At 53.7% G+C, this 115,343-nt stretch carries 106 protein-coding genes and 2 tRNA genes (2 of these 108 only partly in view); 57 read left to right on the forward strand and 51 right to left on the reverse strand.

What is annotated here, in order from left to right:
• Both GGE09_RS11495 and GGE09_RS11500 read right to left on the reverse strand, forming a co-directional pair.
• Window positions 1–210 carry the beginning of a site-specific tyrosine recombinase XerD gene (locus GGE09_RS11495; RefSeq protein WP_309746278.1) on the reverse strand. 711 nt of this gene lie to the left of the window's left edge, so only the first 210 of its 921 coding nucleotides appear in the window; its start codon is at window positions 208–210; the stop codon falls past the left edge of the window.
• Window positions 210–1,649, reverse strand: coding sequence for a hypothetical protein (locus GGE09_RS11500; RefSeq protein WP_309746279.1), 1,440 nt, complete (start codon window positions 1,647–1,649; stop codon window positions 210–212). The genes GGE09_RS11495 and GGE09_RS11500 overlap by 1 nt, the downstream gene beginning before the upstream one ends.
• 417 nt (window positions 1,650–2,066) lie before the next feature.
• Here GGE09_RS11500 and GGE09_RS11505 point away from each other — a divergent pair, with 417 nt between their 5' ends.
• Together GGE09_RS11505 and aroB are read left to right on the forward strand one after the other, a co-directional pair.
• Window positions 2,067–2,621 (forward strand): shikimate kinase, encoded by a 555-nt coding sequence (locus tag GGE09_RS11505; RefSeq protein ID WP_309746280.1) that lies wholly within the window; start codon window positions 2,067–2,069, stop codon window positions 2,619–2,621.
• The gene (gene aroB, locus GGE09_RS11510; protein ID WP_309746281.1) at window positions 2,621–3,733 is read left to right on the forward strand and encodes a 3-dehydroquinate synthase; all 1,113 of its coding nucleotides are present in this window, start codon (window positions 2,621–2,623) and stop codon (window positions 3,731–3,733) included. The genes GGE09_RS11505 and aroB overlap by 1 nt, the downstream gene beginning before the upstream one ends.
• Window positions 3,734–3,787: 54 nt before the next feature.
• Here the strand turns inward: aroB and GGE09_RS11515 are convergent, their stop codons facing one another.
• Both GGE09_RS11515 and GGE09_RS11520 read right to left on the reverse strand, forming a co-directional pair.
• Entirely contained in the window at window positions 3,788–4,678 is an 891-nt protein-coding gene (locus GGE09_RS11515) for a DMT family transporter (protein ID WP_309746282.1), read from the reverse strand.
• Window positions 4,678–5,640 carry a radical SAM protein gene (locus GGE09_RS11520; RefSeq protein ID WP_309746283.1) on the reverse strand — a complete coding sequence of 321 codons (963 nt, stop codon included), beginning with the start codon at window positions 5,638–5,640 and terminating at the stop codon, window positions 4,678–4,680. Before GGE09_RS11520 ends, GGE09_RS11515 begins: the two co-directional genes overlap by 1 nt.
• 141 nt (window positions 5,641–5,781) lie before the next feature.
• Between GGE09_RS11520 and zwf the strand changes: the two genes are divergently transcribed.
• The 3 genes from zwf to pgi are packed head-to-tail and all read left to right on the forward strand — an operon-like array spanning window position 5,782 to window position 9,526.
• On the forward strand, window positions 5,782–7,236 hold the full coding sequence (gene zwf / locus GGE09_RS11525) for a glucose-6-phosphate dehydrogenase (protein ID WP_309746284.1): 1,455 nt from the start codon (window positions 5,782–5,784) through the stop codon (window positions 7,234–7,236).
• A complete protein-coding gene (pgl, locus tag GGE09_RS11530; RefSeq protein WP_309746285.1) occupies window positions 7,233–7,910 on the forward strand; it encodes a 6-phosphogluconolactonase in 678 nt (225 codons plus the stop codon). Before zwf ends, pgl begins: the two co-directional genes overlap by 4 nt.
• An 11-nt stretch (window positions 7,911–7,921) precedes the next feature.
• A complete protein-coding gene (pgi, locus tag GGE09_RS11535; RefSeq protein ID WP_309746286.1) occupies window positions 7,922–9,526 on the forward strand; it encodes a glucose-6-phosphate isomerase in 1,605 nt (534 codons plus the stop codon).
• A 54-nt stretch (window positions 9,527–9,580) separates the two neighbouring features.
• Here the strand turns inward: pgi and GGE09_RS11540 are convergent, their stop codons facing one another.
• Window positions 9,581–10,108, reverse strand: a complete 528-nt coding sequence (locus tag GGE09_RS11540) for a fasciclin domain-containing protein (protein ID WP_309746534.1) — start codon at window positions 10,106–10,108, stop codon at window positions 9,581–9,583.
• A 202-nt stretch (window positions 10,109–10,310) separates the two neighbouring features.
• Window positions 10,311–14,255 carry a PEP/pyruvate-binding domain-containing protein gene (locus GGE09_RS11545; protein ID WP_309746287.1) on the reverse strand — a complete coding sequence of 1,315 codons (3,945 nt, stop codon included), beginning with the start codon at window positions 14,253–14,255 and terminating at the stop codon, window positions 10,311–10,313.
• Window positions 14,256–14,623: 368 nt separating this feature from the next.
• On the opposite strand from GGE09_RS11545, the gene GGE09_RS11550 reads away from it, so the two are divergent.
• Together GGE09_RS11550 and GGE09_RS11555 are read left to right on the forward strand one after the other, a co-directional pair.
• A complete protein-coding gene (locus GGE09_RS11550) occupies window positions 14,624–15,490 on the forward strand; it encodes a PhnD/SsuA/transferrin family substrate-binding protein (protein ID WP_309746288.1) in 867 nt (288 codons plus the stop codon).
• Entirely contained in the window at window positions 15,447–17,486 is a 2,040-nt protein-coding gene (locus GGE09_RS11555) for an ATP-binding protein (protein ID WP_309746289.1), read from the forward strand. The genes GGE09_RS11550 and GGE09_RS11555 overlap by 44 nt, the downstream gene beginning before the upstream one ends.
• A gap of 150 nt (window positions 17,487–17,636) precedes the next feature.
• On the opposite strand, the gene GGE09_RS11560 is transcribed toward GGE09_RS11555, so the two are convergent.
• From GGE09_RS11560 to GGE09_RS11590, 7 genes are all read right to left on the reverse strand, one after another.
• Window positions 17,637–17,710 (reverse strand) — tRNA-Gly (locus tag GGE09_RS11560).
• A 100-nt stretch (window positions 17,711–17,810) separates the two neighbouring features.
• Window positions 17,811–19,865: an ASKHA domain-containing protein gene (locus GGE09_RS11565; protein ID WP_309746290.1), complete on the reverse strand. Its 2,055-nt coding sequence runs from the start codon at window positions 19,863–19,865 to the stop codon at window positions 17,811–17,813.
• A 123-nt stretch (window positions 19,866–19,988) separates the two neighbouring features.
• The gene (locus GGE09_RS11570; protein WP_309746291.1) at window positions 19,989–20,663 is read right to left on the reverse strand and encodes a hypothetical protein; all 675 of its coding nucleotides are present in this window, start codon (window positions 20,661–20,663) and stop codon (window positions 19,989–19,991) included.
• Window positions 20,664–20,765: 102 nt separating this feature from the next.
• On the reverse strand, window positions 20,766–21,257 hold the full coding sequence (locus tag GGE09_RS11575; protein ID WP_309746292.1) for a VOC family protein: 492 nt from the start codon (window positions 21,255–21,257) through the stop codon (window positions 20,766–20,768).
• A 139-nt stretch (window positions 21,258–21,396) separates the two neighbouring features.
• Window positions 21,397–22,464, reverse strand: coding sequence for a methyltetrahydrofolate cobalamin methyltransferase (locus GGE09_RS11580; protein WP_309746293.1), 1,068 nt, complete (start codon window positions 22,462–22,464; stop codon window positions 21,397–21,399).
• Between the two features lie 10 nt (window positions 22,465–22,474).
• Window positions 22,475–23,404 carry a methylenetetrahydrofolate reductase gene (locus GGE09_RS11585; protein ID WP_309746294.1) on the reverse strand — a complete coding sequence of 310 codons (930 nt, stop codon included), beginning with the start codon at window positions 23,402–23,404 and terminating at the stop codon, window positions 22,475–22,477.
• Between the two features lie 27 nt (window positions 23,405–23,431).
• Window positions 23,432–23,728 carry a virulence factor gene (locus GGE09_RS11590; protein ID WP_309746295.1) on the reverse strand — a complete coding sequence of 99 codons (297 nt, stop codon included), beginning with the start codon at window positions 23,726–23,728 and terminating at the stop codon, window positions 23,432–23,434.
• 187 nt (window positions 23,729–23,915) lie between these two features.
• On the opposite strand from GGE09_RS11590, the gene GGE09_RS11595 reads away from it, so the two are divergent.
• Together GGE09_RS11595 and GGE09_RS11600 are read left to right on the forward strand one after the other, a co-directional pair.
• The gene (locus tag GGE09_RS11595) at window positions 23,916–25,025 is read left to right on the forward strand and encodes a Ppx/GppA phosphatase family protein (RefSeq protein WP_405048549.1); all 1,110 of its coding nucleotides are present in this window, start codon (window positions 23,916–23,918) and stop codon (window positions 25,023–25,025) included.
• Window positions 25,026–25,027: 2 nt separating this feature from the next.
• On the forward strand, window positions 25,028–25,735 hold the full coding sequence (locus tag GGE09_RS11600; protein WP_309746296.1) for an RlmE family RNA methyltransferase: 708 nt from the start codon (window positions 25,028–25,030) through the stop codon (window positions 25,733–25,735).
• Window positions 25,736–25,795: 60 nt separating this feature from the next.
• Here GGE09_RS11600 and GGE09_RS11605 read toward each other — a convergent pair whose 3' ends face one another.
• Window positions 25,796–26,209, reverse strand: coding sequence for a cupin domain-containing protein (locus tag GGE09_RS11605; protein WP_309746298.1), 414 nt, complete (start codon window positions 26,207–26,209; stop codon window positions 25,796–25,798).
• A gap of 116 nt (window positions 26,210–26,325) precedes the next feature.
• The gene (speB, locus tag GGE09_RS11610; RefSeq protein ID WP_309746299.1) at window positions 26,326–27,279 is read right to left on the reverse strand and encodes an agmatinase; all 954 of its coding nucleotides are present in this window, start codon (window positions 27,277–27,279) and stop codon (window positions 26,326–26,328) included.
• Window positions 27,280–27,350: 71 nt separating this feature from the next.
• Between speB and GGE09_RS11615 the strand changes: the two genes are divergently transcribed.
• Window positions 27,351–28,313: a hypothetical protein gene (locus tag GGE09_RS11615; RefSeq protein WP_309746300.1), complete on the forward strand. Its 963-nt coding sequence runs from the start codon at window positions 27,351–27,353 to the stop codon at window positions 28,311–28,313.
• 6 nt (window positions 28,314–28,319) lie between these two features.
• On the opposite strand, the gene GGE09_RS11620 is transcribed toward GGE09_RS11615, so the two are convergent.
• On the reverse strand, window positions 28,320–28,784 hold the full coding sequence (locus GGE09_RS11620; protein WP_309746301.1) for a cytochrome c: 465 nt from the start codon (window positions 28,782–28,784) through the stop codon (window positions 28,320–28,322).
• 110 nt (window positions 28,785–28,894) lie between these two features.
• On the opposite strand from GGE09_RS11620, the gene GGE09_RS11625 reads away from it, so the two are divergent.
• Window positions 28,895–29,788: a LysR family transcriptional regulator gene (locus tag GGE09_RS11625; RefSeq protein WP_309746302.1), complete on the forward strand. Its 894-nt coding sequence runs from the start codon at window positions 28,895–28,897 to the stop codon at window positions 29,786–29,788.
• On the opposite strand, the gene hpt is transcribed toward GGE09_RS11625, so the two are convergent.
• Window positions 29,775–30,317 carry a hypoxanthine phosphoribosyltransferase gene (hpt, locus tag GGE09_RS11630; RefSeq protein WP_309746535.1) on the reverse strand — a complete coding sequence of 181 codons (543 nt, stop codon included), beginning with the start codon at window positions 30,315–30,317 and terminating at the stop codon, window positions 29,775–29,777. The genes GGE09_RS11625 and hpt overlap by 14 nt on opposite strands.
• A 118-nt stretch (window positions 30,318–30,435) precedes the next feature.
• Between hpt and GGE09_RS11635 the strand changes: the two genes are divergently transcribed.
• Window positions 30,436–30,894 (forward strand): type II toxin-antitoxin system RatA family toxin, encoded by a 459-nt coding sequence (locus tag GGE09_RS11635; protein WP_309746303.1) that lies wholly within the window; start codon window positions 30,436–30,438, stop codon window positions 30,892–30,894.
• Window positions 30,895–30,948: 54 nt separating this feature from the next.
• On the opposite strand, the gene GGE09_RS11640 is transcribed toward GGE09_RS11635, so the two are convergent.
• The 3 genes from GGE09_RS11640 to GGE09_RS11650 are packed head-to-tail and all read right to left on the reverse strand — an operon-like array spanning window position 30,949 to window position 33,064.
• Complete coding sequence (locus GGE09_RS11640) at window positions 30,949–31,428, reverse strand: CinA family protein (protein ID WP_309746304.1); 480 nt, start codon at window positions 31,426–31,428, stop codon at window positions 30,949–30,951.
• The gene (locus tag GGE09_RS11645) at window positions 31,425–31,916 is read right to left on the reverse strand and encodes a phosphatidylglycerophosphatase A (RefSeq protein WP_309746305.1); all 492 of its coding nucleotides are present in this window, start codon (window positions 31,914–31,916) and stop codon (window positions 31,425–31,427) included. Before GGE09_RS11645 ends, GGE09_RS11640 begins: the two co-directional genes overlap by 4 nt.
• Window positions 31,913–33,064 carry a bifunctional 2-C-methyl-D-erythritol 4-phosphate cytidylyltransferase/2-C-methyl-D-erythritol 2,4-cyclodiphosphate synthase gene (locus GGE09_RS11650; RefSeq protein ID WP_309746306.1) on the reverse strand — a complete coding sequence of 384 codons (1,152 nt, stop codon included), beginning with the start codon at window positions 33,062–33,064 and terminating at the stop codon, window positions 31,913–31,915. The genes GGE09_RS11645 and GGE09_RS11650 overlap by 4 nt, the downstream gene beginning before the upstream one ends.
• A gap of 125 nt (window positions 33,065–33,189) precedes the next feature.
• Here GGE09_RS11650 and dusB point away from each other — a divergent pair, with 125 nt between their 5' ends.
• The 21 genes from dusB (at window position 33,190) to GGE09_RS11755 (ending at window position 57,538) form a co-directional block, all read left to right on the forward strand.
• Entirely contained in the window at window positions 33,190–34,176 is a 987-nt protein-coding gene (gene dusB, locus GGE09_RS11655) for a tRNA dihydrouridine synthase DusB (protein ID WP_309746307.1), read from the forward strand.
• Window positions 34,173–35,282: an ATP-binding protein gene (locus GGE09_RS11660; RefSeq protein ID WP_309746308.1), complete on the forward strand. Its 1,110-nt coding sequence runs from the start codon at window positions 34,173–34,175 to the stop codon at window positions 35,280–35,282. Before dusB ends, GGE09_RS11660 begins: the two co-directional genes overlap by 4 nt.
• Window positions 35,282–36,667, forward strand: coding sequence for a sigma 54-interacting transcriptional regulator (locus GGE09_RS11665; RefSeq protein WP_309746309.1), 1,386 nt, complete (start codon window positions 35,282–35,284; stop codon window positions 36,665–36,667). The genes GGE09_RS11660 and GGE09_RS11665 overlap by 1 nt, the downstream gene beginning before the upstream one ends.
• Before the next feature lie 49 nt (window positions 36,668–36,716).
• Window positions 36,717–38,975, forward strand: coding sequence for a PAS domain-containing sensor histidine kinase (locus tag GGE09_RS11670; RefSeq protein WP_309746310.1), 2,259 nt, complete (start codon window positions 36,717–36,719; stop codon window positions 38,973–38,975).
• A gap of 27 nt (window positions 38,976–39,002) precedes the next feature.
• Window positions 39,003–40,418, forward strand: coding sequence for a sigma-54 dependent transcriptional regulator (locus tag GGE09_RS11675; protein WP_309746311.1), 1,416 nt, complete (start codon window positions 39,003–39,005; stop codon window positions 40,416–40,418).
• Window positions 40,419–40,467: 49 nt separating this feature from the next.
• Complete coding sequence (gene trkA, locus GGE09_RS11680; RefSeq protein WP_309746312.1) at window positions 40,468–41,844, forward strand: Trk system potassium transporter TrkA; 1,377 nt, start codon at window positions 40,468–40,470, stop codon at window positions 41,842–41,844.
• A gap of 4 nt (window positions 41,845–41,848) precedes the next feature.
• Complete coding sequence (locus tag GGE09_RS11685; RefSeq protein WP_309746313.1) at window positions 41,849–43,354, forward strand: potassium transporter TrkG; 1,506 nt, start codon at window positions 41,849–41,851, stop codon at window positions 43,352–43,354.
• A 128-nt stretch (window positions 43,355–43,482) separates the two neighbouring features.
• On the forward strand, window positions 43,483–43,719 hold the full coding sequence (gene hfq / locus GGE09_RS11690) for an RNA chaperone Hfq (protein ID WP_280097847.1): 237 nt from the start codon (window positions 43,483–43,485) through the stop codon (window positions 43,717–43,719).
• Between the two features lie 3 nt (window positions 43,720–43,722).
• Window positions 43,723–44,985 (forward strand): GTPase HflX, encoded by a 1,263-nt coding sequence (gene hflX / locus GGE09_RS11695; protein ID WP_309746314.1) that lies wholly within the window; start codon window positions 43,723–43,725, stop codon window positions 44,983–44,985.
• Window positions 44,986–45,203: 218 nt separating this feature from the next.
• Window positions 45,204–46,103, forward strand: coding sequence for an AAA family ATPase (locus tag GGE09_RS11700; protein WP_405048550.1), 900 nt, complete (start codon window positions 45,204–45,206; stop codon window positions 46,101–46,103).
• Window positions 46,100–46,996 (forward strand): MBL fold metallo-hydrolase, encoded by an 897-nt coding sequence (locus GGE09_RS11705; RefSeq protein WP_309746315.1) that lies wholly within the window; start codon window positions 46,100–46,102, stop codon window positions 46,994–46,996. Before GGE09_RS11700 ends, GGE09_RS11705 begins: the two co-directional genes overlap by 4 nt.
• The gene (locus tag GGE09_RS11710; RefSeq protein WP_309746316.1) at window positions 46,989–48,233 is read left to right on the forward strand and encodes a VWA domain-containing protein; all 1,245 of its coding nucleotides are present in this window, start codon (window positions 46,989–46,991) and stop codon (window positions 48,231–48,233) included. The genes GGE09_RS11705 and GGE09_RS11710 overlap by 8 nt, the downstream gene beginning before the upstream one ends.
• Window positions 48,230–49,204 (forward strand): XdhC family protein, encoded by a 975-nt coding sequence (locus GGE09_RS11715; protein ID WP_309746317.1) that lies wholly within the window; start codon window positions 48,230–48,232, stop codon window positions 49,202–49,204. The genes GGE09_RS11710 and GGE09_RS11715 overlap by 4 nt, the downstream gene beginning before the upstream one ends.
• Complete coding sequence (locus GGE09_RS11720; RefSeq protein WP_309746318.1) at window positions 49,201–50,811, forward strand: molybdopterin-binding/glycosyltransferase family 2 protein; 1,611 nt, start codon at window positions 49,201–49,203, stop codon at window positions 50,809–50,811. The genes GGE09_RS11715 and GGE09_RS11720 overlap by 4 nt, the downstream gene beginning before the upstream one ends.
• 53 nt (window positions 50,812–50,864) lie before the next feature.
• Window positions 50,865–51,824, forward strand: a complete 960-nt coding sequence (locus tag GGE09_RS11725; RefSeq protein ID WP_309746319.1) for a GAF domain-containing protein — start codon at window positions 50,865–50,867, stop codon at window positions 51,822–51,824.
• A 126-nt stretch (window positions 51,825–51,950) separates the two neighbouring features.
• A complete protein-coding gene (locus GGE09_RS11730) occupies window positions 51,951–52,394 on the forward strand; it encodes a carbon monoxide dehydrogenase subunit G (RefSeq protein WP_309746320.1) in 444 nt (147 codons plus the stop codon).
• Between the two features lie 55 nt (window positions 52,395–52,449).
• On the forward strand, window positions 52,450–52,929 hold the full coding sequence (locus GGE09_RS11735; RefSeq protein WP_309746321.1) for a 2Fe-2S iron-sulfur cluster-binding protein: 480 nt from the start codon (window positions 52,450–52,452) through the stop codon (window positions 52,927–52,929).
• Between the two features lie 14 nt (window positions 52,930–52,943).
• Complete coding sequence (locus tag GGE09_RS11740) at window positions 52,944–55,307, forward strand: xanthine dehydrogenase family protein molybdopterin-binding subunit (protein ID WP_309746322.1); 2,364 nt, start codon at window positions 52,944–52,946, stop codon at window positions 55,305–55,307.
• A 13-nt stretch (window positions 55,308–55,320) separates the two neighbouring features.
• Complete coding sequence (locus GGE09_RS11745) at window positions 55,321–56,115, forward strand: xanthine dehydrogenase family protein subunit M (protein WP_309746323.1); 795 nt, start codon at window positions 55,321–55,323, stop codon at window positions 56,113–56,115.
• Window positions 56,116–56,183: 68 nt separating this feature from the next.
• Complete coding sequence (locus GGE09_RS11750) at window positions 56,184–57,050, forward strand: LysR family transcriptional regulator (RefSeq protein ID WP_309746324.1); 867 nt, start codon at window positions 56,184–56,186, stop codon at window positions 57,048–57,050.
• Between the two features lie 251 nt (window positions 57,051–57,301).
• Complete coding sequence (locus tag GGE09_RS11755; protein ID WP_309746325.1) at window positions 57,302–57,538, forward strand: hypothetical protein; 237 nt, start codon at window positions 57,302–57,304, stop codon at window positions 57,536–57,538.
• Window positions 57,539–57,692: 154 nt separating this feature from the next.
• Here the strand turns inward: GGE09_RS11755 and GGE09_RS11760 are convergent, their stop codons facing one another.
• Window positions 57,693–58,640: an SDR family oxidoreductase gene (locus tag GGE09_RS11760; protein ID WP_309746537.1), complete on the reverse strand. Its 948-nt coding sequence runs from the start codon at window positions 58,638–58,640 to the stop codon at window positions 57,693–57,695.
• A 167-nt stretch (window positions 58,641–58,807) separates the two neighbouring features.
• On the opposite strand from GGE09_RS11760, the gene GGE09_RS11765 reads away from it, so the two are divergent.
• Window positions 58,808–59,704, forward strand: coding sequence for an AraC family transcriptional regulator (locus GGE09_RS11765; RefSeq protein ID WP_309746326.1), 897 nt, complete (start codon window positions 58,808–58,810; stop codon window positions 59,702–59,704).
• 198 nt (window positions 59,705–59,902) lie between these two features.
• On the opposite strand, the gene ilvN is transcribed toward GGE09_RS11765, so the two are convergent.
• Both ilvN and GGE09_RS11775 read right to left on the reverse strand, forming a co-directional pair.
• On the reverse strand, window positions 59,903–60,463 hold the full coding sequence (gene ilvN / locus GGE09_RS11770; RefSeq protein WP_309746327.1) for an acetolactate synthase small subunit: 561 nt from the start codon (window positions 60,461–60,463) through the stop codon (window positions 59,903–59,905).
• A gap of 42 nt (window positions 60,464–60,505) precedes the next feature.
• Entirely contained in the window at window positions 60,506–62,260 is a 1,755-nt protein-coding gene (locus GGE09_RS11775; RefSeq protein ID WP_309746328.1) for an acetolactate synthase 3 large subunit, read from the reverse strand.
• Window positions 62,261–62,830: 570 nt separating this feature from the next.
• On the opposite strand from GGE09_RS11775, the gene GGE09_RS11780 reads away from it, so the two are divergent.
• The 3 genes from GGE09_RS11780 to GGE09_RS11790 all read left to right on the forward strand — a co-directional run bounded on the left by GGE09_RS11780 (window position 62,831) and on the right by GGE09_RS11790 (window position 67,715).
• The gene (locus tag GGE09_RS11780) at window positions 62,831–63,919 is read left to right on the forward strand and encodes a TRAP transporter substrate-binding protein (protein ID WP_309746329.1); all 1,089 of its coding nucleotides are present in this window, start codon (window positions 62,831–62,833) and stop codon (window positions 63,917–63,919) included.
• 139 nt (window positions 63,920–64,058) lie between these two features.
• Entirely contained in the window at window positions 64,059–65,048 is a 990-nt protein-coding gene (locus GGE09_RS11785) for a TRAP transporter small permease subunit (protein WP_309746330.1), read from the forward strand.
• Between the two features lie 12 nt (window positions 65,049–65,060).
• A complete protein-coding gene (locus GGE09_RS11790) occupies window positions 65,061–67,715 on the forward strand; it encodes a TRAP transporter large permease subunit (protein WP_309746331.1) in 2,655 nt (884 codons plus the stop codon).
• Window positions 67,716–67,968: 253 nt separating this feature from the next.
• Here GGE09_RS11790 and GGE09_RS11795 read toward each other — a convergent pair whose 3' ends face one another.
• Complete coding sequence (locus tag GGE09_RS11795; protein ID WP_309746332.1) at window positions 67,969–70,443, reverse strand: penicillin acylase family protein; 2,475 nt, start codon at window positions 70,441–70,443, stop codon at window positions 67,969–67,971.
• Between the two features lie 133 nt (window positions 70,444–70,576).
• On the opposite strand from GGE09_RS11795, the gene GGE09_RS11800 reads away from it, so the two are divergent.
• Window positions 70,577–71,440, forward strand: a complete 864-nt coding sequence (locus tag GGE09_RS11800; protein ID WP_309746333.1) for an NAD(P)-dependent oxidoreductase — start codon at window positions 70,577–70,579, stop codon at window positions 71,438–71,440.
• A 205-nt stretch (window positions 71,441–71,645) separates the two neighbouring features.
• Window positions 71,646–73,010: a DEAD/DEAH box helicase gene (locus tag GGE09_RS11805; RefSeq protein ID WP_309746334.1), complete on the forward strand. Its 1,365-nt coding sequence runs from the start codon at window positions 71,646–71,648 to the stop codon at window positions 73,008–73,010.
• A gap of 10 nt (window positions 73,011–73,020) precedes the next feature.
• Here GGE09_RS11805 and GGE09_RS11810 read toward each other — a convergent pair whose 3' ends face one another.
• The gene (locus GGE09_RS11810) at window positions 73,021–74,334 is read right to left on the reverse strand and encodes a dienelactone hydrolase (RefSeq protein ID WP_309746538.1); all 1,314 of its coding nucleotides are present in this window, start codon (window positions 74,332–74,334) and stop codon (window positions 73,021–73,023) included.
• A gap of 206 nt (window positions 74,335–74,540) precedes the next feature.
• On the opposite strand from GGE09_RS11810, the gene rpe reads away from it, so the two are divergent.
• Window positions 74,541–75,227 carry a ribulose-phosphate 3-epimerase gene (gene rpe / locus GGE09_RS11815; protein WP_309746335.1) on the forward strand — a complete coding sequence of 229 codons (687 nt, stop codon included), beginning with the start codon at window positions 74,541–74,543 and terminating at the stop codon, window positions 75,225–75,227.
• 51 nt (window positions 75,228–75,278) lie between these two features.
• Here rpe and GGE09_RS11820 read toward each other — a convergent pair whose 3' ends face one another.
• The 5 genes from GGE09_RS11820 to GGE09_RS11840 all read right to left on the reverse strand — a co-directional run bounded on the left by GGE09_RS11820 (window position 75,279) and on the right by GGE09_RS11840 (window position 79,051).
• Complete coding sequence (locus GGE09_RS11820; protein ID WP_309746336.1) at window positions 75,279–75,896, reverse strand: LysE family transporter; 618 nt, start codon at window positions 75,894–75,896, stop codon at window positions 75,279–75,281.
• Window positions 75,893–76,585 (reverse strand): DUF502 domain-containing protein, encoded by a 693-nt coding sequence (locus GGE09_RS11825; RefSeq protein WP_309746337.1) that lies wholly within the window; start codon window positions 76,583–76,585, stop codon window positions 75,893–75,895. The genes GGE09_RS11820 and GGE09_RS11825 overlap by 4 nt, the downstream gene beginning before the upstream one ends.
• Window positions 76,586–76,728: 143 nt before the next feature.
• Complete coding sequence (locus GGE09_RS11830; protein WP_309746338.1) at window positions 76,729–77,253, reverse strand: hypothetical protein; 525 nt, start codon at window positions 77,251–77,253, stop codon at window positions 76,729–76,731.
• Complete coding sequence (locus GGE09_RS11835) at window positions 77,250–78,164, reverse strand: pseudouridine-5'-phosphate glycosidase (RefSeq protein ID WP_309746339.1); 915 nt, start codon at window positions 78,162–78,164, stop codon at window positions 77,250–77,252. Before GGE09_RS11835 ends, GGE09_RS11830 begins: the two co-directional genes overlap by 4 nt.
• Window positions 78,161–79,051 carry a PfkB family carbohydrate kinase gene (locus tag GGE09_RS11840; RefSeq protein ID WP_309746340.1) on the reverse strand — a complete coding sequence of 297 codons (891 nt, stop codon included), beginning with the start codon at window positions 79,049–79,051 and terminating at the stop codon, window positions 78,161–78,163. Before GGE09_RS11840 ends, GGE09_RS11835 begins: the two co-directional genes overlap by 4 nt.
• 341 nt (window positions 79,052–79,392) lie before the next feature.
• Here GGE09_RS11840 and rpsB point away from each other — a divergent pair, with 341 nt between their 5' ends.
• The 10 genes from rpsB (at window position 79,393) to dddP (ending at window position 89,371) form a co-directional block, all read left to right on the forward strand.
• Complete coding sequence (rpsB, locus tag GGE09_RS11845) at window positions 79,393–80,151, forward strand: 30S ribosomal protein S2 (protein WP_309746341.1); 759 nt, start codon at window positions 79,393–79,395, stop codon at window positions 80,149–80,151.
• Window positions 80,152–80,223: 72 nt separating this feature from the next.
• Complete coding sequence (gene tsf / locus GGE09_RS11850) at window positions 80,224–81,099, forward strand: translation elongation factor Ts (RefSeq protein WP_309746342.1); 876 nt, start codon at window positions 80,224–80,226, stop codon at window positions 81,097–81,099.
• Between the two features lie 268 nt (window positions 81,100–81,367).
• A complete protein-coding gene (locus GGE09_RS11855; protein WP_309746539.1) occupies window positions 81,368–82,999 on the forward strand; it encodes a thiamine pyrophosphate-dependent enzyme in 1,632 nt (543 codons plus the stop codon).
• Between the two features lie 216 nt (window positions 83,000–83,215).
• Window positions 83,216–83,950 carry a HAMP domain-containing sensor histidine kinase gene (locus tag GGE09_RS11860; protein ID WP_309746343.1) on the forward strand — a complete coding sequence of 245 codons (735 nt, stop codon included), beginning with the start codon at window positions 83,216–83,218 and terminating at the stop codon, window positions 83,948–83,950.
• Between the two features lie 55 nt (window positions 83,951–84,005).
• Window positions 84,006–84,476 carry a response regulator gene (locus GGE09_RS11865; protein WP_309746344.1) on the forward strand — a complete coding sequence of 157 codons (471 nt, stop codon included), beginning with the start codon at window positions 84,006–84,008 and terminating at the stop codon, window positions 84,474–84,476.
• A gap of 135 nt (window positions 84,477–84,611) precedes the next feature.
• Window positions 84,612–85,385, forward strand: a complete 774-nt coding sequence (locus GGE09_RS11870; RefSeq protein ID WP_309746345.1) for an ATP-binding cassette domain-containing protein — start codon at window positions 84,612–84,614, stop codon at window positions 85,383–85,385.
• Window positions 85,386–85,407: 22 nt separating this feature from the next.
• A complete protein-coding gene (locus GGE09_RS11875) occupies window positions 85,408–86,133 on the forward strand; it encodes a transporter substrate-binding domain-containing protein (RefSeq protein WP_309746346.1) in 726 nt (241 codons plus the stop codon).
• Between the two features lie 72 nt (window positions 86,134–86,205).
• On the forward strand, window positions 86,206–87,060 hold the full coding sequence (locus tag GGE09_RS11880) for an ABC transporter permease subunit (protein WP_309746347.1): 855 nt from the start codon (window positions 86,206–86,208) through the stop codon (window positions 87,058–87,060).
• The gene (locus GGE09_RS11885; protein WP_309746348.1) at window positions 87,057–87,896 is read left to right on the forward strand and encodes an amino acid ABC transporter permease; all 840 of its coding nucleotides are present in this window, start codon (window positions 87,057–87,059) and stop codon (window positions 87,894–87,896) included. The genes GGE09_RS11880 and GGE09_RS11885 overlap by 4 nt, the downstream gene beginning before the upstream one ends.
• 134 nt (window positions 87,897–88,030) lie before the next feature.
• Window positions 88,031–89,371, forward strand: a complete 1,341-nt coding sequence (gene dddP / locus GGE09_RS11890) for a dimethylsulfonioproprionate lyase DddP (RefSeq protein WP_309746349.1) — start codon at window positions 88,031–88,033, stop codon at window positions 89,369–89,371.
• 45 nt (window positions 89,372–89,416) lie between these two features.
• On the opposite strand, the gene clpX is transcribed toward dddP, so the two are convergent.
• The 4 genes from clpX to GGE09_RS11910 all read right to left on the reverse strand — a co-directional run bounded on the left by clpX (window position 89,417) and on the right by GGE09_RS11910 (window position 93,208).
• Window positions 89,417–90,685 (reverse strand): ATP-dependent Clp protease ATP-binding subunit ClpX, encoded by a 1,269-nt coding sequence (gene clpX, locus GGE09_RS11895; protein WP_309746350.1) that lies wholly within the window; start codon window positions 90,683–90,685, stop codon window positions 89,417–89,419.
• A gap of 219 nt (window positions 90,686–90,904) precedes the next feature.
• Complete coding sequence (gene clpP, locus GGE09_RS11900) at window positions 90,905–91,534, reverse strand: ATP-dependent Clp endopeptidase proteolytic subunit ClpP (protein WP_309746351.1); 630 nt, start codon at window positions 91,532–91,534, stop codon at window positions 90,905–90,907.
• A gap of 188 nt (window positions 91,535–91,722) precedes the next feature.
• The gene (gene tig, locus GGE09_RS11905) at window positions 91,723–93,051 is read right to left on the reverse strand and encodes a trigger factor (protein WP_309746352.1); all 1,329 of its coding nucleotides are present in this window, start codon (window positions 93,049–93,051) and stop codon (window positions 91,723–91,725) included.
• Window positions 93,052–93,123: 72 nt separating this feature from the next.
• Window positions 93,124–93,208 (reverse strand) — tRNA-Leu (locus GGE09_RS11910).
• Between the two features lie 226 nt (window positions 93,209–93,434).
• Between GGE09_RS11910 and GGE09_RS11915 the strand changes: the two genes are divergently transcribed.
• Complete coding sequence (locus GGE09_RS11915) at window positions 93,435–93,908, forward strand: DUF922 domain-containing protein (RefSeq protein ID WP_309746353.1); 474 nt, start codon at window positions 93,435–93,437, stop codon at window positions 93,906–93,908.
• Here the strand turns inward: GGE09_RS11915 and GGE09_RS11920 are convergent.
• Window positions 93,905–95,584, reverse strand: a complete 1,680-nt coding sequence (locus tag GGE09_RS11920; protein ID WP_309746354.1) for an NAD(P)H-hydrate dehydratase — start codon at window positions 95,582–95,584, stop codon at window positions 93,905–93,907. The genes GGE09_RS11915 and GGE09_RS11920 overlap by 4 nt on opposite strands.
• 164 nt (window positions 95,585–95,748) lie before the next feature.
• Between GGE09_RS11920 and GGE09_RS11925 the strand changes: the two genes are divergently transcribed.
• The 3 genes from GGE09_RS11925 to GGE09_RS11935 all read left to right on the forward strand — a co-directional run bounded on the left by GGE09_RS11925 (window position 95,749) and on the right by GGE09_RS11935 (window position 98,362).
• On the forward strand, window positions 95,749–96,087 hold the full coding sequence (locus tag GGE09_RS11925) for a P-II family nitrogen regulator (protein ID WP_309746355.1): 339 nt from the start codon (window positions 95,749–95,751) through the stop codon (window positions 96,085–96,087).
• A 47-nt stretch (window positions 96,088–96,134) separates the two neighbouring features.
• Window positions 96,135–97,541 (forward strand): type I glutamate--ammonia ligase, encoded by a 1,407-nt coding sequence (glnA, locus tag GGE09_RS11930; protein ID WP_309746356.1) that lies wholly within the window; start codon window positions 96,135–96,137, stop codon window positions 97,539–97,541.
• 101 nt (window positions 97,542–97,642) lie between these two features.
• Window positions 97,643–98,362, forward strand: coding sequence for a VWA domain-containing protein (locus GGE09_RS11935; RefSeq protein ID WP_309746357.1), 720 nt, complete (start codon window positions 97,643–97,645; stop codon window positions 98,360–98,362).
• Here the strand turns inward: GGE09_RS11935 and GGE09_RS11940 are convergent.
• From GGE09_RS11940 to GGE09_RS11985, 10 genes are all read right to left on the reverse strand, one after another.
• A complete protein-coding gene (locus tag GGE09_RS11940; protein WP_309746358.1) occupies window positions 98,328–99,332 on the reverse strand; it encodes a LacI family DNA-binding transcriptional regulator in 1,005 nt (334 codons plus the stop codon). The genes GGE09_RS11935 and GGE09_RS11940 overlap by 35 nt on opposite strands.
• Before the next feature lie 168 nt (window positions 99,333–99,500).
• Complete coding sequence (locus GGE09_RS11945) at window positions 99,501–100,721, reverse strand: cysteine desulfurase (protein ID WP_309746359.1); 1,221 nt, start codon at window positions 100,719–100,721, stop codon at window positions 99,501–99,503.
• 3 nt (window positions 100,722–100,724) lie between these two features.
• Entirely contained in the window at window positions 100,725–101,321 is a 597-nt protein-coding gene (locus tag GGE09_RS11950) for a YIP1 family protein (protein ID WP_309746360.1), read from the reverse strand.
• Window positions 101,318–101,983, reverse strand: coding sequence for a hypothetical protein (locus GGE09_RS11955; protein WP_309746361.1), 666 nt, complete (start codon window positions 101,981–101,983; stop codon window positions 101,318–101,320). The genes GGE09_RS11950 and GGE09_RS11955 overlap by 4 nt, the downstream gene beginning before the upstream one ends.
• A gap of 39 nt (window positions 101,984–102,022) precedes the next feature.
• Window positions 102,023–102,520, reverse strand: coding sequence for a hypothetical protein (locus tag GGE09_RS11960; RefSeq protein ID WP_309746362.1), 498 nt, complete (start codon window positions 102,518–102,520; stop codon window positions 102,023–102,025).
• Window positions 102,520–103,794, reverse strand: a complete 1,275-nt coding sequence (locus GGE09_RS11965) for a SufD family Fe-S cluster assembly protein (protein ID WP_309746363.1) — start codon at window positions 103,792–103,794, stop codon at window positions 102,520–102,522. The genes GGE09_RS11960 and GGE09_RS11965 overlap by 1 nt, the downstream gene beginning before the upstream one ends.
• Window positions 103,794–104,549 carry a Fe-S cluster assembly ATPase SufC gene (sufC, locus tag GGE09_RS11970; RefSeq protein WP_309746364.1) on the reverse strand — a complete coding sequence of 252 codons (756 nt, stop codon included), beginning with the start codon at window positions 104,547–104,549 and terminating at the stop codon, window positions 103,794–103,796. The genes GGE09_RS11965 and sufC overlap by 1 nt, the downstream gene beginning before the upstream one ends.
• Before the next feature lie 68 nt (window positions 104,550–104,617).
• Window positions 104,618–106,129 (reverse strand): Fe-S cluster assembly protein SufB, encoded by a 1,512-nt coding sequence (gene sufB, locus GGE09_RS11975; RefSeq protein ID WP_309746365.1) that lies wholly within the window; start codon window positions 106,127–106,129, stop codon window positions 104,618–104,620.
• Window positions 106,130–106,159: 30 nt separating this feature from the next.
• Entirely contained in the window at window positions 106,160–107,203 is a 1,044-nt protein-coding gene (locus GGE09_RS11980; protein WP_309746366.1) for a cysteine desulfurase family protein, read from the reverse strand.
• 52 nt (window positions 107,204–107,255) lie between these two features.
• Window positions 107,256–107,717, reverse strand: coding sequence for an Rrf2 family transcriptional regulator (locus GGE09_RS11985; protein WP_309746367.1), 462 nt, complete (start codon window positions 107,715–107,717; stop codon window positions 107,256–107,258).
• Between the two features lie 194 nt (window positions 107,718–107,911).
• Between GGE09_RS11985 and GGE09_RS11990 the strand changes: the two genes are divergently transcribed.
• Window positions 107,912–108,565, forward strand: coding sequence for an alpha/beta hydrolase (locus tag GGE09_RS11990; protein WP_309746368.1), 654 nt, complete (start codon window positions 107,912–107,914; stop codon window positions 108,563–108,565).
• 96 nt (window positions 108,566–108,661) lie between these two features.
• Here GGE09_RS11990 and GGE09_RS11995 read toward each other — a convergent pair whose 3' ends face one another.
• Entirely contained in the window at window positions 108,662–109,762 is a 1,101-nt protein-coding gene (locus tag GGE09_RS11995) for an anhydro-N-acetylmuramic acid kinase (RefSeq protein ID WP_309746369.1), read from the reverse strand.
• A gap of 71 nt (window positions 109,763–109,833) precedes the next feature.
• Between GGE09_RS11995 and tyrS the strand changes: the two genes are divergently transcribed.
• Window positions 109,834–111,087 (forward strand): tyrosine--tRNA ligase, encoded by a 1,254-nt coding sequence (tyrS, locus tag GGE09_RS12000; RefSeq protein ID WP_309746370.1) that lies wholly within the window; start codon window positions 109,834–109,836, stop codon window positions 111,085–111,087.
• 3 nt (window positions 111,088–111,090) lie between these two features.
• The gene (locus tag GGE09_RS12005; protein WP_309746371.1) at window positions 111,091–112,206 is read left to right on the forward strand and encodes a class I SAM-dependent methyltransferase; all 1,116 of its coding nucleotides are present in this window, start codon (window positions 111,091–111,093) and stop codon (window positions 112,204–112,206) included.
• A gap of 74 nt (window positions 112,207–112,280) precedes the next feature.
• Here the strand turns inward: GGE09_RS12005 and GGE09_RS12010 are convergent, their stop codons facing one another.
• The 5 genes from GGE09_RS12010 to GGE09_RS12030 all read right to left on the reverse strand — a co-directional run.
• A complete protein-coding gene (locus GGE09_RS12010; protein ID WP_309746372.1) occupies window positions 112,281–112,859 on the reverse strand; it encodes a peptidylprolyl isomerase in 579 nt (192 codons plus the stop codon).
• On the reverse strand, window positions 112,859–113,365 hold the full coding sequence (locus GGE09_RS12015; protein WP_309746373.1) for a peptidylprolyl isomerase: 507 nt from the start codon (window positions 113,363–113,365) through the stop codon (window positions 112,859–112,861). Before GGE09_RS12015 ends, GGE09_RS12010 begins: the two co-directional genes overlap by 1 nt.
• A 93-nt stretch (window positions 113,366–113,458) precedes the next feature.
• Window positions 113,459–113,950, reverse strand: coding sequence for a pantetheine-phosphate adenylyltransferase (gene coaD, locus GGE09_RS12020; protein WP_309746374.1), 492 nt, complete (start codon window positions 113,948–113,950; stop codon window positions 113,459–113,461).
• A gap of 186 nt (window positions 113,951–114,136) precedes the next feature.
• Window positions 114,137–114,571: a CBS domain-containing protein gene (locus GGE09_RS12025; RefSeq protein ID WP_309746375.1), complete on the reverse strand. Its 435-nt coding sequence runs from the start codon at window positions 114,569–114,571 to the stop codon at window positions 114,137–114,139.
• 55 nt (window positions 114,572–114,626) lie between these two features.
• Window positions 114,627–115,343 carry the 3' portion of a LysR family transcriptional regulator gene (locus GGE09_RS12030; RefSeq protein ID WP_309746376.1) on the reverse strand. Its footprint extends 189 nt past the window's final position, so the window shows 717 of its 906 coding nt (coding positions 190–906); the start codon falls outside the window, past its right edge — the gene reads right to left on this strand; its stop codon occupies window positions 114,627–114,629.

Below are 115,343 nucleotides of genomic sequence, written 5' to 3' on the forward strand. Positions count from 1 at the left end.
CGCCCGCGTGGCCTGCGCCATGCCCCGTGTGTCCAGACTGATCAGATAGGCCTCTACATCGGCGCGGGTGGCGGTGGCAAAACTGCTATTGTTATCGTCCAGATGTCCGGCAAATTCCCGCAGGTCGGCGGCATAGGCTTTTAGTGTGTTTTCCGAAGAATCATGCTCTGCGTACATGGCTTCAAGGAAGGTTTCGATCCAGTTTTGCATCAGATCCGATGCGCCCCAGTCATCAAAACCAACAAGGCAATCCGCCGCGCTTCATCCTCCATCCCCGCAATCAACAGGGCCGAGATAGAGGCCTCCACCGCCAGCGGGTCCGCATAGCGCGACACGATCAGATCGGTCAGGGATTTCAAAATGGCCTCGCCGTAGCGGCCCTGACGGGCATCTGTGACGGCGGAAACATCCAGTTGCGTGCCTTCAAAAGCCGCAAGGATCGCAGCCTGAATATCGTTTCTGGCCGCATCTGGCTGCTCCCCTTGGGCCACTGCCTGCATAAACGCTTCATCTGCGTTTTGCGGTGTGTATTCGAACGACAGGTCGCTGTAATCGGATTGCAACAGCCACAGCCGATACCGAACAGAGGCCGCAGCGCTGTTAAGTTCCGTGTCGCGCAAGTCTTCTGCGGCAAGGTCGGATAGAATGAAGGACAATCCAACTTCGTCAAGCGCCTGATAGGCGGTGATCAGGGCGGCTGAAACCTCGTCCGAATCCCCCTCAAAGGCTGCAATCAAATCCTGAACCGCAGAAATCCGCACCCAAATCCCGCCAGAGGCCGCTGGCACGCCGTCTTGGTAAAGGGCAATCAACCGTTTGGGCGGGATTGCACCGGATCGCACCAGTTGTTCTGTGGCAATCACCTGATTGCGCCAGCCCGTCAGATTTTCCAGATCGCCGTGCAAAAAGGCCAAAGGCAGGGCCTGACCATTGCGGGGCAGAGCAAGGGCCTCTCGTAAAGTGAAATCCAATGCGGTCAGAGGGACGGGCGGCGGCGGGGCGTCGTTTTCATCAAAGAGTTCGGGGTCAAGGAAGCGCGCGAGCAAGTCTTCGTCAGCCGCGCTGATCTGTCCGAGCGCCTTGGCTGTGGTCAATGTCAGGGCGGCGGCGGACCAGTCATTGGCCCGCGCTAGACAAAACACCCGCGCCTTTAGATCAGGGGACAGGCTGGGGTTGCGCAGCATGGTTGCACAGGCAGATTGGGCGCGTCCGGCCAATAGCCCCACGTCAAAAGCACGGCGAAACAGTTCGGGGGTGCGGGTGCCAGCGCGATCCAGCAAGGCCTCGGCCTGATCGAGCGCACCAGCGTTTAACAGGTGATCTACCCGTGCCAACAGGACCGCACCCGGTGCCGAATTATGCAGCGGCGCGTCGATTTCCGTCAGCACGATCCGCTGCCACAGGGCGTTAATTTCGGGCAGGGCGGTTTCACGGTAGGGCGCGATAAGGCGTGCAAGTGTGCTGGGATTACTGTCCCCCCAAAAGTTTTTTGGTATTCCGGTTTGTTCAGGGCTTAACACCCCAACCGCATCAGGCTGTGCAATGTCGAGTTGTGTGGTTTTTATCGCCTCGGTGGTGATACCGCTGCCCGATGGTTTCCATGATTTGCTGGATTGTATGACCTTGTGGTGGCCTGTCTGATGGTTCATCGGACGCGCAGGAACAGTAATCGACAGCCAATCAGGCGCCGATCCCTGTCCGGCAACGGACAGAGGCACGCAGGCTAAAAATGCAGCACTAAAAACCTTATGTCGCGTCAAGCGTAACAGGAACTGTGACCTCTGATTGGGGGGCGGAAAGATCGCCCATAAACGAATACCCCAATACCCCCAAAAACGCGAGGATCAGAACTAAAATTAAAAAACGAATGATCCTGCCCATGAAATTTGCCTCTGCCACCTTTTTTCTTGTCGTGTTTCCTGGTGTGTTTCACCAAGAAAGGCCCCAAGTAGGGGTTGTGTGAAGTATAGACAATGTTATCACCCAAATTGGAATTTGATAATGGGGGATCGGCAGGAACTTGCGTATTTGACCTGTCAGCGCCTAAAAACTTGGACGGGGTGGCATTGAGCTATCACTTAAACAAAACCATAGTTCTTGTCGGTTTGATGGGGGCAGGGAAAACTGCGGTTGGTACATTGGTCGCCCAAAAACTGGGCGTGCCTTTTCTGGATTCAGATCATGAAATCGAAAAGGCTGCCAATATGACTGTGGCCGAGATTTTCACCCGCGACGGAGAGCCGTTTTTTCGCGCCAAAGAAAGTCAGGTTTTGCAACGCCTTCTGATAGGCAAGCCATGTATCTTGTCCACAGGTGGCGGGGCCTATATGGCGCCTGAAAACCGCGAAATGATCGCAAAAAGCGGTGTTGCCCTGTGGTTGCGTGCAGATTTTGAGCTGCTTTGGGCGCGGGTCAAGCACAAGGATTCCCGCCCGTTGCTGCGCACGCCAAATCCGCGCCAGACATTGACTGGGCTGTTTGAAAAGCGCACTCCGATTTATGCGCAAGCCGAAATCACAGTAGATAGTTTGGCGGGTCTCTCGCTGGAAGATATGGCCCATAAAGTCATCGAAACCCTGTTGGCTCACCCTGAAAGTGGCGTCACAAAAGGAGCACGGTAATGCGTGAACGAGTATTTGTTGATCTGGGTAAGCGGTCTTACGATATTGAAATCGGTACGGGATTGCTGGCCCAGGCGGGCCAATTCGTCGCCCCCTTTCTGCGCCGCAAAAAAGTTGCGATTGTCACCGATAAAACTGTGGCCGCCAAACACCTGCCAGCCCTTTTGGCCGGATTAAAGGCCGAAGGGATCGAGGCCGTGACTTTGCAATTATCCGCAGGGGAAGGCACAAAATCCTGGGACAATTTGCAAAAAACCGTGGAATGGCTGCTGTCCGAACGGATTGAACGGGATGATATTCTGATTGCCTTTGGCGGTGGTGTGATTGGTGATCTGGCAGGCTTTGCCGCCGCGATCCTGCGCCGTGGCATCCGTTTTGTGCAAATGCCAACGACTTTGCTGTCACAAGTGGACAGCTCGGTTGGTGGGAAGACCGGGATCAATTCGCCCCACGGAAAAAACCTGATCGGCGCGTTTTATCAGCCTCAACTGGTGCTAGCGGATGTGTCTTTGCTGGATACACTTACGCCGCGGGATTATCTGGCGGGCTGCGGTGAAGTGGCCAAGTACGGGCTGCTCGGGGATGCTGCGTTTTGGGAGTGGCTGGAACAAAACGCCGCCGCAGCCGCTGCAGGGGACGTGGAAAAGCGGATTTACGCGGTGAAACGGTCCTGCGAGATGAAAGCCGATATCGTGGCCCGCGACGAGGAAGAACGGGGCGATCGTGCCTTGTTGAACCTTGGCCACACCTTTGGCCACGCGCTGGAAGCGGCCACAGGCTATTCAGACCGGTTGCTGCACGGCGAAGGCGTTTCCATCGGCTGTGCCTTGGCCTTTGAAGTGTCGCAGCGGCTCGGGTTCTGTGCGCAAGAAGCCCCCAGTCGGGTGCGCGACCATTTCAAAGCCATGGGAATGAAATGTGATCTGTCCGAAATTGCGGGAAAGCTGCCGGATGCGGATGGGCTTATCGCACTGATGGGGCAGGATAAAAAGGTCAGCGACGGGGTAATCGGATTTATCATGGCCCGTGGTCTGGGCGATGCGTTTGTGACCCGAGATGTGGATTTGGGCGTGGTGAAATCCGTGCTTGAGGAGGCGCTTGCGGGCCGTTAGGCCTTCGCTTATGAGCCGGCTTCGGGTTTTGGATATTTGAAAAACAAAAAGCTGTTAGGCGTTTCTTAGTTTTTTGGCCTTAATGATTCCCGAGGCAAGCGCGACGCCGCCTGCAACGATTAAAATGCCGAGCCATTTTAGGGGCGTGATCGGTTCGTCCAAAAATATCCAGCCGCCTATGGCAGCAATAACCGGGACCATTGCGGCGGCAGCGGCGGGAATGGCAGAGCCGAGGGTGCGCACGGCGTATAAAAAGGTGAAATTGGCGACAAAGCCGGCCATGAAGCCTTGGAACACTTGCAAGGCTAGGATGTTTTTCGGGATCAGGTGGAGGCTGGTTCCAAAAAGAATCGCCGCAATGATGAAGGCGAGGGCGGACCAGCCCAGAATAACAATTGCGCCGTCGATTGGGCCCATGGCCGAAATATTAAAGCGGACTGTATAAGCCGCCCAGCAGCAGGAACCTGTCAAAAATAGTAAATGCCCACGCCAAGCACCTGAACCGGTGTTTGAAATCGCCTCATATCCGCCAACAGCCAAGGCACCGATCAGGATCAGCAGGATACCAAAATACTGGATGCCAGCATAGGCACGGCCCAGAAAGGCGATTGTCAGGATCGCCACGAAAACAGGCAGCATGGAGGGTGTGAACAGGCCGCCGTCAACGGTTGGCGCAAAGCGAAAGCCAGAGGCCAGAAGCACCGTGAAAAGTGTTCCTCCGCCGCCGCCGATGATCAGGATATCCAACCAATTGGCGGTTTTTGGTTTTAATCCACGTCGCAGGATGAACGGTAGAATCGCAATTGCAGCGGGTACGGATCGCAAAATGCCAATATCAATCGGCGACAGGTGCTGCGTCATCGCAGCCCTTGTGGACACCAGATAACTACCCCACACAAAAACCGTTACCGCCAAGGCGCCCCAAGACAGAAAAGCTTGGCGCATCAGGCAGAACAGGACGCGCCGCCAAGGACGCAAAACTTGGAGCAATGGGGGTGGTTCAGTTTCACGGGGGATTCAGCCTCTGCCAATGTATGTCCGAGGTTGAATTGTGGATCATAGGGCAAAAGAGTACAAGCCAATACGGAAAGCTGTTTGTCCCCTTTATGTTTCACCACCATACGCGATGAGGCACACATCACATCCTTGGGGGATTTGTTTAGTATGCCCCAGCAAGCTGTTGTGATTTCAGGAACTTCTACCGTTTCATCCATTTCGGGAAATAACATGGTATGGGCCGGATGATGGGCATCAATGTCAAACCCGTGGCGCGTGTAAAACGCCTGATACCCAGCGCGGCTTTCTGCGTCTGTGTCGCCCCATACAGTCCGTCCAGCCACATGCATTTTGATACCCGCATCACGCAGCCATTCCATGCCTTGAACTGTCAAATCATAACTGCCTTTACCCCGTTCCAGATCATGGCAGGCCGCAGAGTGGTGATCCACCGATATACGCAGGGTTAGTTTGTCAGGATAGGTTTCATTCAGTTCCAACAGTCCTGCCTGCATCCGTTTGCGCATCATCGGGCGCATGGCGTTGGTCAGGATCAGCACCTCATAGCCCCGTTCCAGACAGGTTCTGGTGATCTCAATCATCTCGGGGTTCATAAACGGTTCGCCACCGGTGAAGGCGATTTCGGTCGTGGGCCAATCCCGCGCAACAATCTGGTCAAGGTAGTCTTCGACCTCGGCGCGGGTGATATAGACCAGCCGATCGTTTGAAGGTGAACTTTCAATATAACAATTCACACATTCGATGTTGCAAAGGGTGCCTGTGTTAAACCACAAGGTGGTCGCCCCCGTCAGCGCAACAGAAGCACGCGGTTCGCCTTTGGCTGTCACGTCAGGATGCTGGAATTTCCCCACAGGACGCGGGTCGGGCAGGGTGAATTTCTGGTCGTTCATTTAATAGCCTGTCATTGCTTGCCTGTTCGCTATCCGATTGTATGCTATTTTTCAAAGGAAAGCTTGTAAATCCCACGCAGTTGTGACTGTATGTGTGACAGTTACGTTATCGCTAACGACAACAAATTCAGAGGCTTGCAGATGGTAGCAAAAACTATTCCAGTGGACCCGTTCGATCTGGTTATTATCGGGGGCACCGGGGATCTGGCGCGGCGTAAAATCCTGCCGGGCCTATTTAGACGCATGTGTGCAGGCCAAATGCCAGATGAGGCGCGGGTGATCGGGGCCTCGCGCAGTGATCTTGATGCAGACGGGTTTCGCGATTTTGTGCGCGAAGCTTTGGAGGAATTTGCCGGCGAAACCCAATGCGGTGACGGGGCGGTGGATCAGTTTTTGGCGAAACTGGATTATGTGTCCCTTGATGTTTTTGGTGATAAAGGCTGGAAAGAGTTGAAGGCCAGTTTGCGCCCGGATGTAATCCGCGCCGTGTATTTTTCGGTTGGGCCGAGCCTGTTCGGGGAAATTGCACGCAAATTATCTGGCCACGGCATTACAGATGAACACAGCCGCATTGTGGTGGAAAAGCCTTTTGGCCATGATCTGGACAGCGCCAAAGTGTTAAACGCGGAATTGCGCGCCTGTTTTGACGAGCACCAGATTTACCGCATCGACCATTATCTTGGCAAAGAAACCGTGCAAAACCTGATGGCGGTGCGTTTTGGGAATGCGCTGTTTGAACCGCTTTGGAATGCCCAGCATGTGGATCATGTGCAAATCACAGTGGCGGAAACTGTCAGTGTGGCGGGGCGGGGCGGCTATTATGATAAATCGGGTGCCATGCGCGATATGGTGCAGAACCACTTGATGCAATTACTGTGTCTTTCAGCAATGGAACCGCCCGCCAAATATGGCGCTGATGCGGTGCGCGATGAAAAGCTGAAGGTTATCAGGGCGTTGGAGCCTGTTTCTCCGGCGGAGGTGGTGCGCGGTCAGTATAATGCAGGCGGCGATGTGGACAGTTATGTGGCCCACTCCGAAGATCCGAATTCCAAAACCGAAAGTTTTATCGCGCTGAAAGTCAAAGTGGCGAACTGGCGATGGGCCAGCACGCCATTTTATCTGCGCACGGGCAAACGTCTGCGCGGGCGGATGTCTGAAATCGCAATTGTGTTCAAAGACCCGCCCCATTCGATTTTTGAAGGCGAATTCAAACGCAAGGGCAACGTCTTGGTGATCCGTTTGCAACCGGATGAGGGCATCACCTTGCGCGTTACCATCAAGGAACCTGGTCCAGGCGGCATGCGCCTGACCGAAGTGCCCTTGGATATGAGCTTTGCTGAAGCTTTGGGCGATCAGGTTTCCTTCATGCCTGATGCTTATGAACGGTTGATTATGGATGTGATCCGCGGCGATCAAACCCTGTTTATGCGCGGAGACGAAGTGGAAGCCGCTTGGGCTTGGGTGGATCCGATTATTCAGGCCTGGCAAGACGCGGGCGATACGCCTGTTGCCTATGATCCGGGGGGCGCGGGACCGGATGACAGCCTGATGCTGCTGCATAAAGACGGCCGTCGCTGGCGCGAGATCAAACCATGAGCGGGTTCATTAAATACGACAGCCGTGCGGAATTATTCAAAGGTCTGGCCTCTGTGGTTGAGGCGCAATTAAGGGCCGCATTGGCGCAAAATGGTCGGGCTACGCTGGCTGTTCCGGGCGGTACAACCCCTGCGCCTTTCTTTGCACACTTGCGCATTGCGGATTTGGACTGGGCCAATGTGACAGTCCTTTTGACGGATGAACGGTTTGTTCCTGAATCGTCAGACAGGTCCAACACCCGTTTGTTGCGGGAAAATCTGTTGCAGGATCAGGCAGCTAAGGCGGTTCTTGTGCCGTTTTACCAACCCGCAGACGCCCCCGAAGACGTGTTGAGCAATTTACAATCCGGTGTGTCTGCCGTTCTGCCACTGGATGTTTGCGTGCTTGGGATGGGGGCAGATATGCACACGGCCAGTATTTTCCCCGAGGCGGATTTACTGGCTGAAGCCTTGGCTGATGATGCGCCTGTTGTGCTGCCGATGCGGGCCCCAAATGCACCGGAACCGCGATTAACCCTAACTGCGCCAGTTTTGCGCGGGGCAGGACATGTTCATATTTTGATTGCAGGCACTGAAAAACAAGCAGCTTTTGAACAGGCGCGGGCGGCTGGAACCACGCTTGAGGCCCCGATCAAGATCGTACAGGAACAGGCCCAAACACATTACGCGGATTAGAGGATATTTTTATGGATATTTGGCAGCAGCTATCTGATTTATTTGACAACACCAGCTCTCGTTCCATTCTGGAACTGTTCGATGATCCAACGCGGTTTAAGGATTTCTCTGCTCAATGCGGGGATTTATTGCTGGATTATTCCAAGACAAATATAGACGCGGATGCCAAAGCGGCACTTCTGATGCTTGCCAAAAACAGCGAAGTTGCAGGGAAACGCGACGCGATGTTTGCTGGGGTGCCAATTAACCAAACCGAAGACCGTGCTGTGTTGCATACTGCCTTGCGCAATCTGTCTGGGCGGCCTGTCACAGTCAACGGCGTGGATGTGATGCCCGAGGTTTTGGCAACGCTTGAAGCGATGAAAACCTTTGCGGCGCGGTTGCGCAGTGGTGACATTGCGGCGGCAAACGGGAAAGCGTTTACGGATGTTGTGAATATCGGCATCGGCGGGTCAGATTTGGGGCCAGTCATGGCCAATATCGCGCTGTCTCCTTACAGTGACGGGCCGAATGTTCATTTCGTTTCAAATGTGGACGGGGCCGATATTAGCGATACTTTGCAAGGGCTTGACCCTGCGACGACATTGCTGATCGTGGCGTCAAAGACCTTTACCACCATTGAAACCATGACCAACGCGCAGACGGGGAAGGACTGGCTGCTGCAACAGGTGCCTGAGGATAAAATCGGGCACCATCTGGCGGCTTTGTCTACGTCACTGGAAAAAACCGCTGAATTTGGCATTGCTGCGGATCGGGTCTTTGGGTTCGAGGATTGGGTCGGTGGGCGCTATTCGGTCTGGGGGCCGATTGGGTTGTCCTTGATGCTCGCCATCGGACCAGAGGATTTTCAGGCTTTCCTGCGCGGCGCAGAGGAGATGGACACCCATTTCCGAGAGGCCCCTATGGCGGAAAATCTGCCGGTCATGCTGGCGCTTGTGGGGATTTGGCACAACAATATTTGCGGCTATAACACCCGCGCCGTTCTGCCCTACGATCAACGTCTGCTGCGGCTTCCTGCATATTTGCAGCAGCTTGATATGGAAAGTAATGGCAAAGGTGTTGCCATGAATGGTCAGACTTTGACGCGCCAGTCTGGGCCGATTGTCTGGGGAGAACCTGGCACCAATGGCCAGCACGCGTTTTACCAACTGATCCACCAAGGCACCCGCGTTGTCCCATGCGAATTTCTGGTTGCGCGTCGGGGGCATGAAATCCAACTGGCCCACCAACACCGCCTGTTACTGGCAAATTGTCTGGCCCAATCCGAGGCTTTGATGATCGGGCGCGATATGGACACAGCCCGCGCGATGATGGCAGAAACCGGCCTCACGGGGGCCGAACTGGAAAAACAGGCGGGCCACCGCGTGTTTCCGGGCAATCGGCCCAGCGTAACCATGATGTATGACTGCCTTGACCCGCGCACATTGGGCAAAATCATCGCTCTTTATGAACATCGTGTCTTTGTTGAAGGGGTGATTTGGGGCATCAACAGCTTTGATCAATGGGGGGTGGAACTGGGCAAGGTTCTGGCCAACCAGATGTTGCCGTTGATTGAAGGGAGCGAGGTGTCTGAGGGCAAAGACGGGTCTACCCGTGGATTACTTGCCACGTTATAAAAGAAAAACCCCGACTGACGCCAGCCGGGGTTCATGTTTAACGTTAAAGGCCGTTTATTTTGGCAGTAGAACGCCATTGATCACATGGATCACACCGTTGGATTGCATCACATCTGCGGTTGTGATTTTCCAAGCATTGCCACTTTCATCAAAGACGAATACCTGACCGCTTGGGGTGGTTTTTGCAGACAAGGCATCACCTGAAACGGCGTTAAAGTTGTAAAAACCGTCTTTGCTTTTCTTGGTTTGCGCAACGATATCCGCCGAAGTCCACTTGCCCGCAACCACATGGGCGGTCAGAACTTTAACCAAAGTGTCTTTGTTTTCAGGTTTCAGCAGTGTTTCAACTGTGCCTTCTGGCAATGCATCAAAAGCTGCGTTTGTGGGGGCAAATACGGTGAAGGGGCCTTCGCTGGCCAAAGTATCCACCAAACCCGCTGCTTTCACGGCTGCAACCAAAGTTGTGTGATCCGCCGAGTTTACAGCGTTTTCAACAATGTTCTTGCTCGCAAACATTTCCGCACCACCCACCATCGGGTTGGCCATGGAATGACTTTCTGCAAAAGCGGCGCTGCCTGCCATTATGCCTGCGACGACTGTGCTGATCAGAATATGTTTCACGATAAATTCTCCCTTGGGTTAAGCGCCCTTTTTGACGCGATGTACCAAGGGATACGGCGCGGGCGGGGAATTGGATTGCCAACCTGTGGTCACATGTTTGTGGCTTGACGAAGGTTGCACGCGGGCTATTTCCGCGCGGTTGTCATTCATCACCCGGCTTTAGTTATCCTGTACGGTCCAGCACCGGTGCCACAGGTGGCCGCACAGAAATGCTGCCATTGGGGTGTACTTTGACCTTTTGACCACTGTGCAGCGCGGTTATCCCCTTGCATGCCACCAGCATCAACAGGTTATGTTCGCGCGCCACGATGGACATATGGCTCAGCCAGCCGCCAACCTCTGACAGTACGGCGCCAGACCGTTGCACAAAAGGCAACCAAGCCGGATTCACCATGTGGCACACTAAAATATCACCGGTTTCAAATCCGTTAAAGGCTGTTTGCAAATCATCTGTATCCTCATCCACAACAAAGACACGCGCAGTCACCGCAGCAGCGCCAGACACGCAGGTGCCCTGAAATTCACCTGCATTCACAGCCCTTTCCATCAAGTTTGGTGCGCTTAGGATTTCACAATCCAACAGCGTTAGTTCAGACGCTTTTGGCCCAGTGCCATTTAGGATTGCGGCGCGGTTCTTTCGTTCCATTGCAAGGGCTTGCAAGTTTTCAGTGTTTTCAACCGTTAGGGAAATGATTTCATCGAGCGTCAACTGAAAAACCAGATCATTTAACCCTGTAATCTTGCCAATTGCCACCAAAACGCGGCGGATCAGGTAGACCAGCCAAAGGGATTCATGTTTGGCCTGTTCTTTTAAGTCTTGTAAAGCCAAAGCCAAAGAAACCGGATCATCCGCGTTCCCGAACCCTGCCTTTGTTTGCGGAACTGTCAGGGATTGCAATAGGGGCCAAAGCAGATCAGGTGTTTCGCAATAACGCGGCATGGACAATTCATAGTCGAACATTGCCCGATGCCCCAATTCCCGCAAAGCAGCCTTTTTACGCGCCTTTAGCGGTAGGCCTGCACCAGCGCGTAGGATTCCCATTGGCGAGTGGGTCAATTCGCTGTTGCGCAAACGATGCAGTGCTTCGGGGTGGGTAGAAACATAGGTCTGCGCCTCGGCCATGGTAAAGCCTGCAAGAATGTTAATCCGCTCCGCCTCGACATAATACTCCAACGTTAATTTGCGGCGAAACAGCGACAGGCAGGGCTTCAACGCATCGAGCGGCATCTGGCGGAATTTTGTGGCTTTCCACGGGGCTAAAAACTCGGCCAATTCAGGCATGATCTGTTCGCGAAACCGCGCTGGGGCCTCACAAGCCAACCGATGTAAGGTGCGGGCTTTCCCGGCACTTAGCTGCAACGCCATGTCATCTTTCATGGGCCGATCCACATAGGTTTTGCCAAACAGCGTGTAGAGATGGCCGGACTTTCCCTCTGGCACATTATAGGCCACGCCCAGATCGCGGCACGCCAGATCGAGACTGCCCCCGGGTGCCCACATTTGCCCCATCAACGAAAACGCTGCTGGGGTAGGGCGAGGCAGAACTTCGGACATTTCATCCTGTTCCAAGATCACGCCGTCGGGATGGGCGGCACCAAACACATCAAAAACACGCTCCCATTCCGCCAGTCGCGCCTGCGCCGCATCATCGCCAAGGTTTATCGTAGTGATGTCGCGGCTTTGCAGAATATAAAAACGTCCGTTTTTATAGGCCCATTCGATGTCTTGTGGACGGTTGAACAAGGCTTCAATCCTGTCGCCCAATTTAATCAAATACGACAGATCAAAAGGCGGTTTTTCAGTGCCGACAGGCTTTTTTGTATACCGCCCGAAGCGCAGGCATTGTGGTGTTACGCGACCCGACACCAGATCATCCCCTGTGCCTTTGGCCAGTTCAATCATCATCAACCCCGGGGCAGTGGAATCCTGCGTAAACATCACTCCCGCATAATCAGCATCCACCATAACCTGCACCAGAATATTGCCGTCGTGATCCGTTTCAGCGTCCGAGTAGCTGCCCGCACGGGCCGCGCTGAATGAATTATGAACCGCCTCAAGCGCGGCTGTTAGACCGTTGCGATCGACGTGCAGCACACTGTCGAACACACCGGCAAAGCTCTTGTCAGCGCCATCCTCGGCTGCGGCGGAACTGCGCACGGCGCAGGGTGTTTTTCCAATCATCCGCCAGATACGCGCAGCGAATTTGTCTTTTTGGCTGGGGGAAAGACCGTCAAATTGGGCAATCACTGCTGTGTTTAGCACAACTCCTTGGGGAACTGGCAGCCCTGCGTTTTTAAGAACCGAAAGGCGGTAAGATTTGTTCCCTGCTTCGGTCAGCGCGTGGGAATAAGCCAGAGGGATAACCCCATGATACAGACGCCGCACCATTGTGTTTCGCAGTATTTGACGCAAGGATTTCGCCCAATGCGCAAGGTCACCCGTCACATAAGCCCGTTGCACCAGCAACAGCGCCAAGGCGATTGTCAGATAGAGGTTCCCTAAGAAACTGATCCCCACAACCATGGCAAACAGCAACGGAACGCCAAAGGCCCACCACATGATGGCCTGTGTTCGGGTCTTGGCGACAGCCCAGTTCAAATACAGCCCCGCCAGCCCCGAAAATAGCATAGGCATCAGGTAATACGGGTCGGCGTCACCCATTGATTGAACCCAGCCCAGCGGCTGCCCGATACGCATTCCAGCCTCTTGCGTGGCGCTGAGTCCCAGCATCATGAGCGGCAAAAACAACAAGGCGGTCATGTTCCGCATCGGGGTCAAGCCGTGTTCTGAATAGTACTGCCGGATCGCCCGTGCTTTGCGTGTTGGATCCTGAGCAAGGCGGGTTTTAATCTCGGCCAATGCGGGCGCATTTTCCCGTGTAACCATCTGATCCCGTTCTGATTTCAGGGCAATCGGCAGGATCAGAATGCGGGATACAATAGCTAGAGCAACGACAGCCCCCACAACACCAATAAACTGGGACATTTGCACCATAGCCCCCGCTAACCAGTGAATGGTTTCCCGCCAAAGGGTTGTGTTTTGTTGCGCCAGCCAAGCCTCCACATGCGGCTTGGGCTTTGGGGGCACAAAATAATCCCAAGGGGTGGTATAGCGCCCCTGAAAGTCGATCCCTTTCTGTGTTAATTCCAGCCCGAGAACCTGGGCCATAAAGCAACTGCGGCGATCATAACACGCGGCCACCGTTGGCTTTTTCTCCAACGCGGCAATCTGCGATTGTAAGGCTTTGGTGGTAAGTGAACGCACCGGAATGTTTATGGCATCTGGCAAATGACCGGCCGCGAAATCTTTGGGATAGCGTGTGTCCACGATCTGCACATCGCCTGCGGTCATCAATGCCGAAAAATCTGGACTATCAATTAATTTTTCCTTGTTTGGATAGACGGGCAGGGCGCGCAAGTCAGACAAGCTGGTAACTTTGGCATCACTAAAGCTGCGGCCTTCAACAATCCATTTTTCAATCCCACCCGCGACGAATTTACAATCGACACCACGGGCGGCGAGGTCCGCGCAGGTTTCAGAACTGCGGTTTCCATTGTGGCAAAACAGGATCGCCTGTTTGCCCTTAAGGTCGTTAGATTCGGTCATAAAATCTGGAAATCTAACGTGGCGGGCACCCGGAAGGCTGCCCATGGCGTGCTCTCCGGTTTCGCGGACATCAAACAGCATCGGGCGGCTGGATTGGGGGCCATCCAACAGGGCCTGAACCTCATCAGTTGTGATCGCAAGCGGGCTATCCTCTTGTGATGAAAAGCTGGTTTCTTTGAGCGTTTCATCCTTGATTTGTGTGCCTTTAAACTGCGCTGGTCGCACCAACGTCGCCTGCATCCGCGCCAGTGATGCCGCCTTTGCCGCCCTATATTGCCAAAGGTTGACCGCCCCCAACCCGACAATCAATGCCAGCCCAAAGAGAACCAACCGCAACGGAACGCGGCCGGAATTAGGGGAGATTTCTATCCCGAATTTGCGGGCTAGAAGCGCAGTTACGCCAGAAATAAGGGCAAACCCAACCGCCAAAACCTGCGACAGTGAAGAAACCGAACCGATTACCAATTCAGGTGAAGGAATAGCGGCAACAGGAGAGGCCATGATAGACAACACAGCCAAAGAAACCGTTAACAGGTAAAAACCATGACCTGAAAAAACCCGAAAAAACTTACAAATGCCGCACATGCTGTGCCTCGTTTCTTGTCACAAAATTTAAATAAACTTGTAACAATTGACGGGGTATGCAGTTAAATTACTGTTAAGTATAAGTTAATCACCCACTGTATGTTGATGTTCGACTACAATATTGGGGTTGATTTTCTGGTGTTTGAAAATTGTAACTAAAATTCAAATTGATTTGGAAACAATCAACCGAGTCCCCTTAACGCTTTCTTCAATCACGTCCTTTAATTGATAAGCCAAGCCCCCGAAAACGGCACAGCGCCTTATCAAAGAAGAGTGATGTTTAAATGAATGGTTCCGGTTTTGCTTTCAAAGCGTCTTTCAAGGCGCTGCTATGTGCCTTGTCACTACAGCTTATTATTGCCAAATCTGCTACCGCGGATGTCGCAATTACCTTTGGCACCTACGCGGCAGATAAACCCACCGCCGTTGTGCGCCAGTTCAAACCTTTCTTAAAGTTTCTGGAACAAGCCTTACAAGAAAGCCTGGGTGAACCTGTCAAAATCAAAATGAAAGTAACGAAGGAATATCAAGACAGCATTGATCAACTGGTTGATGGCGAAGTGGATTTTTCGCGTTTTGGTCCAGCTTCTTACGTAACTGCAAAGGCCAGAAATCCAAAGATCAACATCATCGCAATCGAAAGCGTTAAGGGTAAAAAGACCTTTAAAGGTGTGATTGCAGTGCGCACAGATTCTGACATTCAGACGTTGGCAGATCTTAAAAACAACAGCTTTGCTTTTGGTGACGAACTTTCCACAATCGGACGCTACCTTGCACAAAGTGAATTGCTAGAGGCTGGAATTTCCGCGGATGAGCTCAGCATGTTTGAATATCTCGGGCGTCATGATCTTGTGGGATCGGCCGTCGGGAACGGCAGTTTCACAGCTGGTGCGCTGAAGGAAAGCACTTTTAAAAAGCTGGTGGAAAAGGGCGTTCCAATTAGAGCTCTCGCAACATTTGACAACGTTACCAAACCCTGGATCGCAAGTTCCAAAATGTCGCCACGTGTTTTCGAAGCGATGAAAACCATTCTATTGGATCCAACGAACCTTGAACTGATGAAGTCTGTATCAAAGAACGGCATGCTCGAAGGAAATGATGCCGATTATGATCCAATCAGAAATGCAATGGATCAAAGCACCAGTTTCTAAAGGGACACTGATCATCAACGCCATGAATAAATTTGATATTAAGACACAATTTCTGGCGTTGATGTTCGTTGGCGCAATTCTTGTTACCTATTTAATCGGAAGTTATGAGCGCTCAAACGAAACTGCCCGAATGAACGAAACGATTACTGCGGATGCGGACGCAACGGTTTCTCTTTTGGGTAATCTGATGCTGGAATCCATCATTACGGAAGACGGTCCGGTTCTTGAAACTGCGGTGAACCAAGCGCTTGTTAGCAAGCCAAAGTTGCAGTCCGTAATCATTTACAATGTAGATGGCGTTGTTTTGGCGCGTGCAGAAAAGGACCGCTTGGTGGCAACCAACGACACATTGGTTTTTGATCGCGATATTCTGTTCGAGGATGAACCTTTTGGCCGCATGAAGGTGATCTGGTCAACCGCCGCAGATAAAGCGCTTATCAGCAAAAACGTTCGTGCCGTCGGAATTACTATTTTTGTCGCGGTCACGGCACTCTCATTTTTTTACATTGCTCTAACGCATTTTTTGGCTATGCGTCCACTGGCCAACATTCACCATAGAATGAGTAGTGTTATGCTTGGCGAGAAACATGAGCGCCGGAAGTTAGACAGTTTCGTTTCGCGAGAGTTTCGTGCACTTGATGCATCGGTGTCGGTATTACATGACACCTTTATGGAGCGGGATCAGAGGGAAAAAGAACTGCTATTGGCCAAGGAATCCGCCGATCAAGCAAGTAAGATAAAGTCGGAATTTCTCGCCAATATGAGCCACGAAATCAGAACCCCCATGAATGGTGTCATTGGTATGAGTGAGTTGCTCCTTGAAACCGAATTGGATGACGACCAACGGCTTTATGCGAGTACTATCTCCAACTCAGGAACCGCACTTTTAACAATTATTAATGACATCCTAGATTTTTCAAAAATCGAGGCTGGCAAAATGCAATTAGAACCAGAATCTTTTGATTTACAGAGCGCTTTTGAGGATGTGGTCACCCTTTTGTCCGTAAAAGCGACGCAAAAATCTGTTGATGTGTCTTTGCACTACGCGGCTGAATTACCGCGCAACTTAATTGGTGATGTAGGGCGAATCCGACAGATCATTACAAACATTGCAGGCAATGCTGTAAAATTCACCTTGGAAGGTCACGTCACACTGGATGTAACAGGTGACGTTGTCGGTGACATTTGCCAGCTTTCAATAAAAATTCGGGATACAGGTATCGGCATTCCGAAAGAAATGCTGTGCAGAATTTTCAACGAATTTGAGCAGGTGGACGGGACAACGAACCGAAAATTTGAAGGAACCGGTTTAGGGTTGGCTATTTCCACCCGTCTGGTTGATCTTATGAATGGAAAAATTTTCGCACATTCTGAAATCGGAGAAGGGTCCGTTTTCACTATCAATCTGAATCTACCTGTTGACGAGCAAATCTCCCGAAATAGTAAAATTCCTATGTCCGACTTGCGAAATCAAGAGGAAACTCCCCCAAGAATTGTGCGGAACTCTCTCCCGAAAGATCAAAATCAACGCCTGCACCAATCGCCTCCTCTTCATCGTGTAAAAGATCAACGGATAGGTTCTGGAACGGTTGCTTTGAACAAAACTACTGGGCCGACTGTTCTTGTCGCTGAAGACAATAAAACCAACAGGCTTGTGGTTCAAACAATGTTGAAAACTGCACCGGTTCGGCTGGTTTTCGCGATAAATGGCTTGGAAGCTTTAGAAAAATTTGAAAGTGATCCTCCTGATTTGATTTTTATGGATATGTCGATGCCGGAAATGGATGGTATTGAAGCCACTATTAAAATTCGTGAAATTGAAGCACGAAGCTGCGCTCTGCGTTGTCCGATTGTGGCATTAACGGCAAACGCAATGGCGCAAGATCGGGAACGATGTGAAGAGGCTGGAATGGATGATTTTCTAGCGAAACCAATTAAGAAAGCTCAATTATTGGAAGCTTTGGCAAAATGGGTTCGGATTCCCGAATCCGTCTAAATTTCTTCACCCTGGTATATGGGAGGTTTGATAGATCCCTTTCGATTGGAAATCTGCTGAAAGTTATTTAAAAAAATTAATGACCAAATGGAATTTGATTTAGTTCACCAGCCATCACGCGGTTCCGTGAAAAATAAAGTGGGGAAAACTTGGAGCGGGTAACGAGAATCGAACTCGTAACTAAAGCTTGGGAAGCTGCCGTGATACCTTTTCACCATACCCGCTCTGCTGTGCGGCGGTTTAGCCGCTTTGCTGTTTAGGGTCAATTGCGTAATGGGAGCTACGCAACCGAATCTTTATCTTACCTGCACCTTTATACTGAACTTATCCACGCCGCCGTCTTCTGCGGCCGCCACCCGATCGACCATCGTCATCGCTGCCAGTGTTGAAATTCACATTCGGAATAGTGACGTGGGTTTCGAGGATCGGAAATTTCTCAACACTATTAGGAATTGCGCTGGCATTTACAAAATGTTCCTGAAAACGGGGCTCGATGGCTGTTTCGATCTTGTGGATGTCTTTCACGGTTTTTTCAATCTCGCGCCGCGATGATGTGTTCAACAAGGCGATGCGTGCACCAGTGCCAGCGGCGTTGCCTGCACTTGTGACTTTTTCAAGCGGGCAATCTGGGATCATCCCCAAAACCATGGCGTGTTTGGGGGAAATATGTGCCCCGAATGCACCCGCCAAAACGATACGGTCGACCGTATCTACACCAAATTTATCCATCAGCAACCTCGCACCAGAATAAAGTGCGGCCTTTGCCATCTGGATTTCACGGATATCGCGGTTTGTGACGGTGATCCGTGGCCCGCCTTTTTCAGTTCCGTCCCAGACCAGATATGAATGGGTGCGGCCATCCAAAAAACAGCGTTCTGTGCCGGTTTGGGTGGGGGATCCGATCAGGCCTGGGCCATCGACGATTCCGGCGAGGCGCATTTCGGCAACCATCTCGATGATGCCAGAACCGCAAATTCCTGTGATTCCTGATGACAGAATGCTTTCTTCGAACCCGTCTTCGTCCGACCAAAGATCAGAGCCGATGACACGGAAACGGGGTTCCTTGGTGATCGGGTCGATCATCACCCGCTCAATTGCACCTGGTGCCGCGCGCTGCCCTGAGGAAATCTGCGCACCTTCAAAAGCAGGCCCAGTTGGTGATGAACAGGCAAGAACCTTATCCTTGTTGCCCAAAAGGATTTCTGCATTTGTGCCAACGTCTACTACCAAAACCAAATCTTCCGATTTATCCGGAGCTTCGGACAAGGCGACCGCGGCGGCATCGGCGCCGACGTGACCCGCAATACATGGCAGCAGATAAACCCGCGCGGCGGGATGCAAGTTCAGGCCCAGTTCAAGGCCCCGAATGGAAATACTATCCGATGTGGCCAGCGCGAATGGCGCTTGACCCAATTCAAACGGATCAATGCCCAGAAAAAGGTGGTGCATCACAGGGTTGCAGACGAACACCGCATCCACAATCAAATTGCGATCAATTTCCGCTTCATTGGCGATATTTACGAACAGCGCATTCATACCGTCGCGCACGGCGCGGGTCATTTCCTCGGCACCGTTTTTGTTCATCATGGAATAGCTCACGCGGCTCATCAGGTCTTCGCCAAAGCGGATTTGCGGATTCATAATGCCGCTAGAGGCCACGACCTCGCCCGATTGCAAATCACATAGGTGACCCGCAATGGTGGTTGATCCAAGATCGACGGCAAGCCCGTAAATCGTGCCTTCATAGAACCCGGGCCAGATGTGCATGATGCGCGGGCTGAACATATCATCCCCCAGATGCACAGCGCAGGTGACCTTCCAGCCGCCTTTGCGAAGGATCGGTTGCATGGTTTGAAGGATGCCCAAATCCGCCTCCAGATGGGGCAATTCCCATTGATCGCGCAGGGCTTTAACCAGTCGCTCCAAGTCACCGGTCGGGTCGTGCATGTCGGGTTCCTGAATCTCGACGTAATACAGTTTGGTGGAGGGATCCATCACGATGTCCCGCGCCTCGGCCCGTTTGCGCACCACTTGTTTGTGGACCTGGCTTTCGGGGGGGACGTCGATCACCACATCGCCTTGAACCTGTGCCTGACAGCCCAGTCGCCGCCCGTCAATCATGCCCCGTTTGGATTTATAGCGTTCCTCGACCGAATTCCATTCGCTTAAGGCGTCATCCGCCACAGTGACGCCGTGTTTGGAAAATTCGCCGTAGGAGGGCTGAATCTGGCATTTCGAACAAATCCCGCGCCCGCCGCAGACACTGTCCAGATCAACCCCCAACTGGCGTGCAGCCGTTAGGATCGGTGTGCCCACCGCAAAATGCCCCCGTTTGCCGGAGGGGGTAAAAATCACCAAAGGATCGTTAGAAGCGCTCATATCACCTGGCCTGTTCGTCGTCTGATTAACCGTTCAAGCGACAATAGGGGCGTTGGTGGAAATGGAAAGCCAAGGCGCGTCAGTTTTGGGCGAATTGCGGCAGATTGGGGCGATTTTTCTGCGTCAGAACAGGGTGATACCCATGAAGTAGAAAAAGGCCGGTACGGGCGCCACCGCTAGGGCGAGCGTTAGCAGCGCCCAAGTGGGGCGGAACAGGCGGGTTAGTCCTGCGGAAAAACAAATGCCACCCCCACCGCCCAGAAGCATATTGCCGGGAATATTGATAAGCACAGCCAGAAACACATAACGCCAGTTTACGAACAGCGGACCTAGGAAGCTGGGCAAGCGGGATTTCATCAGGCTGGCACGTTGTTCCAAGGTCAGGGGTTGGATTTCTGACACCATTTTTGCGGCGCGTTTTAGACCCACGTCGGCCAGAAATTTGGATAGAACCGAATAGGGCAGATAATGCCCCACCAGAAAAGCAAGCGCGAGGCCTATGACCGTAAACAAAAACACAAATGGTGCGATTTTCGCACCTTGCATGGCCATCAGGGCAAAACCGATTTCCACTCCGGGTACAAAAGGACACGCGATAACAAGAGAATAGGTCAGAAGAATTAACAGGATCATCCCGCTGAACATAAAACTGGTGCCGCCGTCCCCAACCTGTTTGACCTGCGCTGTCAGCCAGTTCAGCCCTAGGTGAATCCCCCAAGCCAGAGCAAGGATCAGCGCAAGCCGCAGCAGTAACTTTGCAATGCGCGTAACGCGAGCGGGTTTGACAGGGCTGGTCAAGAGCAGAGAATTTCCTTTTGGTACCGAATAAATAAGCGGAATCCCCCGCCGTTTCCGACAGGGGTTTTGTCACAGTGTAACCCGCGATTAACGTATTGTACCCTAATTTGCCAAGGCACGCAGGGCGTTCAGGTCCAATCGGCTGTTGTTCATCGACAGCCGACCCTCTGCATCGCGGGGCCACTCTGCGGCGGGGCGGTCCCAGTATAATTCTACACCATTTTGATCAGGGTCGCGCAGATAAAGCGCCTGACTGACGCCGTGATCTGCCGCGCCGTCCAGTTGGATACCGTGTTTATCAAGCTGCACCAATACTCTGCCCAAATCTGCGCGGGTTGGGTATAAAAGTGCGAGATGGTACAAGCCAGCGGTGTCCAGAGGGGCAGGGGGCTGGCCTTTGGAATGCCATGTGTTCAACCCGATGTGGTGATGATAGCCGCCAGCCGCGACAAAGGCGGCCTCGGCCCCGTAGCGTTGGGTTTGTTGCAGGCCCAAAATACCGCAATAAAACGCCAAAGCGCGATCGAGATCGGAAACTTTCAGGTGAACATGGCCGATAGAGGTGCCCGCTGGGGCTGTATAGGTCTGTGTCATAGTCTTCTCGTGTTAAGGTTTTCACAAGAATAAACCGGCATCCTGCCAAGGAATAGTTTGATCACAAGAAGATAGTGTTCCAGCCAGCCAAACGATCAAATTTGGCCCGCTGGGTGATTTTATGGCGAAACTGGCGGTGTTAACCGCGCCGGCGACGCCCGCCACCTGCACGACGGCCGCGTGCACCGGCTTCTTGTTCGCCTTCTTTAACAGGGGGTTTGTTAAAGTTGATCCAAGCGCCCCCGTGTGGGTCATTGTTGGTCAGCAGGTTTGCCGCGCGAATTGCGGTCATTTCGCTGCCCGGTCCCCATTTGGTTGACCCGAGTCCAACCATATTCGCAAAGACTTCCATATCCATGTCGTCGGGAACGATGATGCCAATTTCTGCCAGTTCGGCAATTTTAGCGTCCAGTTTGGCCTTATTAACCGGAATGGCTACAGGGTTCATAATCGCCGAGGTCATCCCCGCCGCCATTGCCATAGGCAAAAACGCATTGTTGACGCCGTGACGGTTGGGCAGGCCGAAAGACACGTTGGACGCGCCACAGGTGGTGTTCACACCCAATTCTTCACGCAAGCGGCGCACCAAAGCAAAGACCTGCAAACCAGCCGTCGCCATCGCGCCGATTGGCATCACCAGCGGGTCAACCACGATGTCATGGGCGGGAATGCCAAAATCAGCGGCCCGCTCAACAATCTTTTTGGCCACTTCGAAGCGCACATCCGGGTCTTCGGAAATACCAGTGTCATCATTGGAAATTGCCACAACGGGGACGTTGTATTTTTTCACCAGCGGCAAAACCATTTCAAGACGGTCTTCTTCGCCTGTGACAGAGTTCAGCAGCGGGCGGCCCTCGGCGGCTTCAAGTCCGGCTTTCAACGCGCCCGGAACCGAGCTGTCGATGCACAAAGGAACGTCCACAAGACCTTGAACCATATCAACAATTGACCGCATCAACGGGGGTTCTGTTTCATTGGGGTTCGGATTGGAATTATACACAACCCCCGCATTGATATCCAGAATGTTGGCACCAGCAGCCACCTGCGCGATGGCATCTTTTTCAACGGTGGAAAAATCACCGGCTTCCAGTTCGGCTGCCAGCTTTTTGCGCCCGGTTGGATTGATCCGCTCGCCGATCACACAGAAGGGCTGATCAAAGCCGATGATCGCGGTTTTGGTTTTGGATTCGACGACAGTACGGGTCATTCATCTGGCCTTATTGTTGTTGTGCTGCAGGAACGGCGGCAGAGCCACCGTTGTTCATCGCCCAAGTGGCGTTGGTTTTAATGCCTCCGAGCGGGAAAAAATGCACCTGCTCAATGTTAAACGTCGGGTTTGCTGCTTTATGCGCGGCCAATTCGCTTACAATTGTAGTCGGCTCGAACGGCAGCAGCAGTTTGGTCACGTCCTTAGCCCGTTTCTGCAGGACTTTCAACGAGGGCCCAACGCCGCAGGCAATTGCGAACTTAATCATGGTTTGCAGCTTTGCGGGGCCTGCGATGCCGATATGCACAGGAATATCAATGCCTTGTGCAATCAAATCATCGGCCCATTCAATAACGGGTTTGCTTTCAAAACAAAACTGTGTCGCCAACGCCATTTTCGCGTCTGTGCGTTGGGAGAACCCCTGTTTCCAGCTTAACGCCTCATTCACATTTTTGCGCCCGCCTTGGGGATCAATGTCTGTGTTGGGTTCAGGATGACCCGCAGTGTGCAGCCGTTTAAAGCCCGCTTTGTCAAACAAACCGGTTTCCAGCAATTGCATGGAACAGTGGAAATCCCCGTAGGGTTTAGCCACACCGCCCGCCAGCAACAAAGCTTGCTCCACACCTGCTTCACCTTGATAACGTGCAATCCAATCGGCCAGAGTGGCGGCATCTTTGATGATCCGTGCCGGGAAATGGGGCATGACATCAAAGCCTTCACCCCGAATCCGCTTGGCAGTGGCCACCATGTCTTCAATCGGTGTGCCCTCAATATGGGCGATATAAACGCGCGTGCCTTTGGGCAGTAACGCGCGGAAATCATCCACTTTTTCAGCAGTGCGCGGCATCACCTCGATGGAATAGCCTTCCAGAAAGGCTTCTACATCGGGGTTCACCTCGATTGGGGCTTCGGTTTTGGAACTGAATTTCAAAAGTGCCATGCGCAATGCTTTCAAAAGGGGCAGGGGTTAGGCCCAGCCGTCGTTGTCGATCAGTTGTTTGATCCGGTTTTTGTCGTATTCAGCATCCAGACGGGCCGCTTCGGCAGAGGCGATTTCGCCTTGCTCGCCCTCTAGCGGATAAGGATCAGCCTTGCGCCATTCTGCCAAATATGTGTCGCTGTCTTTGGCGTCGATTTTCATGGCACAGCGGTCGATAGCCTGTTCAAACCGCTCTGGCAGTTGAACTTTTGACCCGCGACGGCCTTTTCCAACAATAACCTGTGCTGGAATATCGCGCCAGAAAACTATGGTGACATCGGGCATTTCGGAGAATCCTTATTCTAATGCTTGAGAGAAGCTCTATTGCGTCATAGCCATTATAAGACGGCTATTTTCGACTGCGACAGCTAATTTAGCGACACAAGTGACGTATCGGCAGTTCAAAAATTACAAACTTGTAAAATCACCCGTGTAGCCATAGGTTAAAAGCAACAGAATTTGGTGCAAGCTCATGCGAGCCAATAATAATCAACCACTCCGCCAGAGTGGTAAAACACGGCAAACCAGTATCAACTCTCCGTTTTCGGACGGGGGTCTTTTTGCTGCGTTGGATCTGGGGACGAACAGTTGCCGGATGCTAATTGCCCGCCCGAAGGGGACAGAATTTGAAGTGGTGGACGCCTTTTCAAAACCTGTGCATCTCGGCGCCGGGCTGGCGGAATACGGAACTTTGGCACCTGCTGCAATCAAACGCACGCTGGGCGCGCTGCGCATTTGCAGTAAGAAACTGCGCCAACACGGGGTGCAACATTCCCGTTTTGTCGCAACCGAAGCCTGTCGTCGTGCCAGTAACGGGTCAAGTTTCGTCAATCTGGTGAAACGGGAAACCGGCCTGATCCTCGAAATCATTGACCCCGCCGAAGAAGCCCGACTTGCCGTTGTCAGTTGTGCGCCCCATCTAGGGGATGATGCGGAACAGTTGTTGATCGTGGATATTGGTGGCGGTTCTACAGAATTGGTCTGGCTGGATCTAAGTGGCGTATCCGCGCGCAATCGAGCCAAAGCCTTGGTGGAACTGGATTTAACAAAACGTGGCGGCGGGATCTGTTCGCGCACGGCCCGTGTGATGGATTGGAAATCGGTTCCCTTAGGTGTGGCAACATTGAAAGACATGTTTCACGACGTGGATGACGATTGCGCCAAATTCGCGTTGATGTCTTGCTGCTTTGAAGAACAGATCGACGAATTTGTTCCACCAGAAATCGGCGACGGTGCCAATTGCCAGATCATCGGCACATCTGGCACTGTCACCACTGTGGCGGCCTCCCATCTGGGATTATCCCGCTATGAACGCTGCAAGGTCGATGGGGTTTCCATGTGCAAACAGGAAATCGACACGGTTGTGCAGAAATACCTTAATATCGGTCCCGAGGGGCGCCGCAAAGCCCCTTGTATCGGCACCGACAGGCATGAGCTGATCATGTCTGGCGCTGCCATTCTCCAAGCAATTCTGCGCGTATGGCCTTCCAGCCGCCTAACGGTCGCGGACCGTGGCCTGCGCGAAGGCCTGCTTTACAGTCAAATGAGCGCCGCTGGCGTATTGGGCGATAGGCCACACTAGTTATGACAGAAGAAAAGAAATCCTCAGGTCGCGGTCAACGCGATCTTCGTGTGCGAGTTAAAACAGCCAAAGGACGGCGGTTGTCGTCAACCCTCTGGCTGGATCGACAGTTGAACGATCCCTATGTGCAAAAAGCACAAAAAGACGGGTATCGGGGCCGCGCGGCCTATAAGATTTTGGAACTGGACGATAAATTCCGCTTTCTGGTTCCCGGGGCGCGAATTGTCGATCTGGGCTGTGCGCCTGGCGGCTGGTGTCAGGTGGCCGCACAGCGGGCCAACGCACACGGGGAACGGCGCGGCAAGAAACAAGGCCGCATTGTGGGAATTGATCTGCAAGAAGTCGATCCGGTTCCGGGGTGCGAAATCCACGTTCTCGACTTTCTTGAAGAGGGCGCGGATGACAAGGTCAAAGCCTGGCTTGATGGTAAAGCGGACGTGGTGATGTCTGATATGGCTGCGGCCAGTTCCGGCCACAAACAGACCGACCATTTGCGGATTATGGCCCTGTGCGAAGCCGCCGCCTATTTCGCATTCGAAGTTCTGGACGAAGGTGGAACTTTTGTCGCCAAGGTTCTGGCAGGCGGAGCCGAAGGGGATTTGCAACATATTCTAAAGCAGAAATTCACCAAAGTTGCTAATGTGAAACCCCCTGCAAGCCGGTCAAACAGCTCGGAAAAATTCGTCGTGGCAACTGGCTTTCGCGGTTAACCTTCATGTTTTTAAAGGCGCTGCACTGCATCCCATATGCAAACAGCGCCTTTTGATGGACTAAGGCGACCACCCCTCGGGCGCCAGTTCGAATCTATCAAAACGAAAGCCAGGCGACACGGTACACCCGACCAAAACCCAGCCCCCAAGGGGCACTGACTTTTGCCAGGCCCGTTGCGGTACAATTAGCTGAGGCCGCTGGCCTACTGCCAGATCACTGCCCAATACCTGAACCTCGGACTTGCCCAGATCATGGATATGCAATTCCATCGGTGCACCCGCATACCAGTGCCAGATTTCTGCACTGTCAATGCGATGCCACTGGCTGATTTGATCCGCTTCTAACAGAAAATAAATCGCCGTCCCCGCAGCACGGGGTTGGGTCGGCGCACGCCATGTCTCGGCGTACCAGCCGCCTTCGGGGTGGGGCTGCAACCCCAAAGTCTCAATAATCTGCCGCGCTGTCTGACCCATAAAACCTCAATCCCAAAGCAAAACCGCCTTCAATGTTCCCCAAATACTCGTAACGAACAGTTCAACACAATCTGTCCCCCAACAGATCCATCCCCCCTGCGTGTTAACCAAGCACATTAAGCACGGGCATGAAAAATAAATCCCAGAAAATTCAACAACAGCTGCGCCGCCAGAATAGCTGTACCGCCCGTATGATCATAGTCAGGGGCAACCTCCACCAGATCAATCCCCACAACTTCATGGTTTTGCGCCACATGTTGCAGGATTTCGAGAACCTCGTAGTACAGGAACCCGCCATGGCTTGGCGTGCCTGTTCCGGGCGCGATTGAAGGGCAAAACCCGTCGATGTCGATGGTCACATAAACCCGTGATTTTTCTGGAAGCCGCGCCGCTGCCGCCTCGACCCCCATCTTGCGGATTTGACGCACTGATAAAATGTCAGACCCCATGGTTCGCGCCGCTTCATACCCTTCTTTTGCAGTGGAACTAACGTTGCGAATTCCAAACTGCGACAGACCCGTGACATACTCCTTTTCCGCCGCCCGTCGCATTGGATTGCCATGGCCAAACCGCACCCCGTGGCGTTCATCGACAAAATCCAGATGGGCGTCGATTTGCAGGATGTGAATGTCTCCCTGATCGTCAAAGGCGTTGATGCAAGGGATATTGATCGAATGGTCCCCCCCAATTGTGACAGGTAAAGCCTTGGCTGCCAGTGCTTTGCGCACGGCGTATTCGATGTTGGCATGGCTTTGCATGGTATCCGTGTGGACGATATCCGCATCCCCCATATCCACAATGCGCACATCAGACCCCAGATAGGTCACATCGTCTTCATGGTCATAAGCCCCTGCATGACCAAAGGAAAACAGGGTCGAGGCCTCGCGCACGGCTCGGGGGCCAAAACGGGCACCAGAGCGATATTGCGCGCCAAAATCATAGGGCGCGCCAATGATGGCCACATCTGCCGCTAACGCATTCCAATCTGCAACATAGGGTTTCTTGGCGAAAGTAGCGATTCCCACAAATGGTAGGTTCAACCGCCCGCTGTTATAGCCATGATCCGCCATCGTCCGCTCCTTTGGTTCAAAAACATCATTTATGGATGGCCTATGGCGCCGTTCACTGCAATAAAAACATCATGGCTTTATTCAATCACTTCTGGCGGCGCACTCCGCCGGCCCTTTTCCCCAGTTTGCTCGGGCTGTTCGGCTTGGCATTGGCGTGGCGTCGCGCGGCGCAGGTTTGGGATGTTCCAACCGCTATCGGGGAGGCTCTGGGTTTAATAGCCACCGTCATTCTACTGATCACGTTAAGCAGTTATGTGGCAAAATTATGTATCCGCCCCAGTGTGTTGTGGGACGAGTTGATCATTGATCCAGCCAGAGGTTCGGTTTCAGCGGGGTCCATGTGTGCCATGGCAATGGCAGCTTATTTGCTGCCCTACACCAGTCTGGGCGCGTTTTTGGTCTGGTGGATGTCGCTGGGGTTGCACGGGATTTATGTGGCCTGTATCGCGCTGATTGTGCTGCGCCATGAAAACACCATGCGCCAGTTCAATCCGGTAATCCTGTTGCCCGCAGCAGGGATTTTGGTGGCAACTTTAGCTGCCCCGAAATTGGGCTATGAACTGTTCAGCCAGATCATTCTGGGGCTTTCCATTCCGGCTTCGGCAGTCATTCTGGCAATGTGTTTGTGGAATGCCGCGCGGCACGGGGTGCAACCGCTGCACCGCAGCAGCTATGCTGTCTTTCTGGTGCCGCCCTCTGTTGCCGCTTTGGGGATCTATAACCTGAATGGTATGGAATATTTCATGCCTGTCTGGATCGGCGCCACAGTGGTTGGCGCGGCATTGTTGCCCTTTGTGCGTTGGATGACCCAAGGAGGCTGGTCGCCCAATTGGGGGATTTTCTGTTTTCCACTGGCGGCATTTTCCGGGGTGCAAATTTTGGCCGTTCAAACGGGATTTGGGATAATCGCACAGATCTTAGCAATCAGCACGCTGACTGTGTCGAGCGTGCTGATCCCCTACATCCTGATATTGACCTACCAAAGCTGGTTTGCAGGCCGTCTGGCAGAGGCGACCAAAGCCGCCGTTGCCTGAAACGTCTTAATTATCAGACGCACGGAAGGTTTTGTGACATCCGCCACATGATCCGCCAACAGCACCCATTGCGCCTTGCAGGGATGCAAGATCAGTGCCCGCAACACCCGCCATTGTGGTGGCGGCATCCACCAGTGCTTTGCCTTTTTCGGCAATCGCGGGGTAGGTTGTCCAGATCGCTGGCAGGGCTGCAGTTTTGCCAGCCATGGCTTCGTTATCTGTGCCCTCTGGCCACATGGCCATCTGATTCATACTGGCGGCTGCAAGCAGATTGTCTGCAGCGGCTTGGGCTGCTTCGGCGTTATAGTCTGTGGTGCCTTTGGCCATTGCGCCCAATTGACCCAAGTTAAACGCATATAGCTGCATCAAGGACTGACGGGCCTTGATTGCGGCCTCATTGGCCTGTGCAGGGGCGAAACTTGTTGCTGTCAGAACTATAGCTGCGGCGGTCGTTGCTAAGATGGCTCTCATAAAAGGCTCCCTTCGGTTGATTTCGAACCACTCTAGCCTGTGCGTAAATAAAAGAAACTCACAATTAATTGAGAGCCGGCTGTGCAAAAATGCACTAGGAAGTTTGAACCATGCACATAGAAAACTGGGATGATTACCGATTTATACTGGCCGTGGTGGAACACGGCTCGTTGAATGCGGCTGCGCGGGCTCTTGGGGTGAATCATGCGACAGTGTTGCGCCGTGTCACCGGGTTTCAGGACCGTTACGCCGTGCGCGTGTTTGATCGGGACAGTCACGGCTATCGGCTGCGGGCGGATCAGGCGGGGTTGATCGAGGCGCTTGCAACCCTGCGCACCGCGTTTGAGGCAGCGGAGCGTGCGGTTTTGGGGCAGGGCGCGGGGATTCGCGGCCCTGTTAAAATCACCTCAACGGATTCCCTGTGTTCTACTGTTTTACCGCCAATTGTCGCGCAGTTGCGTCAGCACCATCCTGATCTGTCGCTTGAATTACTCGCCTCAAATTCGCGGCTGAACTTTGGGCAGTTGGACGCCGAAGTGACCATTCGACCTGCAGAAAAGCTGTCAGATGATCTGGTGGGGGCCGAGGTGGCAAAACTGGCTTTTGCGGTTTATGGCCATGAAGACTACCTTGAAAGCCGAAATAGAAATCCGCAACACCAGTGGCTTACGGGGTCAGGCCCGCTCTTGCGATCACCCGCCGGGGTCTGGCAGCAGGCCAATGTTGATCCGGCCAACGTGAATTTCGCTGCCGATAGCTTCATTAGTCTGCGCGAGTTGTGCCTGTCTGGACTGGGGCTGGCGATTCTGCCTTGTTGCGTTGTGCCGCCATCCAGCGGGCTGAAACTGGTCACAGGGTTCTTTGACAAAATGGATGTGGGTGTCTGGGTCGCAAACCACCGGGATCTGGACAGCGTGCCGCGTATTGTGGCCTGTCGCCGGTTCCTGTCAGAGGTTTTGGCCAGCAAGCAAGACCTTCTGGCAGGCCAGCTTAGCGATCAGTGAACCGCACCGCACCGATATAGGCCAGATTTCGATTTCGTTGCGCATAATCAATGCCGTAGCCCACCACAAATTCATCGGGAATTTCAAACCCTGTCCATGTGGCTTTCACATCCACTTCGCGCCGCGAGGGTTTATCCAGCAGGGCGCAGACTTCTAGCCGTGCAGGATTGCGGGATTGCAGCAGGCCGATCACATGTTTCAGCGTGTGCCCCGTATCGACGATGTCTTCGACCACCAGAATATCACGCCCTTCAATTTCGCCCCGTAAGTCTTTGAGAATACGCACTTCGCGGGAGGATTGCATGTCATTCCCGTAAGAGGATGTTTCTAGAAAATCCACTTCGCAAGGCAAATCCAACTCGCGCACCAAATCGGCGATGAACACAAAACTGCCCCGCAACAAACCCACAACCACCAGTTTATCGGTGTCGGCAAAATGGGTGGAAATATCCTTAGCCAAGGCTTCGACCCGCGCGGCAATAGATTTAGCCGAAATCAGCTGGTCGATAACATAGTTGCTGTGGTCCATCAGGCGATTCCCTGTTTGATCTGTCTGGGCGGCCAATGTAGCTGCCAGATCGGAATTGTCAGCACCCGCGACAAACAATCTTAGTGACGCCTTCGTCGCACCACCGTAAAACGCCCTAATGCCTAAGCACAGTGAAACCCGCCAAATGCCCTATAGCGCGCAACAGATGTATGATCTGATTGCCGATGTGGGATCGTATCCGAAATTCCTGCCGTGGTGTGCGGGCGCACGGATTCGCGCACGCAAACAGGTCGCCGCAACCGAGGTGATCGACGCAGATCTGGTGATTTCGTTCAAAGTGTTCCGCGAACAATTCGGCAGTCGGGTGACGCTTTATCCCGATGACAGCAAAATTGATGTGGAATATCTGGACGGGCCGTTTCGGTATCTGAACAACCATTGGGGGTTCACGGCCTTGCCCGACGGCGGCTGCGAGGTGGATTTTTTCGTGGATTTTGAATTCAAATCCGCCATGTTACAAGCCGTAATTGGGGTGGTTTTCAACGAAGCCATGCGCAGGATTGTGCGGGCTTTTGAAGCGCGGGCAGATGATCTTTACGGGCGCGACGCAGGCTAAAAACGCCGCTTTTCAGGTATTTAGCCGACAAAGAGAGCTGGCGTTCGCGCCCAATTAAAGCGTTTGATCGCGCAGGGCTGATAGTGCGAATTCTGTGGCGGCTGCGCGCACATCATCGCGTCCAAGGGCGCCGAACTCTTTGGTGCAGGTAAGGGTAGATGTGGCGGTTGCCAGTCCAAAACAGACGCGGCCTTCGGGTTTATGGTCTGATCCACCAGGGCCTGCGATCCCCGTGACGCTGACAGCGATGCTGGCGGCAGAATGGGCAAGGCAGCCTGCGGCCATTTCAGCGGCAACCTGTTCAGAAACCGCGCCATAAGCGTCTAGCGTGGCGGATCTCACCCCCAGCATGTCCATTTTTGCCCCGTTAGAATAGGTGACAAAGCCGCGATCCACCACGTCTGATGACCCTGCAATGGCAGTCAGGCTGGCCGCAACCAGCCCACCTGTGCAGCTTTCGGCTGTGGCAACCAAGTCGCCTCTGGCACGGCAGGTGATCAGGGTTTGCGTTGCAAGATTAAAGGGCAGGGTCATGAAAAACCGCCGTGGGCGATGTAGCCTGTCAGGCTAAGGAGTAAGCCCGCGTAGATAGCAGCCAAAATATCATCAAACATCACACCAAAGGCGGTGGATTTTTTATCGGCCCAGCTGACAGGCCAGGGTTTGAGGATGTCAAACAGGCGGAACAGGATGAAACCGCCCACCAGCCCCGGCCAGGGCAGAATCGTTACAGCGCTGTCGTGGGACCAAAGCACATAGGACAGCGGAATCAGGGTCAACCATTGCCCTGCCACCTCATCAATGACGATTTCACCGGGGTCGTGGTTTTCTTTACCGCGGGTTTCTTGGGCTGTGGCCCACCAGCCGACGAAGAATACCACCACGGTGGCCGACATCAGAAGCGGAAAACTGCCGATCGCGTGCAACGCTACGGCAAAGGGCAGGGCGGCGGCGGATCCCCATGTGCCCGGAACAAAAGGCAGCAGCCCCGAATAGAACCAAGTGGTTAAAAAACGAGTCATATTTTCACCAAAGTTGCAGTGCCCAGCGCTGCAATTCCCTCTTTACGCCCGGCAAAGCCAAGCTGTTCTGTTGTTGTCGCTTTCACGCTGATCCTATCAAGATCAATCCCCGTAATCCCTGCTAGACTCTGTCGCATGGCAAGGGTGTGGGGGCCGATTTTGGGCATTTCACAGATAATCGTGCAATCCAGATGGGTGATTGTAAAGCCGCGCTCAGTCGCGCGCTCCACTGCTTTGCGCAGGAAAATATCGCTGGCAGCACCTTTCCATTGGGGGTCACTGGGGGGGAACCACTGACCGATATCACCCTCGGCCAAGGCGCCGAAAATTGCGTCTGTTAGCGTGTGCATGGCCACATCTGCATCCGAATGACCGACCAATCCTTTATCAAAGGGAATGATCACGCCGTTCAGTGTAACGTGGTCTCCGTCACCAAATTTATGCACATCAAAGCCATTGCCAGTGCGAATATCCATTGTGTCCCCCATCAAGCGTTCCGCCAGCGAAAAATCGCTGGCCTGTGTGATTTTAATATTAGTTTCAGTGCCTTGGACAATGCTAACTGGGATGCCAAAGGCCCGCGCAGTTTCCACATCATCGGCGAGATCTTGGGTATTTGCCAGATGGGCGGCGCGAATATCATCCAGCCGAAAAGCCTGCGGAGTTTGCGCGCGCCACAGCCCCACGCGAGACTGCGGGGCATGGGCTGCGCCGTCATCCCCGCGCCACAATGCGTCCACCACAGGCACAGCCAGAAATGCGGCTTGGTCGGTTCTTAGACGTTCCAGCAGCGCATTGATTTCTGTTGCGCGGATCAGCGGGCGGGCGCCGTCGTGGATCAGAACATGGCTGCCTTCACACGCAGCCAGACCGCGATGAACACTCTCGCTGCGGCTGCTGCCACCAAAAACCGGTTCGCGCAGGCGCCCATCGGTAATGGCAGTGATTGCAGCGTCATAATGGGCCAGATCATCCGGGTGAATCACCACGCGCACAGCGGCAATTTGCGGGTTGGATAGACAGGCGGAAACCGTGTGATGCAGCACGGGAAGGCCGCGCAACAGGCGATACTGTTTTGGGAGTCCGCCTCCCGCACGTGTGCCGCGCCCTGCGGCGACGATCAGAATTTCCGCTGATATCTTTGACAAAACCTCTGCGTCCATCCGCTTTTTTAAGTGTCAGACCCCAATACCCAAAGCAATCAATCGTCACAATGGCGGAGTTGCCGTTGAGTAGCGCTTGCAATTCCCGACGAATTGCCCAAGAAAGAGGCATGACCCAAATAATGATCGGAAATAAGGCAATAACGCCCCCTGTGCTCCTCGCCCCTCTGGCGGGAATCACAGATTTGCCCTTTCGCACGCTGGTCAGCCGCTTTGGCGCGGGGCTGGTTGTATCCGAAATGGTAGCCAGTCAGGAAATCATGGAAAAGAAGCCTTCGGCGCAGGCGCGGGCAGAATTGGGATTCGATGCAGCCAATACGGCGGTTCAGATTGCGGGTAAAGATGCCCATTGGATGTCTGAATGCGCCAAATTATGCGCAGGCAACGGGGCGCAGATTATCGACATCAACATGGGCTGCCCTGCGAAAAAGGTCACGAACGGCTATTCTGGTTCAGCCTTGATGAAAAATCTGGACCATGCGCTTAGCTTGATCGAGGCGGTTGTGGCCGCTGTTGATGTGCCGGTGACGCTGAAAACGCGGCTGGGTTGGGACGACGATATGCTGAACGCGCCGGAACTGGCCACGCGGGCAGAAGCGGCGGGGGTTCAGATGATCACCATCCACGGGCGTACACGTTGCCAGTTTTACAAAGGTCAGGCGGATTGGGCGGCGATTTCACGGGTGAAACAAGCTGTCAACGTTCCGGTTATTGCCAATGGCGATATTGTGGATGTGGCAACCGCGCGTCAGGCTGGAAAACTGTCCGGCGCGGACGGCGTTATGGTCGGGCGGGGCGCACAAGGGCGGCCGTGGATGCCCGCCAAAATAGCGTCCGAACTTTTTGATGCCGCGACACCTGAAATCCCGCAGGGAACTGATTTTTTGGACATGATATCAGAACATTACCAAGCGATGCTCGGGTTCTACGGCGCTGATCTTGGCAACCGTGTCGCCCGTAAACATCTGGGTTGGTACATGGATGTTTTGCCCACGCCAGCCGATCTGCGCAAACGTATTTACACAGAAGCGGATAACACGAAAGTGGCCCGCTTGATCCGTGAACTCCCCCTTCAATTCTTAGACGAGGCCGCATGAGACTGCCTAGAATCCCAACGCGCGGCGCAGGGCCTGCGAATTTTGAACAGATTTGGGCCAATCTGCCGTTTCCCGCTTTTGTGCTCAATCGCGCAGATCAGTTAAGCCAGACCAATGGGGCTGGCGAACAAATGGTTAAGATCTCGGCCAAAATCCTGCGCAACCGCAGTGTAGGATCGGTTTTCGGTGAAGATTCTGTGATCGCTGACACAGTGGCGCAAGCGCGGGCCAAGTCTGGGTCGCTGATGCAGTATAATGTGGATGTGGCGTTAACAGATTTGCAACCCGCGCGGTGCAATGTGCATGTGGGGCCGCTTGGCGGGGATACGGATGATTTGCTGCTGATCATCCAGCCCACAGGTGTGGCCCAAAAGATGAGCCGCTCTTTAACCCATATGGCAGCGGCGCGGTCCGTTGTTGCCATGTCAGCGATGCTGGCCCATGAGTTGCGCAATCCTTTGGCGGGGATTTCGGGTGCAGCGCAATTGCTGGCGATGAATGCGTCGGATGAAGATCGGGAATTGACCGAACTTATTCAGGAAGAAACCCGCCGTATTGGCAAATTGATCGACAGGGTGGAACATTTTGGCGATGATCGGCCCACGCAGCGATCTGCAGTGAACATCCATGATGTTCTGGACCGCGCTGTGCGGGCTGCGCAGGCGGGGTTTGCCAGTCATGTAAAGTTCTCGGTTGATTATGATCCTTCTTTGCCTGACGCGGCTGGGGACAGTGATCAATTGCTGCAAGTGTTTCAGAACCTTATCAAAAACGCCGCCGAGGCGGTGGACGGCACACGGGGCAAAATCAAGCTGCGGACCTCTTATAATTCGGGAGTGAAATTTGCAGTTGCAGGGAAGCGAACGGAAAACCTGCCGTTACAAATCGACATTACCGACAATGGGCACGGCATCGCGGATTCGCTGATTTCCGAGATTTTCGACCCGTTTGTCACCAGCAAATCCAACGGCAGTGGTCTGGGGCTGCCTTTGGTGTCCAAAATAATCACCGGCCACGGGGGGCTGATCGACTGTGACAGCACGCCCGGGCGTACAACCTTCACCTTGCGTCTGCCGTTGTGGCAGGAAAACATGGGATTACTGTAATGGATGGCACTGTTCTGGTCGCAGATGACGACCGCACCATAAGAACCGTATTAACGCAGGCCCTGACGCGGGCTGGATGTAAGGTGCGCGCCACCAGCAACACAGCAACGCTGTGGCGCTGGGTCGAAGAAGGCGAGGGTGATGCCGTGGTGTCCGATGTGATGATGCCAGACGGAAACGGGTTGGACCTGCTGCCGGCCATCAAGAAAAAGCGCCCCAACCTGCCAGTGATTGTGATTTCGGCGCAAAATACCGTCGTCACGGCAATTCGCGCGTCTGAAGCGGGGGCATTTGATTATGTGCCAAAACCCTTTGATCTGCGGGATTTGCTGTCCAAAGTATCAAAGGCCCTGAACCGACCAGGGCATCCCAGCCAACCCGCGCCAGCCCCAACAGGACTGTCACCCAGCCCAGAAACAACGCTTCCCCTGATCGGCGGCAGCCCCGCCATGCAAGAGGTGTACCGCATCGTTGCCCGCGTGGTGAACACCGATCTGAACGTTTTGATCCAAGGCGAAAGTGGTACGGGCAAAGACCTTTTGGCCCGTGCGCTGCATGATCTGGGGAACCGCTCTAGTGCGCGGTTTGTGCGGATCAACTGCGGTACGATTTCACCAGACCAACTGGATACAGAGGTTCTGTCCAACGCAGGGCAGGGTGCCACTGTCTATCTGGATGAGTTGAGCGAGTTATCCGCAGATGCGCAGTTGCACCTGTTGGGGCTGACCCAATCGGATAGTGTACAATCCCAAAGCCTGCGATTTGTATCATCAACCAACCGTCCTATGCTGCCGCTAATCAATGGCGGGTTGTTTCGCGAAGATTTGTTCTATCGCCTGAACGTGATGCCGATTTCCCTGCCGCCATTGCGTGAACGGATTGAAGACATTTCCGATCTGAGCCTGCATTTCCTGCAAGATTGTGCGAACAACGGTATGCCGCGCAAATCCATTACCAAATCGGCGATGGATCAGATGCGTTTGGCAAAATGGCCGGGCAATGTGCGTGGGCTAAAGAACTTCATCCAGCGGCTGGTGATTCTGTGCCCCGAAGACGAGATTTCCCATGAATTTGTCGCCACTGCGCTGAAAGAAATGTCCCAGCAGGATCAAAGCGGGCAGCCGGTGGTGGCCGATAAACTGTCTGCCTCGGTTGAATCCCACATCAAGCGGTATTTTGATCTGCACGGCGATGCCTTGCCGCCCCCTGGCCTGTATAACCGCATTCTGCGCGAAGTAGAGCTGCCTTTGCTGGCCTTGTCCCTAAGCGCGACACGGGGAAACCAGATAAAAACCGCTGAATTATTAGGGATTAACCGAAATACCCTGCGCAAAAAGATCCGAGAGCTCGATATACAGGTGACAAGGACCAAGAAGTTGATGTAAAACCGCCACAGTAAGTGATGCACAATGGAAACGGCAGAGCAGCAAAATCATGCATCTAGGGATCCTTTGGCGGCGGTTGAATTCTTGGCGTAAGAAACGTCAGGTCCAGACTCTATTCGCAATTTCGCTCGCGCTTTTGGCGCCAGCTTTGGTGTTCACAACCTATTTTGTGCTGCGCTCCACCAATGGATCGGTGACCAATGATTTGATCCGCTTTGTGCTGCTGTGTGACTTTGTCTATGTTCTAGTGGTTGCGGCCCTTGTCGGGCAACGCATTTTGCAAATGGTTAACGCCCGCCACAATCAAACGGCAGGCTCGCGGTTGCATTTGCGCCTGTCAGGCGTCTTTGCCTTTGTTGCCTTGGTGCCCACCGTTATGGTGGCGGTAATTTCCACAATTCTGCTGAATTTTGGCTTTGAAAACTGGTTTTCCACCCGCGTGCAAAACGTGGTGGGCAATTCTTTGGCTGCGGCCCAAGCCTATGAAAACGAGCAGCGCAACGATCTTGTGGCGGATGCGCAATTGCTGGCGCAATTCCTGAACCAACAGCGCCGTATTCTGGGGATCAACGCAGAAGCAGAGCTGCGCTCCTCGCTGACCTTGGGCCAGCAACGTATCCAGAGGGGCTTGAAGGAGGCCTATGTTATTGACGGTGCGGCCAACCTGAAAGCCCGTGGTGAACGCAGCTATCTGTTTGATTTTGAAGACCCTTCCGAACACAGCCTGCAAGAGGCCGAGGCGGGGAAAACCGTTGTTATTCAGGATTGGGACAATAATGAATTCCGCGCGCTGGTGCGGTTGACCACCTATCCCGATCGCTATGTCTATGTGTCGCGCAATGTGGACGGGGAAATCCTGAACCTGCTGGATGAAACCAAAGAAACCGTGGCTCTGTACAATCAGGGCGAGCAGGAACGGGACCAATTGCTGTTTGATCTGGCACTGATCTATATGGGTTTTGCACTGATTGTGATCCTTGCGGCCACTTGGCTGGGCCTGTGGTTTGCTGAACGTTTGTCGCGTCCAGTGGGGCGTCTGGCGGGGGCGGTACAGCGGGTCTCGGCGGGGGATTTAGGCGTTCAGGTGCGTGAAGAAGACGGCGACGATGAAATCGCTATGTTGGGGCGGATTTTTAACAAAATGACCCAGCAAGTGAAACGCCAGCACGATGACCTGATTGAAGCGAATGACAGAACAGAACGCCGCCGCCGTCTGTTTGACAGTGTTCTTTCCGGTGTGACGGCAGGGGTGATCGGCCTGAACGCCGAAGGGCAGATCGCCATGATGAACACGGCAGCGGCAAAGCTGTTGAACTTGGATGTGGACGCTGATGCGGATGCGGAACTGATTTTGGCCGTTCCTGAATTCTCTGGCTTGTTTGCCAAACTCGAAGAACAAAACGCCACCGTCGCTCAGGAAGAGATTCGTCTGACCCGTGCGGGCAGCCCTGAAATTCTGCTGGTCCGTATGGCCGCGCGTCTGTCAGAGGACGGATCGCTGGAGGGCTATGTTGTGACCTTTGACGATGTAACCTCGCTGGTGTCGGCCCAGCGCATGGCGGCATGGGGCGATGTGGCGCGGCGGATTGCCCATGAGATCAAGAACCCTCTGACGCCGATCCAGCTGTCTGCCGAACGGATGAAACGCAAATTCGGCCCCAAGCTGGGCGAGGAAGCAGAAGATTTAAATCAATACGCTGATGTTATTATTCGCCAAACCAATGACTTGCGGCGCATTGTTGATGAATTTTCAAAATTCGCCCGCATGCCAGAACCCGAACGGCGCAAACATGATCTGGCTAAATTGATCCGCGATGTGGTGGTTCTACAGCAATCCGCGCTTAGCCCAACGGACCTAACATTGGATATGGAAGCGGATGAAATTCAGGCAGTGATTGATGCAACCATGTTCAATCAGGCTATGACCAACCTGATTAAGAACGCTGGTGAAGCCATTGATAGTATGGATGAAAAGCCAGAAAACTTTAAGCCCGAAATTCGTATTGTTGTGCACAGTTCAGGCGGCACCACACAGATTGAAATTCAAGACAACGGCATGGGGTTGCCAGCAGAAAACAGATCGCGTTTGTTTGAACCTTATGTGACCCACCGCGACAGCGGTACGGGGCTTGGTTTGTCAATTGTTAAGAAAATTATAGAAGAGCACGGTGGCACTTTGGATTTGCTGGATGCCCCCGTTTTTGAAGGGCCAGATGCTGAAACGGGACGGGTGGGTGCGATGGCACGTATCGTTTTGCCATTTGGAAATGAATTGAGTAACGTTAACGAAAATATAAAGGTGGCCTGATCAAAGGCGACCCGCAGGAGTGGTAATATGGGTGACATTCTCGTTGTTGATGACGAAAAAGATATTCGTGAACTTGTGTCCGACATTCTGGTGGACGAGGGCTATACAACACGTAAGGCGGCCAATTCGGATGATACTTTCGCCGAAATAAACAAAGATGCGCCGGATCTGATCATTCTGGACATCTGGCTGAAAGAAAGCCGTTTGGACGGGATCGACATTCTGAAAGCGGTGCGCCGCGATAATCCCGATATTCCGGTGGTGATCATTTCAGGGCACGGCAATATCGAAATCGCGGTGGCTGCGGTCAAGCAGGGCGCTTATGATTTCATCGAAAAACCGTTTAATATTGACCAGTTGATGGTGGTGATTGCCCGCGCGATGGAAACATCGCGGTTGCGGCGTGAAAATGCCCAGCTTAAGGTTAAGGACGTGACATCCTCGGTAATGGTGGGCAATTCAGCAGCGTTTCGCAATCTGCAAAGCCAGTTGGATAAAGTTACCAAAACCAATGGGCGTGTGATGCTGACAGGTCCGTCCGGTTGCGGAAAAGAGGTTGCTGCGCGCTATATCCATTCCAAATCGGATCGTTCAAAAGCGCCTTTTATTTCCGTTAATTCCGCCAGTATCGAACCGGACCGGATGGAAGAGGTTCTTTTTGGCCGTGAAGGCGGCGAGCGCGGCTTTGAACCGGGTCTGCTGGAACAAGCCCACGGCGGGATCGTGTTCTTTGACGAAGTGGCCGATATGCCCATCGGAACCCAGTCCAAAATCCTGCGGGTCTTGGTGGAACAATCGTTCAATCGCGTTGGCGGATCTGACAAAGTGCGTGTGGATATCCGCGTGCTGTCTGCCACCAATCGTGATCTGACCCAGGAAATCGCCGCAGGCCGGTTTCGCGAAGAACTGTATCATCGTTTGAACGTGGTGCCGATCAGTGTGCCTTCGCTAGAAGCCCGCCGCGAAGACATCGCCATGCTGGCCCAGCATTTCATGGAAGAATTAAACGCAGCCCAAGGCCTGCCGGTGCGGCCTTTGGGCGAAGAGACCGAAGCGCTGTTACAGACCATGTCTTGGCCTGGAAACGTGCGTCAGTTGCGCAATGTGATTGAGCGGGTTTTGATCCTTGGCCCTGACAAAGGCCCGATTGAGCCCTCCGAAATTCCGGGCAACGACAATGGCAGCGGTGGGGACGGGGCAGGGTTGTCCAACAGCTATGCTACACTTCCCTTGCGCGAGGCCCGTGAAATGTTTGAACGGGAATACCTGATGGCGCAGATCAACCGGTTCGGCGGGAATATCTCTCGGACGGCCAATTTTGTCGGGATGGAACGCAGCGCATTGCACCGTAAGCTGAAAACCCTGAACGTTGTCACCACCAACAAAGCAGGCACCCGCATTGCGGAAATCGAAGACGAGCCCGTCGAAAATCTTGACGATTGACGCAGCCGTCCAAACTGGTAGCACAGGCAGATAACGGCAGGAGCCTGATATGAAGGTTATCGTATGTGGTGCAGGGCAAGTGGGCTGGCAAATCGCCCGCCATTTGGCTGCGGAAAACAACGAAGTTACCATTGTGGACAACAATCCCGGACTGGTTAATCAGGCCACGGATGCGCTGGATGTGTCTGGTGTGACGGGCTTTGCCAGCTATCCAGATGTATTGCGCCGTGCGGGCGCGCGGGATGCGGACATGATCATCGCAGCCACCCACTCGGATGAAGTCAACATGGTCACATGTCAGGTGGCCCATTCTGTTTTTTCAGTACCGCGTAAAATCGCCCGTCTGCGGGCGCAATCTTATCTGGATGTGATTTACACCGACCTGTATCAGCGTGACCACCTGCCGATCGACGTGGTGATCTCCCCCGAAAAGGAAGTCGCCGCCGCCGCCTTGCGCCAATTGGCTGCCCCGTCCACCTTTGACAACGAACCGTTTTTGCAGGGTCATGTGGAAATGCTCGGCATTACGCTGGATGAAGACTGCGCCGTTGTGAACACGCCATTGCGTCAATTGTCCGAGCTGTTTTCAACCCTGCGCGCCCTTGTCTGTGGTATCCGCCGCGACAATCGCCTGTTCACGGCCACGCCGGATGACCAGTTGTTTGTGGGCGACCAAATATATCTGTTCACCCACAAAGACGACGTGGGCCGCGCCTTGGAAATCTTTGGTAAAACCACCAAGAAACGCGAACGCGTGATTATCATTGGGGGCGGCAACGTGGGCCTGTCTGTGGCCAGCCAGTTGGAAAAACGCACTGACCGTGTGCGGGCTAAAGTGATCGAAAAATCCCGCCCTGTAGCAGAACGCGCCGCCGAGGCTTTGGAACGCACCATTGTGTTGCACGGTGACGGTCTGGATATGGATATGTTGCTGGAAGCCAATCTCGATAAAGCGGATGCCTTGCTGGCGGTGACAGATGACGATAAAACAAACCTTCTGACCGCCACCCGCGCCAAGGCCGAAGGCTGCCCGCTGGTGGTAGCATTGGTCAATGACACTGGCTTGTCGCCCTTGATGAAACCGTTGAATATTGACGCCTTCATCCACCCCCGCGCCACAACTGTATCGTCTATTCTGCGCCACATTCGCCACGGGCGCGTGCGGCAGGTCTATTCCATTGGCGATGCCGAAGCCGAGGTGATTGAAGCCCAAGTCATGTCTACCTCGCCAATATCAGGCAGTGCGATCCGTGACATCAGCGTACCCGAAGGCGCAATGATTGCCGCTGTGCAAAAGGGCGACAAAGTCATGCGCCCTGATGGTGATATGCGCATTGATGAAGGCGACATTGTGGTGATCTTCTCGCTCGCCCGTCACATCGAAGAGGTCGAGCGACTGCTGCAAGTCCGGATCGACTTTTTCTAACGTCATGGCATGGATTCGCTCCCTTCCGCTGTTTGTTCAACTGCTCGGGTTTGCGGTTGTGATGATGTATATCCCAATGGCCTTTGCCATTCGGCTGGAAGACTGGGATGTGGCGCGGACGTTCTTTTATTACACCACATTCCTGCTGATCCTGCTGTCTTTGGTAGGCATAGCTGTGTCGGGTTATACGGGGCGCAATACGGCGCGCAACTATCTGGTCACGGTCTTTGCTGCCTTTTTGACCATTCCCGCGCTGCTCGCGCTGCCATTCAATTATATGATTAGTTCGATCACCTATTTTCAGGCTTATTTCGAAATGCTCAGCTGCCTGACCACCACAGGCGCGACACTGTTTGATGATCCAACCATCGTGCCAGCCCCCTTGCATTTGATGCGGGCGATTGTGGGCTGGGTCGGCGGGTTCTTCATCCTTGTGGTCGCAATGGCGATTTTTGCACCGCTCAACATCGGCGGCTTTGAAATCTTTGCGGCGGGCAAAGGCTTGCAGAAATCCAGCAACCAGATCGCCAGCGTTGACGCCACCCAGCGTCTGACCCGCTATGGTTCGCAAATTTTTCCCGTCTATGTGGCGGTTACCGCCTGTTTGACGCTGGCCTTGCTGGTAGCAGGGGATCGCACTTTGGTGGCCGTGTCCCACGCCATGTCGATCATCTCCACCAGTGGCATTTCCCCTGTCGGCGGCCTGAAAGGGTCAAACAGCGGCTACGCAGGCGAGGTGTTGATGTTCCTTTTCCTGTTCTTCGCCGTGTCCCGCCACACGTTCTTTTTCAACTCTGACCGCGAGTTTTTTCAGAACCTCAAGCTGGACAAAGAAATCAATCTGGTTCTGATCTGCTTGACCGTCATCCCGATCCTACTGTTCGTGCGCCACTGGACCGCCGCCTATGAAGTCTCAGCAGAAGCCGAACTTCCCAGCGTGCTTGCCGCCTTTTGGGGCGCTATTTTCACCGTGCTGTCTTTCCTGTCGACTACAGGATTTGAAAGTGCCGCATGGGAGGGCGCGCGCAATTGGTCTGGCTTGGGCACAACCGGTTTGATCCTGATGAGCCTGTCCATCATGGGCGGCGGTATCGCCACCACGGCAGGGGGCGTGAAACTGTTGCGGGTTTATGCGTTGTACAAACACGGCCAGCGGGAAATCCAACGGCTGAACCACCCCCATTCCATCGCAGGCGCATCCCGTCGCGTGCGCCTGATCCGCCGCGAGGGGGCGCAGATCGCGTGGATCTTCCTGATGCTGTTTGTTCTGTCCCTTGGTCTGGTCGCACTGGCCCTGTCTGCCACGGGAATCGGCTTTTCCGACAGCCTGTTGTTTGCCACCGCAGGCATGTCCAACACTGGCCCTCTTGCACGGGCGGCGGGTGAAGGGTTCACAGGCTACGCGAATATTTCGGACATCGGCAAAATGATCCTCTGTGTGGCAATGATCCTTGGTCGGCTAGAGGCTTTGGCCGTAATTGCAGTGCTTAATCCGAACTATTGGCGATAAAGCACCAAAACTGAACAAACCGCGCATTTTCTACTGGCCAAACACTGGCATTCTCCCATAGTCTCTTGCGGAATGAAAACAATATCCCGCGGCTTATCAATGCGGGGCATAAAACTGAAAGCTGACACATGGCTGGCGATAAACAAAACCTTCAGGATGCGTTCCTTAACAATGTTCGCAAATCCAAAATTTCCGTCACAATTTTTTTGATCAACGGGGTCAAGCTGCAGGGCATGATCACCTGGTTCGATAATTTCTGCGTTTTGTTGCGTCGTGACGGCCAAAGCCAGCTTGTTTATAAACACGCCATTTCAACAATTATGCCAGCACAAGCCGTACAATTGTACGACGGCGAGGAAAGCTAAAACTTGGAACGCGTCTGCGTCCTCTACCCGGACATTGCAAATACTGACACGCGGCGGCTGCCAGAACATGCCCTTGCCGAGGCCATGTCCTTGGCCCATGCGCTGCATCTTGATGTGGCTTACGGGGATGTGGTTAATCTGCGCAAACCCCAAGCAGGGCTGTTGTTTGGCAAGGGTAAACTCGAAGAACTGGCCAAACGGATCAAAGAGGAAGAAATCACGCTTGTCATTATTGACGGGCCGGTTTCCCCGATCCAACAGCGCAATCTTGAACGGCACTGGGATGTCAAAGTTCTGGACCGAACCGGCCTGATTCTGGAAATCTTTTCCGATCGCGCAGCCACCCGCGAAGGGGTGTTGCAGGTGGATCTGGCGGCGCTCAGCTATTCCAAAACCCGTCTTGTGCGGGCTTGGACCCACCTTGAACGTCAACGGGGCGGGCTTAGCTTTATCGGCGGGTCAGGCGAAACCCAGATTGAATCGGACCGCCGCGCCATTGACGACGCCATTGTGCGACTGAAAAAACAACTGTCCAAAGTGGTCAAAACCCGCGAACTGCACCGCGCCGCACGCGCTAAAGTTCCCTATCCGATTGTGGCGCTCGTGGGCTATACCAACGCGGGCAAATCTACGCTGTTTAACAGGTTAACCGGCGCTGATGTGATGGCCAAAGACATGCTCTTTGCCACACTCGACCCGACCATGCGAGAAGTTGAATTGCCCGACGGCCAAAAGATCATCCTGTCCGATACTGTTGGATTTATTTCCGAATTGCCGACCCAACTTGTCGCTGCCTTTCGTGCCACACTAGAAGAGGTTCTGGACGCTGATCTGATTCTGCATGTGCGCGATATTGCCCATCCGGAAACACGGGCTCAGGCAGCAGACGTGCGCGATATTCTAACCGATTTGGGTATTTCCCAAGCCGCCAATGACTCTATGATAGAAGTCTGGAATAAGGCTGATCTGCTCTCGCCGGAAGCCCTTGAAACGGCCCAGAATAAAGCGGACCGCTCTGATCACATCCAGACATTGTCTGCGACCACAGGGCAGGGCATAGACGCTTTGCTTGCCAGCATCGACAACGCACTGGAAGACCCGAAAATCACTGAAACCATTCGCCTCGCCTATTCCGAAGGGGCCCGCCGTGCGTGGTTGTTTGAACAGAATGTGATCGAGGAAGAAGCCTTCTGGGATCAGGGCTATGAAATCACTGTAACTTGGACTGCCAAACAAGCCGCCCAATTTGAAAAATACGGCAGCTAAAGGCAGCCTGACGGCTCTTTTTGGTCCCAATATCCCCGCCGGAGGCACGCATCCCATGCCTCTGGCCCGACAAAACCAATTCATATAGCGCACGCGCAGCAATCACAGTAAAACCCGCTCCCGTCTCACATCTGCGACACATCGGGGCGCCCCAATCTCTGTGGCCCCTTTCTTCGGCTCGTAAAACTGCTACATTTTGCGCAACCAAGGATGTTCCAATGATTGCACTGCCAAATTCCATCGACGCGACCCAAACCCTTTTGTCCGACGAAAACTATATTTGTGACAGGTCTTTGGCCACGCTGGTCTATCTGGCGCTGACCCTGCATCGCCCGATTTTCCTTGAAGGCGAAGCAGGGGTTGGCAAAACCGAACTGGCCAAAACCCTTAGTACCGCATTGGGGCGCAAACTGATCCGCCTGCAATGTTACGAAGGACTGGATGCGGCCTCGGCGGTTTATGAATGGAACTTCGCCGCCCAGATGATCGCCCTGCGTGCGGCAGGCGAAGGCGGCATGTCTGAAGACGCGCTATTCACCGAAAAATACCTGATCCGTCGCCCGCTGCTGGATGCTATGCAGAACCACGAAGGCGGGCCGCCGATCCTGTTGATCGACGAAATCGACCGCACGGATGAACCTTTCGAAGCCTTCCTGCTGGAAGCCCTTTCGGATTATCAGGTCACCATCCCCGAACTTGGAACCATCAAAGCCCCCGAACCGCCCATCGTGATCCTGACGTCAAATCGCACCCGCGAAGTCCACGACGCGCTGAAACGCCGTTGTCTGTATCACTGGGTTGATTACCCCAGCTTTAGTCGGGAATTAGAAATCCTGCACGCCCGCGCCCCCGAGGCGACAGAAACCCTAAGCCGCGAAGTGGTGGCCTTTGTCCAATCCCTGCGTGAGGCGGATTTGTTTAAGAACCCGGGCGTGGCAGAGACAATCGACTGGGCCAAATGCCTTGTAGCACTGGACGCCGTGGCCCTGTCGCCCGAAGTCATCGCAGACACATTGGGCGCGGTTCTGAAATATCAGGATGATATTTCTAAAGTTGCAGGTTCTGAAGCCACACGGATTCTAGATACGGCCCGTGCCAACCTTGCCAACGCCCCATGACCCTGCCGCATTTGCGTATATTAGAACCCCACGCGGGATTATTCGCCTATTATGACGGGCGTATTGCAGGATATCGCTTTGATCCGCGCCCCAATTGGGTGGATGAGGGCGGCTTGGGGCTTGGCATTGCCAGCTACGCGCTGATCCACGACAGCCACGCCATTGTCTATGACACAGGCACCACCCCCGCCCATGGCCGCGCCATTGCCGCCCATCTAAAAGGGCAGGGTGTTCAGACAATTACGATCGTTTACTCCCATTGGCACAAAGATCACGTGGCGGGCACTGCACAAATTCTCGATGTGTTTCCGGACAGCCCTGTTCTTGCCAACACCCGAACCTTTCAGCACTTGTCTGACAACAAAGCCGATCTGGAAAGCAGCCGCCGCTGGCCTGCGATTAAGCCGCTTGTCTTGCCGACGAAAAACTTTGAAACAACCCATACTTTCATGTTTGGACCCCGCCGGATTGAGTTGATCCTGCACAACATCCATTCCGATGACGCCTCTGTCCTGTGGTTGCCGAACGAGCGTATTTTACTGGCGGGTGACACGTTGGAAGACCCGATCACCTATGTGGATGAACCCCAGGATTTTGCCTGTCATCTGACCGATCTGGATCGCCTTGAATCTTTAAAACCAGCGAAAATCCTGCCCTGTCACGGGAACGCCGATGTTATCGACTCTGGCGGGTATGCGCCCACATTGATCACAGCAACACAAAGCTACACCCGATGGCTGGCGGCTTTGTCTTCAAACCCGTCCGAGTCTAGCCGCCCGATTGAAGACATCCTCGCAGATCATTTTGCCGCAAATCACATCACATGGTTTGAACCTTATGCAGCGGTTCACGCGGCTAATGTGGATGCAGCCCTGAAGGTGTCCCATGGGTGATCAAGCCAACCTCGGCCTGCCGCAAAACGGGAAGCTGTCAGATAATATCGTCTATTTCGTGCGCACCCTGCGCCGTGCAGGTGTGCCGGTTGGGCCGGCTCAAACCCTCTCGGCCATTCGTGCGGTGGAAGTTGCAGGCTTTACCGAGCGGCGGGATTTTTACTTTACCCTGCGGGCCTGCCTAATCACCCGCGCCGAACATCTGGATGTGTTCGAGCGGATTTTTTCCATGTTCTGGCGCGACCCTGAATTCATCGAAATCATGATCCAGACCATGTTGCCGATGATCCAGACCCAAGCCGCGCCCAAAGCTCCTAAAACCGCCGAACAACGGGCCGCCGAGGCGATGCTGGAAGGCGCGCCGCCCCCCGCCCAGCCCGACGTCGATAACGCCCGCGAAGAAGTGGAACTGGACGCACAATTCAGCCTGTCAGCCAATGAAAAACTGCAATCCATGGATTTTGAACAAATGTCCAACGCGGAACTGGCCGATGCAAAACGGGCCATTGCCCAGATGACACTGCCAATCAAACCGATTAAAAACCGCCGCTTGCAGGCCAGTTCAACAGGCAGTCAGACTGATGCCCGTGCAACGATGCGCGCGGCCATGCGCACGGGCGGGGAAATCCTCAAGCTACCGCGCAAAACCCACAGCACCCGCAATCCCGATCTGGTAGCGCTTTGTGATATTTCGGGATCCATGTCTACCTATTCACGGCTTTTCATGCACTTCTTGCATTCGGTTTCCGTGACCAAAGGCCAAGGCTGGGCCAAGGTGCATTCCTTCACTTTTGGCACCCGCCTGACCAATATCAGCCGCAGCTTGTCGCAACGCGACCCTGATGCGGCGCTGAAAACGGTCGGGGCGCAAGCCAAGGATTGGGACGGGGGAACGCGGATCGGCACGTCTTTGGCCGCGTTCAACAAACACTGGTCGCGCCGTGTTTTATCACGCGGCGCTGTGGTTTTGCTGGTGACAGATGGGCTGGAGCGCCAAGACCCCGCCGAACTGGCCCGAGAGGCCGAGCGGCTGAAATTGTCTTGCCGCCAAGTGATCTGGCTGAACCCTTTGATGCGCTGGGACGGGTTTACCCCCCAAGCCGCTGGCATCCGGGCATTGTTGCCCCATGTTGACAGTTTCCATTCCTGCCATAGTCTTAACGCGTTAAGAGACCTGACAGAGGCGCTGTCCACTGGGAACTCTGGCGAAAAACAACGATTGATGGGGCTGTTATGACGAATGATCTGCTTGATAATATGCCTGCTGTGGCGCTGGACTACATCAATTCCGGTCATAGGGCGGCGATTGCCACTGTGATCCTGACTTGGGGCAGTGCGCCACGTCCTGTGGGCGCACAACTGGCGATCCGCGATGACGGGGTGTTTCAAGGCTCGGTTTCGGGGGGCTGCGTCGAAGGCGCCGTGGTCGCCGAGGCTTTAGAGGCGTTGGAACAGGGCGATTGCCGTATTTTGGAATACGGCGTGTCGGATGAAGATGTCTTTGCGGTTGGCCTTGCCTGCGGCGGGGATATTAAAATTTTGGTAGAACCGATTGGCGTCGGGCAGGGGCCTGATATAGATCAACTGCAAGCCCTGACTGCTGCGCGCAAAGAACGCCGCCCGATGGGGGTTGAAACAAATCTGAACACTTGGAACCGTCGCTTGATCGGCCCGACAGATGCACCTGCACGCTTTGCTTCGGATAAATCCGGTGTGGACGATGATGTGTTTACGGTGATCCAGAACCCCGCTTTGCGCCTGATTGTTGTGGGGGCGGTGCATATTGCACAGGCGCTGTTGCCGATGGCGCGGATTGCAGGTTACGCCCCATATCTGATTGACCCAAGGGACAGTTTTGGTAGCCAGTCCCGCTTTCCCGATGAAACCATCGTGAATGACTGGCCCGATGCGGCGGTGGCTGAACTGGGGCTTGATGCCCGTACCGCGCTAGTGACCCTGACCCATGACCCGAAACTCGACACGCCCGCTTTGGCCGCAGGCTTGAAATCCGACGCGTTTTATATCGGGGCGCTCGGGTCCGGCCGCACCCATGCCAAACGCCGTGCGCAATTGGTTGAACTCGGGTTTGAGGACACCCAGATTGACCGGATCAGCGGACCTGTAGGGCTGGATATCGGTGCCGCCACACCTGCGGAAATTGCCCTGTCGATTATGGCTGAAATCACCCAGACGTTACGCAAACTATGAAATTCGGCCCGCTTTTGGTGGCAGACTGCCTTGGCTATACTTTGGCCCATTCCTTTCAACAGGACGGGTTGCGGCTGGGCAAAGGGCATGTGTTAACCGTGGCGGATATTGAGCGTTTGACGGGGTTAGGCGTCACCTATCTGACAGTGGCCCAATTTGCGCCAGACGATGTAGAAGAAAACACCGCCGCCGCTGAATTGGCACATCTGTTAAGTGCCGATCATATTCGCATAACCGAACCCTTGAACGGGCGGGTCAATCTGATCGCCAAAACCGATGGGATATTGCGGGTGAACGCCAGCGAAATCGCCGCCTTTAATACTGTAGACGAGGCAATCACCATTGCCACTTTGCCCGATTATGCCCGTCTGCATAATGGCACCATGTTGGCCACGATCAAGATCATTCCCTATGCCACCCCCCGTCAGAAAGTCACCGCTGCGGCCCAAAGCCTAACGGCGCAAAGCCTTGTCTTGCATCCTTTCACCCCGAAAACCGCCGCTTTGATCCTGACACAGACACCGGGGTTCAAAGCCTCACTTCTGAGCAAAGGGGAAACCGCTGTGCGTGCGCGGGCTGTTTCCCTTGGGCTAAAGCTGACCTCGGTTGAAACCGTGGCCCATCAGACAGAGGCTGTGGCAGCGGCTATCAAGCGGGCAGCCCACGTGGATATGACCCTGATCCTTGGGGCCTCGGCCACGTCAGACCGAAACGACGTGGCGCCAGCGGGACTGATTGCAGCAGGGGGGGAAGTGACCCGTTTCGGCATGCCCGTTGACCCCGGAAACCTGCTGTTTCTGGGCGATCTGGGCGGCAAACCTGTGGTTGGACTGCCTGGCTGTTGTCGATCGCCTGCACTGAACGGGGTGGATTGGGTGCTGGAACGGCTGATGGCCGATCTGCCCGTCAGCCACGCCGACATCGCCGCCATGGGGGTTGGGGGCCTGTTGAAAGAAGTGCCCGCCCGCACCCAGCCGCGCCGTATTCGCACATCAGCCAAGCCACCGGCGCCCCATATTTTGCTGCTGGCGGCAGGGCAATCCAGCCGGATGCGGGGCGATAACAAACTGCTGCGCGAAATCGACGGTGTGCCGCTGGTTCTGCGCACGGCCCAGCGCTTGGCAGGGTCTAAAGCGGCGGGGTTAAGCATTGTCATCAACAGCCAAAACGCTGCGATCAAACAGGTGCTTCAGAATCATCCTGCTCCGGTTATCGAAGCCAAAGACGCGGCTTCGGGCCTTGCGGCCAGCTTGCGGGCGGGGATCAACGGTCTGCCGCCTGAAACCAATGCGGTGATTGTTGCATTGGCAGATATGCCCGATGTGACAGCGGCCGATATTGATGCGCTGATCGACGGGTTTGATCCATCCCATGGCGCTTTGATCGTAGCGCCAGTAGCGCCCAACGGCAAGCGGGGCAATCCGGTGCTGTTTGATCGGCGTTACTTTGAACCGCTGGCCAGTCTAAGTGGCGACACCGGTGCCAAAGCCCTGATCGAGTCTGAAAGCGACGGGCTGCGCCTGATCCCGCGGGGCAGCGGGGTGCTGGTGGATCTGGACACCCCCGAGGCTTGGGCGGAATGGCTGGCAGGGCAGCAGATCGCCTGACGGCTTGATTTATGTGCGAACCCGTGGTCTGGTCACAAGCGGGAGGACCAGTGATGCCAGCGCAAGAATACGCCAGCCACGTGGAAAAAGTACATGCCGAGGTGGAGGGCCGCGCCCCCGCCCGTTCTGCCATTGCCGCATCCTGGGCACGATCTATGTTCCATCACGGATTGGAGCCCGACCTGCGCCGCCGTCAGGATCTGCTGACCCAATCCGAATTGAAACTGGAACAACAGCGGCTGGACCGTTTGTTGTATATAGCCAAGCCGATTATGGAAAACCTGTTCACCGCCGTGGTGAAAACCGGTTGCTGTGTGATGCTGACCAACAAAGACAGCGTGGTACTGCATCGCTTGATCCATGACGTGGACGCACGATCGCTGAACACACTGGGTGCGCGGTCCGGCGCAATCTGGAGCGAGCAGCGCGTTGGCACCAACGGCGTTGGCACCTGCGCCTTGGAAGAACGCCCTGTGCTGATCTATAAAGACCAGCATTATCTGGAAGAGATCATCGGCATGTCCTGTGCGGGGGCGCCGATTTTTGATGCCACAGGGCAGTTGATCGCGGTGCTGGATATTTCCAGTGCGCGGGATGATATGCACGACAGTTTCGCACAAATGATGGCCTCTTTGGTGATCAGCGCGGCCAACCGGATAGAGACCGAGTATTTTCGTGCTTCTTTTGACGGCGCGCGGATCATTGTGGCGGACGGGATTACCGCCCTTGGCACGCCGCTGCTGGCCTCGGATCGGGATGATCTGGTGATCGGGGCCAACCGCGCCGCCCGTCGCCTGTTCGGCCTGCAAAACGAAAGCTTTGACATACCGCTGCCTCGCCATGAAATTCTGGCTGAAGACAGCCCCCCCACAGGATTGATGGATGCAGAACGGGCCGCGATCCGCCGGGCATTGGCCACGGCAAAGGGCAATGCAACTGTTGCGGCCAAACATTTGGGCGTCAGTCGGGCCACTTTCTATCGGCTCTTGAAAAAGCACCATCTGAACGCTTGACCTGTCTCACCCCTGAGACACATTCACATAGTATTGTATCCGTTGCAGGCTGGCGCGGGGGCGATGTCGTTGACAGGCTTTGGTCTTCTGCAGTCTAATTTTTTACAAAGGGGAGGATACGAAAACATGGACATGTCTGGCGAATACCGCATCAACGCACCTATTCAAACGGTCTGGGATGCCATCCAGAATCCCGATATTCTACGCGTGGCGATTCCGGGCTGTGAAGAACTGGATAAAACCAGCGACACGGAAATGAGCGCCAAGGTTTCTTTGAAAATCGGACCGGTGAAAGCCAAATTCGCAGGTGAGGTGACCCTAAAAGATATGGTCGCCCCAAGCGCACTGAAAATCGAAGGCGAAGGCAAAGGCGGCATCGCAGGCTTTGCCAAAGGCGGGGCTGCCGTCCAACTGGCCGAGGACGGCGCAGACACAATTTTAACCTATCAGGCCGAAGCACAGGTGGGTGGCAAGATCGCACAGCTTGGCTCTCGGTTGATCCAGTCCACGGCGGCGAAACTGGCGGATAAGTTCTTTGCCAATCTCAAGGACGAACTGGAAGACGCCTGATCTTCAAAAACACATAGTAAGGGGCTGATATGCCCGTCAATTCTGGGAGGACATTATGACTAAAATATCAATGACCGTGAACGGGAAGGCGCGCAGCGTCGATGTGCCCGACAACACGTTGCTGGTGGATTACATCCGTGAAAACCTGCGTTTGACCGGCACACATGTGGGCTGTGACACGTCCCAATGTGGCGCCTGTGTGGTGCATGTGGACGGGCAGGCGGTGAAATCCTGCACCATGCTAGCGGCCGCTGCCCAAGGCGCGGAAGTTACCACCATCGAAGGGGTTGCGGCTGGTAAAGACGACCTGCACCCGATGCAAACCGCGTTCAAAGAAAACCATGGCCTGCAATGTGGGTTTTGCACCCCTGGCATGATCATGACCGCCACCGATATGGTGAAACGCTATAAGGAAGCTGGAAAAACACTGGACGAAGACGCCATCCGCGAAGAACTGGAAGGCAATATTTGTCGCTGCACCGGCTATCATAACATTGTCAAATCGATCGCCGACGGCGCATCGAAAATGGCATAAGGGAGGGCAATATCATGACTGATCAAGGAATTGGCGCCCGTGTCCTGCGCAAAGAGGACAAACGTTTCATCACCGGCAAAGGCAAATATACCGACGATATTATTGAACCCAATCAGGCCTATGCGGCCTTTGTGCGCAGCCCGCACGCCCATGCGAATGTGAAAAGCATTGATGCCTCTGCCGCCGAAGCGATGGAGGGTGTTGAGGCAGTATTGAACGGCCATCAACTGACCGGTGACGGGATTGGTAACATCATTTGCGGTTGGGGGATTACCTCAAAGGATGGCAGCCCGATGAATATGGGCGCATGGTCCGCGCTGGCCACCGATAAGGTGCGGTATGTAGGCGATGCAGTGGCCGTGGTGATTGCGGACAGCAAAGCACAGGCACAGGCCGCAGCCGAAGCAGTGATTGTTGAATATGACGTGCTGCCCGCCACATCAAACGTCTTGGCAACCCTGAAAGACGGCGCGCCGCAAATCCACGAAAACGCGCCTGGCAATCTGATCTTTGACTGGGAAATCGGCAACAAAGACGAAACCGACGCGGCTTTGGCAACGGCCCATCATAAAACCACGATGGACATCACCAATAACCGTCTGTCGCCAAACCCGATGGAACCCCGTTCCGCCGTTGCCACCTTTAACGAGGCCGATGACCACTACACATTGTACACCACATCGCAAAACCCCCATGTGGCGCGTTTGGTGCTGTCTGCGTTCTACAACGTGGCCCCTGAACACAAATTGCGGGTGATTGCGCCGGATGTGGGCGGCGGTTTCGGGGCAAAAATTTATATCTACCCCGAAGAAATAGTTTGCCTTTGGGCCTCGATGAAGACCAATCGCTCGGTGAAATGGACGTCCACACGATCCGAGGCATTTTTGACCGATGCCCATGGGCGCGACCATGTTTCCACGGCCACGATGGGCTTTGACAAAGACAACAACATCGTTGGCTTCAAGATCAACACCAAGGCGAACCTCGGCGCGTATATGTCTCTGTTCTCGTCTTCGGTGCCAACATATCTGTATGCCACGCTGTTGTCGGGCCAGTATAACATCGCCAATGTCTATTGTGATGTGCAGACCTATTACACCAATACCGTGCCGGTCGATGCCTATCGCGGGGCAGGGCGCCCCGAGGCCGCATATCTGATCGAGCGGGTGATGGAAACGGCGGCACGCGAGCTTGGCGTGGATCCGGGCGAATTGCGACGCCAGAATTTTGTCACGCAGTTCCCCCACCAAACTCCTGTGATCATGGCTTATGACAGCGGTGATTTCGCAGGCAATCTGGACGAAGCCAAAGCCGCCGCCGATGTGGCAGGTTTCCCTGCCCGTAAAGCAGAAGCAGCGTCTCGTGGCAAACTGCGGGGCTTGGGGTATTCCAACTATATCGAGGCCTGCGGTATCGCGCCCTCAGCCGCTGTTGGATCACTTGGGGCAGGTGTGGGTCTGTGGGAAAGTGCCGAAGTGCGCGTCAATCCCGTGGGCACTATCGAAATCCTGACCGGATCGCACAGTCACGGGCAGGGGCATGAAACCACGTTTGCCCAACTGGTGTCTGAACGGTTTGATCTGCCAACCGAAAACATCCAGATCGTGCATGGTGATACGGATAAAGTGCAGTTTGGCATGGGCACCTACGGGTCCCGTTCTGGCGCTGTAGGCATGTCAGCCATTTCCAAAGCGCTCGATAAAGTCGAGGCCAAAGTCAAAAAGATCGCGGCCCATGTTTTAGAGGCTTCCGAGGATGACATCATCATTGAAGGCGGCGAAGTGAAGGTCAAAGGCACCGACAAAGCCATGGGCTGGCACGAGGTCGGGCTGTCCGCCTATACGGCGCATAATTTGCCCGAAGGCATGGAACCGGGGCTGAAGGAGGGGGCGTTTTACGATCCCACCAACTTTACCTTCCCCGCTGGCTGTTACATTTGCGAGGTCGAAGTGGACCCTGCAACAGGTGTGACGGAAATCGTGCAATTCACCGCATCGGATGATTTTGGTACCATCATCAACCCGATGATCGTTGAAGGTCAGGTTCACGGCGGCATTACCCAAGGGATCGGCCAAGCCATGATGGAACATGCCGTTTATGATGAAGGCGGTCAGTTGCTGTCTGGATCGTACATGGATTACTGCATGCCCCGCGCTGATGATGTGCCAAATTACACCGTCAGCCACCACAGCACCGTTTGCCCGGGCAATCCCCTTGGCATGAAAGGTTGCGGCGAAGCAGGGGCCATCGGTTCGCCCCCTGCGGTGATCAACGCCATCACAGATGCCATTGGCAACAACAACCTGCATATGCCAGCCACCCCGTCACGGGTCTGGGCGGCGATCCAGCAGGTCTCCGCAGCCCATGCTGCAGAATAAGGAGTGATTAACCATGTATGAGACAACATATTACCGCGCCTCCTCTGTGTCCGATGCCACGTCAAAACTGGCAGGCACCGAGGATGGTAAATTTCTGGCAGGTGGGCAAACCTTGGTGCCCACCATGAAGCAGCGCCTTGCAGCGCCCTCTGATCTGATTGACGTGTCCGGCATCGAAGCCCTGCGCAGCATTTCGGTGGACGGCGATGTGGTGACGGTGGGGGCGTCTTGCACCCATGCACAGGTTGCAGGGTCTGGCGATGTGGCCACGGCCATTCCCGCCCTTGCCGCCCTTGCGGGGGGCATCGGGGATCCAGCAGTGCGCGCCCGTGGCACCATCGGCGGGTCCATCGCCAACAACGATCCGGCTGCCGATTATCCTGCGGCCTGTCTGGGACTTGGCGCGACAATTGTGACGGATTCACGGGAAATCCCTGCGGATGATTTTTTTGTCGGCATGTTTGAAACTGCATTGGAAGAGGGCGAAATGATCACTGCCGTCAAATTCCCCAAAGCGGCCAAAGCAGGCTATGCAAAATTCCCAAACCCTGCATCGCGCTATGCGATGGTCGGGGTGCTGGCCGCCCAAGCCGCAGACGGAGTGCGCGTCGCTGTGACAGGCGCTGGCAACGACGGTGTGTTCCGTCACGCAGCACTCGAAACTGCCCTTGGCGCGGATTGGTCGGCTGCTGCCACCGAAGGTGTGACAACCGATGCGGGTGACATGCTGGCCGACATCCACGGTTCGGCCGAATACCGCGCCCATCTTGTGGCGGTTATTGCAGGTCGGGCCGTTGACAACAGCTAAAGACTGCTAAAACACTCAAAGGCCTCTGACCCGTTCGGGCAGGGGCCTTTTTTGTTGCGGAGCCGCCCATGGACATCATCCACATGAAAACCCTGATCGCCGTGATCGAGGAAAGCGGCTTTACCGCAGCGGCGGCGCGGCTTGGCATTGCAAAATCCGTCTGTTCGCGCCGGATCACCGATCTGGAAACCGATCTGGGCGCGCAACTGGTACATCGCACCACCCGCTCTGTAGTGCCCACCGATCTGGGTCGGGACTATTATCAAAACTGTCTGGATATTCTGGCGCGGATCGACGCGGCAAATGAAGCCGCGAAATGTGGCAGTGCCACGATTTCAGGCCGACTGCGCCTGTCTGTGCCAATCAGCTACACCGAAGCTGTACTGGCCCCGAAACTGGATGCTTTCACTAAAGAGCACACCGACGTTGAACTGGTGCTGCATCTGTCTGACAACCGCGTTGATCTGATTTCCGAGGGCTTTGATGCGGCCATTCGGATCGGTGCCTTGGATGACAGTGGCCTGTTTGCGCGAAAACTGGGATCAACCCTGATCCAGTGCTGCGCCGCGCCATCCTACATCGCGGAACACGGTGCGCCTGAAACATTTGACGATTTGGCAAAACACCAATGTCTACGCTACAACAACCTCAGCTCGGGCGTGGAATGGCTGGCTACGCTGGACGGCGTTCCGGTGCGCAAACGCATCAACGGACGGTTTTCGTCCAATTCAGGAGCCTACAATCGCCGATTGGCCGTTGCAGGGCGCGGAATCGCGGTTTTACCTGATTTCATCATCGGGGATGGGTTTGAAAATGGGCAACTGGTGCCGCTTTTAACCAATTACATTTTTTCACACACGGACATCCACATCGTTTACCCACAAAAGCGAAACATGCCGGCTTCATTGCGCGCACTGATTGAACACCTGACTTAACATTGATTCGTTTAATTTTCCAAAGTGGTAAATTTTGGTTTACGCGCGCAAAGTTATTTTTAGTTGACTAGTCAAGCTTTTGATCTTTAACGAAATTTAAATTTGCGGCATATCTATCAAAATCAGGGGAATACCCTTACAATACAACACATCAATGGAGCTTGCTTGCATCGAGAATCCATTGGATCCGCAAGGGTTTAAATGCGCGGATTAATGGCAAAAGATGAAAACAAAATAGGATGGTGGGTTCAATGACTGTTGAATTACGGACAGGACAAGTTCTGTGGTACGATGCCAGTCGAGGTTATGGTCTGCTGCGCGAAGTTAACAATGGTACAGAAGTTTTTCTGACCAAAGACGCTTTGGATGCCTTTGGTTTGACGGGTGTAAACTCGGGGACCGAGATGGATTTTGATGCGATTGAGGGCACCAGTTCTATGAAGGTCGTGACCATCAAGCGGCTTAGTGGCAACCAAGGGCTTCATTAACGTTGTAGGACAGGGCTGCATTTTGTGGTCTGGGCGGGTGATGTCGGGGCCTTATGCGCAGTGACCGTTTCGATCTGATTTGGACAAATGCTGCAACGTGTTCGAATGCCTCCTGTTACGAGCGAGAAGCATATTCCCCTCGCTCGTATCTTAGCTAGATATTCCAGCTGAAACCCGTTGCTTTCTCGGACACGACCCAGAGCTTTTCCATGACGGCCTTGTCATAGGCATGGGGATTCAGAGTGCCCTTGCCAACAGGCCCGCTCGTTTGCATTCCCCCTGTAGGACCATACAGAGCGCGCTGTTCCAGCCCGTTCTCGGTCGCGCACATGATTTCTGGATAAGCCCCTTTTTCAGCGGTCTGAACCATTGGTGTTTTGCTCATCAGCCACCACGCCATGCGTGTGAACAGCCCTCCGCTGGTGTTTATCAACGATGTCGCAGAAGCGCCGGGGTGGCAGACATAGACCGAGACATTCTTACCCGTGCCTTTAAGACGGTCCTGCAATTCAAAAGCAAACATCATCTGTGCCAGTTTGCTTTGACTGTAAACAGGGTTGGCTCGGTAGTTCTTGTCCCAATTCATATCGTCAAACTGGATCGTTTTGATACCTATGTTGTAGCCGAGACTGGCGACCACGACGATCCGGCCTTTGCTGGCATTGATCCGGTAGAACAGCATCCCGCACAGCACGAAATGACCATAATGGTTTGTACCGAGCTGGCTTTCGAAACCATCTACGGTGATTTTTTGTGTTGGCACCTGCGCAATCGCTGCATTGCAGATCAACGCGTCGATTTGGGGAAGGGTTTTCAACAACTCTTCTGCCGCCGCGCGCACGCTTTCAAGATTGGACAGGTCCATGCGCACAAAGCTGACGTCTGACCCTGCACCGAATTCTTTTTTCAGATCGTTGACGGCCCTCGTCGATCTCTCGGCGCTGCGGTTCAACATCACGACCTTGGCCCCTTTCGACAACAGGATGCGCGAGGTTTGGAAACCCGCCCCTGCATTTCCACCTGTAATGACATAAGTGTGGCCCGCAAGAGAGCCAATGCGTTCAGGTGTCCAACCCTTGGGTCCGAAGGTTGTGTCTGCCATTTTGATAATCTTTCTCAAGTCAGCGCAACGGATGTGCGATCTCTGTTTCGTTTCGAAATGTAGATAGGTCTCCGTTCCATGCCAAAATAGGCGATATTGTCGCGAATACTTGCCTGATTGTATCAGTTGGGTTGCCACGGTGGAAATTGCCCCTTTAAATGACCCACATGAGCAAAGCACGAATTAAACAGCTAATCAAAGACCGTGCCAGTCAGGACGGCTTGATGGAAACTGGCATCAAGGGAGTGCGCCTGTTTCGCGCCACACAAGCGATCCCTTGTGTTCCAGCGGTCTATGAACCAAGCGTTGTGGCTATTGTTAGCGGTACCAAAGAAGCTGTCTTGGATGGCCAGCGATATGTATACGACGATAGCCAATATTTGTGCTGCCCGATGTCGATGCCGGTGAAGGCCGGAACGCCGTCTGCATCCGTTGATCATCCGCTTTATGGCGTGTTCATCACGTTGGACCAGCGTGTCATGGCCGAACTGACGTTAGAGATGGAAAATATCCGTGGCGTACTGCCTATGGTCAAAAGTGATTTGCGCGCACAAGGGATCAGACTGGCGCAGTGGGATGCGGGTTTTACCGATGCGTTGCTTCGTCTGTTGCAACTTGGCGCAAATCAAACTGATACGGAAATTTTGGGGGAGTCGCGGTTGCGCGAAATATACTACGCTATTCTTCAGGGCGAAGCGGGTATCTTTGCGCAACAAGCCTTTGGCGCAGGCAATCAAATCGCACGCTCCATCGCCCATGTGTCGTCCCATTTGGACAAGTCGATTTCGATTGATGATATGGCGACCCGTGCCGGTATGAGCCGCGCCGTGTTTCATCGTAAGTTCAAGAAAGTTACGACGATGGCTCCTATCCAATTTGTCAAATCCATGCGGTTGAACAATGCTGCAATGAAAATTGCCAGCGGCATGACCGTAAATGAGGCGGCGTTGGATGTGGGCTATGTCAGCCCGTCGCAATTCAGTCGCGAGTTCAAACGCATGTACGGTCAGTCGCCGCGACAATGGGGTGATGCTCAGCGTTTCCCCGCAGTTGTCGCGCAATAGTCGGATGGCAGGCACTGGCTTTGCCCCCAAGCTTACCTGCGGTGAGAACAGTTTGGCAGGGTTTCCTTTATGAGCCAATGTTGGACAGGGCGTCCTGCCGCAAGGGGTTTGGGCGCAGGCTGGCTGACAAAAAGCAAAAAGCCCCGATAGACAGGGGCTTTTTATTTGGTTTTGTAGATCTTTCCAGAATTTACAGCCTTAGTTGCCGCGCATAATGGCCGCGATCCCTGTGCGGGCGATTTCGACCAGTCCAAGCGGGCGCATCATTTCGACAAAAGCGTCAATCTTTTCTGGCGCGCCGGTGATTTCAAACACAAAACTTTCCAATGTGCTGTCCACAACTTTGGCGCGGAACACTTCGGATGTGCGCATGGCCTCGACCCGTTTTTCGCCTTTGCCGTTGACCTTGACCAAAGCCAGCTCGCGCTCAACGCTTGGGCCTTCGACGGTTAGGTCGTGTACATCATGCACCGGCACCAACCGGCCCAGTTGCGCCTTGATCTGTTCGATCACTTGCGGCGTCCCAGTGGTTACAACCGTAATGCGCGACAAATGCCCCGCATGATCGGTTTCAGCCACGGTCAGGCTTTCGATGTTATAGCCGCGACCGGAAAACAACCCGATAACGCGGGCCAGAACGCCTGCTTCATTGTCCACGATCACAGCCAGCGTGTGGGTTTCAATTTCATCACCATAGGTGCTTTTAAGGTCATAGGCGCTTTTACTTGAGGCGCCTTTTTTGATCCGTAGTGCGTTCATTGTCTTATCCATTATCTATCTGAAAAGGGGCAGGGCGATGGGTTAAACCATCACAGCACCGCCGGCTTCGATCGCACCTTTGGTGGTGTCCGTGCCCAGCAACATTTCATTATGCGCCTTGCCTGACGGGATCATCGGGAAGCAGTTCTCGTGTTTTTCCACCAGACAGTCGAAAATCACCGGACCGTCGTAGTTGATCATTTCAAGGATCGCCTCGTCCAGATCATCAGGGTCCGAAACTTGGATGCCTTTGGCGCCAAAGGCTTCGGCCAGTTTGACAAAATCGGGCAGGGATTCAGACCAACTGCTGGAATAGCGTTCGCCGTGCAGCAATTCCTGCCACTGGCGTACCATGCCCAGACGTTCGTTGTTCAGAATGAACTGTTTGACGGGCAGGCGGTATTGCATGGCGGTGCCAAGCTCCTGCATGTTCATCAGCCAGCTTGCCTCACCCGCTACATTGATCACCAGAGAGTCAGGATGGGCCATTTGAACGCCGATAGAGGCTGGAAAGCCGTATCCCATAGTGCCAAGCCCGCCCGATGTCATCCAACGGTTTGGATCATTGAACCCAAGGAACTGCGCCGCCCACATCTGGTGCTGGCCCACTTCGGTGGTGATATAGCGGTCATGATCCTTGGTCAGTGCTTCAAGCCGTTGCAACGCGTATTGCGGCTTGATGACCTTGCCGTCCTGTTTGAAGGCCAGACAGTCTTTGGCCCGCCATTCATTGATCTTGGCCCACCATTTGGTAATGGCTTCGGCTTCGGTCTTGGCCCCGTTGGATTTCCAAAGCGCCAGCGCGTCAGACAGGATATTGCCCACATCCCCGATGATCGGCACATCCACGCGGATCACCTTGTTGATGGACGAAGGATCAATGTCGATGTGAACCTTCTTTGAATGGGGGCTAAACGCATCAACGCGCCCCGTGATCCGGTCGTCAAACCGCGCGCCGATGCAGATCATCAGATCACAGTCATGCATGGTCATGTTGGCTTCATAAGTTCCGTGCATTCCCAGCATCCCCAGCCAGTTCTTGCCATTGGCAGGATAAGCGCCCAACCCCATCAAGGTGGAGGTCACAGGGAAGTTGGTCAATTCAGCCAGTTCGCGCAGCAGTTTTGATGCCTCGGGGCCAGAATTGATCACACCGCCACCTGAATAGATAACCGGCTTTTTGGCTTTTTCCATCAAAGCAGCCAGTTCAGCTATCTTATCTGCATCGCCTTTGACGGGCGGGTTGTAATGGCCTTTGTCTGCCTTTTCAGGGGCCACATAGGCGCCATTGGCAAATTGCACATCCTTCGGGATATCGATCAGAACCGGTCCCGGGCGCCCTGTTGTGGCAACATGAAACGCTTTGTGCAGGGTTTGCGCCAGTTCATTGGTGTCGCGCACCAGCCAGTTGTGTTTGGTACAGGGGCGGGTGATGCCTACGGTGTCGGCTTCCTGAAAGGCGTCGTTGCCGATCATGAATGTGGGAACTTGCCCCGTCAAAACAATCATCGGGATGCTGTCCATCAACGCATCGGTCATCCCCGTCACAGCGTTGGTCGCCCCTGGGCCAGACGTCACCAGAACAACACCGGGTTTGCCAGTGGAACGGGCATAACCTTCGGCAGCATGGGTCGCACCTTGTTCGTGACGCACAAGCACGTGGCGAATATCGTTTTGCTGGAAAATTTCATCGTAAATCGGTAGCACAGAGCCACCAGGGTATCCGAACACTGTGTCCACGCCTTGGTCTTTCAAGGCCTTAACAACAATTTGCGCTCCAGTCATCTGACGTGTCATTATCTTGCTCCAGCTTCACATCTTAGGATCAGGCATAAAAAAACCCCCGATCAGGGGGGCGCGCATGGGGATAGGAACGAGTGTTTTTCGTTTCCGCGCCATGCGCTAAGTCACCACGACTAGAATATATGCTTTTTCCGTTTTCATGGCCGCGACCATATGTATGGCAGGAAACAGGGTCAAGTGGTTTTGCCAATAAAATGTCGTTTGAACGCCATTTTTTGAAACATTCGTAAATTGGCTGCGGGAAACCCCGCCAAATTCTTGCCGGATAAAGCCATGAACTGACAGAGAGAATCTATCAGCACGCATTTTGCATACCAATGCAGATTCGGACCGGCGACGCCGAATTCCCTGCTGAAAATTTCATCATTGTCGGACACTAATTTTAGTGTTTGGAGCCGAAAAAAAGCCAAATTCCCTTTTAATAAAGGTATTCAGCATCCTACCCCGATTATTTGTTGCATTTTTTGCGCAGACCATTGCATGCTTAGGCGGCATACGGCGGGCCGCTGGGAGAAGTTTGTGGCCTGTGAGAAAATGCTAAATAACATGGAGGAGAATACATTAATGGAACGTCGTAAGTTTCTGACCAGCGCAGCTTTGGGTGCCGGTGCTGCGGCACTTGCCAGCCCCGCAATCGCGGCAAGCCACGCAAAACAACTGACAATCGTATCAACTTGGCCACGGGATTTCCCGGGTCTGGGTACATCCGCACAACGTCTTGCCGAACGGATCGCAGTTCTGTCCAACGGTGCGTTTAACGTTGAATATTTCGCAGCAGGCGAGCGTGTTGGTGCGTTTGACTCGTTTGACGAAGTCGCATCCGGAAACAGCCAGGCTTATATCGGCGCAGACTACTATTGGGGTGGTAAGCACCCGGCATTCAACTACTTCACCTCTGTACCATTTGGCATGTCCACACCTGAATGGAACGCATGGATCAAACATGCTGGCGGTCAGGCTTTGTGGGACAAACTTTCCGGCGAATTCGGTCTGAAAGCCATCGCTTGTGGGTCCACTGGCACGCAGGCTGGCGGTTGGTTCAACAAAGAAATCAACTCTCCTGATGACTTTAACGGTCTGAAAATGCGTATTCCGGGCCTTGGCGGTCAGGTTCTGTCCAAAATGGGCGCGTCCACTGTGTCGCTTCCAGGCGGTCAGATCTATGAAAACCTTGTGTCGGGTTCCATCGAAGCGACCGAATGGGTTGGTCCGTATAACGACTACTTCATGAAGTTCTACGAGGCGGCCAAATACTACTATACTGGCGGCATGCACGAGCCAGGTGGCGGTATCGCTTTCGGGATGAACAAGGCTTGGTATGAAGGTCTGTCCGACTACGAAAAAGCCATCATCGAGGCTGCCTGCTACGAAGAACTGGCCTCTTCTCACGAAGAAGCTATCGCCAAAAACGGCGAGTATCTGTCCAAACTCGTAGACGAGCACGGCGTTCAGGTACGTGCGTTTAACGACGACGTATGGGATGCCTTCGGCGAAGCTGCGGCTGAAGTGTTTGAAGACACGCGGGCGCATTCGGCATTGGCCACAGAAGTTGATGACCACTTCCAAGAAACGTTGCGCGCCCAAGGCGCAATGCTTGCGGCCTTTGAAGGCACGTTCATCAACCAACGGAACCGTGTGCTTGGCCTGATCTAATAGGCAAAACGACAGTATCCGGGCGGGGCTTCGCGGCCCCGCTCTTTACCTGTATGCAAATTCCTAATGTGACATCGCGCGCACAGACGCGAGCACTTTCATATGGGCAACTTCCAACTATTGATCCCGGGGGGGACGCATGGCCGACGCAGATATACCCGTCACAGTCCGCAAATATGGCTCACCAGCACCACTGACCCGCATGGTCGGCTGGTCTATGCTGGCTTGCCTAGCGGCATTTTTGATAAATAACGTCCTGAATGTAGGATATGACTATGCAGGCGTTCTGGATTTGCTGAACGGGCAGGGCGGCGGGGTTGCTTTGGCGATCTATGCTGTTGGCATAGTCGGCGCGATCTTGATGGTGCTGGCCACCAAAGACGTGACCCTTCGCTGGGATGCAATGCTTATCCACAAGTTCAACTTGTATCTGATCCGCGTGTGTTTCTGGTCTGTGCTGTTTGTTGGCATTACAGATTCCGCCATAGCGGTAATGCGGGTTGAAAAGGTTCTGCCGTATTTCTTTAACGAGGATGTAGTGCGATCCCTTGGCCTGTCGCGCTATGTGGGGTCTTACGTACACCTGCCGATCATCGGCGCCAGCTTTGTGATTGCGTTTTTCACCCGCACCTTGGGGTTCACTTGGCTAACCTTGATGATTGTGATGTCCGAACTGCTGATCGTGATTTCACGCTTTGTGTTTTCTTATGAACAGGCCTTGATGGGCGATCTGGTACGCTACTGGTATGCCGCGCTGTTCCTGTTTGCCTCGGCCTTTACCCTGTTTGAAGAAGGCCACGTTCGGGTCGATGTGCTATACGCTGGCTTCAAGGATAAAACCCGCGGGTTTGTGAATGCGGTTGGCTCTTTGTTTTTAGGGGCCAGCACGGCTTGGGTCATCCTGTACATCGGGTTTAACGGCAAACAATCCATCATCAACGCACCGCTTATGAACTTTGAAATGACCCAGACAGGGGGCGTTGGCATGTTTGTGAAATATCAAATGGCTGGCTTTCTCGGGATGTTCGCGATCACCATGCTGATCCAGTTTGTAAGCTATTTTTTCGAAGCGGTTGCAGATTACCGCAGCGAACCGGGCAAGCGTGAAATCGCGCCTGTCGCGCACTAAGGACCAATACTCATGGAAATTCTCTTTCTCGCCATTCTGGTCCTTATTATGGCCACGGCCCTTGGGTCGGGTTATCCGGTAGCCTTTGCGCTGCCCGGGGCCGCTATCATCACCATCGGCCTTGCCGCCGGGTCTGGTCTGTTGTTTGCAGGCAGTACGGATGCCTATTTCCATTCGGGCGGCCCACAGCAATGGCTGTCGGCAGGGGTCACAAACCTGCGCGGCGTCTATTGGGAGGTGGAACGCGATACCCTAATCGCCATTCCGTTGTTCATTTTTATGGGCATCATGCTGCAACGCTCAAAGATCGCTGAAGATTTGCTGGTCACGATGGCCCATCTGTTCGGGCCTGTTCCGGGTGGTCTGGGTATTTCGGTAGTGTTTGTGGGCGCGCTTCTGGCTGCAACAACGGGTATCGTCGGCGCGACAGTGGTTGCGATGGGGTTGATTTCCCTGCCTGCCATGCTGCGCAACAATTATTCTCCGTCTCTGGCCACAGGCACAATCGCGGCTTCGGGGACACTTGGGCAGATCATTCCGCCCTCGATCGTTCTGATCATTCTGGCCGACCAATTGGCCAGCGCCACGGACCAAGCCTCAACAGCCCGCAAAGCGCTGTATAAAGAGGCCACGGGCGAGTTGTCTATGCCATCAGTGTTTGACGTCGCATCCACATCAGCGGGGGAAATGTTCCTTGGGGCGTTTATTCCCGGTCTGGTGCTGGTGGGGCTGTATATGCTCTACATCCTGATTTTCGCCATCATTCGCCCGTCTTCTGCCCCTGCGGTAAAATACGCGGGCAAGTTTAACGGCGCGTTTTGGGCGAATGTTGCACTAACATTGATCCCGCCATTGGCGCTGATTTTTCTGGTACTGGGATCCATCATCGCCGGTATCGCCACAGTGAACCAAGCGGGGGCCATCGGGGCTGCAGGGGCCATGATCATGGCCGGATATCGACTGGCAGCAGGGCGCAAAACCACCTATGTGCCAGCCATTATTGCGCTGGTCTCCCTTGGGGTTATCGCATTTTGTCTGTCTACCTATGAAATGAACATCAAAGGGATGCAAACCAGTCAGGATCGTCTCGGCGTGATGATCGGTTTGGCGGCATCCGCTGCCTTGATCGTGTCGCTGATCTGGTCTGGCTGGCGCACCCTAAAGATCGAAAACACGCTGCACGGGGTCATGCTGGAAACGGCAAAAACCACATCGTTGGTGTTTATCATCCTGTTGGGCGCTGCCATGTTGACCGCTGCCTTCCGTGCCTTTGGCGGTGAAGAACTGGTCCGAGAGTTTCTGAACTCCCTTCCGGGCGGGTTCTGGACACAGTTCATCATCGTGATGGCGGTGATCTTTGTGTTAGGCTTCTTTCTGGACTTTATCGAAATCGCCGTTGTGGTTGTGCCGATTGTGGCACCGATCTTGCTGGCCGATCCAGAGGCGAATATCACGGCCGTTTGGTTGGGCGTGATGATCGGTCTGAACATCCAGACGTCCTTCCTGACGCCACCTTTTGGCTTTGCGCTATTCTATCTGCGCGGGGTTGCCCCAGCGGCGGTGAAAACTGTGCAGATGTACAAAGGCGTCATCGCGTTTATCTGTCTGCAACTGCTGGCCCTTGGGATCGTCGGGTTCTACCCACCGCTGGTGAACTACCTGCCCAACCGCGTCAGCTATCTGTCGGATACTTCTCCGCCACCGCGCAATCCAAAGCTGCAATATTGCATGGAGGAATATGTGGCTGGCCTGTTGGCTGACGGCAATGGCACAGTGGTTAAAACGTTGCAAACGGCGCAAGGGCTTGATCTGTCGGTGCTTCCCAAGAAGATGGGTTCGGCTGTCAAGAAGGGCATTGATGGCGGCGAAGAGGCTTTGGCCTCGCTGCAGGCCGCCTTCGTGGCTGAAACCGCGGTAGAGGCTGCGCAGGCAGAGTACCGTCCCAAATTGCGGCTGGTGCGGGGGCTCGAAAAGAAAATCCGCCATGAGCAAGAGCTGTTGGACACAGCAAAAACCATGTTGGGTCGGGTTCAAGGGGATAATGCGGCTGCAAAATCCCGTCTTGAAGGGGAAATCGCTGCTGCTCAGTCTTCGATTGACGCGCTTAAAGCGCAGATCCCTGCGGAATGGGAAGAAACCCACACCACCTTTGCCAAGTTGACCAAAGCCGAGGATGATGCGCGCAACAATTATCGCCGCAAAGCCGATGCCTCTTATGAGGCGGCGTTTGAAGCACTTGAGGCGATGAACGGCACTGAGGCGTTTATAGCGCTTGAGCAAGACTTGCGAGACTTGCGCGCCACCATCGAAACAGGTGCCCCAGATGAAACCCACGAACTGGTTAACGAAATGTCGCGAAAATTCAGTGATATTGAGGCTACGGATGACGTGAAATCCGCCCTCAGCAAGGCGCGGCGCAAGCTGAAATCCAAATCGCCTGACGTTCCAGAGGCTTTGAAAGAATACGACAAAGCGATCAAAGCCTACGAGTCAGGGAAAGTCTGGCGCGCCAAGGCAGAAACCGAGTTGCGGGCGGGTTTGACCACCTACCTTGACGGGATCAGAACCACGCTGGGCACACGGGTGCAGCCAAAACTGGACCGCCCACAAGCGTTGTATCTGGCATCCTGTTCAGCCCATCACCGTGATATATCGCTGAACTTCTAACCAACCCTAAGGGCGGCGCGATCCGCCCTTGGCACCCCCGAATAGATATGAACCCCGTCGAAGCTGTTTGTTTCGGCGGGGTTTGTTTTTGGGACGGGTCCTGATGGCGTGGAAAGGTGGATTTACTCTGCCAGATTACGGGGTGCATCGGTGTATGGCCGATGGACTGAGGGATCACAGAAACAAGAGAAGAGACAGGACTAGGGCAGGGGCAGGGGACCGGATAAAAACGCGCTCCCCTGCCGGCCAGCGTTTACTTTGGTTGTGCAGGTGTCAGATGACTGATCCCCACAGCGCCCCCTCGGGCCAGATCGGGATCAAGCGACATCAAAATATATTCGCCACGCCGCCAAAGCCCTGCCAGATCGTCATAATGGCGCGACAGGAAATGCCCTGACTGCCCCGTTGAAATCACATAGACGGAACTGTCAGGATCGGAAAAATCAATGACAGAGCGGAATCCGGCGGCATGCACATTGGCGTAAGGCTCTGCGCCCGTGCCTTTGGTCACACCGCGCATCAGGGTTTGATCCCCACCCGACGTTTCCTGACGGATATTGGCAAACCATGACAACAACGGCACATCACCCAGAACCTGATGGTCGTGATGGGCCTGATGGGCTTGACCCCAGCGCCAGCTTTCGATGTGGGTGCCGTATTTCTCGGTCAGTTCAATCAGGGCCGCGTCAAGGGACAGACGGGCGATGTCAGCACAGGTTTCTACCTTGGTAGACTGGCGAATATCGCACCAGACATTGGCGTTTTCCACGTTGCGAAACACCCGTTCCAGAAACACCGGATCAGGGCGGGGAAAGTGATCGGCCAAGGTGGACAGTTCATCCCGTATCAGTCTGCTTTGCAACTGACGCATCCACGCGGCATAAATCAGCGGCTCGGGGATATGTTCATCCATCTGCCCGTTCCAAGCAGCCAATAGTTCCAGCGCGATCTGGCGCTGGCGGTCGGGGGTGCCTGCGGGAGCAGCCTCGCCGGTGAACCAAAGCTCTTTCGCCACCAGCGGTAGCAGCGACACAGCGGCAAACGAGCCGGTGTCCAACTGCGCTTCGATAAAGCTGTCGCGGGTGTGCACCTCGCGGTCGTTCATTAGGGACGACAGGCGCAGGAACCGATAGGTGTCCCCCCAGCTATAGCTGACGTGGCGCGGGAAGGGTTTGTCGGTGATTTTATTGTTGGTATTGGCCACAATCCCGCTGGCAGGATCACGCACATAAGGGTTGTCTTCGAACGGCAGATAGCCGTTCCAGCGGTTTTCTGGCAACCAGCCTTGGGAGGGATAGCGCCCTTGGCTACGGTGCGCAGGATCACGGGCAGGCTGTTTGCCGACCATTTGCAACATCACACCGTTTTTATCCGCCAAAGTCACATTCTGGCTGGGAGATTTGAAAAACGACAGGGCCGCACGGGCCGCAGGAATGGATTTCGCCCGCATCAGATTGATTGCCGCCGTCATGGATTGGTCATTCGCATCCAGCGCCGCCCAATGGATGCTGGTCACGTGACCGGGCGGGGTGATCGAGCCCAGATCATATTGGTTAGGCGGGATCACTGGCCCGTTATCTGTCCAGCGCAGTTCTGCCGTGCGGGGGGCTTCATCCTTGATGCGGATTAGAACCTGTTGTTTGCGAAAGGGTTTGTATCCATCGGGTGTCAGGTATTCATCTGGATTTTCCGGATTAACCCGCTCCACATAGACATCCAGATCATCAAGTGTGCTGCTGGTCAGCCCCCAACCAAGCGCCGCAGAGCGCCCTGAAAGGATAACAGGAATCCCCGGAATAGTACCGCCAATCACCCCGCCATCGGGAAATTCCATCCGCGCCAGCATCCAGATGGACGGGGCAGACAGGCCAAGATGGGGATCATTGGCCAAAATCGGCGCGCCCGTTGCCGAACGGGCACTGGCCGCTGCCCAAGCATTGCTGGCCCCCGCCATTTCAAAGGGCGCAACAGGGTCCAGCGGGTTCTGGGGTTCAAGGGCTGCGAATTTCGTTGGAGGTTCGCCAAACGTATCAAACAGCGATGCATATTCAGGCAGGGCCACAGCGCCTTTGCCCGGTGCATCGGGCAGAATATCGCGCACGCGTTCTTTGCCCACGGCCAAGGTCACCTGTGCGCGCACGATTTCATTGCGCAAATGGCCGGACAATTGCAGCGCCATCACCCGCAGGATCGACAGGCTGTCGGCTGGGGTCCAAGGTTCAATTTCAGGCGAAAACAGGAAAAATTCAGGCGCACCACGCCCCAAAGCGTCTTTTTGCACCACACTAAGCCAAGCGTTTACCCCTGCGGAGTAGGCCCGCAGTGCGTCTTTGACCTCTTCCGTTTGATATTCAAACGAGGCACGAGACAGGTCTGCCAGATCAAGGCGACGGACAAAATCGTCGATCTTGGCGGTTTCCGCGCCAAACAGCTCGCTCAGGCGGCCTTGGGCGGTGCGGCGCAGCATGGTCATTTGCCACAGCCGATCCTGCGCATGGGCAAAGCCCAGCCCGAAATACACATCATTGGGCTGATCTGCAAAGATATGGGGAACATCATTGGTATCGCGCACAATTTCCACAGGGCCGTTCAGGCCGCGCAGACTGTAATCCGCGTTATAATCGGGAATAGAACGTGTGGCGAAATAATAGACCAGCAACAACGCCAAAGTAATCAGCAGCACCAGCCCAAGAAATCCCCGCAGCAACCAGCGAAACGCAACAGCCATTTGATCCTCGTATCTTGACCCGTTGGGCGTAACAGTCCAAACCCGAACTGACAATATAAGGACGCCCTACAATAGGCGTTAATCACCAAAGCGTGGCACCGGGCCGCGCATTGCACTAGCGGGAGTTCGATCAATGGCAAAACTGGCATTTCTGGGTATGGGCGTAATGGGCTATCCAATGGCGGGGCATCTGGCTGCCAAAGGCCACGAGGTGACCGTTTACAACCGCACTGCCGCCAAGTCGGACGCTTGGGTGAAACAACACGGCGGCACGGCGGCCGCCACCCCGCGTGAGGCCGCAGCGGGTGCGGAAGTGGTGTTTGCTTGTGTCGGTAATGACGATGATCTGCGATCGGTCGTATTGGGCGATGATGGCGCTTTGGCGGGGATGGCGGCTGGCACGGTGTTTGTGGATCACACCACCACATCGGCCAAAGTTGCCCGTGAACTGGCGGATGTTGCTGGCGGCAAAGACATCGGCTTTGTTGATGCGCCTGTATCCGGCGGGCAGGCCGGCGCGGAAAACGGTGCTTTGACTGTGATGTGCGGTGGCGATGCAGCCACCTATGCCCGTGTGGAAGAATACATCAGCTGTTTTGCCAAATCCTGCCGCCTGATGGGCGAACAGGGGGCGGGGCAATTGACCAAGATGGTGAACCAGATTTGTATCGCGGGTCTGGTACAGGGGTTAAGCGAGGGCATGCATTTTGCCCAGCAAGCCGGTCTGGACGGGCAGGCGGTACTGGATGTGATTTCCAAAGGTGCTGCGGGCAGCTGGCAGATGGAAAACCGTGGCAGCACCATGTTGAAGGATGAATTTGAATTCGGCTTTGCTGTGGACTGGATGCGCAAGGATCTGGGAATCGTTCTGGAAGAGGCCAATTCCAATGGTGCCTCTGTTCCGGTCACTGCTTTGGTGGATCAGTTTTATCATGATGTGCAAAAGATGGGCGGCGGGCGCTGGGACACGTCCAGCTTGATGCGTCGATTGAAATAAGGGATCTCAGGACAGGGGCGCTGCCCCTGACCCCGGGATTTTTGCCCCAAAAAGAGTCCGCAATGCTGCGTTTTTGCTGCGTTGCGGCAAAGCGTTGACCTTTGCTGTTGTTTCTGTGCATAAGGGCGCGAATGGGCAGTTCTGCCCGCAACCGCGCCGGTCTTTCATTTGATCGCCCCAGCGCATCATATGAAAAGAGAATTGCGTGAATTTCACCGACCTCGGCTTGTCAACGCCGATCCTAAAGACGTTGCAAGTCAACGATTACACAACACCGACACCGATTCAACAACAGGCGATCCCGCCTGTGATGGAAGGCAAAGACCTGATTGGTCTGGCCCAGACTGGTACTGGTAAAACCGCTGCGTTTTCCCTGCCGATCCTGCATCGTCTGTCTGCAACCAAACCAGCCGAGCCGCGCAAATTGCGCGCTCTGATCCTTGCGCCAACGCGCGAATTGGCCACGCAGATCAATGACGCGATCTGGACCTATTCCAAAGGCCTTGGCCTGAAAAGCGCTTGTGTTATTGGCGGCGTGCCAATCCGTAAGCAACAACGTCTGATCGCCGCAGGGATTGATGTTCTGGTGGCGACACCGGGCCGCCTGGAAGACCTGATTGCGCAGAAATCTGTGACTTTGAAGCATATTGAAACTGTGGTTCTGGACGAAGCCGACCAAATGCTGGATATCGGCTTTATGCCAGCGATCCGTCGTTTGTTGTCACAAATGCCGAAATCCCGTCAGACTTTGCTGTTCTCGGCCACCATGCCAAAGGAAATTTCGGCTCTGGCCGATGATCACCTGACCGATCCGGTTCAGGTTTCGGTGACGCCTGTATCGTCAACGGCTGAGCGGATTGAACAATCTGTTGTGCATATGGATGGCGCGTCAAAGCCGACAGCGATTTTCAAGCTGATCCAAAAGCACCCTGGTAAACGGGTTATTGTCTTTACCCGCACCAAACGGGGCGCGGATAAAGTGGCCAAAAAGTTGGGCGCCGAAGGTATTGGCGCGGATGCGATCCATGGCAATAAATCCCAAGGCCAGCGTCAACGTGCGCTGGATGCTTTCCGCAAAGGCGAAAAACCTGTGCTGATCGCGACGGATATTGCGGCGCGCGGTATTGATATTCGCGATATCCAACTGGTGGTGAACTATGATCTGCCAAACGTGCCTGAAGCCTATGTACACCGCATTGGTCGGACTGCGCGGGCAGGTGCCACAGGGTTTGCTGTTGCATTTTGTGCACCAGATGAAGTGAAATTGCTGCGGGCGATTGAAAAAGTTATCAAAAAGCAGATTCCGGCCAGCATGGCCGACGGATCGCCAGCACCGAAAATGGATGGGCCGTCACGGTCCAAACCTGCGGGGCAGCGGCGGGGCAACGGCGGGGGTGGGAACCACCGCGGTCGCGGTGACGCAAAATCCGGCGGCGAGTCCGAGGGGGGGAACCCGAACAAACGTCCTTGGCACAAACGGCGCAGTGCCAACACGGATGCCAACGCTGGTATGAAAAGCAAACGACCCAAACGTAGCAAATCGTCCGGGTCGCAAGCAAACGCTAATTAATCTATAAAACTCAATCGGCTGCGGGAAGAACTTCATACCGCAGCCCTTTGGCTGTCCGATCTTTGAAACCGGTCCAATGGGTGTGGTCTTCTTTGAAAGAGCCATCCTCATTGGCCGACCAGACGCCGTCATTGGCGTTTGGTGTCAAGGTCAGGAACGGCGCCATATCCCCATCGTTTTTCAGATATGTTCCCAGCCATGCGGTGACAAAATGCTGGGCGATATTGTTCATACGAACCGTATCCCAAACCGCGTCCGCATAATGATCATAGGCGGCAAAACCCAAATCTGCATCCACCTCGCGGCCTTCTTCTGGTGCTGGGAAAGGAGCTGCGGCGTTGTGATTGGCGTTTTCAAAGGTCAGCAAAGCGCGATCCACGTTCACGGCCCCTTGCCAGATTGACCGCACACCGGGTTCATAGCCTGACACATCGTCTTCGGAGCCAGCCACAAACAGCATGGGTATTTTCACACCTTTCAGGGTTTCCGCATCCCAAAAGCCATAGGTCAGCCCCCAAGGCGCAAAGGCCACGGCGGTTTTGAACCTTGGATCGGGCAACGCGTTGTGGGTTTCAGAACCGGACAAATGCACCCCAAGCGTGCCGTGTGGGCCACCCCAAGTGTAATCCACCGCAGCCTGCGTGACACCGCCGCCCGCAGAAATCACAGCGCCGTAGCCGCCCATGGAATAGCCGATCAAAGCGCTGTTGTCTGTGTCAGCCAAACCTGACAGAAATCCCTCGCCCCCCGAAGCCAAAGCGGCAATCTGGTTGAGTACAAACTTCTGATCTAAAGACCGGTTCACCAGCGTTGATCCAAAGGCCGCCTTATCAGAATAGAGACTGTCACGGTGATCAATCGACGCCACAACATAACCTTTGGAGGCAATGTTTTCCGCCAGATGGGACAGCAGGAACCGATTGCCAGGATAGCCGTGGCTGATCAGTACGAACGGGTATTTTCCGTCGGCAGGCTGTGCATCGCGCATGGCTTGGCCGTGTAGATCAATGATGGTTTTACCGTCGCGCAGTTCTGCCTTTAGAACTGTATCGCCAGTGGCATCCTCTGTTGCCGGATACCAGACCTCGACCGTCAGTTCGCGGTCATAACGGGGCCATTCGGCTGGTTTATCCGCCGCAGGATCGATCGCCAGTATGTTGATTTGATCGGGATTGGTCATGGAAATCTGACGCACCCCAACTTTTTGCGCGCCGTAGGCCGCCAAAGAAGGCGCATCCGGGCGCTGGGTGTCTATCCGGTTTTCCGCCATGGCGCTTGCTCCTGCCAACAGACCCGCGGCTGCGACCAGCGGGGTTAGGGTCATCTTAAACATCATTATTTCCTCCCAAGAATTTATTAGCCTTGTAAACTGGCCGCTTGTGAACTGGTTAAACAACGCATTGTCGTCAACCCTAGGGCGGCCTGCGCGCCAGCGTCCAGAAGTTTGTATAAAAACCTAGCGTCGGGTCTTTATCGTCAAGGTTTATTTGCGTATCAGGACGTAAGCTGCTTGCACAAAGGATTGCTGCCATGCCTCTGGAATTTGACCCCGCCCGCCCGCTAAAGATCGCGCCTTCCATTCTTTCCGCAGATTTCGCCCGCTTGGGGGAAGAAGTCCGCGCGATTGAAGAGCAAGGCTGTGACTGGGTGCATATTGACGTGATGGACGGGCATTTTGTTCCCAACATTACCATCGGGCCGGATGTGGTGGCCGCATTGCGCCCCCATTGTAAGACAGTGATGGATTGCCACCTAATGATTTCCCCTGCGGATCCCTACCTTGAGGCATTTGCAAAAGCGGGGGCGGATATTATCACCATCCATGCGGAGGCAGGACCGCATCTGGATCGTTCCTTGCAGTATATCCGGTCCCTTGGCTGTAAGGCTGGTGTTGCGTTAAACCCGTCTACCCCTGTGAGCGTCATTGAGTACTGCCTTGATAAGATTGACCTTATCCTGATCATGACAGTGAACCCCGGCTTTGGCGGACAAAAGTTTTTGCACAGTCAATTGCCCAAAATGGAACAAGTGCGCCGGATGATTGGCGATCGCCCGATCTGGTTGGAAATTGACGGTGGTGTGACGCCTGAAACAGCCCCGCTGGCCCGCGTGGCTGGTGTGGATGCGATGGTAGCGGGCTCTGCAGTGTTCAAGGGCGGTACACCGCAGCATTACGGTGAAAACATTGCGGCCATTCGTAAATCTTGCGGTGTTTAACGTTTAAGATCACATCTTAACCATTTGAAAAGGCGCTTCTTATGTGCCTTTTCAATACCCGCCAAGGCTTGCAATCAAGCCAAAGGCGATCAGCCACATTACACATCCAATTCCGATATCAAGCACCCGCCACGTTGTTGCGGTTTGCATAATCGGCGCTAACAAGCGCGCCCCGTAGCCAAGGCCAAAGAAAAAGCTGAAAGAGGACGCTGCGGCCGCAAGACCAAAAGCCCATTTCTGGGTGGTAGGTTCAAACTGGGTGCTGACCGCTCCGATCAGACCCAACGTGTCCAGATAGACATGAGGGTTCAGCCACGTGCAGGCAAACACCACCCCCAAAGCTGGCCACATATCCAACCCTTTGCCCGCCAGTTCCATTTCATAGCCGCCGCGCCACGCTGCGCGGAACCGTGTGGCGCCGTAAAACAGCAAAAACACCGCACCGAACAGGGACAAGATGAAGGGAAGGCGCGGGAAGAGTTCAACCATCGCGCCAAACCCAGCCACGCCAGCCCCGATCAACAGCGCATCGGAAACGGCGCAAAACAGGCAGATAACAAAGACATTGCTGCGTAACAGCCCTTGTCGCAGCACAAAGGCGTTCTGTGCGCCGATGGCCAATATCAGGGAAAAGGCGGTGAAATATCCTGTCAGGGCGGCTGAAATCATCCGCTGTGTTTCACTTTAACGGCATGGGTTTTGCCAGCTGCAATCTCTTCTTTGCTGGGCGGCATCACGAGGCCTGCGGAAATCACCAGTTTAGCGGCAGCTTCGACATCCATATCCAGATAAACCACGTCTTTGCTGGGCACGAACAGCAAAAATCCCGAAGTCGGGTTCGGCGTAGTGGGCAAAAAGACAGACATCATTTCCTCTTGCCCTGTTTTGGACAGGATTTCACCTTTGGAGGAGGTAGACACAAAAGCAATCGCCCAGATGCCTTTGCGGGGGTATTCCACCAGGCAGGCTTTTTCAAAGCTGGCATTGGATTGGTTAAGCACCGTTTCAACGATCTGTTTCACACCATTATAAATGGTGCGCACGATGGGCATACGATCCACAAGGCTTTCGACATATTTCAAAAGCTGCCGTCCGAACAAACCTTTAAGCATCGCACCGACCAGCGTGGTGAAGGCCAGAAACACAAACACACCATACCCGCGCCACTGCTGCGAGGGTTTATAAGCCTCTGGCACCAGCGGTAAAACGCGGCTGTCCACAAAGCCAACAAAGGCCCAGATCATCCAGATCGTCAGGGCAACGGGCAGCACAATGGCAAGGCCCGTCAGGAAATTGCCGCGTAAACGGGCGATCAATCCGGGGCGCTTTCGCGGGGCTGGGGTTGGTTTTCTGGCCATGAGTCAACTGCTTAATAAGACAAAGGGTATTTAGGCATGTGAACGCTTATTCGCAATGCCTGTGTGCGCAAAACACGGGATCTTTGCATTTGGTCTCGGGGAATTGAGTATTTGGGGAACATTGAAGCGGGGAAGCTGGAAGGTTAAGGGGAGGTGTTTTTTGCGGCTTCTAATGCGTTTACGTAGGGGAGCAGGGCTGGGGAATTTTTCCAGTTGGACATGCGGTCTTTAAAACCGACGGTGTCCGATTGGGGAAGTAGGAATTCGGGCGCAAACTCTTCGCAGAAGTCTTCGAGATCTTTTGTTAGGAATTCAGCAATGCGGTCCCAGAATTGGGTTTCGGTGATACCTGCGCCCACGGATTGCCAATGAGGGTCGAGCGGTGCGGCGAGTTCAAAAAGTGCGTCCTCGCGGCTGTTGGCGTAATCTTCGTCCCATTCCAGATCGAGCTTTATGCAATCCAGCAGATAATTCAGGCAAGCCAAGGTATCAGTGGTTTTGGCCTTATACGTGCCAAGATAGGCGCGCAAGTGGGGCTCGCTAAGTACGGTATAGGCGATAGCCCGTTCTGAAATATCATTGCTGTTCAGTGCTTTGCGCAACAGGTCGATAGAGAGTTTCTCATCCTCTAAGCCCCGCTCGATTTTGGTGATCAGGGGCGTGCTCATCCGATGCCTTTCAGGACTTTGGCCACTTCTGCGCCAAGTTTAGCGTTGTTTTTCACCAATGCGATGTTGGATTTCAGGGATACGCCTTCGGTCAGTTCCACGATCCGCCCAAGCAAGAAGGGTGTGACCTGTTTCGCGGCGATGTTTTGGGCGTCTGCTTCGGAAACGGCCTGTGCGATGATCGGGTTCAGGTAATCGGCGTCGATTTCAGACTCAACCGGGATCGGGTTGGCCACCAGTTGACCGCCTTGCAGCCCCAGACGGCCCCGCATTTTATGGGCTTTGGCGATTTCTGTGGCGGTGTCCATGCGCAGTGGTGCCGACAGGCCCGAAACACGGGACCAGAAAGCGGGGAAATCATCGGTTTGATAACCGATCACCGGTACCCCAAGTGTTTCAAGGACTTCTAGCGTTTTTGGCAGGTCAAGGATGGCTTTCGCGCCCGCACAGATAACCGTGACGGCGGTTTGGGACAGTTCGGACAGATCGGCACTGATGTCAAAGCTGGTTTCAGCCCCTTTATGGACACCGCCAATACCGCCTGTTGCAAAGACGTCGATGCCTGCCAGTTCGGCGCAGATCATCGTCGCGGCCACTGTGGTTGCCCCTGTGCGCCCGTTGGCGACAGCCACCGCCAGATCGGCGCGGCTGAGTTTCATCACATCTTTGGCTTGCGCCAGATCTTCGAGGGTTTCATCGTCCAGACCAATACAGATTTTACGCCCGATAATGGCAATAGTCGCGGGAACCGCACCCGCTTCGCGTACGACCTGTTCCACACCACAAGCGGTTTCCAGATTAGCAGGATAAGGCATGCCGTGGGTGATGATGGTGCTTTCCAATGCCACAATCGGCGCACCGTCAGCCAGAGCCTGGGTCACTTCGGGTGAATAAACGAGGGGTAGGGTCAAAGCGGTGTCTCCGTAGATATATAGGTCGCGGTGTGGCTGAGTGCGAAATCAAGGGCCGCCGCACCAGCAAGGCCACGGCTTTCTGCAACGATGTGGCTGGCCATAAACACATCCCCCGCGCCCGTCACCCGCAAAACGTTTACGGCGGGGGGCGTTTGGGAAATGACACCGCTGGTATCCGCTACAGATGCGGCATCTGGTCCGTCTGTCACAACCGCGCGGTACAGGCCCGTGGCCACCAATTGGGATGCGGCATCCGCCGAAGAGGTCAGTTTGGTGTCTAGCAGAATGTTGGCTTCGATCAGGTTCACATAGGCAGTGGCGTGGCCGTGGCCGACAAAGGGTTTCAAACGTTCCGCTTTTCCGGGTGAGGCCGGAGCCAGTCGAATATCCGCCGCGCGGAATTCTGCAGCCTTGCTGATATAATCAAGTGTTGCGCGGGGCAGGTTGCCTTCGCAGACCACAAGCCCGTCAAATGGGTCGCTTTCCGCGCCCAAGCGACCGTCCCGCAGCGGGGCGATCACGGCATCTGCCTGTTCTTCGAGCGAATGGGCGTCGGCGATGGCAGCGATTAAACCATTGCGGCCTTCAATCGCCATATACTGATCGGTTGGGAAATCCTTGGACACATGTACAAAAGCGGTTTCCATGCCACGGGCCGTAGCCTCCATCAGCAATTCGCGTCCTGCGGCGTCATCGCCAAGGGCGGTCAATAAGGAAACTGGCACCTCATGGGTGCGCAGGGCCATGGCGATATTCATCGCAACGCCGCCTGGAATGCGGATAATACGGCCCGGCACATCATGGCCTGCCTTCATTTTCCGGTCCGAGCGGCCAACAATGTCCCATAAAACGGAACCGATACAGAGAATTGGGGTAGGGGTCATCATACCGCCCTTTTGCGATGTGGCTTTTGCGCTGGCAAGGGGGATTGACCCCGTGTAGTGAACTATTACGCGGTTTTAACCCTGTTATCACGGTGAATCCAACGCTGCATTTTGGGCCGCAGTGTAGGACCAAGTCTTAATAGCGCAGATTTGCGGAAAATCGGGTAAATAAGTGACCTGCCGCCCTTGCCAAGCCCCCATATCCCGCCTATAGGCGAGCTACTTAAATCCACAGGCGGGGTCTGCGGGTTTTGGGGGAGACATCCTCAAAACTCCAACCGGTTGGAAAAACATCCGTTTCTCCTTCTCCCGCTGAGGCTAAACCGGAAAAGGAAAGACCAATGGCTCTACCAGAGTTCACATTGCGCCAACTGCTTGAAGCAGGCGTACACTTCGGCCACCAAACACACCGCTGGAACCCCCGCATGGGTCAGTACATCTATGGTCAGCGTAACGGGATCCACATTCTCGACCTGACACAAACGGTGCCTTTGCTGGACCAAGCCCTGCAAGTCACACGTGAAACAGTTGCTAAAGGCGGCCGCATCCTGTTCGTGGGTACAAAACGCCAAGCTGCAAACGCTGTAGCCGAAGCTGCTGAACGCTCCGCACAATACTACATGAACCACCGTTGGTTGGGTGGTACATTGACCAACTGGCAAACCGTTTCCAAGCGTATTGCCCACCTGAAAAACATCGACGAAAAGCTGGAAAGCGGCGCCGAAGGCCTGACCAAGAAAGAACGTCTTGGCATGGAACGCGAGCAGACTAAACTGCAAGCGTCTTTGGGCGGTGTGCGTGAAATGGGCGGCGTTCCCGACCTGATCGTTGTGATCGACACAAACAAAGAAGCACTGGCCGTGGCTGAAGCCAATAAACTGGGCATTCCGGTTATTGCGATCCTGGACTCCAACTCTGCGCCAGAAAACATTGATTACCCGATCCCTGGCAACGATGACGCCGCCCGCGCAATCGCGCTGTACACTGACCTGATCGCCCGCGCGGCACTGGACGGCATGGCAGCAGCTATGGGTTCTGCCGGTATCGACATCGGTTCCTTGGAAGAAGCGCCAGCTGAAGAAGCCGTCGCAGAAGCCTGATCCGCTTCACATTACTGATACATCGGGGGTGTAAACGCACCCCCGACTCTTTACGCATTAGGAGAGATGAAGATGGCTATTACAGCTGCACTCGTTAAAGAATTGCGCGAAAAATCAGGCGCAGGCATGATGGACGCGAAAAAAGCGCTGACCGAAGTTGATGGCGATATGGAAGCCGCAATGGACTGGCTGCGCACCAAAGGTCTGGCGACCGCCGCCAAAAAATCTGGCCGTACCGCTGCTGAAGGTCTGGTTGGCGTTAAGGTAGACGGCAATGTTGCTGTTGCTGTTGAAGTCAACGCGGAAACCGACTTTGTTGGTAAAAACGCTGACTTCCAAAAAATGGTAAACGACATTGTTGCAGCTGCCGTAAATGTTGACGACGTAGACGCGCTGAAAAATGCTGACGTGGCTGGCAAACCGGTTTCCGAAGTTGTGACAGATGCGATTGCTAAAATCGGCGAAAACATGTCTGTACGTCGTATGGCCAAAGTTTCCGGCGATGTTGTGGGCGCATACGTCCACGCAGCTGCTGCTGACGGTCTTGGCAAAATCGGTGTTCTGGTTGCGCTGAAAGGCGGCGACGAAGCTTTCGCCAAACAGGTTGCAATGCACGTTGCAGCGACCAATCCGGCATCCCTGTCCGAAGCAGATCTGGACCCGGCTTTGGTTGAGCGTGAGAAAAACGTTTTGACCGAACAAGCGCGCGAATCTGGTAAGCCTGAAAACATCATTGAAAACATGATCAAGGGCCGCATGAAAAAGTTCTACTCCGAAGTGACGTTGAACAATCAGGCGTTTGTAATCAATCCTGACGTAACTGTTGGCCAAGCAGCCAAAGATGCTGGCGCAGAGATCGTTTCTTTTGTGCGTCTCGAAGTGGGCGAAGGCATTGAAAAGAAAACAGAAGACTTTGCAGCTGAAGTTGCAAAAACAATGGGCGGCTAAGCCAACCCATCTTCTAGTATTAGAAAGCCCTGCCATTCGGCGGGGCTTTTTTTGTGTCAGAATGACGGAAATAAATGGCTTGGGGGATTAAAGCAGGTTCGGAGTATTTTGAACCGGGAAGAACTGAACCCCGAACCTGCAAGTCAAACCGCTTTCGCGTTTGGCTGAAATGATATTCCCATTTTTCGATTGTAAAATAAGTGAGTTCTGTCACACATTCGGCACAAAGTTTTACAGAACCACAGAGTCAAAAGGGGCAGGGGTGATCATGGTCAGAACCGGCGGAGAGTTGTTGATTAAATGTCTTTTGGAACAAGGCGTTGATACGGCTTTCGGTGTGCCTGGCGAAAGCTACCTTGCGGTTCTGGATGCTTTGTATGACGTGCAAAACCAGATGCGTCTGATCACAACCCGCCACGAAAGCGGCGCGTCTTTTGCAGCCGAGGCTTATGGCAAGCTAACAAACAAACCCGGTATCTGCTTCGTTACCCGTGGGCCAGGCGCCACCAATGCCTCCATCGGGGTGCACACTGCCATGCAAGACAGCAGCCCGATGATCCTGTTTGTAGGCCAAATCGGACGCGATATGCGCGACCGCGAAGCCTTTCAGGAAGTTGACTACCGCGCATTTTTTGGTCCCATCGCAAAATGGGCGACCGAAATTGACAATGCTGATCGCATCCCAGAAATCGTTGCCCGCGCCTTTCAAATGGCCACATCAGGGCGCCCCGGTCCCGTTGTTGTGGCTTTGCCCGAAGATATGCTGACCGACCAAACCGAAGCTGAGCCTTGCAAGCCCATCAAGCCCTTCCGCCCGGCACCCGAAACCGCTGCGGTTCAGGCGGCTGCTGACTTGTTGAATGCAGCAAAAAAGCCACTAATGATTGTGGGTGGCGGCGGTTGGGATCAACAGGGCAGGGAGGCTTTGGCCGCTTTCGGGGTTAAAACCTCGATACCGATTGCCTCCGTTTTTCGCAGTCAGGACTTGCTGGACAATCGCGGCCCCAATTTTATCGGCGATGCGGGTTTTGGCATGGCCCCTCACATACGCGAGGCTATCACCGATGCAGACGTTATCCTTGCCGTGAACATTCGTTTTGGCGAGACGGTAACCGATGGATGGACTTTGTTGAATGTCCCCAACGCTGCGCAAAAGATCATTCACTGTCATATTTCGGCAGATGAAATCGGTAAAATCTACCAGCCGGATGTAGCAATCCAATCGGCGCCATCGTTATTTATTGAAACCTTAAACCCTCTTATAACAACAACTTACGACGAACATCTAAACCAAATACACCCAAAGTACCTAGGTACTTTGAAGCCAAAGCCAGCCAAAGGGCCGGTGGATATGGCCAAAGTCTGCGACCATCTGCGCGAAGTTCTGGACGAAGATGCCATTCTAACCAACGGCGCGGGAAATTTCGCAATTTGGTCAGGACGTTACATCCAGTATCACGGTAACAAGCGTCTTCTCGGGCCACAGTCCGGTGCTATGGGTGCAGGCCTGCCAGCAGCAATGGCCGCCAAAGCCGTAGACCCCAAGCGACAGGTCATCTGTTTTGCAGGCGACGGCGATTTTCAGATGTCTTCTCAAGAACTTGGCACCATGTTGCAATACGGATTACAGCCCATAATTTTACTGTTGAACAACGGTACGTATGGAACCATCCGACTGCACCAGGAACGCCGATACGAAGGCCGTCCAAGCGGCACAGAAATCATAAACCCGGATTTCGTACAACTTGCGCAAGCCTACGGTTTCTGGAGCCAGCGCGTCGAAAAATCAGCAGATTTCGCAGAAGCCTTCGCAACAGCAAAGTCAAAGCCAACCGGCGCGTTGATCGAATTGATGATTGATCCAGACGACATCGCACCCAACGTGATCCTTTCTTCGTAATCCTGAAGGCCGCCGCATTCAGTGTTTCAGTTAACAACAATAGAAACGTAAGTCGTTTAAGATTGATTAACAACACACTGATTTAGCGGGAAAATAAAGGAAATGGTTAAGATCTCTCGAGTTAAATTAACATAATATTCATTATGCGTTTTGTATTAAGTGTATCTTAACCCGTTCGTGGTTCGCTGCACACCAACATTATCGGGACGATAAAAAGTGAACCACGTGCACGCCTCAGCTGCTGACCAGCTGCTTTATAAAATCACCCATGATCTGTCGGCAACTGTTCGCGCGTTGGTCGAACTTCCAATCTGGATTTCAGAAGATTTGAAAGATTCCGGCGTGGTTGTGTCCGATGACATTCAGGAAAACCTCGAAGCGCTCACAGTTAACGGAAACCGTTTGGCGATGATGATTGATAGCTTGTTGATCTATTCAGGTGTTGGCAAGAAACAATCGCAAAAGATAATTAATCTGGCCGACATGGTTGCCGAAATTCTGGATGCAAATCCCCTGCCCCAAAGCATGAAAATCACTACAAACTTCAGTAAACCTTCTGTACTTTCTTGCGAACCGGACTTTTCGCGGCTTTGTCAGGCATTGCTGTCTAATGCTGTTAAGCATCGCGACTCAGAAACCAGCCAGATCGCGTTAACGATCACTTCTGACGGCCAGTTAACGGAAGTAATCGTTGAAGATGATGGGCCCGGAATTCCCCATAACTTTCGCGAAAAGGCCTTGAGCGTGCTAACCACCCTAAAACCAAGAGATGTGGTTGAGGGCAGCGGTATGGGACTCTCTGTCGCTGATAAAATCGCGTCATTTTATGGTGGTAACCTAACCTTGGAAACGCCCGAATCTGATACTAAACGCGGCCTTCTGGTGCGGGTGAAACTACGAAATCAGACTTCAGGGGATGAAAACACATCACAGGATTCAGCATCACCTTAATTAATTATTAGGCTTATATTGACAGGTTGGGTCAATCAAAACGGGAATTTAGCACATGCAAACTGACGGGCCGACCCTACAAAAACAGTCAAACACAGGGGGGGCTCCTGGCGCCGAATATTCTGTTAACGCACTGATTTTGGACGATAGTAATTTTGATAGAAAACGCCTTCGCCGCATTGCGAAACACACTGGCGTACCCATTGAATTCACCAGTTGCGCATCGTTGATCGCGTTCAAAAAACTGTTAGATGAACAAGAGTTTCACATCATTTTTATTGATTACCGTCTGCCTGAAGGCAATGGATTGGAAGCACTGAAAATGCTAGAGAAACATCCGACAAATGCGTCCGCATCTGCCATTATGATCGCAGGTGATCTGGACGCTGACATAGTGGCGTCCGCCTTCAAAAACGGCTGCGTAGACTATATCGCAAAACAAAAAGTCGACAAACGCCAACTCCGTCACACGATTTTAAATGCTCTAAATTTAGTCAAAACCCGCCAAGACAAGGCGACATTCTAATACATCAAACAATATCCGCATTAAAACAAACATTTCCAACGTGAAACGGCTGGATTCTAAACACTCCCGATTGACATATGACCCGTGTTATTTCATTTTGACACGCTGTAACTGGGAAACAACTGGATCCAATTTGTGACTGAAACCGCCACGCCTGTGATCGAACTGCGAAATATCCACAAAAGCTATGGCGATCTGGAAGTCATTAAAGGCGTTGATCTAACAGCCTGCCAAGGGGATGTCATTGCACTGATTGGCTCTTCCGGATCCGGGAAAAGTACACTTTTACGATGCGTCAACCTATTGGAAACGGCCCAGCAAGGCGACATTGTGATTTCCGGGGAAGCTGTAAACTGGAAGAACCAAGGCCAGAATCGCACACCTGCAAACAAGGATCAGGTTCGGCGGTTCCGGACAAACCTTTCCATGGTATTTCAACAGTTTAACCTATGGTCCCACCTTTCCATTCTGGAAAACGTGATTGAGGCTCCGATTACTGTTCTTGGAATTGACCGTGCGCAAGCCATCAAAAAAGGGCGCGCTTTGCTCGATAAGGTCGGCATTGGTGACAAAGCAGATCAATACCCCTCTCAACTCTCTGGCGGCCAACAACAACGCGCAGCCATAGCCCGCGCTTTGGCGATGGAGCCTACGGCAATGTTGTTCGATGAACCGACATCTGCACTAGACCCCGAAACCGAAGCTGAAGTTGTTAATGTAATCAGGGCTTTGGCCGCAGAAGGCCGTACGATGTTGCTGGTGACCCATGACATGAAAATGGCCCGCGATGTTGCGAACCACGTGATCTTTCTGCATCAAGGTGTGATAGAAGAACAAGGACCGCCCGAACAAGTGTTCGGCCAGACCAAATCAACGAGGCTGCAGCAGTTCTTAAGCTCAACCCACTAATACCCCAACAAGGAGAAGACCGATGAAAAAACTACTAATTGCCGCGGCACTATCCGCGCTTACAACTGGCTCCGTTTGGGCCGAAACCATTCGAATGGGTACCGAAGGCGCCTACCCTCCTTACAACTTCATCAATGATGCAGGCGAAGTAGACGGGTTCGAACGTCAACTGGGCGACGAAATTTGCAAACGGGCCGAACTCGACTGCGTTTGGGTAACGAATGATTGGGACAGCATCATTCCAAACCTGATTTCCGGCAACTATGACACCATCATTGCCGGCATGTCGGTCACTCCTGAACGCGAACAAGTCGTTGATTTCTCAAGCGAATATTACCCTGCTTCACCATCATCCTACGTTGCCGCGGCTGGAATGGACGTGGATTTGTCCAGCGGAATAATCGCTGCGCAAACCAATACAATCCAAGCGGGCCATGTTGCAGCTTCAGGCGCAACCCTGGTAGAATTTGCCACACCGGACGAAACAGTAGCAGCCGTTAAAAACGGCGAAGCCGATGCCGTTTTAGCGGACAAGGATTATCTGGCCCCGATCGTAGCTGAAAGCGGCGGTGCGCTCGAATTCGTTGGTGAAGATGTTGCCATCGGCGGTGGTATTGGAATCGGTTTGCGTAAAAGCGACACAGAATTGAAAGCCAAACTGGACGCAGTCATCGACGAGATGAAAGCCGATGGAACATTGAACGCAATGTTAAGCAAATGGTTCGAAGGCGAAGCGCCTCAGTGGTAAGCCATTCGGGGCGGGTGCCGATGCACCTGCCCCACCCTCTATTGTTTGAAAATCAGCTTGGGGCTGCATATTATGTTTGAATTCTGTGCCGACCCCAAAAGCATTGACGGCCTTGCATGGTTGTCCTGCTATCTTACGACCCCCAAACATGCGTCGATGTATTACAGCATTCTGACGGTTCTTGGCCTTCTGTTTCTCGCAGTACCGCCCATTATGATGCTGGGCTTTGCGGGGGCACTGGCACGGCGCTCGCATATTGCGCCTGTGCGCTGGTTTGGTCTGGGCTATACCTCTATCGTGCGCGGCGTTCCGGACATCGTGTTTTTCCTCTTCTTCCCAATCGCCCTTGATCAAGCTGTGGAATACATGCGGCATAAAATTAAATGCCCCGATGTTATGGGATCGGTCTATCAAGGAAATGATTTTGTGGTCTGTCAGGCGGCAAAAATGCCCCTTGGTACGTCACCGCAATGGATACATGAGGCTTGGGGGTTTACCCTTGCGATCATCACTTTTGCCATTGTTTTTGGTGCTTTTACCGCGAACACCTTGCACGGAGCTTTGGCCGCAGTACCCCGTGCACAACTTGAAACGGCGCGGGCTTTTGGCATGTCGGATCGCCAAACTTTCTGGCGGGTGCACCTGCCTCAGATGTGGGTTTACGCCTTACCTGGCCTGTCAAATCTGTGGATGATTTTAATCAAAGCGACGCCTCTTTTGTTTCTGCTTGGGATCAAAGACATCGTATATTGGGCGAAAGAGCTTGGCGGCATGAAAACACAGGCCTATGCCTACCCACACCCTGATTGGCGTGTCTGGTACTTTGGGGCGCTGCTGGTGTTTTACCTGCTGTTAACCTGGCTCAGCCAACGCGTGTTTGATCGTGTCTTTGCCCGTGCATCCCGCGGAATGGCGGTGGCACGATGACCTGCGCAGACTCCTTTTCCGCCTATGCTTTTCGGGCTTTAGGTTACGGCGAACGCCTTTTACCCAGGTCCGATATTACCCTTTGCGATCAGATCTTTCTGATCGGTAGCGGTATGATGTGGAACGTCTATTTTGCCCTAATAGCCATCGTCTTCGGCTTTGTCTTTGCAACGGCATTGGCATACGCACGCGTAAATGCGTCGCCAATCTTACGCTGGCCCGCGGACGCATTTGTTTTCATTTTTCGCGGCTCCCCCCTGTTTATCCAGTTTTTCTTTGCTTACGAACTTTTCGTGCAAATTCCCCGCAGCGGTTTTGAAATATCATTGGGTTTCATGACCATATCAGCCAGCACCAGTTGGCTGACAAAAGCATGGCTTGGGGCCACGATTGTCCTGTTCCTAAACACATCCGCCTATAGCGCCGAGATTTTCACCGGCGCCCTTCGCTCTATCCCAAAAGGTGATATGGAGGCAGCGGACGCTTACGGCATGAGCGGGTTCAGCAAGTTCAGACGCATCGTTTTTCCAACAATGCTACGGCTGGCATGGCCGTCTTATTCGAATGAGGCGATCTTCCTGTTTCATTCAACCGCATTGGTATTCTTTTCGGGTTTTCCCGCGTGGCGTAGAGAGGCGGACGGTCTGTATTACGCCAGCTACTTTGCCGAAAGCACCTTCAATCCCTTTATTCCCTACCCGATCATTGCAGTCTACTTCATCTTTTTCACCCTGCTGATCGTCGGTTTTTTTGGACTAGTCAGTAAGCGACTGAACAAACATATGGCTGAACCACCTAAGGTGAAGTTCAAACTGGGGGCCATGTTAACCCGATAAGGCCATCGAACCGGACGCATTGCTATCAGGGTATTCTGTTTGAATACGACAGCTGTGGCCAAACAAGGACGTAAACAGGCAGGTCAGAATCTCTCATTCCGGCGTTAATTACCGGTAGCGAGAGGAGCCAGCCAATGACCACATACCACTCGGACGTTCGCAAAATTGATCCAAGCAAGGGTGCAATGCTTGGGGATGGAACCCCTAATGACCTGAACCGTGTCGAAATCGGCCCGACGCAACTGGCGTTTCGGGAATGGGAGTCGGCGGGACTGACCCTGCCCAACCTGCAAGCCATGCGCAGCTTTCGCCACGCTCGACTGACGCAACACATCGTGGATCGCGATTATGGTGGCCTGTTGATGTTCGATCCGTTGAACATTCGGTACGCCACGGACACCACCAACATGCAGCTTTGGAACACCCATAACCCGTTCCGTGCGGTGCTGTTGTGTGCAGACGGTTATATGGTGATCTGGGATTACAAAAACGCGCCATTTTTAGCTGATTTTAATCCTTTGGTGCGCGAAAGCCGATCTGGTGCATCAATGTTCTACTTTTCGGCAGGAGATCGGGTAAAACAAGACGCCGAGAGTTTTGTCGGGCAGGTTCAGGAACTAATGAGTGCCCATGCCGGAACCAACAACAGGCTGGCCGTTGATAAAATTATGGTTCCCGGATTGCGGGCTTTGGAAAAGTTCGGGTTTGAGGTTATGGAAGGTGAGGAGGTCACAGAAAAATCCCGTTCCGTTAAAGGACCAGATGAGATCTTGGCCATGCGCTGCGCCCAGAATGCCTGCGAAACAGCCTGTGCAGAAATGGAGAAAATCGCCCGCGCAGGTGTTCCCGCTGGAAACATGTCAGAGGATGATATTTGGTCAGTGTTGCATCAGGAAAACATCCGCCGTGGCGGTGAGTGGATTGAAACACGGTTGCTTGCGTCTGGCCCGCGCACAAATCCGTGGTTTCAGGAATGCGGACCACGCATTGTGCAGAACAATGAAATCGTTGCTTTTGACACCGATTTGGTCGGATCTTACGGTATTTGCGTTGATATCAGCCGCACGTGGTGGATTGGTGATCAAAAACCCCGCGCGGATATGGTTGAGGCGATGAAACACGGTCATGCGCATATTACGACCAATATGGATATGCTGAAGCCCGGAGTTTCGTTCCATGAGTTGACCCACAACGGGCATCATCTGGACCCGAAATATCAGCGGCTAAAATACGGGTGTAAAATGCACGGGGTTGGGCTGTGCGATGAATGGCCGCTTATCACCTATCCGGATAAATATCGGGACGGCGCGTTTGATTACGTGGTTGAGGCCGGAATGGTGCTTTGCGTGGAGGCCTTGATCAGCCCTGACGGAGGCGACTTTTCAATTAAGCTGGAAGATCAGGTGCTTATCACGGAAAACGGTTACGAAAAACTGACGAAATACCCGTTTGATAGTGTATTGATGGGGGAATAAAAAACGGCGGAGCACTGCCCCGCCGTTTTTTAATCTTCTTAAACCTTAGCTCGCAGTAGCCGGCTCTTCTTCGGCAACGTCTGCGTATACGATCAGCGGTTCGGCCACACGGCGCACCGCTTCTTCGTTCACGACAACTTCGCGTACATTATCAAGTCCCGGCAGTTCAAACATAGTGTTCAACAAAATGTCTTCCATGATGGACCGCAAACCGCGTGCGCCTGTTTTACGTTCGATCGCCCGTTTGGCAATGGCACTCAAAGCATCGGTCGTAAACTTCAGCTCTGCGTCTTCCAGTTCGAACAGACGCTGGTATTGTTTGACCAACGCATTTTTCGGCTGCGACAGGATCGTCACCAAAGCATCTTCGTCCAGATCGGTCAAAGTCGCGATCACAGGCAAACGGCCGACAAATTCAGGGATCAGACCAAATTTCAGCAGGTCTTCTGGTTCCAGATCCGAGAAAATCTCACCTACGCCGCGGGATTCCTCTTCTTTGACGTCGGCACCGAAGCCAATAGCAGAACCTTTGCCCCGCTGACCAATGATCTTTTCAAGCCCGGCAAAAGCGCCGCCACAAACAAACAGTATGTTCGTGGTGTCCACTTGCAGGAACTCCTGCTGCGGATGTTTGCGCCCGCCCTGCGGCGGTACAGAGGCGACCGTGCCTTCCATGATTTTCAGCAGTGCTTGCTGTACGCCCTCGCCACTTACATCGCGAGTGATCGAAGGATTGTCCGACTTACGGGTGATCTTATCCACTTCGTCGATATAAACAATCCCGCGCTGTGCACGTTCCACATTATATTCAGAGGCTTGCAGCAGTTTCAGGATAATGTTTTCAACGTCTTCACCCACATAACCAGCCTCGGTCAACGTGGTGGCGTCGGCCATTGTGAAGGGCACATCCAGAATCCGCGCGAGTGTTTGAGCCAGCAGAGTCTTACCGCAACCGGTCGGACCGATCAGCAGAATGTTGGATTTTGCCAATTCAATTTCTGAATTTTTCTCTGCATGGTTCAGGCGTTTATAGTGGTTGTGCACCGCCACAGCGAGCACCTTTTTGGCCACATCTTGGCCGATAACATAGTCATCCAGAACCTGACAGATTTCCTGGGGTGTCGGGACGCCATCGCCGGATTTGACCAAACCTGATTTTGCTTCTTCACGGATAATATCCATGCACAACTCAACGCATTCATCACAGATGAAAACGGTTGGTCCCGCGATCAATTTCCGCACTTCATGCTGGCTTTTGCCACAAAACGAGCAATAAAGCGTGTTTTTCGCGTCTCCGCTGCCTGAATTTGCCATATTAATACTCCGCTCTTTCTTCGCCAGACCCCACGCCAATGGCGCGAAATGCCAGCGTTCACCCTAGCTTTTTCCCACCGTATGGCAGAATTTACCTGTGTACAATGCCAATATTCCGCAGAATCCTGCGGCGAAAATGGACAGTCCAGCCCTTCGCGATGACAGTCACGCCATCGCAAAGGACTAGCAGGTATTTATGAATAAATGTTTGAAACCGGCTTAGGACGCATCGGCGTCGTTTTCCCGCTTCTTCACGATTTCGTCGATCAGACCCCAGTCTTTGGCCTCTTCCGCGGTCATAAAGTTATCGCGATCCAAAGCTTTTTCAACAACTTCAATATCTTGGTTACAATGTTTGACGTAGATATTGTTCAGTCGATCTTTCAGTTCCAAAATCTCTTTGGCATGCAGCGCGATGTCGGATGCCTGGCCTTGGAACCCGCCAGACGGCTGGTGGACCATGATCCGGGAATTCGGCAGGCTGAAGCGCATACCGGGCTCACCCGCAGCCATCAGCAACGACCCCATAGAAGCCGCCTGCCCCACGCAAAGTGTTGAAACCTTAGGACGAATATACTGCATCGTGTCATAGATCGACAGACCAGAGGTCACGACACCGCCCGGGCTGTTGATGTACATTGCAATGTCTTTTTTGGGATTTTCCGCTTCCAGGAACAGCAATTGCGCGACGATCAGCGTCGACATTCCATCATGCACAGGGCCGGATACAAAGATGATCCGCTCTTTCAGAAGACGTGAGAAAATATCATAGGCCCGCTCTCCGCGGGACGTTTGCTCGACCACCATAGGAACGAGTGTATTTGCGTAAACTTCGAGGGGATCTCTCATTTTCAGAAGGCCTGTATCTTGTGTTTCTTGGGTCGATGTAACTGTAGTTCGCTCCCTAGGGGGCTTCAAGGTCCGAAATGGCAGTTCCATGCGGAAAGCGATTTTAAACCCTACCCCTGTACAGGCACGCAAAAAGGGCGCCGTTTCCAGCGCCCCTTGAACCGTTACACCATTTGGTGAAAAAGGTCTTAATCTTCCAGAGCTTCAACAGCTTTTTGCAGGCCGTCTTTGCTGGTCGATGTTTCGGTCACAGAGGACAATTCGATGATGTAATCGACAACTTTGTCTTCAAAGATCGGCGCGCGCATCTGTTGTTGCATTTGCTCGTTTTGTTGAAGGAATTCAAAGAATTGACGTTCTTGACCCGGGTATTGCTGGGCTTGCTGCATGGCAGCTTGTTGCATTTCCTGATCTGTCACAGTGATCTTTTGCTGTTGGCCAACATCCGCCAGCAACAGACCCAGACGCACGCGGCGTTCAGCCAATTCTTTGTGTTCGTCAGTTGTTTCGATTTCAGGGTGATCGTGGCCCTGAACATCGGGATTTTCTTCGTGCCACAGTTGGTGTGCGATTTGGTTGGATTCGTTTTCAACCAAAGTTGGCGGCAGCTCAAAGGAAACCGCTTTGGCCAATTCGTCCATCAAGTTGCGTTTCATCACCATGCGTGCGGCATTGGCGTATTCTGCTTCCAGACGCTCGGTGATTTGTTTTTTCAGATCCGCGAGGTCTTCAGCGCCGAATTTTTGGGCCAGTTCGTCGTTGATTTCTGCTGCCGCAGGCGCTTTTACGGATGTCACGTGACATTCAAAAACAGCGTCTTTGCCAGCCAGATTTTCTGCGCCGTATTCTTCAGGGAACTTAACGTTTACTTCAACGTCGTCACCTGCTTTAGCGCCTACCAGCTGTTCTTCGAAACCGGGAATGAAGGAATTTGAGCCCAGAACCAGCGGATAATCTTCAGCTGCACCGCCGTCGAAAGCCTCACCGTCGACTTTACCCAAGAAGTTGATCACCAGTTGATCGCCGTCTTTGGCTTTGGAGCCTTTTTTGCGGTCTTCAAAGTTCTGTGCACTTTCGGCCAGATTGCCAAGCGCTTCTTCAACGTCGGCGTCTTCGATTTTGGCGACCAGTTTTTCCAGTTTGATCTTGGAAAAATCTGTTTCGGGCACAACAGGCAGACATTCGTAGTTCAACGCAACTTCAACATCGTTGCCTTCAACCCAGTCTTCGTTGGTCATTTTCACATCGGGCTGCATGGCTGGTTTGTCGCCAGAGGCCTCGAAATGGTCATTCATTGCGCCGTCGATGCTTTCTTGCATGGCTTCGCCAAGAACGGACTTTCCGAATTGCTTTTTCAGCAAAGCCATCGGAACTTTGCCCTTGCGAAAGCCCTTCATTTCGATGGTTGGCTGTGCTTCAGCCAGCTTTGCGTTCACTTTCGCTTCCAGCTCTGCTGCTGTCACAGTGATCGAATAGCCGCGCTTCAGGCCTTCGTTAAGTGTCTCGGTTACCTGCATTTTACATCCTTCAACGTGCTGGTCATAGGCCAGTCAAACCATGGTCTGATAATCCGCGAAACGGATAATCTTTGGTGCGGGTGAAGGGACTCGAACCCCCACGCCTCGCGGCGCCAGAACCTAAATCTGGTGCGTCTACCAATTCCGCCACACCCGCAAACTCAGAGGGCAGCCCAAAAGACTGCCCGTAATTCCGCGGCCCTTCTAACAAGTGTTTATCAGCTTGGCGAGTGGAAAATGCGCAAAAACCCCGCCGTCATGTGCAGAATTTGTGTCATTGCGCACAGTCAGTGATCCAACCCTCTGCCAATCTGGGGACAGACCTGAATAGTAACCTGATTTTATCCCCGAATTTAAACCAAAAGCACTGAGAGACATAAATCATGAAACTGAAATTCAACAGCAAACTGGCCAAGCCGAAACTGGAAAAGAAACAGATCAAAGGCGCCACATTAGAGGATGTGAAAAAGCTTCTGAATAAGGCCGATCATTGGGGCAAATACGACTATGCCATTGAATGGACGTATAAAGCGATGGACGGCAAAGTGACCGAGGTGTCTGTCACCTGTAATCCCAAGATCACCATGCCGATTTGGGCAGGTTGGAACAAGGCTGATAAAGAAAGCCAAAAAAAGTGGGATATCATGTGGGTTAAACTGAAGCGGCATGAAGAAAAGCATCACGACGTGACTGAAAAGATGATCAAAGAGCTTAGCAAACAGTTGTCAAAGGACAAAAAACTGGATGAAAAGAATCTGCCTGCAAAAATGGATAAATTCCTTTCGGATGTTCAAAAAGAGCAGAAGGCCTATGACAAAAAATCGGACCACGGTAAAAAAGAAGGCGTGAAACTTTAAAACCCGAGGTCGCGAAACACCGCCGGTACTTGTTCGGGAAGATCTTCGGCGATCAGTCCAGGCCCGAAAGAAAGGGCGCAGGCCACATGTAACCAAGCGGCATCGCTTGCCGCTTGTAAGGGATCAAAGCCGCGCGCCAAAAGGCCGGTAATAAATCCTGCCAGCACATCCCCCGAACCCGCCGTAGCCAACCATGGGGCTGCACGATCATACTGCGCACTATTGATCACGGCTTTCCCATCTGGCGCCGCAATCACCGTATCTGCCCCTTTAAACAGCACCACACATCCGGAACGTTGGGCCGCCGCCCGTGTGGCACCCACTTTACTATAGTCCGCTTGTGTATAATCTCGCGAAGTTAATTTTGCGTGAATGTCGGGAAACAGCCGCCTAAACTCCCCTTCATGGGGCGTAAGAACGCAATTTGGATGCAGCGCTTCGAACAAATGCTCCGGCACATCCTGAAAAGCCGATAGAGCATCTGCATCCAAAACAGTTTTTTTATCCGCCATTAAAACGGCCTTAACCATTTCGCGCGTATGACTGAAATCAAGCCCACCCGCCGCAGTTTCACGGGCAAACCCAGGCCCAATACAGACAGAGGAGATTCGATCATCTGACAGCAATGCCGCAAGATCTTTCGCCGTGTCTACGGTTCGCAGCATGATTGCAGTTATCTGCGCCGCGTTCTCGCTCAGCGCGTCCGTTGGACTGGCAAGTGTCACAAGCCCTGCCCCAACCCGCAAAGCCCCCCTTGCTGCCAATCGTGCCGCCCCCGTCTTGGCCGCCGGCCCTGTGGCTAAAACAGCGTGACCATGGCTGAATTTATGGGCATGACTTCCTTTCCCCAGCGCATTCGGCTTTTGCGTCAGGTGAACCAGATCAGTTTGCGTGTCTTTGGATGGCACCACAGTGCAGGATACAGGATTTGTTACAGATTCTTTTGCAGCATAAGTTCCCAACCCGATATCTTTAATCACCACGCGCCCACAGAATGCGGGCCCAGATCCAAGATAATGCCCCATTTTTGCGGACTGAAAACTTACTGTCAGATCCGCCTGGAATAGCCCCCAAGGAATATGACCGTCAGGCGCGTCACTTAACGGCGCGCCGCATTCAGTCTGTAGACCACTTGGCAAATCAATCGCCACAAAACGTGTAGGCATGAGGTCTGGAAAAGTCGAATAGAGGTCACAAAGCTCTAGAATCGGTCTCAGGTTGGTTAATGGGCGGCTTAGTCCAATCCCAAACAAGGCGTCGATGACCAAACGCGTTTCAGAAACACCAAAGGCAGACTCCCAAAATCCATCCGCATCAGCTGCATTCAAAATCGGAAAACCAAGTTGGCGTATCGGATTTTCAGCCCCCCAACGATCAAAGTTTATCTTGGCTTCAGCCGACAGTTTTTCCACTATACCATAGAAAAACACCTCTACCTCCCACCCCCAGTCTTTTAGCAAACGCGCCACGACAAAGCCGTCGCCTCCGTTGTTTCCTGGACCACACAGCACAACCGCGCGGTGGGAGGCAGTCTTCAAGTCCGGCCATTCTTCAAAAATTGCTTCAACAACGCCGCGCCCTGCCCGCTCCATCAGTTCCAAACCCGAAACAGCACCGGATTCAATGGCGCGATTTTCCAAAATGCGCATTTGCGCGGCCGTCAGAAGTTCGGTCATTCGAGTTTCCACATTGACTAAATATTCAGCAGATTGCTTAATATTTAAGCATACCCATTTGATTCAATTCATCCCCCACTACACGCCATTCCCCACAGATTGCCAAGGGCCGCAAAACCTTGTTTGAGCGATAGGGAATTTGAAAACACGCAGGAGGCGGCGCCATGAAAAAGATCGAAGCGATCATTAAACCTTTTAAGCTCGACGAAGTGAAAGAGGCGCTGCAAGAAGTAGGCGTTCAAGGGCTTAGCGTAATCGAGGCCAAAGGCTTTGGCCGTCAAAAAGGCCACACAGAATTGTACCGCGGTGCAGAATATGTTGTGGATTTCCTGCCAAAAGTAAAAATCGAAGTGGTCATTTCCGATGATCTGGTAGACGCTGCCGTCGAAGCCATCATCGCAGCCGCGCGGACTGAAAAAATCGGCGACGGTAAAATCTTCATCTCGACAGTCGAACAAGCCATCCGTATCCGGACCGGCGAGGAAGGCCCTGAGGCACTGTAATCCGCGCCTCGGACCGAAAAGAACAACTCTAACAAGGAAGTATTACAATGAGTGCAAAAGACGTCATGAAAATGATCCAGGACGAGGATGTCGCTTACGTCGACGTTCGCTTCACGGATCCACGCGGAAAATTGCAGCACGTCACAGTGATCGTTGATGAAATTGACGAAGACTGGTTCGAAGAAGGCTTCATGTTCGACGGTTCCTCTATCGCTGGCTGGAAATCCATCGAAGAATCCGACATGAAACTGATCCCGGATACAAACACCGTATACATCGACCCGTTTTACGCCGAAAAAACACTCTGCATCCATTGTTCGGTTGTGGAACCTGACACTGGCGCATCTTATGACCGCGACCCGCGTTCCACAGCAGAACGGGCCGAAGCTTATTTGATTTCTACAGGCATCGGCGATCAGTCTTTCTGGGGTCCGGAAGCAGAATTTTTCCTGTTTGACGACGTACGTTTTGCCAATACAATCAACAAAGTATCTTACGAAGTTGATGCAGCAGACGCGTCTTGGAACACAGACACAGCCTATGAAATGGGCAACATGGGTCACCGTCCCGGTTTGAAAGGCGGCTATTTCCCTGTGAACCCGATCGACGCTGGCCAAGACCTGCGTTCTGAAATGCTGTCCACGATGAAAGCCATCGGGATGAAGGTCGACAAGCATCACCACGAAGTTGCGTCTTGTCAGCACGAACTGGGCCTGATCTTTGGATCGCTGACCCATCAAGCGGACGAACTGCAAAAGTTCAAATATATCATTCACAACGTGGCCCATGCTTACGGCAAATCCGCAACCTTTATGCCCAAGCCGATCTACGGCGATAACGGCAGCGGTATGCACGTGAACATGTCCATCTGGAAAGACGGCAAGCCGTTGTTTGCAGGTGATAAATACGCTGATCTGTCCGACGAGGCCTTGTGGTTCATCGGCGGTATTCTGAAACACGCCAAAGCACTGAACGCTTTCACAAACCCGTCGACAAACAGCTACAAACGTTTGATCCCCGGCTTTGAAGCCCCAGTTCTGCGTGCCTATTCCGCCCGTAACCGGTCTGGCTGCGTGCGTATTCCATGGTCCGAATCTCCAAAAGCAAAACGCGTAGAGGCCCGCTTCCCCGATCCTGCGGCAAACCCTTACCTGTGTTTCTCGGCATTGTTGATGGCTGGCCTTGACGGTATCCGCAACAAAATCAATCCGGGCGAAGCGCAAGACAAAGACCTGTATGATCTGCCACCAGAAGAGCTGGCTGATATCCCAACGGTTTCCGGTTCCCTGCGTGAAGCATTGAACGAGCTGGAAAAAGATATGGACTTCCTGTTGGAAGGCGGCGTGTTCACACGTGACCAGATCGAAGGCTATATGGCGCTGAAATGGGAAGAAGTGTACAAATACGAGCATACACCGCACCCAGTTGAATTCGGCATGTACTACAGCTGCTAATTGGCTGAAAAAACTTAGGAAAAGGCGCTCCATTCGGGGCGCCTTTTTCGTTTTAGGTGGATTGCATCACCCGTGGTATGCTTCCTGAAAAGGAGCCTTTTATGCCACATAAACTGGCCTGTCTGACCACGGCATTAACCTTATTTTCGGCCCCCAACAGCCATGCCAATTGCGCCCTTGATGCGATGTTGGTGTTTGACGGCTCTGGCTCTATGGCAACTTTGGCGGCAGAGGCCCCTTTTGCACGCCGTATTGACGACGCCCGCGACGCATTGCACCGCGCCTTACCGGACATCACACCGTATCGGCGCTTGGGACTGGTGGTTTATGGCCCGGGCGCCGCTGCCCCATGCGCAAATGTTTCGGTCGAAATCCCGCCCGTCCCCAACGGTCAACCCGTGATCCTGTCAGCCATAAAAAATGTCGAACCCGAAGGCGATACGCCATTGACCCAAGCCGTAGATGCAGCCGCCCAAACCCTGATTGCAGGCAACGGGGCAGGTATTGTCGTGCTCATCACTGATGGGCGTGAAACCTGTGGCGATCCCTGCACGCAAGCTGCAGGGTATGCCGCCGATGGGATAATAGTCCATGTTATCGGTTTCAAAATAAATGAGAATTTTGAACGCTGGCCGGGGTTCAGCGCAGAGGAAGGTGAACTGAAACGGGAACCAGCCCGATGCCTTGCCGACCAAACCAACGGGATATTTGTGCTGACGGATACCGTCAGCGAATTGGTTGACGCCCTACACGAAACGTTAGGCTGTGCCGTTGTCAGCCGCGGTCCTACAGCGTATCGCCCAACTCTACATCCGGCTTGAACTCTATCACTTGGCGCACAGCCCTGTAGTCGGACTGTTCATGTTCCAAAATCAACTGCGCCGCCCGTTTGCCGATTTCAAAGCGATAGGCATTCATCGTAGCTGTCAACATCGGCATACCGTGACGCAGGTCAAGCCCGTTGAAACCGGCCAGTCCCAATTGATCCGGAACCGAAATATTGTTCATGATACAGTGCATTAACCCACCACAAGACATGGTGTCAGACGAATAATAGATTACGTCCAGATCGGGTGTCCGCTGCAATAATTTTTCAGTCAGTTGACGGCCCAACAGCAGCGTTGACCCCCCAGTATACAGTTCTTGATCCGCTAAAATAACACCCGCTTCAGCCAACGCCTGTTGAAACCCCTGAAACCGTTTGGCGGCCCGATGATCCAGAGGGTATTTCGTGCCAATAAACCCCAGCCGCTTATACCCCCGCTGTAAAATCGCCTTGCCGGTTTCATACCCAGCCCGACGATGGGACACCCCCACATTCAAGTCCACCGGATCACCGTCCACGTCCATGATCTCTACAATGGGAATACCCGCGTTCTGCATCATTTTGCGCGCAGCAGGCGTGTGTTCAAGCCCTGCAACCACCAACCCTTTGGGTTGCCAGCTTAACATCTCTCGAATAACGGTTTCCTCGGTTTCCAGATCATAATCCGAAACGCCAAACACAGGCTGCATAGCTGTGGTCTTTAGAACGTTAGACAGCCCCGTTAGAACCTCGGCAAAAACGAAACTACTGATCGAGGGTACAACAACCCCCACCAGATCAACCGATTTTGAGCTGAGCGATCCTGCAATCCGGTTTGGTACATAGCCAACCGATTTCGCCGCTTCTAACACCCGTTCCCGTGTCGCAGCAGAGGCTTCGCCCTTGCCTCGCAACACGCGACTGGCAGTCATCTCACTTACATTTGCCAGTTCGGAAATATCTTTCAGGGTGGGTCTACGGGCCACGTTACGTCCTAACGTTAAAAGTACTCATACGTTACTCATAACGTTATCGCGGCAAGCTGCAACATATTTAACGTTACGGACAGATGTCGCCGTAACATTTCCTGCCCGAACCAAGCCTCTTTTTGGTTCAAATATCCAAGTCCAGACCTATCAACACAAACAGCCCTGTCAGCCGAACAACTCGTGGCACAGCTCTAACGCACTGACCAGTTTGTCCACTTCTTCGGTGCTGTTGTACATGCCAAAGGACGCCCGACAGGTGGCCGAAACTCCCAAATGTTCCATCAAAGGCTGCGCACAGTGGTGCCCTGCCCGCACAGCAATGCCGCGCTGATCGACCACAGTGGAAATGTCATGGGGGTGGGCCGCGCCGTCCAAAGTGAACGAGAATATCGCGCCTTTGGTGGCAGAATTTCCCTGGATGTTCAGCCAGTTTAGCCCACTCAGCTTGGATTGCGCATAGTCGCGCAACGCATTTTCATGGGCGGCGATATTTTCCATACCGACACCCATCATATACTCGATAGCAGCGCCCAGACCAATCATTTGCACGATGCCGGGGGTGCCTGCCTCAAACTTATGGGGCGGGTCGTTATAGGTCACCACGTCTTTTGCTACCGTACGGATCATATCGCCGCCGCCCATAAACGGGCGCATTTCGGCCTGACGGGCACGGTTGATATAGATCGCACCTGAAGACGACGGGCCATACAGCTTGTGCCCCGTGATCGCATAGAAATCAGCGCCGATATCCTGCACATCCACCGGCATATGAACAGAGGATTGGGAGCCGTCCACCAGCACAGGCACGCCCTTTGCATGGGCAGCAGTGGCGATCGCCTTCACATCCACAACTGTGCCCATCACGTTAGACATATGGGTCACTGCAATCAGCTTGGTCTTTGGCGTTATGGCGTCGATCACCGCTTGGGGATCCAGATCGCCGTTCACATCTGTATCAACCCATTTCAGCACAACCCCTTGGCGTTCCCGCAGGAAATGCCAAGGCACGATGTTGGCGTGGTGTTCCATAACGGACAGAATAATTTCATCCCCAGCCTGCAAGCGCGGCGCAGCCCAGGCGTAGCTGACCAGATTAATCCCTTCTGTGGTGCCAGAGTTGAACAGGATTTCGTCTTCATGTTCGGCGTTCAGGAAGGTTTGGATCGTGGCGCGTACGGCCTCGTATTTTTCAGTCGCAAGATTGGACAGGAAATGCAGCCCGCGGTGGACGTTTGCATATTCCTCGGCATATCCCCGCGTGATCGCATCAATCACCACCTGCGGTTTCTGTGCGGATGCCCCGTTGTCGAGGTATACCAACGGCTTGCCATTCACCTCGCGGGATAGAATAGGGAAATCTGCGCGGATTTTCTGAACGTCATACATAGTTTAGTTTACCGATTCCATTGGGACAGTGACGCCCATCATTCCAAGCACCACAAGCAACAGCGCACCAAACACCAGTTGCGCGCCTATGATGCCAAGTAGCACAGGCACCACCTTAGTAAACCCGTGAAGCTCCATCACCATTGCGGTAATCTGTACCATGGCAATGACAAAGACCAAAAGGATCACAAGGCCACTTGCCTCGGCGCTGAGCAGGCTAACAATCGGGATCGCGATTTGCACCAAAAGGACCACGAAGTTCAGCCAGGTGATGGTCTTTAAACTGTCGTTAAAGCTGCCGGTCCCGCCAAAAGCCCGCCCAACGCGGTACATCACAAAGGCACCGCCAAACATGGTCAGCGCAAGTACCACAACACTGGTCCCAAGCGGCACAGCAGTTGTTGAACTGCCATTTGGCACAGGCGCGAGGATTTCAAAAAGCGTTGAAAAGGCAAGGTTCAGGACAATAACAAGCCACGCAGCAAGAATGATTTCACTGCGCTCGAACGGTATCGCCAGAATCTGCCGTAAAGTGGCCCGGGGTTGGGTCAGCGACTGTACTGCCAGTGGCAGGAAATCAAACAGTCGCTTTGGGGTCATCCGAACATATCTCCAACACCGATCAGCAATGTTGCCACGGTTAAAACTAGTGCAAACAACGACATAGCCATGAACGTCGGGCTTGTCATCCGAAATTTATGGGCTTCGGCGGTCGCTGCGGCAATATACCAAACAAACGGGATCAACCCCAGCCAGTACACCGGCAAAGCCAGCCATTTGTTGCCCAACATCGGCAAGGAGGCTTCATACATCCCCATAACAGCCGCAATAACCGCCGCTGCCAGACCGAAAGGCGCTGATACAAAGGCGCCCCAGAAAACTGCCGTCCGGGTCTCTTTCCACGTGGCACTGCCGCGCGCCAGTTTGGCAAAAACCTGCACAATCAAAGAAAACAGATACATCAAAGCCGTGCGCAACATCAGCGCGGCCATCATCAGCAGGCCGATTTTATCGGGAGAAATGATCCCGCCTGCAATGGATGCAGGCGCTACCAGCGTTTTCAGGGACCAACTGGCGAAAAACACCATATCCGAGGCGAGAACATAAAAGATCAGCCGCCCTTCACTGGGTTTTTCCCGCAACAACCGCCGCGTCGATGCGCGCATATCACGCCACGCATCGCTAATCCGGTCAACCAGACCACTGCGTTCAAATTGAAAGACGCCGTTGCCAGCTTCAAATTCTTCTTCAGAATGTGTCATATGCCTGCTCTGTTTTTATGTTGTTTTTCAACACTTTAATCAGGCCTTCACCCTGCGGGGAAATTCAACCGTCGCAAGGCATGTGACCCATTGCCAGCAGAAAACCACAGCCGTTAACGTTGTGGCAACTAAAAAAACCGAAGGGGAAGCAAAGACTTTGCAAGCGCCGCTAATCAGCACCAGTGGTGTGGCGACCAATGCAGGCCACATCAGGGCCAGTCGCGCCTCTTGCCATGTGGCCTGCCCGCCAAGGGCGCGCAGCAACAGGTGGGATAAAGCTGCGATAATGTATAAAAACAGCGGGGCCATAATGACCGATGACACAAACATCGTCGCAAAACGCGCGCGCATGGTGGCAGGATCATCCTCTGCCAGAAAGGATATGGCAGCCAGATCAGGCATCCGCGCAACATAGTTCAACAGGCAGGCGGTGAACCCCAGCATCAGGATGCGGGGTTCAGTCATAATCGCCAGTTGATGGGCCATGGCCTTGCGTGGGCTACGATAAGCAGCGCCGATATCCATCAACAAGGACATCAGCCGTGCCGCCGTGCCATCCAACCTTCGAGCAAGGCCCGAAGATCATCGCCAAGCGCGTCATCCTCAACCTCTTCGATGGCTTCGTTCAGAAACGCCAAAGTCAGCATATCCTGCGCCGCCTTATGGGGAATCCCGCGCGAAGTCAGATAAAACAGCGCCGTTTCATCAATCGCCCCAACAGTGGACCCGTGCGAACAGGCCACATCATCGGCGTAGATTTCCAACTCGGGCTTGGCTTGGAAGGTAGAGTTTTCGTCCAGCAGCAGGCCTTGGCTGATTTGATAGCCATCGGTTTTCTGCGCATCTGCTTTCACCAGAATTTTACCCTGAAACACGCCAACAGCCCCGTTGCGCAGGACTTTCTTAAACACCTGACGGCTTTCACAATTCACTGCATCATGAGTAATAAACACCGTGTCATCGTGGTGAAACGCGCCGTCCCCTGCACAAGCCCCTGCAACGGTGGCATGGGCGTTATCGCCGGTGAATTCCACAATCGCGTCATTGCGCGTCAGCACACCATTCACAGTCAAAGTAAAGGATTTAAAGCTGCTTTCCGTGCCAAGACGGGCGAAAATATGGGTGGCTGTGCGCCGCTCATGATCTCGGCCTTGGGCGCGAACGTGGTGAAACGCAGCATTATCGGCCACTTCCACTTCCATCACTGCGTTCAAACGGGCGGCTGCTGGGCCGTTTTCCAGAACGGTCAGATCAGCACCTGCGTCCAGTTTGATCGCATGGTGAATCACAGCATCCGAGGATTCGTTGCTGTGCAGGTAGATAAAGCTGACAGGCTTTGCCGCTTTTCCCGTTGCCCGAAGAACAAACCCTTCAGTCGCGGTTGCCGTATTCAACGATGCCAGAGGACGGGACACAGGCGTCTGGCCCCTGCCCTCTAGCACGCCAAAAACGCTGCCAGCCCAGTGGATATCTTTGCTGGCCGCATCCGCCAGCGTTTCTATTTCCACACCAGCCAACGTCAGATCATCGGATTGTGCGGCGTCATAGAAACCATCTACAAAGACGATTTTCACCGCATCAACAGCGTCAAACGGACGGTCTTCATCACTTTCGAAAATCGCCGCAGGTGTGGCCGTTTCCGCTGTCAGTGTTGTTGGATCGGTGTATTTCCAATACTCGTCCCGCCGGTGGGGCAAACCTGTTTCCGCCAGCAAAGCCGCAGCCGTTTCGCGGGCTTGCGTCACCCACTGGCCGCCGTCAGGCACGGTTATCGCGGGTACAACACCCCTATGTTTCAATTTGGCAGACATTAGGCCACCTCTGCCAGAATATCGGCGTAACCGTTGTTTTCAACTTCCAGTGCCAGTTCCGGCCCGCCAGTTTTAACGATTTTGCCATCCGCCATGATGTGCACAACATCAGGTTTGATGTGATCCAGCAGACGTTGATAATGGGTGATCACCAAAAAGGACCGCCCTGCATCGCGCAATGCGTTCACACCGTCGGCAACCAGCTTCATCGCATCCACATCAAGACCGGAATCGGTTTCATCAAGGATACACATCTTTGGTTCCAGCATCGCCATTTGCAGAATCTCGTTGCGTTTCTTTTCGCCTCCAGAAAAGCCCACGTTGACCGGACGTTTCAGCATTTCCGCGTCGATTTTCAAGGATTTCGCCTTGGCACGAACCACTTTCAGGAACTCCGCCGCTGACAATTCTTCCTCACCCCGTGCTTTACGCTGTGAATTCACAGCTGTGCGCAAAAAGGTCATGTTACCCACGCCCGGAATTTCGACAGGGTATTGGAACGCCAGAAACAGACCAGCAGCGGCGCGTTCTTCGGGTTCCAGATCCAGAATATCAACGCCTTCCAGCGTTGCGGACCCGCCAGTGACCTCATAGCCGCCCTTACCAGACAACACATAAGACAGCGTGGATTTACCGGACCCGTTTGGCCCCATGATTGCATGTACCTTGCCGGTTTCCACAGTCAGGTTCACGCCTTTAAGGATTTGCTTGTCTTCTTCTTCAAGACCGACTTGCAGGTTTTTGATTTCTAACATTTTCTTGTCCTTGGATGTTCTTCAGCCGCCCCCTCAGGGCAGCGCATTTTTTTAACTGTTTAAGCGGCTTAACCGACTGATCCTTCAAGCGAGATCGCAACCAACGCCTGTGCTTCCATAGCAAATTCCATCGGCAACGCTTGCAGCACTTCCTTACAGAACCCGTTCACCACAAGCGCCACGGCGTCTTCCTCGCCCATGCCCCGTTGGCGGCAATAGAACAGCTGGTCGTCATCCACTTTGGATGTTGTGGCTTCGTGCTCTACACGGGCGGTGTTATTTTTCACCTCAATGTAAGGCACTGTATGGGCGCCACATTTATCGCCGATCAACAAGCTGTCACACTGGGTATAATTGCGCGCATGGGCAGCTTTGGGGTGCATGGACACCAAACCCCGATAGGTATTCTGCGCCTTACCCGCGCTGATCCCTTTCGACACAATCCGCGACTTGGTGTTTTTACCAAGGTGGATCATCTTTGTGCCTGTATCGGCCTGCTGCATGTTGTTGGCGATCGCGATGGAATAGAACTCGCCCTGACTGTCATCGCCGCGCAAGACACATGACGGGTATTTCCACGTAACAGCGGAACCGGTTTCCACCTGCGTCCACATCACTTTGGAGCGATCCCCACGGCAATCCGCCCGTTTGGTCACAAAGTTATAGATACCGCCTTTGCCGTTTTCATCCCCAGGGTACCAGTTTTGAACGGTGGAATACTTGATTTCAGCGTCTTCCAGCAGAACCAGTTCAACCACTGCGGCGTGCAACTGTGCAATGTCCCGTTGAGGCGCGGTACAGCCTTCAAGATAGGACACATATGCGCCCTTGTCTGCAATGATCAGCGTGCGTTCAAACTGGCCCGTGTTTTCCGCATTGATCCGGAAATAGGTGGACAGCTCCATCGGGCATTTGGTGCCTTCAGGAATATATACAAACGACCCGTCAGAAAACACGGCCGCATTCAGCGTCGCATAATAGTTGTCAGACTGGGGAACCACAGAGCCAAGGTATTTCTTCACCAACTCGGGATGATCCTGAATTGCCTCGGAAATCGAGCAGAAAATAACACCCGCCTTGGCCAATTCCTCCTTGAAAGTTGTCCCGACAGAAACGCTGTCAAACACCGCGTCTACAGCCACTCGACGCTCACCCTCTGGGGCTTCAACGCCTGCCAGTAAGGCCTGTTCTTTCAACGGAATACCCAGTTTCGCGTATGTTTCCAACAGCTTGGGATCAACCTCATCCAAGGATTTCGGCTTTTCCACCATGGATTTGGGACGGGCATAATAATATTGGTCCTGAAAATCAATTTCAGGATAATCCACCATCGCCCAATCCGGCTCTTCCATTTTCAACCAGCGCCGATAGGCCGCCAGACGCCAGTCCAACATCCATTCCGGCTCGTTGTTTTTCTCTGAAATCAGCCGCACGATATCTTCGTTCAACCCTTTGGGCGCGTATTCGATTTCAATGTCGGTTTCAAAACCGTATTTATAGGTTCCACCCACCGATTGCACGGCATCGACCGTATCCTGATCGACACCTTCTTTGACTTGCACGTCGTCTAAAGCAGCCATTGTTGCTGTCCTTATATTGTTGCCCGCAGCCTAGGCCGCGCGGGCTTTGAATTTCCGGTAATGGGCCAGCCAGGTATCGGCAAAACCCATGATTTCATCTTCGGTGGTGGTGGGTCCAAAACTGACCCGAATGGCAGAACTTGCGCTGGTATCGTCAAAGCCCATCGCCTTCAACACCCGACTTTGCTTGACTTTCCCGCTGGAACAGGCTGATCCGGCTGAAATCGCATATCCTGCCAAATCCATCTGCATCACTTGGGTTTCACCCTTCCACGCGGGAACGGCAAAGCAACTTGTGTTGGGCAGGCGTTTTGCCCCTTGCCCCACAATGATAGCGTCAGGTGCTTCATCGACAAGGCGGGCTTCCAACTGATCGCGCAGTTTTTCAACCTGATCCCACAGCCCCGCATCAAGATCTCTTTGCGCCGCTTCGACTGCGGCACCAAAACCTGCGATTCCAATCACGTTTTCCGTGCCGGAACGCCGCCCTTGTTCCTGTCCGCCACCTTTGATCAGGGTCGGCACCTCATGGCCTTGCTGGATCACAACAGCACCAACACCTTTTGGCCCGCCGATTTTATGGGCAGATAATAAAGCCGCTTTTGCGCCCATCCAGTCAAAGGCAACCGGAACCTTACCAAAAGCTTGAACTGCATCGCACAAGCCAATGTTTTCAAACGATGATTGCAAAACACCGGTTTCGCTATTGGCAATCTGAAGTGCTGCGTTCCCCGCATCTTTAAGCGAGACTGCGCCATCTTGTGACACTGCCAAAGACGGATCACACCATGCAAAAACTGCATCATGCTCTACAGGTGCACAGGCAAACCCGCCGCCGTTCAGAACCAAGCCAGCCCCCTCGGTCGCACCCGAGGTAAATACCACATCACCAGATCCCGCCCCGAAGGCCGCCTTAACCTGTGCCCGTGCCCGCTCGACTATCGCCAATGCCTTGCGCCCTTCACCATGAACACTCGACGGATTACCAATAGCGTCCATCGCCGCAATCATCGCCGCCCGCGCTTCAGCGCGCAGCGGAGCTGTAGCATTCCAATCCAGATAAACGCGGCTCATAAGTCCCCGCCTTTCTGCTTCTTTAGAGCAAAAATACCTAACACCTGCCCTGTCATTTTTCATCCACCAACTGAAACAAGGACGGAACCGCAGGACAAGGCGCCATCTGGTTGGTGATAATGTCGCTTAAACGGGCCTGATGCAGGAATACATAAACATGGGCCGACAGACTTTCCCAAAACCGGTTGGACAGGCTTTGCGCCCGTGACCCCGAAGACGCACCAGAGGCACCCGCCCCCTTGCTCATCGCATCCATGGTTTCGTCCACAGCCTCAAGGATTGTCGTCACCCGAATAGCATCGGTGCTTTGGGCCAGACGATAGCCGCCACCCGGCCCCCGAACGCTTTCAACAATACCTGCGCGGCGCAATTTAACGAACAGCTGCTCCAGATAGGCCAGCGAAATATCCTGACGCGCGGCAATTTCGCCGAGCGAGACCAGCCCGCCTTTTGATTCTTGGGCCAAGTCGACCAAGGCAATAAGGGCATATCTGCCTTTTGTACTGAGTTTCACAGCAGTTCCACCATAGCAAGTGTTGACGCGCGGGGTATGAGGCCTTAACTCCTGTTCAGCTTGGAGTGCGGCCCCCGCGCCCAATTTAGAATTGTTCTAGGTTTTCCGAGAGGAATAGTCAACCATGTCTCTGGCATGTATCTGGCCAAACCCTCATTTGGAAAATCTTGCCCTAACGGAGCCTGTACGCACCCATGCCTGAAGTAATTTTTCCCGGTCCAGACGGACGTTTGGAAGGCCGCTACCATCCGCAAAAGCAAAAAGATGCGCCGATTGCGATCATCCTGCACCCCCATCCCCAGTTTGGCGGCACGATGAACAACAAGGTTGTCTACAACCTGCATTATGCTTTTCACAAAATGGGTTTCACCGTGCTGCGCTTCAACTTTCGCGGTGTGGGCAAAAGTCAGGGTGAATACGATCAAGGGATCGGTGAATTGTCGGATGCGGCGGCCGCACTTGATTATTTGCAGGCGATGAACCCCAATGCAAAACATTGCTGGGTTGCGGGCTTTTCGTTTGGCGCGTGGATCGGCATGCAACTGCTGATGCGCCGTCCTGAAATTTCGGGCTTTATCAGTGTATCGCCCCCCGCCAACATGTATGACTTTTCGTTTCTGGCACCGTGCCCTGCCTCGGGTCTGATCATCAACGGGTCAGGCGACCGCGTAGCCCCCCCTCCGGATACCGTGGATCTGGTGGATAAGCTGCACGAACAAAAAGGCATCACCATCACCCATACCGTGCTGGATGGTGCGGGGCATTTCTTTGAAAATGACCATATGGATACGATGATTGAAAATGTAGACGGCTATGTGCGTCGTCGCCTGACGGAAACATCCCGTTAATTCGAACCTTTAGCTTGGCCTTCGGGCCAAGCGCGCGGCGGGGCTTTGCCCCTTGCTGATCTTCGCTCCGCTCGGGGATATTTTTCAAACAAAAAATCAGGGCGTGCTGAATTGACCGCCAAGGGCTGGTGCTTTGCATCCTGTCGTTGCGGGGCTTGAAAGCGGCAGGCCCCGTTGGCTGCGCACAGCGAGATAGGCAAAAGCCTGAGCTTCAAGCATGTCACCATCCAGACCAAGCGTTTCGATTTGGTGGACTGTACCAGACAATCGTTTGGATAATTCCCGCATAATAACAGGGTTCTGCGCGCCGCCACCGCAGATGTACCAGTTTTCCGGCTGTAGCGTTAAATGGCTTTGATTGGCTGCAACACAGGCCGCAGGCAAGGCAGTTAAGGTTGCAGCGGCATCTGCATCCGACAGGTTTTGCACGAGCTGCAGCGCATCATGAAAATCGTGTCGGTCCAGTGATTTAGGTGGTTTTTGCGCGAAAAACGGGCGTTGGAAGACGCGGGTCAGGATGGTTTCATCCACGCGCCCACGCGCCGCCAATGCGCCGTTTTCATCATAGTCTTTACCAAGACGTGCCGTCATCAGATCGTTTAACGGTGCATTGGCCGGACCTGTATCAAAGGCCATCAATGCGCCAATCGCCTCTGGGGTGTCTTTGCTCGGGTCGATCAAGGTAACGTTGCCCACACCGCCAAGGTTCAGGAACGCAGCAGGGGCATCTAGGCCGGCCCATTTTGCACAGGCAAAGTGGAAGAACGGGGCCAGTGGCGCGCCCTGCCCGCCCTGTACCATGTCATTGCTTCGAAAATCCCAAACAGTTGGAATACCCGTGCGCTGTGCCAAATCCGCACCATCACCCAGTTGAAAGGTGCGAGCCTTATCGGGATCGTGGTTCAGGGTTTGGCCGTGAAATCCCACAAGATCAATGTTGTCAAACTCCAGCACCAAATCCGCATGGGCGGATTGCACCACGTCCAGTGCCGCAGCCAGAATATCCGGATCATCACCTGGCCACAGGCCTTGGGCAGCCCGTAAAATATCAGCCTCGGCTTTGGTAAACGGACGAAAGGCGCTTTCGCCGAAATCTTGGATCGAGACCCCATCGGTGGTTAAAACCGCACCGTCCACCCCGTCCATTGATGTGCCCGACATCAGGCCAAGGGCACGGATCGGTTTAAATTCTGCCAATGCTCTTTCCTTTCGTCTGCCAGCCGTTATACGTGGCCTTCCAATGAACCTGCACAGAAAGACAAAGACCGATGACATACAAGCCCAAATCAGAGTTTCTGCACGTAATGCAGAGCCGGGGCTTCTTACAGGACTGCACAGACCTGGAGGGGCTCGACGAACGCCTGCTCAAGGGAATCGTGCCCGCCTATATCGGCTTTGATGCCACTGCAAAATCCTTGCATGTGGGCAGTCTGATCCAGATCATGATGTTCCGCTGGCTGCAGAAAACCGGCAATAAACCCCTTGTTCTTATGGGTGGCGGCACCACGAAAGTGGGCGATCCGTCGTTCCGCGCCGATGAACGCCCGCTTCTGGATGACACCCAGATCAACGCCAATATCGCAGGGATCAAACAGGTGTTTTCCTCCTACGTGGCCTTTGGCGATGGCGACACAGATGCCGTGATGTTGAACAATGCCGAATGGCTGGACGGGTTGAATTACCTTGAATTCCTGCGCGACATCGGGCGGCACTTTTCGGTCAACCGGATGCTGGCGTTTGAAAGTGTTAAAAGCCGGATCGACCGTGAGCAAAGCCTGTCTTTCCTCGAATTTAACTACATGATCCTGCAAGCCTATGATTTCATGGAGCTGAACCGCCGTTATGGCTGTCTGCTGCAAATGGGCGGTTCCGATCAGTGGGGCAATATCGTAAACGGGATCGACCTGACACGGCGGGTGATTTCCAACGAGGTTTACGGGCTGACATCGCCGCTTCTGACCACATCTGACGGTAAAAAGATGGGGAAATCGGCGGATGGTGCGGTTTGGCTAAACCCTGAAATGCGCTCGCCTTATGAATTCTGGCAGTTCTGGCGCAATACCACGGATGCGGATGTGGGGCGGTTTTTAAAGCTGTACACCGAAATGCCGCTGGATGAATGTGACCGCCTGGGCGCGCTTGCAGGCAGCGAAATCAACGAGGCCAAGGCCATTCTGGCCAATGCTGTAACCACACTGGCCCACGGCGCGGATGCGGCGGCCACGGCCGAGGCCACAGCACGGGAAGTGTTTGAAAAAGGCGGCGTTGGCGATGATTTGCCCACGGTTACCTTTGATGCGGCCGATATTGGTGAAGGCATTTCCATCGTGCAACTGCTGGTCAAAGCGGGCTTGTCCGGTTCGGGTAAAGAGGCCAAACGGCTGATTTCCGATGGCGGGGCAAAGCTTGATGATGTGGTGTTAACGGACACAAGTGTGATGATTTCCACTGATATGCTGCGCGGCTCTGTTAAGCTGTCAGCAGGAAAAAAACGCCACGCATTGGCCCGACTTCAGGAATAGCCCATGTCCCCCAAAGCCCGATCACTCGCCCTGCGTCAAAAAACGCAGCAAGCCTGTGATCAGGCGCGGGGGCATGCGCAAACCCTTGGCGATGAGCTGTCTAAACCAGCAGATCAGCGCGAATCCGAGGTTGTGGAAATCGCTTTTTCCGCCCTGTCCAGATTGCGCGGCGATCTGGTTAAACTTGTGGATGACTACACTAAGTTTATAAAATCAAACGATTATAAAAGCCTGAATCTAACAGAAAGACGGAGGTTTCAGGACGCAAATCTGTTTGGCACAGACCCAAAACGGATGTTGGAACTGTGGAACCGGATTATCAACGCGGCGCGTCTGTGCGCGGATCATCAGCCCAGCCCGCTTTATGACGCCCCGCTTGCAGAAGGCTCGCCCGCAGCGCAACGGATTGCGGCCTTGGATAATTTGATGGTGAAGCTGCATGAATTCGTAAATGCCCGCGACCAACAAAGCGACGAATCCGAACAAATGGGTTTTTTCAAAGATATTCCATTGCCAGCCTCAGTGTTTTGCGCCCATCTTCACGCGGCCTACCGCATTTGTCTGGCACAACGCCGTGACACGCCAATCCGGTTTCTGGACGTGGGCTGTGGCGGTGGCACCAAGGTGCTTTTGGCCTCGGAATTCTTTGGCCGTACGGACGGATTAGAATTTGATCCGAAATATGTCGCGGCGGCGCAAACCCTAATGGCTACGATATCCGGAGATAATTGCGATATATTTCAGGGGGATGCGCTTTGTTTTGAAGACTATGCCGCCTATGACGTGATCTATTTCTACCAACCGATCCGTAATCCTGAATTGTTGATCGAATTGGAACAACGCATCTGTTCAAACGCCCGACCTGGAACGGTAATTATAGCGCCTTATCAGGGGTTTATGGGGCGATATTCAGACTATAACTGTGGTCATGTGGCAGGAAATGTCTGGCTGGCCCATGCCTCTCAGGATTTCGCCGATCGCACGCGCCAACGGGCGGAATCCCTTGGGGCAGTTTTGATCCCACAGCCGATGGAATGGGAATCCCATGCAGGCGTTTTGCAACCGCTCAGCACCGCTTTGCGTAATAACGGGTTTCACGTGAAAGCACGCCAGAGTTGATCCGCGGGCCAAGGCAATGACATCAGGTGTCAGGGCCGGTTTAAACTGCGCCCCTGAACGGGACGCAGTAAGAGTTATTTAATGTCGGATTTGATCTGAACCGTTTTCATATAATCAGGTTCAGCCACAGCGCCATTGGCAGCTTGATCGCCTTTTTTGATCGAATCCACCACGTCCTGACCGGATAGAACCCGACCGACAACCGTGTATTGGCCGTTCAAAAACGGCGCTGGCGCGAACATGATGAAAAACTGAGAGTTGGCAGAATCCGGGTCTTGTGACCGCGCCATGCCGACTACGCCGGTTTCATATTCAATGTCCGAAAATTCAGCCGGCAGATCAGGGAAAGCGGACCCGCCAATGCCTGCATAACGCAGGTTGAACCCTTCGCGGCGACCGTGTTCTACATCACCGGTTTGCGCCATGAAGTCTGGAATCACGCGGTGAAACACCACGTCATTGTACAGACCATCACGGGTCAAACGTTTGATCCGCTCTACGTGGCGGGGCGCAACATCTGGCAGCAATTCGATTTCAACAATGCCCGAGTTTTCGCCTGCGACCTCAATCACCAGCGTGTTTTCAGCATCCGCTGCAAACAGAGGCGCGGCTGCGATTGTCGCAGCCGCCAAAAGCGTTGTGAACAGCCGCATTATACGTCAGCCGCCACTTTAACAGAAATCATCTGATCCGGCTCCGCAGGTGGCTCTCCGCGAACGATGGCGTCAACATGATCCATGCCTTCAATGACTTGGCCGTAAACGGTGTATTGACCGTTCAGGAAATCATTGTCTTTGAAGTTGATGAAAAACTGCGAATTCGCGCTGTCAGGGTTTTGGCTGCGTGCCGCGCCGATCGACCCGCGAGCATGAGGAATTTTTGAGAATTCAGCAGGAACATTCGGCAAGCTGGACCCGCCTGTGCCCGCCATGCGGATGTTAAAGTCACCGTTGGCGTTGCCATTTTGCACGTCACCAGTTTGCGCCATAAAGCCGTCGATCACACGGTGGAAAACCACGCCGTCATACTGACCGCTACGGGCAAGTTCTTTCATCCGCGCGCAATGTTGGGGGGCAACATCTGGCAGCAGGTCGATTTTCACGTCCCCACCTTTCAGTGTGATGATGATGCCGTTTTCCGGGTCTTTAAAATCAGCCATTCGGGCCTCCGCAGTTTGAATTTTCGGCACCCTAATAGATGCACTTCCCAAGGGAAAGGGTGGTTTCGCCCTGCGGCGCTGAAATTGGCGTGATCACGCGTATTTCTGGCGCACGGCTTTGGCCACATCCGCAGGGACAAAGCTGTCAATATCCCCGCCAAGACGGGCAATTTCCTTGACCAGTTTGGATGCAATCGACTGGTGTTCGGCCTCAGCCATCAAGAACACGGTTTCGATGTCATCGTTCATCGCGCGGTTCATTCCAACCATCTGGAATTCATATTCAAAATCCGAAACAGCCCGCAATCCGCGAATAATCACCGAGGCGTTGACCTCTTGAGCGCAATGGATCAGCAGGTTTTCAAAGGGATGCACCACAATCTCGATCCCGTTTTCCCGCGCAATATCCCCGCAGGTGGCTTGAACCATGGCGACCCGTTCTTCCAGCGTAAACAACGGCCCCTTGTCGCGGTTAATGGCAACGCCAATGACCAGTTTATCCACCAGCGAACAGGCGCGGCGGAAAATATCCAGATGGCCGTGGGTCACAGGGTCGAAAGTGCCGGGATAGAGTCCAGTGCGCATGGTAAGGGCCTTTTTAGCTTTTGACCCACATTGGATGGGCTGACGTTAGGTGAATTGCAAGATAAAACGTGACGTTACCGTTTTCAAAAATATCGCAGATTTCGCCCAGCCACCTGTTTGCAGCAGGCCCGACCTTGAATGATCACGCCGCTGCCCCGCAGGCTTTCCCCTTTGAACTGCACCTTTTTACCGCCCCATAATCATGTCTTGCAGTGCATCCTTTTCCGAATGCATTTCCGCCAGACGGGCACTGACAATATCCCCGATAGAGACAATCCCGATCATCTGGCCGCCGTCCATCACTGGCATGTGGCGAAAGCGTTTGTCTGTCATGGTTTGCAGCACGGTTTCTGCAGTTTCGGACGGCGTGGTGGTGATGATATCAGCCGTCATCAGGTCGCCAACCACATCTGACATGCAGCTAATTCCCCGTTTGCCCAACTCGCGCACGATATCCCGTTCAGACAGAATTCCCGCCACATCCGTCCCCGTCAGCGACACAACCAGCGCGCCGATTCGGTGTTTGGACAGAATGTTGGCCGCCTCACTGACGGTGTCATCCGGTTTCACAGTTGCGATCTTGCCCGCAGTCTTCCCCGCGAGGATTTGTTTGATCAACATGGCACAACCTCCTGTAAACTGTAGATTCTATCGTGCGTTGCACAGACCTGTTCTGTCAAGCAGCAGCTTGCAAACGCCTTATTTCGCGGCGGATTTTGGTGATCAATTGCTGGGCAACGCGGTTCTGGCGTTCAACGCGGTGATCATCGCTGTGGCGCACCAGATAGAAAGACCGCGTTAAAGAAATTTGTTCCGTTAGAATGCGCTGTAATTCGGGAAAGGTGGGAATGGCAAAATCATGCACGATACAAACCCCTGCCCCGCGCCGCACCCAGTTCATCTGAACCGAAAAACTGTTTGACGTCAGCGGAGCATGGGTGGTTTCGGCGATTTCACCCATGTAATCCAATTCATCGTCAAAAATCAGATCGTTAATATAACCAATCAGACGATGGTCTTTTAGATCGGATTTATCCAAAATAGGCGTGTGTTCGCGCAGATAGTCCCGTGTCGCGGCCAGATGCAGCGTGTAGTCGGTAATCTTTTGCACACTTAACCGCCCTGTTTTGGGTGGTGATACGGTAATCGCCATATCGGCCTCGCGTTTGGACAGGTTCAACACCCGTGGTAGAGCAAGGATTTGAATATCCAACCCCGGGTTTTCATCGCAAATCTCTGTGCAAACCTGCGGTAACAGGAAATTCGCCGCTCCGTCCGGCGCGCCGATCCGGATCGAACCCGTTAAGGTATCCGCCTGATCCTGCACCTCACCCTGTGCGGATCGCACCGCCAGTTCCATTTGGTCCACATGGGTCAAAAGCCGCTGCCCCGC

The sequence above is a fragment of the Roseobacter sp. N2S genome (assembly GCF_031454055.1).
Classification (GTDB): Bacteria; Pseudomonadota; Alphaproteobacteria; order Rhodobacterales; family Rhodobacteraceae; genus Amylibacter.

What these genes read in the sequence shown, in the direction of transcription:
- GGE09_RS11960 (WP_309746362.1), bottom strand. Translation starts at nt 102,520, where the DNA reads ATGTCCTTGTTGATGGATATCGGCGCTGCTTATCGTAGCCCACGCAAG.
- GGE09_RS11810 (WP_309746538.1), bottom strand. Translation starts at nt 74,334, where the DNA reads ATGACCCTAACCCCGCTGGTCGCAGCCGCGGGTCTGTTGGCAGGAGCA.
- GGE09_RS11790 (WP_309746331.1), top strand. Translation starts at nt 65,061, where the DNA reads ATGGAAATTCTCTTTCTCGCCATTCTGGTCCTTATTATGGCCACGGCC.
- GGE09_RS11855 (WP_309746539.1), top strand. Translation starts at nt 81,368, where the DNA reads ATGGTCAGAACCGGCGGAGAGTTGTTGATTAAATGTCTTTTGGAACAA.
- pgi (WP_309746286.1), top strand. Translation starts at nt 7,922, where the DNA reads ATGGATATTTGGCAGCAGCTATCTGATTTATTTGACAACACCAGCTCT.
- coaD (WP_309746374.1), bottom strand. Translation starts at nt 113,950, where the DNA reads ATGCGCACTGGACTCTATCCCGGCACTTTCGACCCTGTGACCCACGGC.
- GGE09_RS11605 (WP_309746298.1), bottom strand. Translation starts at nt 26,209, where the DNA reads ATGGGTCAGACAGCGCGGCAGATTATTGAGACTTTGGGGTTGCAGCCC.
- GGE09_RS11785 (WP_309746330.1), top strand. Translation starts at nt 64,059, where the DNA reads ATGGCCGACGCAGATATACCCGTCACAGTCCGCAAATATGGCTCACCA.
- GGE09_RS11945 (WP_309746359.1), bottom strand. Translation starts at nt 100,721, where the DNA reads ATGTATGACGTTCAGAAAATCCGCGCAGATTTCCCTATTCTATCCCGC.
- GGE09_RS11635 (WP_309746303.1), top strand. Translation starts at nt 30,436, where the DNA reads ATGCCTAAGCACAGTGAAACCCGCCAAATGCCCTATAGCGCGCAACAG.
- GGE09_RS11590 (WP_309746295.1), bottom strand. Translation starts at nt 23,728, where the DNA reads ATGCCCGATGTCACCATAGTTTTCTGGCGCGATATTCCAGCACAGGTT.
- GGE09_RS11775 (WP_309746328.1), bottom strand. Translation starts at nt 62,260, where the DNA reads ATGACACGTCAGATGACTGGAGCGCAAATTGTTGTTAAGGCCTTGAAA.
- GGE09_RS11640 (WP_309746304.1), bottom strand. Translation starts at nt 31,428, where the DNA reads ATGACCCTGCCCTTTAATCTTGCAACGCAAACCCTGATCACCTGCCGT.
- GGE09_RS11720 (WP_309746318.1), top strand. Translation starts at nt 49,201, where the DNA reads ATGAAATTCGGCCCGCTTTTGGTGGCAGACTGCCTTGGCTATACTTTG.
- GGE09_RS11965 (WP_309746363.1), bottom strand. Translation starts at nt 103,794, where the DNA reads ATGTCTGCCAAATTGAAACATAGGGGTGTTGTACCCGCGATAACCGTG.
- GGE09_RS11765 (WP_309746326.1), top strand. Translation starts at nt 58,808, where the DNA reads ATGAGCAAAGCACGAATTAAACAGCTAATCAAAGACCGTGCCAGTCAG.
- GGE09_RS11950 (WP_309746360.1), bottom strand. Translation starts at nt 101,321, where the DNA reads ATGACCCCAAAGCGACTGTTTGATTTCCTGCCACTGGCAGTACAGTCG.
- GGE09_RS11705 (WP_309746315.1), top strand. Translation starts at nt 46,100, where the DNA reads ATGACCCTGCCGCATTTGCGTATATTAGAACCCCACGCGGGATTATTC.
- GGE09_RS11645 (WP_309746305.1), bottom strand. Translation starts at nt 31,916, where the DNA reads ATGACTCGTTTTTTAACCACTTGGTTCTATTCGGGGCTGCTGCCTTTT.
- tig (WP_309746352.1), bottom strand. Translation starts at nt 93,051, where the DNA reads ATGCAGGTAACCGAGACACTTAACGAAGGCCTGAAGCGCGGCTATTCG.
- hpt (WP_309746535.1), bottom strand. Translation starts at nt 30,317, where the DNA reads ATGGACCACAGCAACTATGTTATCGACCAGCTGATTTCGGCTAAATCT.
- sufC (WP_309746364.1), bottom strand. Translation starts at nt 104,549, where the DNA reads ATGTTAGAAATCAAAAACCTGCAAGTCGGTCTTGAAGAAGAAGACAAG.
- ilvN (WP_309746327.1), bottom strand. Translation starts at nt 60,463, where the DNA reads ATGAACGCACTACGGATCAAAAAAGGCGCCTCAAGTAAAAGCGCCTAT.
- GGE09_RS11865 (WP_309746344.1), top strand. Translation starts at nt 84,006, where the DNA reads ATGCAAACTGACGGGCCGACCCTACAAAAACAGTCAAACACAGGGGGG.
- GGE09_RS11540 (WP_309746534.1), bottom strand. Translation starts at nt 10,108, where the DNA reads ATGGCAGGCAGCGCCGCTTTTGCAGAAAGTCATTCCATGGCCAACCCG.
- GGE09_RS11565 (WP_309746290.1), bottom strand. Translation starts at nt 19,865, where the DNA reads ATGAGCGCTTCTAACGATCCTTTGGTGATTTTTACCCCCTCCGGCAAA.
- GGE09_RS11755 (WP_309746325.1), top strand. Translation starts at nt 57,302, where the DNA reads ATGACTGTTGAATTACGGACAGGACAAGTTCTGTGGTACGATGCCAGT.
- GGE09_RS11935 (WP_309746357.1), top strand. Translation starts at nt 97,643, where the DNA reads ATGCCACATAAACTGGCCTGTCTGACCACGGCATTAACCTTATTTTCG.
- GGE09_RS11885 (WP_309746348.1), top strand. Translation starts at nt 87,057, where the DNA reads ATGACCTGCGCAGACTCCTTTTCCGCCTATGCTTTTCGGGCTTTAGGT.
- rpe (WP_309746335.1), top strand. Translation starts at nt 74,541, where the DNA reads ATGCCTCTGGAATTTGACCCCGCCCGCCCGCTAAAGATCGCGCCTTCC.
- GGE09_RS11550 (WP_309746288.1), top strand. Translation starts at nt 14,624, where the DNA reads ATGAATGGTTCCGGTTTTGCTTTCAAAGCGTCTTTCAAGGCGCTGCTA.
- GGE09_RS11620 (WP_309746301.1), bottom strand. Translation starts at nt 28,784, where the DNA reads ATGAGAGCCATCTTAGCAACGACCGCCGCAGCTATAGTTCTGACAGCA.
- GGE09_RS11665 (WP_309746309.1), top strand. Translation starts at nt 35,282, where the DNA reads ATGGATGGCACTGTTCTGGTCGCAGATGACGACCGCACCATAAGAACC.
- GGE09_RS12005 (WP_309746371.1), top strand. Translation starts at nt 111,091, where the DNA reads ATGTCCCCCAAAGCCCGATCACTCGCCCTGCGTCAAAAAACGCAGCAA.
- GGE09_RS11670 (WP_309746310.1), top strand. Translation starts at nt 36,717, where the DNA reads ATGCATCTAGGGATCCTTTGGCGGCGGTTGAATTCTTGGCGTAAGAAA.
- GGE09_RS11520 (WP_309746283.1), bottom strand. Translation starts at nt 5,640, where the DNA reads ATGAACGACCAGAAATTCACCCTGCCCGACCCGCGTCCTGTGGGGAAA.
- GGE09_RS11730 (WP_309746320.1), top strand. Translation starts at nt 51,951, where the DNA reads ATGGACATGTCTGGCGAATACCGCATCAACGCACCTATTCAAACGGTC.
- GGE09_RS11825 (WP_309746337.1), bottom strand. Translation starts at nt 76,585, where the DNA reads ATGGCCAGAAAACCAACCCCAGCCCCGCGAAAGCGCCCCGGATTGATC.
- GGE09_RS12015 (WP_309746373.1), bottom strand. Translation starts at nt 113,365, where the DNA reads ATGGCTGATTTTAAAGACCCGGAAAACGGCATCATCATCACACTGAAA.
- hfq (WP_280097847.1), top strand. Translation starts at nt 43,483, where the DNA reads ATGGCTGGCGATAAACAAAACCTTCAGGATGCGTTCCTTAACAATGTT.
- GGE09_RS11515 (WP_309746282.1), bottom strand. Translation starts at nt 4,678, where the DNA reads ATGCGCCAAGCTTTTCTGTCTTGGGGCGCCTTGGCGGTAACGGTTTTT.
- GGE09_RS11925 (WP_309746355.1), top strand. Translation starts at nt 95,749, where the DNA reads ATGAAAAAGATCGAAGCGATCATTAAACCTTTTAAGCTCGACGAAGTG.
- dddP (WP_309746349.1), top strand. Translation starts at nt 88,031, where the DNA reads ATGACCACATACCACTCGGACGTTCGCAAAATTGATCCAAGCAAGGGT.
- dusB (WP_309746307.1), top strand. Translation starts at nt 33,190, where the DNA reads ATGACCCAAATAATGATCGGAAATAAGGCAATAACGCCCCCTGTGCTC.
- clpP (WP_309746351.1), bottom strand. Translation starts at nt 91,534, where the DNA reads ATGAGAGATCCCCTCGAAGTTTACGCAAATACACTCGTTCCTATGGTG.
- GGE09_RS11660 (WP_309746308.1), top strand. Translation starts at nt 34,173, where the DNA reads ATGAGACTGCCTAGAATCCCAACGCGCGGCGCAGGGCCTGCGAATTTT.
- GGE09_RS11500 (WP_309746279.1), bottom strand. Translation starts at nt 1,649, where the DNA reads ATGAACCATCAGACAGGCCACCACAAGGTCATACAATCCAGCAAATCA.
- GGE09_RS11990 (WP_309746368.1), top strand. Translation starts at nt 107,912, where the DNA reads ATGCCTGAAGTAATTTTTCCCGGTCCAGACGGACGTTTGGAAGGCCGC.
- GGE09_RS11700 (WP_405048550.1), top strand. Translation starts at nt 45,204, where the DNA reads ATGATTGCACTGCCAAATTCCATCGACGCGACCCAAACCCTTTTGTCC.
- glnA (WP_309746356.1), top strand. Translation starts at nt 96,135, where the DNA reads ATGAGTGCAAAAGACGTCATGAAAATGATCCAGGACGAGGATGTCGCT.
- GGE09_RS11735 (WP_309746321.1), top strand. Translation starts at nt 52,450, where the DNA reads ATGACTAAAATATCAATGACCGTGAACGGGAAGGCGCGCAGCGTCGAT.
- speB (WP_309746299.1), bottom strand. Translation starts at nt 27,279, where the DNA reads ATGGCGGATCATGGCTATAACAGCGGGCGGTTGAACCTACCATTTGTG.
- GGE09_RS11740 (WP_309746322.1), top strand. Translation starts at nt 52,944, where the DNA reads ATGACTGATCAAGGAATTGGCGCCCGTGTCCTGCGCAAAGAGGACAAA.
- pgl (WP_309746285.1), top strand. Translation starts at nt 7,233, where the DNA reads ATGAGCGGGTTCATTAAATACGACAGCCGTGCGGAATTATTCAAAGGT.
- GGE09_RS11545 (WP_309746287.1), bottom strand. Translation starts at nt 14,255, where the DNA reads ATGGCCTCTCCTGTTGCCGCTATTCCTTCACCTGAATTGGTAATCGGT.
- trkA (WP_309746312.1), top strand. Translation starts at nt 40,468, where the DNA reads ATGAAGGTTATCGTATGTGGTGCAGGGCAAGTGGGCTGGCAAATCGCC.
- GGE09_RS11615 (WP_309746300.1), top strand. Translation starts at nt 27,351, where the DNA reads ATGGCTTTATTCAATCACTTCTGGCGGCGCACTCCGCCGGCCCTTTTC.
- GGE09_RS11710 (WP_309746316.1), top strand. Translation starts at nt 46,989, where the DNA reads ATGGGTGATCAAGCCAACCTCGGCCTGCCGCAAAACGGGAAGCTGTCA.
- GGE09_RS11685 (WP_309746313.1), top strand. Translation starts at nt 41,849, where the DNA reads ATGGCATGGATTCGCTCCCTTCCGCTGTTTGTTCAACTGCTCGGGTTT.
- GGE09_RS11715 (WP_309746317.1), top strand. Translation starts at nt 48,230, where the DNA reads ATGACGAATGATCTGCTTGATAATATGCCTGCTGTGGCGCTGGACTAC.
- sufB (WP_309746365.1), bottom strand. Translation starts at nt 106,129, where the DNA reads ATGGCTGCTTTAGACGACGTGCAAGTCAAAGAAGGTGTCGATCAGGAT.
- GGE09_RS11625 (WP_309746302.1), top strand. Translation starts at nt 28,895, where the DNA reads ATGCACATAGAAAACTGGGATGATTACCGATTTATACTGGCCGTGGTG.
- GGE09_RS11575 (WP_309746292.1), bottom strand. Translation starts at nt 21,257, where the DNA reads ATGACACAGACCTATACAGCCCCAGCGGGCACCTCTATCGGCCATGTT.
- clpX (WP_309746350.1), bottom strand. Translation starts at nt 90,685, where the DNA reads ATGGCAAATTCAGGCAGCGGAGACGCGAAAAACACGCTTTATTGCTCG.
- aroB (WP_309746281.1), top strand. Translation starts at nt 2,621, where the DNA reads ATGCGTGAACGAGTATTTGTTGATCTGGGTAAGCGGTCTTACGATATT.
- GGE09_RS11585 (WP_309746294.1), bottom strand. Translation starts at nt 23,404, where the DNA reads ATGGCACTTTTGAAATTCAGTTCCAAAACCGAAGCCCCAATCGAGGTG.
- GGE09_RS12010 (WP_309746372.1), bottom strand. Translation starts at nt 112,859, where the DNA reads ATGCGGCTGTTCACAACGCTTTTGGCGGCTGCGACAATCGCAGCCGCG.
- GGE09_RS11880 (WP_309746347.1), top strand. Translation starts at nt 86,206, where the DNA reads ATGTTTGAATTCTGTGCCGACCCCAAAAGCATTGACGGCCTTGCATGG.
- GGE09_RS11600 (WP_309746296.1), top strand. Translation starts at nt 25,028, where the DNA reads ATGACAGAAGAAAAGAAATCCTCAGGTCGCGGTCAACGCGATCTTCGT.
- GGE09_RS11595 (WP_405048549.1), top strand. Translation starts at nt 23,916, where the DNA reads ATGCGAGCCAATAATAATCAACCACTCCGCCAGAGTGGTAAAACACGG.
- tyrS (WP_309746370.1), top strand. Translation starts at nt 109,834, where the DNA reads ATGACATACAAGCCCAAATCAGAGTTTCTGCACGTAATGCAGAGCCGG.
- GGE09_RS11875 (WP_309746346.1), top strand. Translation starts at nt 85,408, where the DNA reads ATGAAAAAACTACTAATTGCCGCGGCACTATCCGCGCTTACAACTGGC.
- GGE09_RS11820 (WP_309746336.1), bottom strand. Translation starts at nt 75,896, where the DNA reads ATGATTTCAGCCGCCCTGACAGGATATTTCACCGCCTTTTCCCTGATA.
- GGE09_RS11555 (WP_309746289.1), top strand. Translation starts at nt 15,447, where the DNA reads ATGATCCAATCAGAAATGCAATGGATCAAAGCACCAGTTTCTAAAGGG.
- rpsB (WP_309746341.1), top strand. Translation starts at nt 79,393, where the DNA reads ATGGCTCTACCAGAGTTCACATTGCGCCAACTGCTTGAAGCAGGCGTA.
- GGE09_RS11725 (WP_309746319.1), top strand. Translation starts at nt 50,865, where the DNA reads ATGCCAGCGCAAGAATACGCCAGCCACGTGGAAAAAGTACATGCCGAG.
- GGE09_RS11980 (WP_309746366.1), bottom strand. Translation starts at nt 107,203, where the DNA reads ATGAGCCGCGTTTATCTGGATTGGAATGCTACAGCTCCGCTGCGCGCT.
- GGE09_RS11795 (WP_309746332.1), bottom strand. Translation starts at nt 70,443, where the DNA reads ATGGCTGTTGCGTTTCGCTGGTTGCTGCGGGGATTTCTTGGGCTGGTG.
- GGE09_RS11780 (WP_309746329.1), top strand. Translation starts at nt 62,831, where the DNA reads ATGGAACGTCGTAAGTTTCTGACCAGCGCAGCTTTGGGTGCCGGTGCT.
- tsf (WP_309746342.1), top strand. Translation starts at nt 80,224, where the DNA reads ATGGCTATTACAGCTGCACTCGTTAAAGAATTGCGCGAAAAATCAGGC.
- zwf (WP_309746284.1), top strand. Translation starts at nt 5,782, where the DNA reads ATGGTAGCAAAAACTATTCCAGTGGACCCGTTCGATCTGGTTATTATC.
- GGE09_RS11580 (WP_309746293.1), bottom strand. Translation starts at nt 22,464, where the DNA reads ATGACCCGTACTGTCGTCGAATCCAAAACCAAAACCGCGATCATCGGC.
- GGE09_RS11840 (WP_309746340.1), bottom strand. Translation starts at nt 79,051, where the DNA reads ATGACCCCTACCCCAATTCTCTGTATCGGTTCCGTTTTATGGGACATT.
- GGE09_RS11920 (WP_309746354.1), bottom strand. Translation starts at nt 95,584, where the DNA reads ATGACCGAACTTCTGACGGCCGCGCAAATGCGCATTTTGGAAAATCGC.
- GGE09_RS11675 (WP_309746311.1), top strand. Translation starts at nt 39,003, where the DNA reads ATGGGTGACATTCTCGTTGTTGATGACGAAAAAGATATTCGTGAACTT.
- GGE09_RS11830 (WP_309746338.1), bottom strand. Translation starts at nt 77,253, where the DNA reads ATGAGCACGCCCCTGATCACCAAAATCGAGCGGGGCTTAGAGGATGAG.
- GGE09_RS11800 (WP_309746333.1), top strand. Translation starts at nt 70,577, where the DNA reads ATGGCAAAACTGGCATTTCTGGGTATGGGCGTAATGGGCTATCCAATG.
- GGE09_RS11955 (WP_309746361.1), bottom strand. Translation starts at nt 101,983, where the DNA reads ATGACACATTCTGAAGAAGAATTTGAAGCTGGCAACGGCGTCTTTCAA.
- GGE09_RS11750 (WP_309746324.1), top strand. Translation starts at nt 56,184, where the DNA reads ATGGACATCATCCACATGAAAACCCTGATCGCCGTGATCGAGGAAAGC.
- GGE09_RS11745 (WP_309746323.1), top strand. Translation starts at nt 55,321, where the DNA reads ATGTATGAGACAACATATTACCGCGCCTCCTCTGTGTCCGATGCCACG.
- GGE09_RS12025 (WP_309746375.1), bottom strand. Translation starts at nt 114,571, where the DNA reads ATGTTGATCAAACAAATCCTCGCGGGGAAGACTGCGGGCAAGATCGCA.
- GGE09_RS11760 (WP_309746537.1), bottom strand. Translation starts at nt 58,640, where the DNA reads ATGGCAGACACAACCTTCGGACCCAAGGGTTGGACACCTGAACGCATT.
- GGE09_RS11915 (WP_309746353.1), top strand. Translation starts at nt 93,435, where the DNA reads ATGAAACTGAAATTCAACAGCAAACTGGCCAAGCCGAAACTGGAAAAG.